At 66.3% G+C, this 115,343-nt stretch carries 90 protein-coding genes (2 of these 90 running past the window's edge); 46 read left to right on the top strand and 44 right to left on the bottom strand.

What is annotated here, in order from left to right:
* Positions 1-132, bottom strand: partial view of a gamma-glutamyltransferase gene (gene ggt, locus DVB37_RS04095; RefSeq protein WP_120153952.1) — the 5' end (the start) only. It extends 1,635 nt beyond the left edge of the window; the window shows 132 of its 1,767 coding nt (coding positions 1-132); the start codon lies at positions 130-132; the stop codon falls past the left edge of the window.
* 114 nt (positions 133-246) lie between these two features.
* Here ggt and DVB37_RS04090 point away from each other — a divergent pair, with 114 nt between their 5' ends.
* Entirely contained in the window at positions 247-1,152 is a 906-nt protein-coding gene (locus DVB37_RS04090) for a LysR family transcriptional regulator (protein WP_104143488.1), read from the top strand.
* Positions 1,153-1,379: 227 nt separating this feature from the next.
* Here the strand turns inward: DVB37_RS04090 and DVB37_RS04085 are convergent, their stop codons facing one another.
* Entirely contained in the window at positions 1,380-2,372 is a 993-nt protein-coding gene (locus tag DVB37_RS04085) for a tripartite tricarboxylate transporter substrate binding protein BugE (protein WP_046806457.1), read from the bottom strand.
* 245 nt (positions 2,373-2,617) lie between these two features.
* Here DVB37_RS04085 and DVB37_RS04080 point away from each other — a divergent pair, with 245 nt between their 5' ends.
* A complete protein-coding gene (locus DVB37_RS04080) occupies positions 2,618-3,517 on the top strand; it encodes an AEC family transporter (protein WP_104143486.1) in 900 nt (299 codons plus the stop codon).
* A gap of 159 nt (positions 3,518-3,676) precedes the next feature.
* On the opposite strand, the gene fumC is transcribed toward DVB37_RS04080, so the two are convergent.
* Positions 3,677-5,071 (bottom strand): class II fumarate hydratase, encoded by a 1,395-nt coding sequence (gene fumC / locus DVB37_RS04075; protein WP_104143485.1) that lies wholly within the window; start codon positions 5,069-5,071, stop codon positions 3,677-3,679.
* Between the two features lie 162 nt (positions 5,072-5,233).
* Here fumC and tsaE point away from each other — a divergent pair, with 162 nt between their 5' ends.
* Together tsaE and DVB37_RS04065 are read left to right on the top strand one after the other, a co-directional pair.
* Positions 5,234-5,773, top strand: a complete 540-nt coding sequence (tsaE, locus tag DVB37_RS04070) for a tRNA (adenosine(37)-N6)-threonylcarbamoyltransferase complex ATPase subunit type 1 TsaE (protein WP_104143484.1) — start codon at positions 5,234-5,236, stop codon at positions 5,771-5,773.
* Positions 5,701-7,083: an N-acetylmuramoyl-L-alanine amidase gene (locus DVB37_RS04065; protein WP_162941154.1), complete on the top strand. Its 1,383-nt coding sequence runs from the start codon at positions 5,701-5,703 to the stop codon at positions 7,081-7,083. Before tsaE ends, DVB37_RS04065 begins: the two co-directional genes overlap by 73 nt.
* A 123-nt stretch (positions 7,084-7,206) precedes the next feature.
* Here the strand turns inward: DVB37_RS04065 and DVB37_RS04060 are convergent, their stop codons facing one another.
* Positions 7,207-7,842: a VTT domain-containing protein gene (locus DVB37_RS04060; protein ID WP_082134590.1), complete on the bottom strand. Its 636-nt coding sequence runs from the start codon at positions 7,840-7,842 to the stop codon at positions 7,207-7,209.
* A gap of 102 nt (positions 7,843-7,944) precedes the next feature.
* On the opposite strand from DVB37_RS04060, the gene mutL reads away from it, so the two are divergent.
* Positions 7,945-10,110 carry a DNA mismatch repair endonuclease MutL gene (gene mutL / locus DVB37_RS28600; protein ID WP_240434035.1) on the top strand — a complete coding sequence of 722 codons (2,166 nt, stop codon included), beginning with the start codon at positions 7,945-7,947 and terminating at the stop codon, positions 10,108-10,110.
* A 2-nt stretch (positions 10,111-10,112) separates the two neighbouring features.
* The gene (gene miaA, locus DVB37_RS04040; protein ID WP_162941153.1) at positions 10,113-11,081 is read left to right on the top strand and encodes a tRNA (adenosine(37)-N6)-dimethylallyltransferase MiaA; all 969 of its coding nucleotides are present in this window, start codon (positions 10,113-10,115) and stop codon (positions 11,079-11,081) included.
* Positions 11,082-11,242: 161 nt separating this feature from the next.
* On the opposite strand, the gene purM is transcribed toward miaA, so the two are convergent.
* A complete protein-coding gene (gene purM / locus DVB37_RS04035) occupies positions 11,243-12,292 on the bottom strand; it encodes a phosphoribosylformylglycinamidine cyclo-ligase (RefSeq protein ID WP_104143482.1) in 1,050 nt (349 codons plus the stop codon).
* Between the two features lie 391 nt (positions 12,293-12,683).
* Here purM and hda point away from each other — a divergent pair, with 391 nt between their 5' ends.
* Genes hda through DVB37_RS04015 form a run of 4 tightly spaced genes read left to right on the top strand, consistent with a single transcriptional unit; the run spans position 12,684 to position 15,963 of the window.
* The gene (hda, locus tag DVB37_RS04030; protein WP_046806465.1) at positions 12,684-13,385 is read left to right on the top strand and encodes a DnaA regulatory inactivator Hda; all 702 of its coding nucleotides are present in this window, start codon (positions 12,684-12,686) and stop codon (positions 13,383-13,385) included.
* A complete protein-coding gene (locus DVB37_RS04025) occupies positions 13,382-14,080 on the top strand; it encodes an HAD family phosphatase (protein WP_120153950.1) in 699 nt (232 codons plus the stop codon). Before hda ends, DVB37_RS04025 begins: the two co-directional genes overlap by 4 nt.
* Complete coding sequence (gene pcnB / locus DVB37_RS04020) at positions 14,080-15,471, top strand: polynucleotide adenylyltransferase PcnB (RefSeq protein WP_104143481.1); 1,392 nt, start codon at positions 14,080-14,082, stop codon at positions 15,469-15,471. The genes DVB37_RS04025 and pcnB overlap by 1 nt, the downstream gene beginning before the upstream one ends.
* A 3-nt stretch (positions 15,472-15,474) precedes the next feature.
* On the top strand, positions 15,475-15,963 hold the full coding sequence (locus tag DVB37_RS04015; RefSeq protein WP_046806468.1) for a 2-amino-4-hydroxy-6-hydroxymethyldihydropteridine diphosphokinase: 489 nt from the start codon (positions 15,475-15,477) through the stop codon (positions 15,961-15,963).
* 95 nt (positions 15,964-16,058) lie between these two features.
* Here DVB37_RS04015 and DVB37_RS04010 read toward each other — a convergent pair whose 3' ends face one another.
* Genes DVB37_RS04010 through DVB37_RS03995 form a run of 4 tightly spaced genes read right to left on the bottom strand, consistent with a single transcriptional unit; the run spans position 16,059 to position 19,802 of the window.
* Positions 16,059-16,955 (bottom strand): sugar kinase, encoded by an 897-nt coding sequence (locus DVB37_RS04010; protein WP_104143478.1) that lies wholly within the window; start codon positions 16,953-16,955, stop codon positions 16,059-16,061.
* Entirely contained in the window at positions 16,952-17,785 is an 834-nt protein-coding gene (locus tag DVB37_RS04005; RefSeq protein ID WP_120153948.1) for a CoA ester lyase, read from the bottom strand. The genes DVB37_RS04010 and DVB37_RS04005 overlap by 4 nt, the downstream gene beginning before the upstream one ends.
* Entirely contained in the window at positions 17,782-18,975 is a 1,194-nt protein-coding gene (locus DVB37_RS04000; RefSeq protein WP_104143475.1) for a CaiB/BaiF CoA-transferase family protein, read from the bottom strand. The genes DVB37_RS04005 and DVB37_RS04000 overlap by 4 nt, the downstream gene beginning before the upstream one ends.
* Positions 18,972-19,802, bottom strand: a complete 831-nt coding sequence (locus tag DVB37_RS03995) for a MaoC family dehydratase N-terminal domain-containing protein (RefSeq protein WP_046806472.1) — start codon at positions 19,800-19,802, stop codon at positions 18,972-18,974. The genes DVB37_RS04000 and DVB37_RS03995 overlap by 4 nt, the downstream gene beginning before the upstream one ends.
* Before the next feature lie 165 nt (positions 19,803-19,967).
* On the opposite strand from DVB37_RS03995, the gene DVB37_RS03990 reads away from it, so the two are divergent.
* Positions 19,968-20,861 carry a LysR family transcriptional regulator gene (locus DVB37_RS03990; RefSeq protein WP_104143472.1) on the top strand — a complete coding sequence of 298 codons (894 nt, stop codon included), beginning with the start codon at positions 19,968-19,970 and terminating at the stop codon, positions 20,859-20,861.
* 30 nt (positions 20,862-20,891) lie between these two features.
* Here the strand turns inward: DVB37_RS03990 and paaG are convergent, their stop codons facing one another.
* Genes paaG through DVB37_RS03975 form a run of 3 tightly spaced genes read right to left on the bottom strand, consistent with a single transcriptional unit; the run spans position 20,892 to position 24,059 of the window.
* Positions 20,892-21,710, bottom strand: coding sequence for a 2-(1,2-epoxy-1,2-dihydrophenyl)acetyl-CoA isomerase PaaG (paaG, locus tag DVB37_RS03985; protein ID WP_120153946.1), 819 nt, complete (start codon positions 21,708-21,710; stop codon positions 20,892-20,894).
* The gene (locus DVB37_RS03980; protein ID WP_120153943.1) at positions 21,707-22,837 is read right to left on the bottom strand and encodes an acyl-CoA dehydrogenase family protein; all 1,131 of its coding nucleotides are present in this window, start codon (positions 22,835-22,837) and stop codon (positions 21,707-21,709) included. The genes paaG and DVB37_RS03980 overlap by 4 nt, the downstream gene beginning before the upstream one ends.
* A gap of 31 nt (positions 22,838-22,868) precedes the next feature.
* On the bottom strand, positions 22,869-24,059 hold the full coding sequence (locus DVB37_RS03975) for an acyl-CoA dehydrogenase family protein (RefSeq protein ID WP_120153941.1): 1,191 nt from the start codon (positions 24,057-24,059) through the stop codon (positions 22,869-22,871).
* A gap of 217 nt (positions 24,060-24,276) precedes the next feature.
* On the opposite strand from DVB37_RS03975, the gene DVB37_RS03970 reads away from it, so the two are divergent.
* The 5 genes from DVB37_RS03970 (at position 24,277) to DVB37_RS03950 (ending at position 29,452) form a co-directional block, all read left to right on the top strand.
* Positions 24,277-24,681, top strand: a complete 405-nt coding sequence (locus tag DVB37_RS03970) for a Zn-ribbon domain-containing OB-fold protein (protein WP_120153939.1) — start codon at positions 24,277-24,279, stop codon at positions 24,679-24,681.
* A complete protein-coding gene (locus DVB37_RS03965; RefSeq protein ID WP_046806478.1) occupies positions 24,678-25,850 on the top strand; it encodes a thiolase in 1,173 nt (390 codons plus the stop codon). Before DVB37_RS03970 ends, DVB37_RS03965 begins: the two co-directional genes overlap by 4 nt.
* 61 nt (positions 25,851-25,911) lie before the next feature.
* Complete coding sequence (locus DVB37_RS03960) at positions 25,912-27,432, top strand: class I adenylate-forming enzyme family protein (protein WP_120153937.1); 1,521 nt, start codon at positions 25,912-25,914, stop codon at positions 27,430-27,432.
* Between the two features lie 57 nt (positions 27,433-27,489).
* Positions 27,490-28,464, top strand: a complete 975-nt coding sequence (locus DVB37_RS03955; protein WP_046806480.1) for a tripartite tricarboxylate transporter substrate binding protein — start codon at positions 27,490-27,492, stop codon at positions 28,462-28,464.
* A 19-nt stretch (positions 28,465-28,483) separates the two neighbouring features.
* Positions 28,484-29,452, top strand: a complete 969-nt coding sequence (locus DVB37_RS03950; protein WP_120153935.1) for a nitronate monooxygenase family protein — start codon at positions 28,484-28,486, stop codon at positions 29,450-29,452.
* Between the two features lie 15 nt (positions 29,453-29,467).
* Here DVB37_RS03950 and DVB37_RS03945 read toward each other — a convergent pair whose 3' ends face one another.
* From DVB37_RS03945 to DVB37_RS03925, 5 genes are all read right to left on the bottom strand, one after another.
* Positions 29,468-30,889 carry a DUF2875 family protein gene (locus tag DVB37_RS03945; protein WP_205571603.1) on the bottom strand — a complete coding sequence of 474 codons (1,422 nt, stop codon included), beginning with the start codon at positions 30,887-30,889 and terminating at the stop codon, positions 29,468-29,470.
* A 221-nt stretch (positions 30,890-31,110) separates the two neighbouring features.
* Positions 31,111-33,477, bottom strand: coding sequence for a DUF3274 domain-containing protein (locus DVB37_RS03940; protein ID WP_120153931.1), 2,367 nt, complete (start codon positions 33,475-33,477; stop codon positions 31,111-31,113).
* A 75-nt stretch (positions 33,478-33,552) separates the two neighbouring features.
* Positions 33,553-36,063: a type VI secretion system Vgr family protein gene (locus tag DVB37_RS03935; protein WP_120153929.1), complete on the bottom strand. Its 2,511-nt coding sequence runs from the start codon at positions 36,061-36,063 to the stop codon at positions 33,553-33,555.
* A gap of 176 nt (positions 36,064-36,239) precedes the next feature.
* The gene (locus DVB37_RS03930) at positions 36,240-37,235 is read right to left on the bottom strand and encodes a tripartite tricarboxylate transporter substrate binding protein (RefSeq protein ID WP_104143457.1); all 996 of its coding nucleotides are present in this window, start codon (positions 37,233-37,235) and stop codon (positions 36,240-36,242) included.
* A 230-nt stretch (positions 37,236-37,465) separates the two neighbouring features.
* A complete protein-coding gene (locus DVB37_RS03925) occupies positions 37,466-38,371 on the bottom strand; it encodes a LysR family transcriptional regulator (RefSeq protein WP_120153927.1) in 906 nt (301 codons plus the stop codon).
* 150 nt (positions 38,372-38,521) lie between these two features.
* Here DVB37_RS03925 and DVB37_RS03920 point away from each other — a divergent pair, with 150 nt between their 5' ends.
* Genes DVB37_RS03920 through DVB37_RS03910 form a run of 3 tightly spaced genes read left to right on the top strand, consistent with a single transcriptional unit; the run spans position 38,522 to position 41,533 of the window.
* Positions 38,522-39,436 (top strand): SDR family NAD(P)-dependent oxidoreductase, encoded by a 915-nt coding sequence (locus DVB37_RS03920; protein ID WP_046806485.1) that lies wholly within the window; start codon positions 38,522-38,524, stop codon positions 39,434-39,436.
* 7 nt (positions 39,437-39,443) lie between these two features.
* On the top strand, positions 39,444-40,304 hold the full coding sequence (locus DVB37_RS03915; RefSeq protein ID WP_120153925.1) for a MaoC/PaaZ C-terminal domain-containing protein: 861 nt from the start codon (positions 39,444-39,446) through the stop codon (positions 40,302-40,304).
* Positions 40,301-41,533, top strand: coding sequence for a CaiB/BaiF CoA-transferase family protein (locus DVB37_RS03910; RefSeq protein WP_120153923.1), 1,233 nt, complete (start codon positions 40,301-40,303; stop codon positions 41,531-41,533). Before DVB37_RS03915 ends, DVB37_RS03910 begins: the two co-directional genes overlap by 4 nt.
* Positions 41,534-41,614: 81 nt before the next feature.
* Here DVB37_RS03910 and DVB37_RS03905 read toward each other — a convergent pair whose 3' ends face one another.
* Positions 41,615-43,138 carry a fumarate hydratase gene (locus tag DVB37_RS03905; protein ID WP_006217560.1) on the bottom strand — a complete coding sequence of 508 codons (1,524 nt, stop codon included), beginning with the start codon at positions 43,136-43,138 and terminating at the stop codon, positions 41,615-41,617.
* A gap of 125 nt (positions 43,139-43,263) precedes the next feature.
* Positions 43,264-44,031, bottom strand: coding sequence for a crotonase/enoyl-CoA hydratase family protein (locus DVB37_RS03900; RefSeq protein ID WP_046806488.1), 768 nt, complete (start codon positions 44,029-44,031; stop codon positions 43,264-43,266).
* Between the two features lie 278 nt (positions 44,032-44,309).
* On the opposite strand from DVB37_RS03900, the gene glyQ reads away from it, so the two are divergent.
* Genes glyQ through def form a run of 8 tightly spaced genes read left to right on the top strand, consistent with a single transcriptional unit; the run spans position 44,310 to position 51,762 of the window.
* A complete protein-coding gene (glyQ, locus tag DVB37_RS03895; RefSeq protein ID WP_120153921.1) occupies positions 44,310-45,221 on the top strand; it encodes a glycine--tRNA ligase subunit alpha in 912 nt (303 codons plus the stop codon).
* A complete protein-coding gene (gene glyS / locus DVB37_RS03890; RefSeq protein ID WP_120153919.1) occupies positions 45,222-47,360 on the top strand; it encodes a glycine--tRNA ligase subunit beta in 2,139 nt (712 codons plus the stop codon).
* A complete protein-coding gene (gene gmhB, locus DVB37_RS03885) occupies positions 47,357-47,896 on the top strand; it encodes a D-glycero-beta-D-manno-heptose 1,7-bisphosphate 7-phosphatase (protein WP_120153916.1) in 540 nt (179 codons plus the stop codon). The genes glyS and gmhB overlap by 4 nt, the downstream gene beginning before the upstream one ends.
* A gap of 4 nt (positions 47,897-47,900) precedes the next feature.
* Positions 47,901-48,629, top strand: coding sequence for a 1-acyl-sn-glycerol-3-phosphate acyltransferase (locus DVB37_RS03880; RefSeq protein ID WP_046806492.1), 729 nt, complete (start codon positions 47,901-47,903; stop codon positions 48,627-48,629).
* Positions 48,616-49,647: a M48 family metallopeptidase gene (locus DVB37_RS03875; RefSeq protein WP_120153914.1), complete on the top strand. Its 1,032-nt coding sequence runs from the start codon at positions 48,616-48,618 to the stop codon at positions 49,645-49,647. Before DVB37_RS03880 ends, DVB37_RS03875 begins: the two co-directional genes overlap by 14 nt.
* A gap of 20 nt (positions 49,648-49,667) precedes the next feature.
* On the top strand, positions 49,668-50,810 hold the full coding sequence (locus tag DVB37_RS03870) for a 2-aminoethylphosphonate--pyruvate transaminase (protein WP_120153911.1): 1,143 nt from the start codon (positions 49,668-49,670) through the stop codon (positions 50,808-50,810).
* Positions 50,811-50,821: 11 nt separating this feature from the next.
* Positions 50,822-51,217, top strand: coding sequence for a lactoylglutathione lyase (gene gloA / locus DVB37_RS03865; RefSeq protein ID WP_046806494.1), 396 nt, complete (start codon positions 50,822-50,824; stop codon positions 51,215-51,217).
* Positions 51,218-51,228: 11 nt separating this feature from the next.
* Positions 51,229-51,762: a peptide deformylase gene (gene def, locus DVB37_RS03860; protein WP_120153909.1), complete on the top strand. Its 534-nt coding sequence runs from the start codon at positions 51,229-51,231 to the stop codon at positions 51,760-51,762.
* Here def and DVB37_RS03855 read toward each other — a convergent pair.
* Complete coding sequence (locus tag DVB37_RS03855; RefSeq protein WP_046806496.1) at positions 51,759-54,068, bottom strand: acyl-CoA dehydrogenase; 2,310 nt, start codon at positions 54,066-54,068, stop codon at positions 51,759-51,761. The two genes, def and DVB37_RS03855, sit on opposite strands and share 4 nt — an antisense overlap.
* Before the next feature lie 148 nt (positions 54,069-54,216).
* On the opposite strand from DVB37_RS03855, the gene DVB37_RS03850 reads away from it, so the two are divergent.
* Positions 54,217-55,446: a nucleoside recognition domain-containing protein gene (locus DVB37_RS03850; RefSeq protein ID WP_120153907.1), complete on the top strand. Its 1,230-nt coding sequence runs from the start codon at positions 54,217-54,219 to the stop codon at positions 55,444-55,446.
* Positions 55,447-55,494: 48 nt separating this feature from the next.
* On the opposite strand, the gene pyk is transcribed toward DVB37_RS03850, so the two are convergent.
* Positions 55,495-56,937 carry a pyruvate kinase gene (pyk, locus tag DVB37_RS03845; RefSeq protein WP_046806498.1) on the bottom strand — a complete coding sequence of 481 codons (1,443 nt, stop codon included), beginning with the start codon at positions 56,935-56,937 and terminating at the stop codon, positions 55,495-55,497.
* 141 nt (positions 56,938-57,078) lie between these two features.
* Here pyk and DVB37_RS03840 point away from each other — a divergent pair, with 141 nt between their 5' ends.
* Complete coding sequence (locus DVB37_RS03840) at positions 57,079-58,221, top strand: glycerate kinase (protein ID WP_120153905.1); 1,143 nt, start codon at positions 57,079-57,081, stop codon at positions 58,219-58,221.
* A gap of 62 nt (positions 58,222-58,283) precedes the next feature.
* Here DVB37_RS03840 and rsmA read toward each other — a convergent pair whose 3' ends face one another.
* From rsmA to DVB37_RS03825, 3 genes are read right to left on the bottom strand one after another with little or no spacing between them, the layout of a single operon-like run.
* The gene (gene rsmA, locus DVB37_RS03835; RefSeq protein WP_046806500.1) at positions 58,284-59,069 is read right to left on the bottom strand and encodes a 16S rRNA (adenine(1518)-N(6)/adenine(1519)-N(6))-dimethyltransferase RsmA; all 786 of its coding nucleotides are present in this window, start codon (positions 59,067-59,069) and stop codon (positions 58,284-58,286) included.
* An 18-nt stretch (positions 59,070-59,087) separates the two neighbouring features.
* On the bottom strand, positions 59,088-60,674 hold the full coding sequence (locus DVB37_RS03830) for a peptidylprolyl isomerase (protein WP_120153903.1): 1,587 nt from the start codon (positions 60,672-60,674) through the stop codon (positions 59,088-59,090).
* A complete protein-coding gene (locus DVB37_RS03825) occupies positions 60,671-63,061 on the bottom strand; it encodes an LPS-assembly protein LptD (protein WP_120153901.1) in 2,391 nt (796 codons plus the stop codon). The genes DVB37_RS03830 and DVB37_RS03825 overlap by 4 nt, the downstream gene beginning before the upstream one ends.
* Before the next feature lie 168 nt (positions 63,062-63,229).
* On the opposite strand from DVB37_RS03825, the gene DVB37_RS03820 reads away from it, so the two are divergent.
* The 6 genes from DVB37_RS03820 (at position 63,230) to DVB37_RS03795 (ending at position 68,310) form a co-directional block, all read left to right on the top strand.
* On the top strand, positions 63,230-64,270 hold the full coding sequence (locus DVB37_RS03820) for an aminoglycoside phosphotransferase family protein (protein WP_120153899.1): 1,041 nt from the start codon (positions 63,230-63,232) through the stop codon (positions 64,268-64,270).
* The gene (gene murU, locus DVB37_RS03815; protein WP_120153897.1) at positions 64,270-64,956 is read left to right on the top strand and encodes an N-acetylmuramate alpha-1-phosphate uridylyltransferase MurU; all 687 of its coding nucleotides are present in this window, start codon (positions 64,270-64,272) and stop codon (positions 64,954-64,956) included. The genes DVB37_RS03820 and murU overlap by 1 nt, the downstream gene beginning before the upstream one ends.
* Before the next feature lie 148 nt (positions 64,957-65,104).
* On the top strand, positions 65,105-65,803 hold the full coding sequence (locus DVB37_RS03810) for a DUF6776 family protein (RefSeq protein WP_046806505.1): 699 nt from the start codon (positions 65,105-65,107) through the stop codon (positions 65,801-65,803).
* Between the two features lie 145 nt (positions 65,804-65,948).
* A complete protein-coding gene (locus tag DVB37_RS03805; RefSeq protein WP_120153895.1) occupies positions 65,949-67,604 on the top strand; it encodes an FAD-dependent monooxygenase in 1,656 nt (551 codons plus the stop codon).
* Entirely contained in the window at positions 67,601-67,849 is a 249-nt protein-coding gene (locus DVB37_RS03800) for a hypothetical protein (RefSeq protein ID WP_120153893.1), read from the top strand. The genes DVB37_RS03805 and DVB37_RS03800 overlap by 4 nt, the downstream gene beginning before the upstream one ends.
* Complete coding sequence (locus tag DVB37_RS03795) at positions 67,846-68,310, top strand: MarR family winged helix-turn-helix transcriptional regulator (protein ID WP_120153891.1); 465 nt, start codon at positions 67,846-67,848, stop codon at positions 68,308-68,310. Before DVB37_RS03800 ends, DVB37_RS03795 begins: the two co-directional genes overlap by 4 nt.
* On the opposite strand, the gene DVB37_RS03790 is transcribed toward DVB37_RS03795, so the two are convergent.
* The 6 genes from DVB37_RS03790 to DVB37_RS03765 form a co-directional block, all read right to left on the bottom strand.
* On the bottom strand, positions 68,307-68,633 hold the full coding sequence (locus tag DVB37_RS03790; RefSeq protein ID WP_046807633.1) for a 4a-hydroxytetrahydrobiopterin dehydratase: 327 nt from the start codon (positions 68,631-68,633) through the stop codon (positions 68,307-68,309). The two genes, DVB37_RS03795 and DVB37_RS03790, sit on opposite strands and share 4 nt — an antisense overlap.
* 10 nt (positions 68,634-68,643) lie before the next feature.
* Positions 68,644-69,291: an OmpA family protein gene (locus tag DVB37_RS03785; protein ID WP_046807634.1), complete on the bottom strand. Its 648-nt coding sequence runs from the start codon at positions 69,289-69,291 to the stop codon at positions 68,644-68,646.
* Positions 69,292-69,399: 108 nt separating this feature from the next.
* Positions 69,400-70,008 (bottom strand): hypothetical protein, encoded by a 609-nt coding sequence (locus DVB37_RS03780; RefSeq protein WP_046807635.1) that lies wholly within the window; start codon positions 70,006-70,008, stop codon positions 69,400-69,402.
* A 12-nt stretch (positions 70,009-70,020) separates the two neighbouring features.
* A complete protein-coding gene (locus tag DVB37_RS03775; protein ID WP_120153889.1) occupies positions 70,021-73,155 on the bottom strand; it encodes a T6SS effector BTH_I2691 family protein in 3,135 nt (1,044 codons plus the stop codon).
* Positions 73,152-74,159 (bottom strand): DUF4123 domain-containing protein, encoded by a 1,008-nt coding sequence (locus DVB37_RS03770; RefSeq protein ID WP_240434034.1) that lies wholly within the window; start codon positions 74,157-74,159, stop codon positions 73,152-73,154. Before DVB37_RS03770 ends, DVB37_RS03775 begins: the two co-directional genes overlap by 4 nt.
* Positions 74,156-76,810 carry a type VI secretion system Vgr family protein gene (locus tag DVB37_RS03765; RefSeq protein ID WP_371683105.1) on the bottom strand — a complete coding sequence of 885 codons (2,655 nt, stop codon included), beginning with the start codon at positions 76,808-76,810 and terminating at the stop codon, positions 74,156-74,158. The genes DVB37_RS03770 and DVB37_RS03765 overlap by 4 nt, the downstream gene beginning before the upstream one ends.
* Positions 76,811-76,845: 35 nt before the next feature.
* Between DVB37_RS03765 and DVB37_RS28895 the strand changes: the two genes are divergently transcribed.
* Entirely contained in the window at positions 76,846-76,938 is a 93-nt protein-coding gene (locus tag DVB37_RS28895) for a pentapeptide repeat-containing protein (protein ID WP_371683104.1), read from the top strand.
* 14 nt (positions 76,939-76,952) lie between these two features.
* Here DVB37_RS28895 and tssH read toward each other — a convergent pair whose 3' ends face one another.
* The 8 genes from tssH to DVB37_RS03725 form a co-directional block, all read right to left on the bottom strand.
* Positions 76,953-79,724: a type VI secretion system ATPase TssH gene (gene tssH / locus DVB37_RS03760; RefSeq protein WP_120153884.1), complete on the bottom strand. Its 2,772-nt coding sequence runs from the start codon at positions 79,722-79,724 to the stop codon at positions 76,953-76,955.
* A 25-nt stretch (positions 79,725-79,749) separates the two neighbouring features.
* The gene (tssG, locus tag DVB37_RS03755) at positions 79,750-80,841 is read right to left on the bottom strand and encodes a type VI secretion system baseplate subunit TssG (RefSeq protein ID WP_046807639.1); all 1,092 of its coding nucleotides are present in this window, start codon (positions 80,839-80,841) and stop codon (positions 79,750-79,752) included.
* Positions 80,805-82,643 carry a type VI secretion system baseplate subunit TssF gene (tssF, locus tag DVB37_RS03750; RefSeq protein WP_120153882.1) on the bottom strand — a complete coding sequence of 613 codons (1,839 nt, stop codon included), beginning with the start codon at positions 82,641-82,643 and terminating at the stop codon, positions 80,805-80,807. Before tssF ends, tssG begins: the two co-directional genes overlap by 37 nt.
* Positions 82,644-82,695: 52 nt before the next feature.
* Positions 82,696-83,181: a type VI secretion system baseplate subunit TssE gene (gene tssE / locus DVB37_RS03745; protein ID WP_046807641.1), complete on the bottom strand. Its 486-nt coding sequence runs from the start codon at positions 83,179-83,181 to the stop codon at positions 82,696-82,698.
* 66 nt (positions 83,182-83,247) lie between these two features.
* Positions 83,248-83,751, bottom strand: a complete 504-nt coding sequence (locus DVB37_RS03740; RefSeq protein ID WP_006226591.1) for an Hcp family type VI secretion system effector — start codon at positions 83,749-83,751, stop codon at positions 83,248-83,250.
* A 45-nt stretch (positions 83,752-83,796) separates the two neighbouring features.
* Complete coding sequence (tssC, locus tag DVB37_RS03735; RefSeq protein WP_046807642.1) at positions 83,797-85,296, bottom strand: type VI secretion system contractile sheath large subunit; 1,500 nt, start codon at positions 85,294-85,296, stop codon at positions 83,797-83,799.
* Positions 85,289-85,804 carry a type VI secretion system contractile sheath small subunit gene (tssB, locus tag DVB37_RS03730; protein ID WP_006226593.1) on the bottom strand — a complete coding sequence of 172 codons (516 nt, stop codon included), beginning with the start codon at positions 85,802-85,804 and terminating at the stop codon, positions 85,289-85,291. The genes tssC and tssB overlap by 8 nt, the downstream gene beginning before the upstream one ends.
* A gap of 72 nt (positions 85,805-85,876) precedes the next feature.
* Complete coding sequence (locus DVB37_RS03725; protein ID WP_240434033.1) at positions 85,877-86,599, bottom strand: M48 family metallopeptidase; 723 nt, start codon at positions 86,597-86,599, stop codon at positions 85,877-85,879.
* 157 nt (positions 86,600-86,756) lie between these two features.
* Here DVB37_RS03725 and tssJ point away from each other — a divergent pair, with 157 nt between their 5' ends.
* The 5 genes from tssJ to DVB37_RS03700 are packed head-to-tail and all read left to right on the top strand — an operon-like array spanning position 86,757 to position 98,687.
* A complete protein-coding gene (tssJ, locus tag DVB37_RS03720; RefSeq protein WP_104143431.1) occupies positions 86,757-87,374 on the top strand; it encodes a type VI secretion system lipoprotein TssJ in 618 nt (205 codons plus the stop codon).
* Between the two features lie 60 nt (positions 87,375-87,434).
* Positions 87,435-88,781: a type VI secretion system baseplate subunit TssK gene (gene tssK / locus DVB37_RS03715; protein WP_046807645.1), complete on the top strand. Its 1,347-nt coding sequence runs from the start codon at positions 87,435-87,437 to the stop codon at positions 88,779-88,781.
* A 13-nt stretch (positions 88,782-88,794) separates the two neighbouring features.
* A complete protein-coding gene (gene icmH, locus DVB37_RS03710) occupies positions 88,795-89,574 on the top strand; it encodes a type IVB secretion system protein IcmH/DotU (protein WP_120153880.1) in 780 nt (259 codons plus the stop codon).
* The gene (gene tssI / locus DVB37_RS03705) at positions 89,571-98,147 is read left to right on the top strand and encodes a type VI secretion system tip protein TssI/VgrG (RefSeq protein ID WP_120153878.1); all 8,577 of its coding nucleotides are present in this window, start codon (positions 89,571-89,573) and stop codon (positions 98,145-98,147) included. Before icmH ends, tssI begins: the two co-directional genes overlap by 4 nt.
* 39 nt (positions 98,148-98,186) lie before the next feature.
* Entirely contained in the window at positions 98,187-98,687 is a 501-nt protein-coding gene (locus DVB37_RS03700) for a hypothetical protein (protein WP_104143428.1), read from the top strand.
* A 40-nt stretch (positions 98,688-98,727) separates the two neighbouring features.
* Here the strand turns inward: DVB37_RS03700 and DVB37_RS03695 are convergent, their stop codons facing one another.
* From DVB37_RS03695 to DVB37_RS03675, 5 genes are read right to left on the bottom strand one after another with little or no spacing between them, the layout of a single operon-like run.
* A complete protein-coding gene (locus DVB37_RS03695) occupies positions 98,728-101,046 on the bottom strand; it encodes a phospholipase effector Tle1 domain-containing protein (RefSeq protein WP_120153876.1) in 2,319 nt (772 codons plus the stop codon).
* On the bottom strand, positions 101,039-101,818 hold the full coding sequence (locus tag DVB37_RS03690) for a DUF3304 domain-containing protein (RefSeq protein WP_120153874.1): 780 nt from the start codon (positions 101,816-101,818) through the stop codon (positions 101,039-101,041). Before DVB37_RS03690 ends, DVB37_RS03695 begins: the two co-directional genes overlap by 8 nt.
* The gene (locus DVB37_RS03685) at positions 101,811-102,803 is read right to left on the bottom strand and encodes a DUF4123 domain-containing protein (RefSeq protein WP_120153872.1); all 993 of its coding nucleotides are present in this window, start codon (positions 102,801-102,803) and stop codon (positions 101,811-101,813) included. Before DVB37_RS03685 ends, DVB37_RS03690 begins: the two co-directional genes overlap by 8 nt.
* Before the next feature lie 5 nt (positions 102,804-102,808).
* On the bottom strand, positions 102,809-105,742 hold the full coding sequence (locus tag DVB37_RS03680) for a type VI secretion system Vgr family protein (protein ID WP_120153870.1): 2,934 nt from the start codon (positions 105,740-105,742) through the stop codon (positions 102,809-102,811).
* A 59-nt stretch (positions 105,743-105,801) separates the two neighbouring features.
* A complete protein-coding gene (locus DVB37_RS03675; RefSeq protein WP_162941152.1) occupies positions 105,802-106,689 on the bottom strand; it encodes a hypothetical protein in 888 nt (295 codons plus the stop codon).
* Positions 106,690-106,915: 226 nt separating this feature from the next.
* Between DVB37_RS03675 and DVB37_RS03670 the strand changes: the two genes are divergently transcribed.
* The 5 genes from DVB37_RS03670 to DVB37_RS03650 all read left to right on the top strand — a co-directional run bounded on the left by DVB37_RS03670 (position 106,916) and on the right by DVB37_RS03650 (position 114,896).
* Positions 106,916-107,767 carry a M15 family metallopeptidase gene (locus tag DVB37_RS03670; protein ID WP_371683102.1) on the top strand — a complete coding sequence of 284 codons (852 nt, stop codon included), beginning with the start codon at positions 106,916-106,918 and terminating at the stop codon, positions 107,765-107,767.
* Between the two features lie 69 nt (positions 107,768-107,836).
* Complete coding sequence (locus tag DVB37_RS03665; RefSeq protein WP_120153863.1) at positions 107,837-109,261, top strand: hypothetical protein; 1,425 nt, start codon at positions 107,837-107,839, stop codon at positions 109,259-109,261.
* Positions 109,262-109,326: 65 nt separating this feature from the next.
* Positions 109,327-113,118, top strand: coding sequence for a type VI secretion system membrane subunit TssM (tssM, locus tag DVB37_RS03660; RefSeq protein ID WP_240434032.1), 3,792 nt, complete (start codon positions 109,327-109,329; stop codon positions 113,116-113,118).
* Positions 113,115-114,098 carry a type VI secretion system-associated protein TagF gene (tagF, locus tag DVB37_RS03655; protein ID WP_104143416.1) on the top strand — a complete coding sequence of 328 codons (984 nt, stop codon included), beginning with the start codon at positions 113,115-113,117 and terminating at the stop codon, positions 114,096-114,098. Before tssM ends, tagF begins: the two co-directional genes overlap by 4 nt.
* 3 nt (positions 114,099-114,101) lie before the next feature.
* Positions 114,102-114,896 (top strand): OmpA family protein, encoded by a 795-nt coding sequence (locus DVB37_RS03650; RefSeq protein ID WP_046804221.1) that lies wholly within the window; start codon positions 114,102-114,104, stop codon positions 114,894-114,896.
* Between the two features lie 16 nt (positions 114,897-114,912).
* Here DVB37_RS03650 and tssA read toward each other — a convergent pair whose 3' ends face one another.
* On the bottom strand, positions 114,913-115,343 hold the final stretch of the coding sequence (tssA, locus tag DVB37_RS03645) for a type VI secretion system protein TssA (RefSeq protein WP_120153861.1). Its footprint extends 697 nt past the window's final position; 431 of the gene's 1,128 nt are visible here — the last part of the coding sequence; its start codon lies beyond the right edge, outside the window; the stop codon is at positions 114,913-114,915.

Genomic DNA, 115,343 nt, shown 5'->3' with positions numbered 1-115,343 from the left:
GGCGCCGCTGGCGGCTTCGGGGTTGATGTCTTCGGTGGCCGGCGTGCGGGCCCAGGCGGCCGGGACGGGGGCCATGCTGGCCGTCAGGGTGGCGGCAAGCAAGATGGCGGCGGCGTGGCGGCAAGCGCGCATGGTGAGCTCCAGGGTGGCGCCGGGTGTCCGGCAGGCGTCCATGATGATCGGCCAGCGGGTCGCGCGCCGTCAACCGCTTAGAATCGCGGTTCCGGTCCCCTATCCTGTCCTGCCATGCGCCTGCGCCACATCGAAATCTTCGAAGCGATCCGTCGTACCGGTTCCCTGACCGAGGCGGCCGCCGCGCTGCATATCTCGCAGCCGGCCGCCAGCAAGCTGCTGGCGCACGCCGAGGCGCAGCTGGGCTTCAAGCTGTTTGATCGCGTCAAAGGCCGGCTGGTGGCCACGCGAGAAGCCGAGATCCTGACGCCCGAGGTCGCGCGGTTGAACCAGGACCTGAACAGCGTGCGCCGGCTGGTCGCCAACCTGCGCGACCGGCCGCATGGGCATTTGCGGCTGGGCTGCGCCCCCGCGCTGGGTCTGGGCCTGCTGCCGGGCGTGGTGCGCGACAGCCGCGACGCGCAGCCCGGCATCACGTTCGACATCCACACGCATCACAGTGCGGAACTCGTGCAAGGCCTGCTCACGCGCGAGCTGGACCTGGCCATTACCTTCGACACCAACGACTATCCCGGCCTGACGCGCACCGGCCTGGGCCACACCGAGCTCGTGCACCTGAGCCGTCGGCCGGCCACGGGGCCCATGCGCCTGGCCGAACTGGCCGATCCCACCGGTGAAACGCTGATCGTGCTGGATGCGGGCGATGCGTCCGGCGCGTTGCTGCAAATGGCGCTGGACGCACAGGGGCTGGCGCCGCAAGTCTCCATCCAGGTGCAAACGCATTACGTGGCCTGCGCGCTGGTGGACGCGGGTTGCGGCGACGCCATTGTCGACGCCATCACCGCGCAGGCCATGTTGCGTCCCGGCATGAGCCTGCGCCGCCTGGAGCCCGCGCTGCGCGTGCCGATCAGCATCATGGTGCGCAACCAGGACCCTTTGTCGGCGCTGCATGCTGACCTGATCGAGCGGCTGCGCGCGGCCTGCGCCGCCCGCGTGGCGTCCTTGGATGTGGCGGGGTAGTTCGGGTAAATGGAGTAGCTGAAGCAGCTGGAGCAGCTGGAGCAGCTGGGCCGACGTTGCAAGGCTGGCCGCGCGCGCATCCGGCCGCCGTCGTGTCGCCGTCGTGTCGCCGTCGTGTCGCCGTCGTGCCGGCATCACTGCACGGCATAAAAAAAAACGGGCGCCCGTCAGGGCGCCCGTCTCATTTCAGCATCAGGAACCGGCTAGGCAGCCAGCCCCAAGCCGGATCAATCCAGCTTGATGTTCTGCTTCTTCACCACGTCTTGAGCCCAGTCGAACTGCTCTTTGATTTCCTTGGCGAACTCTTCAGGCGTGTTGCCCGACGGCGCCGAGCCCTGGTCGTCCAGCGCCTTGATGACCTTCGGGTCCTTCAAGGCCACGACGGCAGCGTCACGCAGCTTGTTCACGACCTCCATCGGCGTGCCCTTGGGGGCCAGCAGGCCGTACCAGACCGGCTGGTTCAGCACCGGGAAGCCGGCTTCCTTGAACGTGGGCACGCCCTTGACGGCGGGAATCTGCTCGGGCCAGGCGATGGCCATGGCGTTCAGCTTGCCCGCCTGGATCTGCGGCATCGAGGACGGCAGGTTGTCGAACAGGATTTCGATCTGGCCGCCGACGGCGTCGGCCACGGCCGGGCCCGAACCCTTGTACGGCACGTGCACGATGTCGGTGCCCGTGGCCATCTTGAACGATTCGCCCATCAAGTGCAGCACGCCGCACGTGCCCGAGCTGCCATACGAGTACTTGCCGGGGTTCTTCTTCAGTTCTTCGATGAAGCCCTTGAAGTCCTTGGCGGGGAACTTCGGATTCACGGCAACCACGTTCGCCGTGTTGGCGAAGTTGGTGACCGGCTGGAAGTCCTTGATCGGGTCGTACGGCAGGTCCTTCGGACGGCAGGCCGGGTTGACGGCCATGGTCGAGACCGTGGCGATCGACAGCGTGTAGCCGTCGGCATCGGCGCGCGCGGCTTCAGAGGCACCGATGGCGCCACCCGCGCCACCCTTGTTTTCCACGACCATCGGCTGGCCAAGTTCCTGGCTCATGCGTTGCGTCACGAGGCGCGCGATGATGTCGGTGGAACCGCCGGGCGCGAACGGAACGATCACGCGGATAGGCTTGCTGGGGTACTTGTCGGCGGCATGCGCGACGGAGGCGCCAAGCGTGCCGGCGGCGCCGGTAGCCAAAGCGATAGCAACGGCCAGGGAGCGAACTTTATTCATAGGTGTGTTTCCTCCAAGAGTGCGAGCCCGTATGTAAACGGACCGTTTTGAGATGGTCTCCGCCTGTGGACGGGCCAGCAGATAACGGTGGGAGCGCATTGCTTCTGTGCAGCGTGTGTGGCGCTGCTTTTATAAGGTGCTTGTGGCAGACGCGCCCGCCAGAATGACGGAGAATAGCAGCAAATGCTTACACCCGCATAGCGTGCCGATCCCCGGTCAACGCGCTGTTAAAACACCCTTTCCTCATGTCGGTCGCCTTCCTGGTTTTCCCTGATTTCATGCTGGTCGCGCTCGGTTGGGCGCTGCGTCACAAGCTGGGTTTTTCGCGCGAGTTTTTTGCGGGCACCGAGCGTCTCGTCTACTTCGTCCTGTTCCCCGCGCTGCTGTTCCAATCCATTCTGCGCACGCCCATCACCGCGGGCAACGCGGCCATGTTGCTACAGGCCACGGCGGCGGTGGTGGTGGCCGGCGTGGCGATGGCGTGGCTGGCCGGCTGGGTGTTGCGGCCGTCGTCGGTGGGGCTGGCGTCGTCGGCCCAGTGCGGGTACCGCTTCAACACGTATATCGGCCTGGCGCTGTCGGCAAGCCTTGCCGGCACGCAGGGCCAGACGGTGATGGCGCTGATCGTCGGCTTTGCCGTGCCCATGGCCAATGTGGCCGCGGTCTATGGCCTGGCGCGCCACAACGGCGGCAATCTGCTGCGCGAACTGGCGCGCAACCCCCTGGTCGTGTCCACGCTGGTTGGACTGGCATGCAACCTGGCGGGCCTGCACCTGCCCGGCCCCGTCGACACGGTGCTGGGGCGGCTGGGCGCGGCGGCGCTGGCGCTGGGGATTATTTGCGTAGGCGCCAGCCTGGCATGGGAAGGCGGCAAGGGTTACGGCACGTTGATCGCCTGGATGCTGGCCGTGAAACTGGTCGCGCTGCCCGCCGTGGCGCTGGGCGTGGCGATGCTGCTGGGCCTGCCGCCGCTGGAAGCGCGCATGCTGCTGCTGTTCGCGGCGCTGCCGACGGCCTCGGCCGCTTATGTACTGGCCATGCGCATGGGGGGTGACGGGCGCATGGTGGCGGTGCTGATATCGCTGGGCACGCTGTTCTCGGCGGTGACGATACCGATGTGGCTGCTGCTGGCCGGGCAGCCCTGATCCGACGAAAAAAAGGCTGCCGGGTCGGGCAGCCTTGTGGGGCTTGGGCTGGGCTTGGGCTTGTGCTTGGGCTTGGGCCTGGGCTTGGGCCTGGGCTTGGGCTTGGGCTTGGGCTTGGGCTTGGGCTTGGCCCTGTGCTTGAGCCCTGTCCCCAGACGTTTACGACTTGTGCGCGTTGGTCATGGACCCGGGCACCACCCACTCGGCGAACTGCGCTTCGGTCACGTAACCCAGCGCCAGCGCCGACTCCTTCAGCGACAAGCCTTCCTTGTGCGCCTTCTTGGCAATCTGCGCGGCCTTGTCGTAACCGATGTGCGGGTTCAGCGCCGTCACCAGCATCAGTGACCGGTCGACCAGTTCAGCGATGCGCTCGTGGTTGGGTTCGATGCCGGCCGCGCAATGCGCGTTGAAGCTGGCCATGCCGTCCGTCAGCAGGCGCACCGATTGCAGGAAGTTGTGGATCACCAGCGGCTTGAACACGTTCAGTTCGAAGTTGCCGCTGGCGCCGCCGATATTGATGGCGACGTCGTTGCCCAAGACCTGCGCGGCCAGCATGGTGACGGCTTCGCACTGCGTGGGGTTGACCTTGCCCGGCATGATCGAGCTGCCCGGCTCATTTTCCGGAATGCTGATTTCGCCCAGGCCCGAACGCGGGCCGCTGGACAGCCAGCGCACGTCGTTGGCAATCTTCATCAGCCCGGCCGCCAGCGACTTCAACGCGCCGTGCGCGAACAGCAAGGCCTCGTGCGAGGCCAGTGCCTGGAATTTGTTGGGCGCCGACACAAAGGCCGTGCCGGTGGCATGCGCCAGATCGGCCGACACCTTGGCGCTGAATTCGGGATGCGCGTTCAGGCCCGTGCCCACCGCCGTGCCGCCAATGGCCAACTGATGCAGGCCGGGCAGCGTGGCGCGGATCTGCTGTTCAGCCAGATCCAGCTGCGCCACATAGCCGGACAGTTCCTGGCCCAGCGTCAAGGGCGTGGCGTCCTGCAAGTGCGTGCGGCCGATCTTGACGATGTCATAGAAGGCAGCGCTTTTCTCGGCCAGCGTGGCCCGCAACTGCTTCAGCGAGGGCAGCAGATGATGTTCGACTTCGACGGCGGCGGCCACGTGCATGGCGGTCGGGAACGTATCGTTGGACGACTGGCCGCGGTTGACGTGGTCGTTCGGGTGCACCTTGCGCTCTTCGCCGCGCACGCCGCCTAGCAGTTCCGACGCGCGATTGGCCAGCACTTCATTCATGTTCATGTTGCTTTGCGTGCCCGACCCCGTCTGCCAGACCGACAGCGGAAATTCGTTGGGCCACTTGCCGGCGATGACTTCGTCGGCCGCGCGAATGATGCCGTCGGCGATCTTCGGGTCCAGCTCACCAAGCTCGGCATTGACCTTGGCGGCCGCCCGCTTCAGGCGCGCCATGGCGTTGACCAGCGGGACAGGCATCTTTTCCGTGGAAATCGCGAAAAAATGCAGCGAACGTTGCGTTTGGGCGCCCCAGAGGTGATCCTCGGGGACTTCGATCGGCCCAAACGTGTCTTTTTCGATGCGGGTCTTCATGGCGCGTACAACTCCGTGGCGGCTGACAGTCGCAAAACGCGGCGTCGGCCGCAAGCGACTTATTGAGAATGAAAATCACTAAATAGATTAGCAGAAACCCGCATTCCTATAATTGCGGAAATCCGAAATCCCTCCACCGTTTTTTACCACTCGCCCCGCGCCATGTCCGCCCCTCTTTGCAGCCTGACCTTGCACCTGCCCGACGAAGCCGCCACGGAATCGCTGGCGCGGCAGCTTGCCCCGTTGGTTTCCGGGGGACAGACCGGGCCCGCCGGCGCCTGCATACACCTGCAAGGCGACCTTGGCGCGGGCAAAACGGCCTTCACCCGCGCCCTGTTGCGCGAATGCGGCATCACCGGCCGAATCAAAAGTCCCAGCTACGCGCTGCTTGAATCCTATAAAGTTTCTAACTTATACTTCTATCATCTTGATTTTTATAGATTTAGTGATTCGCGCGAATGGTTGGACGCAGGATTTCGGGATTTACTGCGTGAAGACGCGGTGGTTTTGATCGAATGGCCGGAGCGGGCCGAGGGCCTTTTGCCCCCGCCCGACTTGCTGATTTCCCTGGCTTATGCCGATGAGGGCCGCGACGCCACCCTGACCGCGTACACCGCACGAGGACAAACATGGTTGAACGCGATTGTCCCCCCGCCGAAGACGGCGCCCTTCCCTCGGCAGGCGCCACCCGACGACGCCTGATCAGCGTCGCCGCCACTCTGCTCGTCTTGCCGGTCCTGCCGCGTCTGGCGCAGGCGGCAACGATCCTGGCCGTACGTACCTGGCCGGCCGACGAATACACCCGGGTCACGCTGGAGCTCGATAGCGAGCTGAAGGCGGAACAATTCACGCTTGAAAATCCCCATCGGCTGGTCGTGGATATCGAGGGACTGACCCTTAGCGCGGCCTTGAACGACCTGGTCTCCAAGGTCCGCCCCGACGACCCCTATATCCAAAGCCTGCGCGTGGCGCAGAACCGCCCGAACGTGGTGCGGCTGGTGTTCGACCTGAAGCAGCCCGTGGCGCCGCAGGTATTCACGCTCAAGCCCGTGGCCGACTACCAGTACCGCCTGGTGCTGGACCTGTATCCGAAGATCGCCCAGGACCCGCTGGTGGCGATCCTGAACAAAAGCGGCCCCGACGTCGACGACCCCCTGGCGCGCATCCTGGAAGACATCCAGCGCAACCCGGTTACGCGGGCCGACCCGCCCGAGCCGCCGCGCGTGCGCGGCCAGCAGCCGGCCCCGCCCCTGCCCACCGCGCCCAAGTCGCCCCCGGCCACCGCCGGCCGTGGCAAGCAGCGCATGCTGACCATCGCGCTTGATCCCGGCCACGGCGGCGAAGATCCCGGCGCCATCGGCAGCAGCGGCCTGCGCGAAAAAGACGTGGTGCTGCGCATCGCCCGGCGCCTGAAAGCGCTGATCGACAGCCAGCCCTACATGCGCGCCTACCTGACCCGCGACGACGATTATTTCGTGCCGCTGCATGTCCGCGTGCAAAAGGCCCGCCGCGTGCATGCCGACCTGTTCATCTCGATCCATGCCGATGCCTGGGTCAAGCCGTCGGCCAACGGCTCGTCGGTGTTCGCGCTGTCGCAACGTGGCGCGTCCAGCGCGCAGGCGCGCTGGATGGCCGACAAGGAAAACGCGGCCGACTTGATCGGCGGCGTCAACTTGGGCAGCCACGACCGTCAGGTGGCCAAGGTGCTGCTGGACTTGTCCACCACCGCGCAGATCAACGATTCGCTCAAGGTGGGCAACGCCTTCCTGGACGAAATCAAGAAGATCAACCGCCTGCACAAGAACAGCGTCGAGCAGGCCGGCTTTGCCGTGCTGAAGGCGCCGGACATCCCTTCGGTGCTGGTCGAAACCGCCTTCATCAGCAACCCACAGGAAGAAGCCCTGTTGCGCAGCAATTCGCACCAGGACAAACTGGCGCAAGCCATGATGACCGGCATTCAACGCTACTTCACGGCCAACCCCCCGCTGGCGCGTCTGGGCGACGTCAGCTGAACCCGCCGGCGTAACCCCCAACAACCGCAACAACGGTCGGGATAAAAAAAGGGCGATGCGCTTGATGGCGCATCGCCCTTTTTTCGACCCCGCGCAGCGTTGCGCGGGGTGGCCCTTGGGCTGTTACGCCCGGCGTGACTTGATGAGCTTGAACACGCCCGCGCCCACCACGGGCACGATGGCGGCGGCCAGGCCCAGCAGGACGATGGTGTTCAGGTGTTCGCGCACCAGCGGGATGTTGCCGAAGAAATAACCGGCCGCCACCAGGCTGATCACCCAGAACAGGGCGCCCAGGATGTTGAACATCTGGAAGCGCGACATCGACATATCGGCCACGCCCGCCACGAAGGGCGCGAACGTGCGCACAACGGGAATGAAGCGCGACATGACGATCGTCTTGCCGCCGTGCTTTTCGTAGAACGCGTGCGTGCGCATCAGCGCGCCCCGGTCCAGAAAGCGCAAGTTCATGGAGAACACTCGCGGGCCGATGTAGCGCCCTATCATGTAGTTCAGCGTGTTTCCGGAAATGGCGGCCACGATCAGCAGCACGGCCATCAACACCGGGTCGATATGCCCCGTGGCGCCGAATGCGCCCGCGATGAACAGCAGGGAATCGCCGGGCAGGAACGGCAACACGACCAAGCCGGTCTCGGCGAATACGATCAGGAACAGCACCAGGTACACCCACACGCCATATTGCGCGACCCAGACGCCCAGCGTCTTGTCGATGTGGAGGACCATATTGAAAAATTCGAGCATTCAGCGGCCTGGAAGTCGGAAGGAAGGTTAAACCTTCGCGACTATAGCCCACCGGCCCATGACGCTAAAATCGTCCACACAGCACCATCAGACTTAAGCCTAATGACAGAACGCCGTTCCATTCTTGCGCTTCCCGACCTGTTGATCAGCCAGATTGCCGCTGGCGAAGTCATCGAGCGGCCCGCCTCCGTGCTCAAGGAAATTCTTGAGAACGCCATCGATGCGGGCGGCCGCGCCATTGAAGTGCGCCTGGAAGGCGGCGGCATCCGCCGCATTGCCGTCACGGACGACGGCGGCGGCATTCCGCCCGACGAGCTGCCGCTGGCGCTGGCGCGTCACGCCACCAGCAAGATCCGCTCGCTGAACGAACTGGAATCGGTGGCGTCGATGGGATTTCGGGGCGAGGCCCTGGCGTCGATTGCCTCGGTGGCCCAGGTGACCATCATTTCGCGCACCCGCGACGGCGAGCATGCCTGGCAGATCGATGCGGGCAGCATGCAGGTCAGCCCCGCTTCCGGCCCACCCGGCACCACCGTGGACGTGCGCCAGCTGTTCGACGCCGTGCCGGCGCGGCGCAAATTCCTGCGGTCCGAGGCCACCGAATTCGGCCATTGCGTTGACGCGATGGAACGCATCGCGCTGGCGCATCCGCAGATTGCGTTCCGCCTGTTTCACCATGATCGCGCGCAGCGGCAATGGTTGCCGGCCGAGCCGCCCCAGCGCATCCGCGACGTGCTGGGCGCGGAATTCGCCGAGCACGGGCTGCTGCTGTCGCACTCGGTCGGCACGGTGAGCTTGGCCGGGATGATCACCCGCCCGACCGCCGCCCGCGCCCGCGCCGACCGCCAATACCTGTACGTAAACGGCCGCTACGTGCGCGACCGCACGGTCAGCCACGCGCTGCGCGCCGCCTACGCCGACGTGCTGCACGGCGACCGCCAACCCGCGTACGTGCTGTTCCTGGACATAGACCCGGCCGCCGTGGACGTGAACGTGCACCCGGCCAAACACGAAGTCCGCTTCCGCGATAGCGGCGCGGTGCACCGTTTTGTGTCGCACGCCGTGGGCCAGACGCTGGCGCAGACGGGCGGCTCGTCCGCCGTCACGCCTTCGCGGCAGGAGCAGGAGGAAGACGGCGGCTTTGAGACCGTGGCGTCGGCTACGGCGGCAGGGGGCTCCGGTTCTGGCTTGGGTTCGGGTTCTGGCTTGGCGGCCGGTTCGGGCTTGGGTTCCGGCTCGGGCTTGGGTTCCGGCTCGGGCTTGGGGGCCGGCTCGGGCTTGGGGGCCGGCTCGGGCTTGGGGGCCGGTTCAGTTTCCGGATCGGGTTCCGGATCGAGCTTGGCTTCTGGGTCGGGCTTCGGCGCCGGTGCCGATGCCGGTCACACTGCCGTCGCGGACGCCGCCTCCGCCCACGCACGCACTCAGGACGGCCACGGTGCCTCCGGTACCGCGCCGAACGCCCTTCGCCCCGGCTACACCGGCCAGAACGCCGCCTACGGCGTGCGTCCGTCGCCCGCGCCGCAACGCGCTCACACCCAGGTGCCGTTCCGCCTGCATAGCGAGCCCGCCGGCATCCCCGCCGCCGACTGGCAATCCCTGTATCGCCCCCTGAACGACGATACGGCCGCCCAGGTCACGCCGGTCAGCGAGCCCCGGCCCGCGCCCTCCTTGCCCATGGACGAGGAACACCCGCTGGGCATGGCGCTGGCGCAACTGCACGGCATCTACATCCTGGCGCAGAACCGCCGGGGCATGGTGCTGGTGGACATGCACGCCGCGCACGAGCGCGTCGTCTACGAACAGCTCAAGCAGGCGTTGGACGCGCGCAGCCTGCCGCGCCAGGACCTGCTGGTGCCGGTGGTGTTCCACGCCCAGGAAAAAGACGTGGCGCTGATCGAGGAATTTGAAGAGCAGCTCAGCGAGCTGGGTTTCGAGATGCGCCCTTCCGGCCCCACGTCCATCGCCGTGCGCTCGGTGCCCGCCATCCTGGCGCGCGGCGATATCGAAACGCTGGCACGCGCGGTGTTGCGTGACCTTGGCGCCGTGGGCGTATCGCGCCTGTTGACCGAACAACGCAACGAACTGCTGTCCACCATGGCGTGCCACGGATCGGTGCGCGCCAACCGCAGATTGACCGTCGAAGAAATGAACGGGCTGCTGCGCCAGATGGAAGCCACCGAACGCGCCGACCAGTGCAACCACGGCCGCCCGACCTGGGTGCAATGGTCGGTGTCCGACCTGGACAAGCTCTTTCTGCGCGGACAATAAGTTTGCCCTCTTCCCTGCCCCCCGATACTGCGCTGGTGATTTGCCTGGCCGGCCCCACGGCCGCCGGCAAAAGCGCGTCCACCCTGGCCCTGGCCGAGCGCTGGCCGATGGAAATCGTCAACGTCGATTCGGCCACCATCTACCGAGGCATGGATATCGGCACCGCCAAGCCCTCGCCCGAGGAACAGGCCCGCGTACCGCAGCACCTGCTGGACATCCTGGACCCCGCGCAGTCGTATTCGGCCGCCGAGTTTCGCGCCGATGCGCTGCGATTGATCGACGAGATCCGTGCGCGCGGGCGCATTCCGCTGCTGGCCGGCGGCACGATGATGTACTACAAGGCCCTGCGCGATGGGCTGGACGACCTGCCTCAGGCGGACCCCGCCTTGCGCGCCGAAATCGAAGCGCGCGCCGCCATCCAGGGCTGGCCCGCGCTGCATGCCGAACTGGCGCGGCAAGATCCCATCACGGCGGCGCGCCTGGCGCCCAATGACAGCCAGCGCATCCAGCGCGCGCTGGAAATCTGCCAATTGACGGGTCAGCCGATGTCCGCATTGCTGTCGCGCGGCCAGCAAAAGCCCGACGACGACGCCAACCACTACCTGACCATCAGCCTTGAACCGTCGGAGCGCGCCGCGTTGCACGCGCGCATCGAACAGCGCTTTGACGCCATGCTGGCCAACGGCCTGCTGGACGAAGTGCGCGCGCTGCGCGCCCGGGCCGATCTGCATCCGGGGCTGCCGTCCGTGCGCTGCGTGGGCTATCGGCAGATGTGGGCGCATCTGGACGGCGAGGTCGACCTGCCCACCGCGCGTGAACAGGGCATTGCCGCCACGCGCCAACTAGCCAAGCGCCAGATCACCTGGCTGCGCGCCCAGCCCGACCGCGTCATCGTCGACTGCCTGGCCAGCGACGCGGTGGCGCAAACCATCGACGCGGTAGCGCTGGCGCTGGCGGGCAAGCGCTCGTAGCAGAATGATGCTTGGCCAAGTCGCGCCTCGCGCGTGGCAAAACGTGGCGAAACGCGGCGAAACGCCGGCGACAGCACGAGCTGCTTCGGGCCCGCCCATGAAAAAACCCGCCAACGGCGGGTTATTTCATGCTCATGCACGCGAAGCGAAACCAGTCGGGCTTACACCACGAAGGTTTGCGCCATGCCTTCGGCCTGCGCGACGATTTCGCCGATCTTGTTGACCGTTTCACCTTGCTCACGCAAGGTCGCGGCGATGGCGTCGGCCTGGGCCGCATCCACCACCAGCACCATGCCGATGCCGCAGTTGAAGACGCGGTGCATTTCCGTGTCTTCCACGCCGCCCTGCTCTTGCAGCCACTGGAACAGCTTGGGCATTTCCCAGCCGTCGCGATGCAGCTTGGCCGACAGGCCGGCTTGCAGGATGCGCGGCACGTTGTCCAGAAGGCCGCCGCCGGTGATGTGGGCCAGGCCCTTGATGTCGGTGCCGTGCTTGGCCAGCGCGGCCAGCACTTGCTTGACGTAGATGCGCGTGGGCGCCATCACCACGTCAACCAGCGGCTGGCCGTGGAAGTCGTCGGTCGGCTTGGCGCCGGCGCGTTCGATGATCTTGCGCACCAGCGAAAAACCGTTGGAGTGCACGCCGCTGGAGGCCAGGCCCAGCACCACGTCGCCCGGCTTGATCGACTTGCCGTCGATGATCGCGGACTTTTCCACCGCGCCCACCGCAAAGCCGGCCAAGTCATATTCGCCGTCCGGGTACATGCCCGGCATTTCAGCGGTTTCACCGCCGATCAGCGCGCAGCCCGACAATTCGCAGCCCTTGGCAATGCCGCCCACCACCGACGCCGCCGTGTCCACCGAAAGCTTGCCGCAGGCAAAGTAGTCCAGGAAGAACAGGGGCTCGGCGCCCTGCACCAGGATGTCGTTGACGCTCATGGCGACCAGGTCGATGCCCACGGTGTCGTGGCGGTTCCATTCGAACGCCAGGCGCAGCTTGGTGCCCACGCCGTCGGTACCCGACACCAGCACGGGCTCGTTGTACTTCTTGGGCACTTCGAACAGCGCGCCAAAGCCGCCGATACCGGCCAGCACCCCGGGGCGCATGGTGCGCGCGGCGAGGGGTTTGATACGGTCGACCAGGGCGTCGCCTGCGTCGATGTCGACACCGGCATCGCGGTAGGTCAAGGGGGCTTTAGGTTGATTCGTCATGAGAAATGCCGTGGGGTATGTAACAATTGCTGGGAATTTGGTGGAACGCCCCGCATTTTACGATGTTGCGGGCCTGTGCAGGGTTCGGACTGGCCGGGCGCCGCGAAAGCGGCGGGGGCGAGACGGGCTGGCCGGGGGGCAAAAAGGGCGCAAACCCAAGCCTGGCAAAGCCCTTGAGCGCGACACCATCCCCCCAGGTGGTTTAAAGTGTTGGGTTGGCCGGGTTGGATTTTGCCAGTTTCTGGCGGGCATTACCCGAATCGGCCCCGTGTATCACCGTTTTTTGGCTTTTCCGGCAACACCGGCATGCCCATCGCGCCGCAGCGAGCCTTGCGCAGACGTACCGCGCAGGGCATTGGAAGTACCGAACAAGCCTGATTGATAACCTCTCATGAACCGCCAGCTGCTGCTCGACGTTCTTCCCGCGCCAGCGCCATCGCTGAACAACTATATCGCCGGCCCCAACGGGGAAGCGCTGGCGGCCGTGCGCGCGCTCAATCCGGGTCGCGCGCTGTATATATGGGGCGCCGCGGGCTGCGGCCGCACTCACCTGCTGCGCGCCCTGACCGCGCGGCCGGACGCCGTCTTCGTTGATCCGGCCAAGGGCGAAACCATGCTGCGCCGCCTGGCCGAAGCCGATTCCAAATCGCCCATGCCGAAATTCGTGGCGGTTGACGACGTGCACCGCATGGACGACAGCCGCCAGGCCGCCTTGTTCGCGCTGTACAACCGCTGGCGTGAATCCGCCGCCACGGGCCGCGCGTTCGCGCTGGCGCTGGCCGGCGACCGCGCCCCGCTGTCCATGCCGCTGCGCGAAGACCTGCGCACCCGCCTGGGCTGGGACCTGGTGTTTCGCCTGGACCCGCTGTCCGACGCCGACAAGCTGGCCGCGCTGTCCGCGCAGGCCGCCGAACGCGGCATGCACCTGGCTCCCGAAATCATCAACTGGATGCTGATTCATCACGAACGCGACATCCGCAAACTGGCCGCGTTGATCGACGCGCTTGACCGCTATTCCCTGGCCACCGGCCGTCCCATCACCCTGCCATTGCTGCGCGCCATGCTCGCAGATCCTGATTCGCAACGCACATGACATCCCGACGTCTCGCCCTGTTCGACCTGGACCACACCCTGTTGCCGCTGGACAGCGACTATCAATGGGCCGACTACCTGGCCCGCACCGGCCGCGCGGGAGACCCCGTCCAGGCCCGTCGCCAGAACGACGACCTGATGGACCGCTACAACCGCGGTGAACTCACCGCCGAACAGGCCGCCGAATTCATGCTGGGCCTGCTGGCGGCGCATTCGCCGTTCGACCTGGCCGACTGGCACGAAGAATTCATGCGCGAAGTCATCCGCCCGTCCATCACGGCCGACGCGCGCGCGCTGGTGCAATCCCACCTGGACGCCGGCGACCTGTGCGCCATCGTCACGGCCACCAACAGCTTTGTCACCGCCCCCATCGCGCGCGCCTTCGGCGTGCCCTACCTGGTCGCCACCGACGCCGAATACCTGCGCGGGCGCTATACCGGCCGCATCCTGGGCACGCCCAGTTTCAAGGAAGGCAAGGTTGTGCGCGTGAACGAATGGCTGTCCAATCTGGGATTGGCGCTTGCGGATTTCCCCGAATCGTTTTTCTATAGCGATTCGGTCAATGATGTGCCTCTGCTGGAAAAGGTGACCCGTCCGATCGCCGCCAACCCCAGCCCGACCCTGCGCACCATCGCAAAGGACCGTGGCTGGCAAGTGATCGACTTGTTCGACCACATGGAAGACTCGAAGTCCTAATGATCACTGAAACCATAAAAAAATTCGTCGGCCGCTTGTTCGCGCCGGCACCCCGGGGGCCGTTGCGCATTGGGCGCGACAAGCACGGCATTGATCGCCGTAACGTTTCTCGCCACGCCATCAAGGTCTGCGAAGTCTTGCGCCAGCACGGCTACGAAGGCTATATCGTGGGCGGCGCGGTGCGTGACCTGATCGTCGGACTGGAACCCAAGGATTTCGACGTGGCCACCAACGCCACGCCCGAACAGATCCGCCCGCTGTTCCGCCGCGCGCGCATCATCGGCCGCCGCTTTCAGCTGGTGCACGTGGTGTTTGGCCAGGAAATCATCGAAACCTCCACCTTCCGCGCCCCGGCGTCCGAAGAGCAGGAAACCGATGAGCACGGCCGCATCCTGCGCGACAACGTGTTCGGGTCACAAGAAGAAGACGCCAAGCGCCGCGACTTCACCATGAACGCGCTGTACTACGACCCGCACACCGAGGAAGTCATCGACTACCACAACGGTGTGGCCGACCTGAAAAAACGCCAGGTTCGCATCATCGGCGACCCGGTCAAGCGTTACCGCGAAGACCCGGTGCGCATGCTGCGCGCCGTGCGTTTCGCCGCCAAGCTCAACGGCACGATCGACCCCGCCACGCGCGAGCCCATCAGCACCATGGCCGAGCTCATCGAAAACGTGCCGGCCTCGCGCCTGTTCGACGAAATGCTCAAGCTGTTGACCTGCGGCCACGCCATGGACTGCCTGCGCCAGCTGCGCGCCGACGGCCTGCACAACGGCCTGCTGCCCTTGCTGGACGTGGTGCTGGAGCAGCCCGGTGGCGAACACTTCGTGGAGCTGGCGCTGGAACGCACCGACGCCCGCGTGCGCGCCGGCAAGACCGTGAGCCCCAGCTTCCTGTTTGCCGCGCTGCTGTGGCAGCAGGTGGATGTGCGCTGGAAGCAGCTGCGCGCGCAGGGCGAACACACCATACCCGCGCTGTCCCAGGCAGCCGATTCGGTGCTGGACGAACAGACGGAAAAGCTGGCCATCCAGCGTCGCTTCTCGTCCGACATGCGCGAGATCTGGTTCATGCAGCCGCGTTTCGAGCGCCGCATGGGCAAGACGATTTTCCGCATGATCGAACAACCGCGCTTCCGCGCCGCCTGCGACTTCCTGCAATTGCGCGCCGCTGCCGGCGAATTCGACAGCGTGTTGGCACAGTGGTGGATGGACCTGGCCAATGCCGACGACGTGACGCGCGCCGACATGATCGAGGAAGTGGCGCGCCTGCCGCGCGAGGCGGGTGATGGCGGCATGGGCGGCATGGGCGGCCCCGCTGCGTCGACCGGCACGCGCAAGCGCCGGCGTCCGCGCCGTTCGCCGTCGCGCGGCCCGGCCACCCCCGAGTAAACCGTGTCGCCCGCTTTGGTCCGCGCCTATATCGGCCTGGGCGCCAACCTGGGCGACAGCGCGGCCACCTTGCGCCGCGTGCTGGCCCAATTGCAGGCCACGGACGGCATCGACGCCGTGACGGCGTCGCCGTTCTACCGCAGCGCGCCGGTGGACGCCGCCGGCCCCGACTTCGTCAATGCGGTGGCGGCACTGGACACGCGGCTGCCGCCGCTGGCCTTGCTGGATGCGCTACAGGCGCTGGAAAACCAGCACGGGCGGCTGCGCCCATACAAGAACGCCCCGCGCACGCTGGATCTTGATCTGTTGACATACGGCGACGTGTTGCTGGATCACGAACGGCTGATCCTGCCGCATCCGCGCATGCATCAACGCGCGTTCGTGCTTTTGCCGCTGCACGACCTGGCGCCGGACATGCTGGTGAATGGCCGGCCGATTTCGACGTGGGTCGCCCAGATCCGCGATCAGGCGATCGAACGCTTGCCGGATTGATCGGGCAGGCAGCCTGCAAGCTTGAGCTCGATGGCTGCCCGGATGCCTGCCCCGATGCCTACCCCGGCGCCTGCCCGCGCCAACCGCCCCCGCGCCTACGCTTTAGGCGCAAACGCCATCATCGCGCGTTCCACGTCTTCCACTTGCGGCAACCCGGCCTCGTTGCCCAAGTGCTGGATCTTGTGCGCCGACGCCGCGCGCGCAAAGGTGAAGTGTTCCAACCAGGGCAGCTCCGGCCGGTTCAAATACGACCACACATAGGCGCCGTGAAACACGTCGCCCGCGCCCGAGGTATCCACGATGCGTTCGCCCGGCACATCCAGCGATGGCAAGGTGTCGACGCGCCCCGTTTCGTCATACCAAAGCATGCCGCGCTCGCCCATCGTGACGGCGCCTATGCGGCAGCCGCGCGCCTTCAGCAGGTCCAGCAGCCCGGCCGGGCTCAGCTCCAGCTGTTCGCACATGCGCTCGGCGCACACGGCCACGTCGATATGGCGCAGCAGCTCGTCGGTATTCTCGCGCACGCCGCCGCCGTCCAGCGACGTCAGCACGCCCGCCTGCCGGCACGCGCGCGCATAGTGCAGCGCGGCGTCCGGCTGATGCCCGTCCAGGTGCAATGCGCGATACGCGCCGACATCCAGCCGGGGAAAATCATTTAGGTACTGCACGTCGCGCGCGCGCACGATGGCGCGCTTGCCGTGGTTGGGCATGATGAACGACAACGATGACCGGCGCACATGCCGCGCATGCAGCGTGATGCCGTGCGCGGCGGCCATGTCGGTGTACATGTGGCCCAGCCAATCGGGCGCCAGCGAACAGATCAGGTCGGGCGGCGTGCCCAGCTTGCCGCAAGCAAACGCCGCCGTGACGGCGTTGCCGCCGAAGGACACGGCGTAGTCACGCGCCACGCTTTTTTCGTCGCCGGTGGGCCATTCGTCGGCCAATACGGTGACGTCGATGTAGGTATGCCCGATAAACAGCGCATGGCTCATGGGGGGGTCTGTTCCCCGGCCTGCGCCAGCACCAGCCGCGCGCGCGCGATCACGGGCGCGTCCACCATCTTGCCGTCCAGCATGAAGGTGCCCGCCGCCGTCTCGCGATGTGCAGCCACCACGCGCCGCGCCCAGGCCAGTTCTTCGCGCGCGGGCACGAAGGCCGCGTGAATCACCGGCACCTGCGCCGGGTGGATGCACAGCATGCCGCCATAGCCCATTTGCTGCGCGCGCGCCGCCGCGGCCGCCAGCCCGGCCGTGTCCTGCACGCCGGGAAACACGCCGTCCAGCGCGGGCGCGAGCCCGGCGGCGCGGTTGTGCAGCAATACCTGCACGCGCGCCTGATCCAGCACGGTTTCGGCGCCGGGGGTGTCGGGGGTCAGGCCCATGTCCAGCGCGTAGTCCAGGCTGCCGAACGCCAGCCGCGCCACGCCGGGCGTGGCCGCGACTTCGGACGCGTTCAGCAGCCCGCGCGCGGTTTCAATCAGGGGGATGACGGGCAGACCGGTTTGCGCCACGTGCCGCACCTGCGCCAGTGTTTCTGCCTTGGGCAGCAGGATGCCCGCGATGTTGGGCCGGCCACGGCAGGCTTTCAGGTCATCGTCGTGCCAGGACGTGGACGCGTCGTTGATGCGCACCCACAGGCGGGCGTCGCGATGCGTCCCCAGGAAGTCGCACAGCGCCTCGCGGGCAGACGCCTTGGCCAGATGCTCGACAGCGTCTTCCAGGTCCACGATAACGGTGTCGGCCCCGGCGGCCAGCGCTTTGGGGATGCGCTCGGCGCGCGACGCCGGCACGAACAGGGCGCTACGAACGACGGAATGCGTCACACGACCTCCGAAGCATGCAATTGCGCCACCTGATCGGGCGCGTATCCCAGCGATGCTAGCACCGCATCCGTGTTTTCGCCCACGGCGGGCACGGCGGCCATGCGCGGCGCGAATGCGCTGCTGCTGGCGGGCGGCAACAGCGCGGGCAGCATGCCGGCCGGGCTGTCGACCTGGCTCCAGCGCGCGCGCGCCTGCAATTGCGGGTGCGCCCACACGCCGGCCATGTCATTGACGCGGGCGTTGGCGATCTGGGCATCTTCCAGCCGCTGTGTGACCTGTTCGATCGACAGATCGGCAAACGCCGCCACGATCAGGTCGCGCAACGCGTCGCGGTTGGCGGTGCGCTGCGAATTCGAGATAAAGCGCGCGTCTTCCGCCAGCGTGGGCTGGCGGAGCACCTGCGCGCAGAACACCCGCCATTCGCGTTCGTTTTGCAGGCCCAGCATGATGGTCGAGCCATCGCCCACCGGAAACGGGCCATAGGGATAGATCGACGCATGGGCCGCCCCCGCGCGCACGGGCGGCTTGGCGCCTTCGAACGCGTAGTACATCGGAAAGCCCATCCACTCGACCATGCTTTCCAGCATGGACACGTCCAGGCGGCTGCCCAGGCCGGTTTTCTGGCGCAGCAACAAGGCGTTCAGGATGGCCGAATACGCGTACATGCCGGCCGCGATATCGGCGATGGAACACCCGGCCTTGACCGGATCGTCCTTAGTGCCCGTGACCGACAAAAAGCCGCTTTCGCTTTGGATCAGCAGGTCATACGCCTTCTTGTCCTGATACGGGCCGCCCTCGCCATAGCCGGAAATGTCGCAGACGATCAGGCGCGGATAGCGCGCGTGCAGGGCCTCGAACGACAGCCCCAGCCGGGCCGCCGCGCCGGGCGCCAGGTTTTGCACGAGCACGTCGGCCGATTCCAGCAGGCGTTCCATGATGCCGCCCGCCTCGTCGCGCTTCAGGTCCAGCGTCAGGCTTTCCTTGGATCGGTTGGTCCAGACGAAATGCGAGGACAGGCCGCGCACGCGTTCGTCGTAGCCGCGCGCGAAATCGCCGCTGCCGGGCCGTTCGATCTTGATGACGCGCGCGCCCATGTCCGCCAGTTGACGGGTGCAAAAGGGTGCGGCGATGGCGTGTTCCAGGCTGACGACGGTAATGCCGTCCAACGGGCGGGATGCCTGTGTGCTCATTCGGTAAACCTCAGTTCGGCTTGATGGGCCAGCGTGCCGTCCTGCTCGGCCCACAGCTGGGCGACGCCCGGCTCGGTCAAGCGGCCGGCCACCTGGAAGGGCGTAGGCGAAATCAGCGGACGCAGGCCGCGGTAGCTCAGGTGCGTAGGGCGAGCTCGGGGATGGGCGCGCGTAAAGGCGGCGACCATCTCGGTGGCAATCAGGGGGCCGTGCACGACCAGGCCCGGATACCCTTCCACGTCCGTGACATAGGGGTGGTCGTAATGGATGCGATGGCCGTTGAAGGTCACCGCCGAATAGCGGAACAGCAGCACCGACGTGGGGTTGACGGTGTCGCGCCATTGCGCCTGGGGCGCGGGCTCGCTGCCCGACAGCTTGGGTGGCGACGGCTGGCGGTAGACGATGTCCTGCTCTTCCTCGATGACGATGTCGCCGGCCTGATGGTATTCATGGCGCACGGTGACGAACAGCAGCGCGCCGGTGCGGCCCGCCTTCTCTTCCACCTTGAGCACCTTGGACACCCGTTCGGCCGGCACGCCCACCTTCAAAGGCTGATGCCATTGCACCCGGCCGCCCGCCCACATGCGGTTACGGTCCTGTGCCGGCGGCAAGAAGCCGCCGCGCGCGGGGTGCCCATCCGTCCCCAACCCGTCCATGCCCACCGTGCTGATGAAAAACGCCCATTGCCACAAGGGCGGCAGGGCCTCGCCCACGCCCGGCGCCTGACCGCCCAGGGTGGCCGCGATGCGCGCGGCGTGGCCGGGGTCCATGGCGTCCGGCTTGCGTTCGCCGCTGCCGATCCAGGCTGCCGGGTCTGTAGAAGTCATGCCCATATCCTTTGGTGGGGTTGTTCGGTGGGATTGTTGGTAAGCGTCAAGGATGCCCGCAAGCCGTCCCCGTTGTGAATTCGTTTTTCCTCAAGGCGGGGTTTGCGGCGCCTGAATCGACAGCCCACGCCCGGGCCCGGCGCGGCGCGCCGTAATATATGGCCCATGCACTTCGACCTAGCCGACCTACGCCTGTTCATCCACATCGCCGAATCCCCCAGCCTGACCCAGGCCGCGAAACGAGCGCATCTGTCCCTGGCCGCCGTCAGCGTGCGGATCAAGGCGCTGGAGAACCAGCTCAATTCCCGCCTGCTGTACCGCGACAGCCGTGGGGTGGAAATCACGCCCGCCGGGCAGAAACTGCTACAACATGCCCGCGTCATCATGCGGCAGGTGGACCACCTGAAGCACGACTTCCAAGAGCAATCCGACGGCGATGCCGGGCACATCCGCATCTTTGCCAACACCACGGCCGTGACCGAATTCATGCCCGACATCCTGGCGCAGTTCCTGTCGGGGCACCCGGGCGTCACGGTGGACCTGCAAGAACGCCTGACGCGCGACATCGTGCGCGGCGTGCTGGACGGCACCACCGACCTGGGCATCGTGGCCGGCCCGGTCGATGCGCCGGAGCTGCAAGCCATCCACTTCAGCACCGACCGGCTGGTGCTGGTGGTGCCCAACGGCCATCCGCTGCAAGACCAGGACAAGGTCAAACTGGTGGACGCCGTGCGCTACCCGTTCATCACCATGCACGAAGGCTCCACGCTGGTGGCCTTCTTGCGTGACCAGCTGGAACGCAGCGGCCAGCGCCTGCCGCAACGCATCCAGCTGTACAGCTTCGATTCCATTTGCCGCATGGTGCAGGCGGGCGTGGGCATCGGCGTGATTCCCGATTCCGCCGCGCGCCGCTATGGCGCCGACACCAAGTTGCGCGTGGTAGAGCTGGATGAACCCTGGGTGGTGCGTGAACGTAAGCTGCTGGTGCGCGACATCGACGCCCTGCCCGGCTGCGCGCGTGACCTGATCGAACAGATCCAGGTACCCCGCGCGCCTTGACCTTCAGGGCGCGAGGCAAGCACCGGTCGCTCAGGTCCCGGTGAACGCGGGCGGCCGCTTTTCGGCAAAGGCGCGCATGCCTTCCAGGTAGTCGTCGGTGTAGCCAAGCTCGCGCTGCAACTGGCATTCCAGATCGAACTGCTGGGCCAGCGTATTGCAGCTGGACGCGTGCAGCGCCGCCTTGGTGGCCGCGTAGGCCCGCGTTGGCCCGGCGGCCAATGTGGCGGTGACGTCCGACACGGTGGCGGCCACCGCATCGTCAGGCACGACCCGCCAGATCAGCCCCCACGCGGCGGCCTCGGTGGCGCTGACGGCCTCGCCAAACAATGCCGCGCCCATCGCGCGCGCCGAGCCCACCAGCCGGGGCAAAAACCATGTGCCGCCCGCATCCGGCAGCAAGCCGATCTTGCTGAACGCCTGCACAAAGCGGGCCGACTGCGCGGCAAACACCACGTCGCAGGCCAGCACCAGGCTGGCGCCCGCGCCCGCCGCTACGCCGTTCATCACGCACACTACCGGCACCGGCAGCGCGCGCAAACGGGTGATCAACGGGCGATAGCACTTTTCCAGCATCAGGCTCAGGTCGCGCCGCGAGCCGTCCTCGGAGGGCTTGCGCTCGCTCAGATCCTGCCCCGCGCAAAAGCCCCGCCCCGCGCCGGTGATGACCAGGCCGCGCAGACCGGCGTGCGACTCCATCACATCCAGCGCGCGCGCCAGTTCGCCGTGCATGACTTCGGTAAAGCTGTTGAGCCGGTCCGGCCGGTTCAGGGTAATGACGCCCACGCCGTCTTTCAGCGTGAAGCGGATCTGCGTGTAGCCGTCGGCTGCGTTGTCGTGCGTTGCGCTCATGCCTGCTCCTCCAGCATCGCCACTTCCTCCAGCACCGCCAGTTGTTCGGCCGTGTCGCCCAGCAACGGATCCACCATGGTCAGCCGCTTGAAATAATCGCCGACTTCCAGCTCGTCGGTCATGCCCATGCCGCCGTGCAACTGCACCGCCATCTGCGCCACCTGGCGCCCGGCGCGCGCGGCTTCCAGCTTGGCCGACGCGATCATGCGGCGGCGCTGCACGGCATCGGGTTCGGTCAGCGCGGCCACGGCCACATAGGCCATCGACAAAGCCAGTTCCTTGGCCACCAGCATCTCGGCCAATCGGTGTTGCAGCGCCTGGAACGAGGCAAGCGGCTGACCGAATTGCTTGCGCGTCTTCAGATAATCAACGGTGATTTCCAGCAGCCGGTCGATCGCGCCCGCTGCGTGCGCACACAGCGCCGCCGTGCCCCACTGCAACGCCTGGGCCAGGGCGTCGTCGGCCTGCGCGCCTTCGGCCAGCAAGGCATCGGCGGGCAGGCCCACCGCGTCGAAATCCAGCCGGGCGCAGCGCGCGCCGTCCAGCGTGGGCGTGTCGGTGACGCGCACGCCGGCAACGGCCGACGGCACGGCCAGCAACACCGTCTGGCCCTCGGCGCCTAATGCGCTGACCAGCCACGCATTGGCCGCCGCGCCGTGCCACACCAGATGCTTGGCGCCATCCAGCCGCCAGCCCTGGGCAGTCTTGGCCGCGCGGCAATCGCGCGGCTGCGTGTCGTAGCGACGGCCGGGTTCTTGATAGGCCACGGTAACGATCGTCTCGCCCGAGGCTATGCCCGACAACCAGCGGCCACGCGCCGCGTCGCCGCACGCGTCCAGCAATGCCGCGCCCATGACCGCGCTGGGAATGACGGGTTCTGACACCAGCGCGCGTCCCAGTTCCACATGCACGGGCAGCAGGCTGGCCGGCACTTCGCCAAAGCCGCCGAAGTCCTGCGAAATGGTCAGGCCCAGCACGCCCAGTTCGGCCAGCGCGGCCCAGGCGTGGGCGTCCAGCGTGCCGGTGGCCTGGCGCGCGCGGCGTTGGGGAAATGTCCATGCCTGGTCCACCAGGCGGCGCAGGCTGTCGGCCAGCATGCGCTGTTCTTCGGTATAGATGAAATCCATGCGTGTCTTCCTGTCGGATGGCGCGGCGGGCCTACAGGCCCAGCACCAGGCGGGCGATGATGCCCTTCTGCACTTCGGTCGTGCCGCCGTAGATGGACGTCTTGCGCATATCGGCATAGCCCGCGCCCGACGCCGCGGCCATCGCCGGGCCCGGCCCGTGATCGTCGTGGTCGGCCAGCAGCCAATCCGGGTCGTAGGGCCAGGCGTCCGGCCCCGTCACTTCCATTTGCAGCATGGCCAGATCCTGCTGGATCTCAGACCCGCGAATCTTCAGCACCGAGGCCTCGGGGCCGGGCGTGCCGTCGTTGCTGGACGCTACGCGCAGCAACAACATTTCCAGCGCCATGATGTCGACTTCAATGCGCGAGATACGGTCGTGGAAACGGCTGTCGGCCAGCAAGGGCTTGCCGCGCGATTGCGCTTGCGCCGCCATGTGTTTCAAGATGCCCAGCTCGCGATGGCAATGGCCCAGCCCGGCGATGCCGGTGCGCTCGTGGCCCAACAGGTACTTGGCGTAGGTCCAGCCCTGGTTCTCTTCGCCCACCAGGTTTTCCACCGGTACGCGCACGTCTTCCAGCCAGACTTCATTGACGTCGTGGCCGCCGTCCAGCGTGCGGATGGGGCGCACCGTCACGCCCGGCGCGCGCATGTCCAGCAGCAGCATCGAGATGCCGCGTTGCGCGCGCGCGTCGGGGTCGGTGCGGGCCAGGCAGAACATCCAGTCGGCGTATTGCGCCAGCGTGGTCCAGGTTTTCTGACCGTTGACAACGTAATCATCGCCATCGCGCACGGCGCGTGTTTTCAGCGACGCCAGGTCCGACCCCGAACCCGGTTCGGAATAGCCCTGGCACCACCAATCCTGCACCCGAGGGATGCGCGGCAAAAAGCGCGATTGTTGTTGCGCGCTGCCGTATTTCATCAGCACGGGGCCGATCATCGACAAGCCGAACGGCAGCAGGCGCGGCGCGCCAGCCTTGAAGCATTCCACCTCGAAGATCAGGCGCTGCAAGGCGTTCCAGCCGGTGCCGCCGTGCTCTACCGGCCAGTTCGGCGCGCCCCAGCCCTGGTCCGCCAGGATGTTGTGCCAGCGCACGTAGTCGTCGCGTTCCAGCCGCTGATGGCGCAACACCTTGTCTCGGATGTCGGCGGGCAGGCGGGTGGCGGCAAACGCGCGCACCTCGTCGCGGAATTGGCGCTCTTGCGGCGTCCAGGTCAGGTTCATGGTCTACCTCCTTTGCCCGGTATCTAGCCATGGCGCGGGCAGCCCCACAATCTGCCTCTTCCGAAGACCGGCTTCGCGCTGGATGTAGGGCAACCCCTGGACGGCGCGAGCGGCCCACTACCGCTTCGCAAAAGGCCTGCTTCAGCAATGAAGAATGGCAGAACCTTGGCGCAGTACCGACACTAGCAGCCGTCATCCACTGGAATCCCATCGCACCATGACTGTTTCCGATCACAAGGAAGGCGTGTCGCAGGGCGTCGAGGCGCAGTACCGCCAGGCGCTCGACCAGGGCCGCTTTCTTATCCAGCACTGTGGCGGTTGCGACCGCGCGGTGTTCTATCCCCGCACGGTCTGCCCGCATTGCGGCGCGGACAAGCTGGCCTTCACGCCGGCCGACGGACGCGGCACCGTTTATTCCACCACCGTTGTGCGCCGCAAGCCCGAGGCGGGCGGCGACTACAACGTGGCGCTGATCGACCTGCACGAAGGCGTGCGCATGATGAGCCGCGTTGAAGGCGTTGCGCCGGCCGACGTGCGCATCGGCATGGCCGTGCGCGCCCGTGTGATCCAACAGGACGGCCACGGCCTGGTGGTCTTTGACGCTAAGCAGGAGGCGGCATGACGCTTAACGATTTGCGCGGCGCGGTGGCCGTGGCCGGCGTCGGCCATGCGGGCCTGGGACAGGCCAACGGCTTTACCGAAATGGAAATCCTGGTGCAGGCGGCGCAGCGCGCCGTGGCCGACGCGGGCCTGACCCTGCGCGACATTGACGGCATCTGCACCGCCAGCGTGGCCGCGCCGATGTGGGCCATGCCGGTGATCGAACACCTGGGCATCCGCCCCACCTTCATCGACAGCACCATGCTGGGCGGCTCCAGCTTCGTCGCGCACCTGTTGCCGGCCATGCACGCGCTGGCGTCCGGCCAGTGCAACGCCGTGCTGGTCTGCTATGGCAGCACGCAGCGCACGTCGACCCTGAGCCGCGCCGAAGTGGGCCGCGTGCGCAAGCAGTTCGACCCGCAACCCTATGAAACCCCTTACGACCCGCTCAGCCCGCTGTCGTCATACGCGCTGGCGGCGGCGCGCCACATGCACCAGTACGGCACGCGCCGCGAGCATCTGGCGCAGGTGGCGTTGGCGGCCAACCAATGGGCGCAGTTGAACCCCGAGGCGCAGTTGCGCCAACCCACGACGCTGGATGAAATTCTGTCGGCGCGCATGGTGTCTGACCCCTTGAGCGTGCGCGACTGCTGCCTGGTCACCGACGGGGCGGGCGCTTTTGTGCTGGTGCGCGCCGACCGCGCGCGCGACTTGCCGCGTCCACCTGTCTACGTACTGGGCAACGCCACCGCCGTGTGGAACCGGCAGATCTCGTCCATGCACGACCTGACGGTGACGGCCGCCGCGCAGTCGGGCAAGCAGGCCTTCGACATGGCCGGCGTGTCGCCGCGCGATATCGACGTGGTCGAACTCTACGACGCCTTCACCATCAACACTTTGCTGTTCCTGGAGGACCTGGGCTTTTGCGCCAAGGGCGAATCCAAGGACTTCATCGCGGATGGCGCGATTGCGCCGGGCGGCAGGCTGCCCGTCAACACCAATGGCGGCGGTTTGTGCTGCGTGCATCCCGGCATGTACGGCGTCTTCATCATGATTGAAGCCGTGCGGCAATTGCGTGGGGAATGCGGCGACCGGCAGGTGGCCGACGCGCAGCTGGCGCTGGTGCACGGCAACGGCGGCACGCTGTCCAGCCAGTCCACCGCCATCCTGGGCACCCAGGCCACGCTGTGATCCCGGCTGTGATCCCGGCTTTGATCGACTCACCCGCACTTTGACTGACACGCCACCTTCGATGTCTCAAGCAGAAACCCTTACCCGCATCCATGAACTGCTGGCCCGGCAAGCGCGCCGGCAACCCGACGCCATCGTGCTGTACGAAGAAGGCGGCGGCACCGTCACCTATGCGCAGCTATGGCAGCGTGTACAGGCCGTGGCCGACTGGCTGCGCGGGCAAGGCGTGCAGCCCGGCCATCGTGTGCTGATGGTGGGCGAAAACTGCACCGCGATGATCGCCGCGCTATTCGGATGCGGCGTGGTGGGCGCGTGGCCGGTGGGCGTGAACGCGCGGCTGTCCGGCCGCGAAGTGGACAACATCCGCCAGCACGCGCAGCCTGAAGTGCTGCTGTACACCACGGGCGTGTCGTCCGCCGCCGCCGCGCATGCCGCTGACGCCCGCGCGGTGGATGCGGACCCTGCCGTGTGGGGGCCGGGCGTGCAGGCCGCGCGCGCCGCCACGCCCACCGCTGCTGAAACCGATGCGCTGGCCTCGGAAGTGGCCACCGTCATCTATACGTCGGGCACCACGGGCGCGCCCAAGGGCGTGCTGGTGCCGCATCGCGGCCTGCTGCATTTTGCGCGCGTGTCGGCAGCGTCGCGGCGCTTGACACCGCATGACATCGGCTACGCGGCGTTGCCCATGTCGCACATCTTCGGCATCGCCACGGTGCTGATGGCCACGGTGCACGCGGGCGCCAGCCTGGTGCTGCGCAGCCGCTTCGACGCCGACGACGCCTTCAAGGCGCTGGCGCATCCCGGCGTCAGCATCCTGCAAGGCGTGCCCACCATGTTCAGCCGCATGATGGCCGTGGCGCCACCGCGCGCCGAGCTGCGCGCCCCCGCCCTGCGCTATCTGTACACCGGCGGCGCTGCGCTGGACCCCACATTGAAACGCGACGCCGAACGCTACTTTGGCGTGGCGATGCATCACGGCTACGGCATCACCGAATACGCGGGCTCCATGTTCATCACGCGCATCGATGAGCCGCGCGATGACTGCTCAGCCGGCTACGCGGTAGACGGCGTGGAAATGCGCCTGGGCAGCCCCGACGCGGGCGCGCCGAAACCCGGCCAACGTGGCGACATCCTGATCCGAGGCCCCGGCGTCATGCTGGGCTACTACCGCAATCCCGAACAGACCGAGCAAGCGCTGCTGCCCGGCGACTGGCTCAACACCGGCGACATCGGTTATGTGGACGACAGCGGCGCGTTGTTCATCGCCGGCCGCTCCAAGGACTTGATCATCCGCTCGGGCTTCAACGTCTATCCCATCGAAGTGGAATCGGTGATCAACGCGTTCCCGGGCGTGCGCCTGTCCGCCGTGGTCGGTCGCAACATAGCCGACCAGAACGAAGAGGTGATCGCGTTCGTCGAACCGCTACCGGGCGCACGCGTCGACACCGACCTCTTGATGTTGCACCTGCGCGCCCAGCTGGCGCCGTACAAGCGGCCCGCGCGCATCATTTCCATCGACACGATTCCCACGACCGTCAGCGGCAAGATCCTCAAGCAACCGCTGAAAGAAAGGCTGGCGTAGGCGCGGACCCGCTGTTCCGCTCCACGACCGGCCACCTATACACAAGGAGACAACAGCGTGAAACTCAAGACCCTTTTTGCCGTGGCCGCCGCCACGGCCGCCTTCGCCATGGCGTCCAGCGCCGGCGCGCAGACGTACCCCGACCGCCCCATCCGCCTGCTGGTGGGCTACGCGCCCGGCGGCCCCGTGGACACCACAGCCCGCGTCTTTGCCAAATACCTGGGCGACAAGCTGGGCCAGACCGTCGTCGTGGAAAACCGCGCGGGCGCCAGCGGCATGATCGCCTCTGACGCCACCGCCAAGGCCACGCCCGACGGCTACCTGCTGGGCTTTGCCGCCAGCCCCACGCTGACCATGTCGCCGCTGGTCCAGCGCAGCACGCTGTTCGACCCGCGCCACGACTTCTCATTGATCGGGCTGGTGGTCGATTACGCCAACGTGCTGTTGATCGGCCCGCAGATTCCCGCCAAGAACGTAGGCGAGCTGGTCAGCTACGCGCGCTCGCACCCCGATGCCGTGTCGTTCGGATCCGCCGGCATCGGCGCGTCCAACCACTTGTCGGCCGAACTGCTTAAAAAGCAGGCCGATGCGTCGATGCTGCACGTGCCGTATCGCGGCAACTCGCCCGCCATGATGGACGTGATCAGCGGCAAGGTGACCTTCATGTTCGACATCACCAGCACCGCAATCCCATTCATCAAAAGCGGCAAGGCCCGCGCGCTGGCCGTCACGTCCAAGACCCGTAACCCCGAACTGCCCGACGTGCCCACCATGATCGAAGCCGGCATGAAGGACTACGAGGTGGTGGGCTGGTACGCGCTGGTCGGCCCCAAGAAGTTGCCCGACGCCGTTTCGGCCCGCCTGACCCGCGCGCTGCAAGACGTGTCCAAAGACCCCGCGTTCCGCAAAGCCATGACCGAAGGCGGCTACACCATCAACACGGGCGACTCCGCCGCCCTGCAATCCCGCATCGACCGCGAGTACGCCTTGTGGTCGGACGTTATCCAAAGCGCCAACATCCAGGCCAACTGACCCTTACCGGAGCCCACTGATGCCCGCCCCGCTTGCGCTACGCGCCCAGACCCGCCTGCCGATCATCGGCGCCCCCATGTTTCTGGTCTCTGGGCCCGAGCTGGTCGTGGCGCAATGCGCGGCCGGCATCATCGGCACCTTTCCCTCCCTGAACGCTCGTCCGCAAGAACAGTTGCAAGACTGGATCACGCGCATTGAAGACGGGCTGGCAGCCAAACGCCGCGCCCATCCGCACGCCAAGGTGGCGCCCTACGGCGTGAACCTGATCATCCACCCCAGCAACCCGCGCTGGCAGGGCGACCTGGCGATCTGCGCCGAACGCCGCGTGCCGCTCATCATCACGTCGCTGCACGCGCCCGAAGCGGTGGTGCGGGCGGTGCACCCTTACGGCGGGCTGGTCTATCACGACGTCACCAACGTGCGGCATGCCAAGCGCGCGTTGGAGGCGGGCGTGGACGGCTTGATCCTGGTAGCGGCGGGCGCGGGCGGCCACGCCGGCCAGGTCAATCCGATTGCGCTGGTCAACGAAATCCGTGCGTTCTACGACGGCCCTTTGGCGCTATCGGGCTGTATCAGCCATGGCAAGGACGTGCTGGCCGCGCAGGTGCTGGGCTGCGACTTCGCCTACATGGGCACGCGCTTCATCGCCACGCAGGAATCGCTGGCAAACGACGCCTACCGCGAGATGGTGCTGCAAGCGCAAGCAGCCGACGTGACCTACACGCCTTACTTTTCGGGCGTGCCCGCGAACTACCTGTCGGCCAGCATTCTGGCGGCGGGCCTGGACCCGGTGGCGTTGGCGAAGAACGGCGAAGCGCCGCCCGCCAACATGGACAAGAACTCGCGGCCCAAGGCGTGGAAGGATGTTTGGAGCGCCGGCCAGGGGGTAGGGGCGGCGCAGGAAACTCTGTCCATCGCGACGCTGGTGGATCAGCTGGAAGCCGAATATCTCAGCGCGCGCGCGGCGTTGGTGGCGGTAGCGGGCTAGCGTGTAGCGGCGGCATCACTTCTCCGACTCCCCCAACAAATCCATACTCGGCCCGCCAGCGATGAACTGATCCAGCAGGCGCTTCTCGGCCGCAATTTTCTCCGGGTCCACATACCGAGCGGGTGGCGGGGCGTTACGCGCGCTTTCTTGCGTCAGTTCCGCAAACCGCTGCAGAAACTCCGGTGACGGCGCTTCGCTCAAGGTACGGGTTTGCGGGCGCAGCTTCACGCCGAAGGGATCGTTGGCCGGCTTCTGGCCCGGCGTCGGCGAACTGATGGTGATCACCGTTACCCGGTCGTCACGGCGCAGCGGGACGATGGCGCTGGTGTCGGCGTTCAGATAGCTGGCCATGGTGGCTAGCGCAATTCCCACAAAGGGAGACGCCGCACCCGTGTCGCCCAGGCGTTGCGTCAGGTCGTAGCTTTGGTCCGAAGCCAGCAGGTCGAGCGAGCTGTCGGCCATCTGTAAAGCGGGAAGCAGATCGGCCAGGGCGGAACGGTTCAAGCCTGCGTCGTAGAAGACTCGCGTGGGCGCGTGGGCCAGAGGCGTCACGGCCTGCGTCCAGGCGTTTGCCATTGCCGCATGACGTGCGTCGCCTTTCAGGGGAATGCCGTCGGATTGCAGCGAGACTTCGACCGGACGGTGCAACCGGGCCAACGGTGTCAGGCGGTCCCATTGCTGGAAGCCGCGCTCGGTGATGGGTTGAGGGAACCAGGGGCTGGGTTGAAAGGAGTATGGCGGGTTGCGGCGCCAGCCGGTGAAGGCGGGGTCAATGTCGTTCTTGTGCGGTTTGGTGTATTTGGCAAAGCCGCGCAACCAGTCCAGGCGCTCGGGGCGGGCAAAGACGATGGCGGTAACGGCGTCTGTCAGCTCGCCGGGTTGGCGGGGACCAGTCGCCACACCCTTGCGCTTGTCATTGCGACTGCCCATTGCATAGAACATGCCAAAGCCGTCGACGGCATAAACCAGCAGCGCGGGCATATCGGGGTTCTTTTCGAAGACACTGAACAGATACTTCACGAACTCTTCCGGCGTACTGTTGCAAATAACGCCGGGTCTGAGCGGCTTACTTCGATGCCAATGCAATCCCGCAGGCCCCATCGTTCGGTCGGCCATCCCGTTGAGGGAAATAGACGCTCTTTCTGGAGAAAAGCGCAGTCGGGGCACCGTCGGGTCGTAATCGCGCACAACCGTCAAGGTGGGAATGGCCCAACGTTCAGGAAAGCCGCGCAGCGCCAACTCCAATGCGTTGGCCTTACGCTGCGCCCAGGCCATGTCCTTATCTTCCGCTATGGTTGGATAGAACGCAGGGTCCATCTGCAACGCGGTCCCGACCTGCAATGCGTCGGATTGTGAAGAGTTCTGTTGTAGCAGTTGTGCCCACACCTGACCTTGTCGATAGACGTCCAAGCTCAAGCCAACGCGGATGATGTCCAACGTCTCCAGGCGTGGGGACGAGGAGGGCGCAGCGAAAATAGGCATCACAACTCCGGGGGCTTGCGGAATGGGGTCAACGGGAATCCACGCATCAGGCGCTGGGGGAAATTCGCAAGCCACGCCCTTCCACTCGGAGGACTCCCTTGAACTTTCGGTGTCGGCGCGTACCTCTTGCTGAAACGTAGCAGCCAACAAAAAGGCCATAGCGCAAGATATGAACTTCATCCCGGCTCCCCGTCCCCAGCCGTGAGATCGCGGCCAGCATCTCTGTCCTTTCGGGTCTGCGTAGACACCAAGGTGGGTAACTTCATTTGATGGATCGAGGCAGGCAAGCTGCCTCCTCCCCTAGTCAACAACTTCCCATCTTCGTCATAGACCGCAACTCGCCGACTTCGATAGAGGTCGGTAGCATTGATGAGTTCGAGATTCTCGGAGCTTTCGTTTCTGTAGTAATCCAAGGTTGCCTCGTCCGGCAGTGCCGCGTCGTTCTCTTTGCTAGCGTTTGGTTCCACATCGAACTCCACCCAAGCCATCCTCCAATCCGCCACCCGACACAAATACGCATAGAACGGCTCATCATCAATACTGCGTGCCTGCCCTATCGCCAGGTCGTACGCCATCGCGCGTTGGCTATGCATCGAATTCGCGGGGATTGATGAATGAAAGGAGAGCGGGCTTTGCTCGTCCACCCCCGCGTCCATTCTTCGCCGACGCGCCTCGTTCGGGCTTTCCTGATATGTCACGTTAAAGCGGCGCCCGCCCACGTGGTCGACCCCGGTGATCCGGTGCCAGTCCGCTGCCCAATCGTTGTTTTCCGGTGCGGTGTACGGGTTGCGCAGCGGGTCGTTCAAACCCGTGAGTTCGGCTTCAAGCAATGGCGCATACGCCATGCTTGCACTGCGGGAGCTATAGGTTTGCGGGACCGGTCCGGCGCTTTCCGGTAAGGTCACCACGCGGGTACCCGCCACACGTATTCCCTTTTTCGTAATGGCAATCGATGCATCAATCGGATCATCCGGCGCGTGTACCGGTGCAATACCCGCCGATGCCTGCTCGGCCATTACCACCCCGCCCGACCTGAAGTCCGCCAGAAACGGCTGCGGCAGGGCTGGCGCGTTGATGGGCACCGACTGGCCAGGCGCGAAGTCGGCGTTGGCCGCCCATCGCTGCGGCAGGCCCATGCCCGCACCCTCCCAGGTGCTTTCATGCTGTCGGCGCAAGACGTAGTCCTGCGTTGGCGGCAAACCAATGGGTTGGCTCTCGCCGTCCCGCGCTCGCATGGTGAATACGCGTTGATGAAAATGGCTACCCAGTGCGGACAATCCGGGGCCGTAAATATCACCCACCCACTGCTTCGCCATGTTGCCCACCATCGTGGGCACGAAATCCACCATCGTCCTTGGCTTGTGCGCAGGCATGGCCTGGTAAGTCAAGGTGTCGGCAATGCCTTGCCAGCCGATACCCTGCACATTGCGCATGCCGACGGTTTTGTCCTCGGGAGAGAAGTAGAGGAACACGCGGCCGCGATTGTCACGCTCGGAAAAGGCAACGTCTTTGCCCTCCAGCGTGGTCTGGCATTGCAAGCCATTCCAACGCAATCCACCGATGCAGGACGGGCTTGAGGGGTCGGCCATCTGAGCGAAGGTGGGCACCGGGTTGGGATTTGCGCCGATGAAGCCGACGATATTCGCAAGCGTTGTCACGCGCGCCTTGGTGGTCTGCTGCGCTTCGGACATCTCCATGCGCTCGAAGCGGGACTCCAGCAGGCTGTATGGCGGGTTCATCATGATGACCGCATCCACGGGGCGCTTGCCTTCGTCCTTGAGCAAGGCGTTGGCCAGCAGGGTGATCAGCGTGCCCTGGCTGTGCCCGACCACGTTGATCGTGTCGTTTTCGCCGGTGGTCTTGCCGCCAGGATGGCGATAGGCGCGAATCATATTCACCAGCATGGCCAGGCGCCTGGCCGCCAGCAGCATGTACTTGCGGCTGGGCGCCATGACCAGTGGGTGGTCGGGCGACCCAAACAAGGGGTTGATCGGCAGCAGGCCCATCAGCTTGCCGGAGAAGCCCTCACCCCACATATCCGGGATGGAAGTCGTGGCGTTCGCGAACATCCCGCCCTGCTTGATGCCGTCTTTGTCGAGCCTGTTGTGGTAGCGGTCCAGCCATTCTCCGTGCTCGGTCTTCTTGTCGATGTATTGCTCTTCTTCGCGAAAGCCCCAATAGAACGGGATGACGACACTGCGCGACGCGCCGCCGAACTTGCCGGCGGATGCTCGGCGGCGATAGTAGACGGCGTCAGGATTGGGCGCCGCGCCCTGATCCTCGGCGGGCAATCGGTAACTGGCGGGATTCAGCGCGGCGCAGCTTCTGCTGCCGTCCGCGGCCTTCAAATGATCCAGGCGCTCATTCAAGCCCACGCAGATGCCGGTTTCCAGGTCGTCATACACGCCGGCCAGATCATTCACTCCGTGAATCAGAATCACCACGCAGGGCTTTGCCTGTTGTACCCGCACGATCGCAGGGCGCGCGCCGGGCAACAGCAGCGCCTCGGGCTGGCCCGTCAATGGGACAGAATGTGTTGCCATGAAACCTCCTTGGTCGAAGTGAATTGGCCCGCTGGCAGCCCGGCCAATCGCATCACGGCCCACCCCCCGGCCGCGTCAATAGGCGTCGTGCACAGTCAGCGTCGCGATGTGCATTGCGTCGCTTTGCACCAACTGCGTCGCGCCTTGCGCGTCGGTGACGCCTTGCACGGTTTCGCCATTGTTCAACGTGATCGTGTAGCGGCGGTGGGCCACCGGGCGCACACCGTCCGGCAGGGTCACGATGAATTTTCGTTGGGTCTGGCCAAGGTCAAACCGGGGGAGTTCCGCTGCCAGGCTGGCCGCCCCCAACATCTGGTGGCTGGCCGCCTTGACCGTGAACGCGCCGGGGCAGCCGAACTCAATCGCGCCATCCTGCATCTTGATGTAGGCCCCGCCGCACAACAGCGTGATGTGCTTGTCGGCAACCGCCAGGACATGCGCGTCGGCCGAGGAAATTTCAACGCTTTTTTCGGCCTGCACGCGCACGCTGCCATGTTGCGCCTGCAACAGCATCTGGCCTTGGTGGGCGATGTGCCGCATATCCCCGCTTTGTGTGAAGAGGCTGATTCCCTGCCCCGCATTCATAACGACGGATTGCCCCGCCGTCAGGTGCAGGTTCTTCTGCGCGACGGTATCCGCGTTGCCGCCCGCTGCCAGGGTGATTGACGCCGGCGTCCCCACGGCAATGCCCGCCGGGCTGCTCAACCCAATAACGGGTTGGCCGCCGTTGCTGCCCCCGGCTTCGTCGTTGGCGCCATGTCCAAGGTCCCGCACGTTGTCCGTCAGCTGCTGTTGGCGCGTGGGGTCAAGCGTCAGCGCCTCGTGGCGCGCGGCGTATTCGCCCAGGTTACGGGCCAATTCCAGCGCGCTTTCAAAGCCCTGCACCAGTTCGCTACGGGATAGCTGCCCGCCGTTGGCGTGTGCCTGTCCGTCTGTCGTCAGCAATATCCCCTTTGCCGCGCGCACCGCGCCCTGTCCGTCCGTGCGCAGCTCGAACCCTTCACCACGGGGCGCCCCGCCTTCGGGCCTGGGCTGCGTCAAATAACCCAGATGTAGTTCGGAGGCGGCATGGTCGCTCATCAGCGCCGCGCTGATCTGGGCCAAGGTGTCGTCCAGCCGCAGTTCGTTCGCGCGGTGCCCTTTGTGCTCTTTGGATTTGATGGTGGCAATCGTGTTGTGCCGGGGCAGCGCGTAAGGCGGCAGGTTGGTTGCGCGGAATAGCCGCCCCATGGCAATTGGCTGGTCGCAATCACCGTTCAAGAAATTCACGACGACCTCTTGACCGATACGCGGGACCGCCATATGCCCCCACTGCGCGCCCGCCCAATCCTGCGCCACGCGTATCCAGCACGAGCTGTGTTCGTTGTTGCGGCCGAGGCGGTCCCAGGGAAATTGCACTTTTATCCTGCCAAACTCGTCGCAGAAGATTTCTTCGTTGGGCGGGCCGACAACGGTGGCCGTTTGCGGGCCATCGATGCACGGTCTGCCGCGGGGCGACGGCTTCCAGTCTGTTTTATCGGGCACAAGTTCAGCCGTGTAGCCGTAGTGCGTGCCTGACTGGGCGTGCGCGCCGTCTTGCTCCTGGCTGACATGCTGAACCCCATGGTGACGCATGCGTACCGGGCGCCACTTGCGGTTCCACTCGTTGCGCGCGTGGCCCTGCAACAAAAAGGCCAGGCCGGGAACAAGGCGCGGGTCGTCGCCTTCGACAGACGCGCTGCAAGCGTCGTTACGCCGCCCCAGCAGGCGGGTCCGGGTAAAGGGCTTGCCCGCCTCATCGCGCTTGTAGCGCCCGGGATAGTCGTAACGCTCGTAGCGGGTGTCCTGATGCGCCTGATCCTCGGCGACAGCGCTGTGTTCCTGCTCGTACCGGGGGTGCGTATAGGTGTAGTCGCGTTGTGTCTGGATGGCGGTACGTACGCGCTCGGTATAGCTAAAGCGCTGCAAGCCGGGCGCGGGCGGGTCGCCGCCGCGGGTGGGGTGGTAGATGACCGGGTCACCCGGGATGTCGTCGTTGAGGGTGATGCGGTCGCCGTGGATCAGACGATGCCCGCCGTCGGAATGCGCGTAGTAATAGAAATAGCCTTCCTCGGCGGCAAGCCTGTCCAGGAAAGCCAGGTCCGTGTCGCCTGCCTGCACGCAATACTCGCGCGGCAGGTGTTCGTGGGTGCTGAACTGTTCGTAGTCGGTGATGCCCTGGCGCTTGATCACGTCGGCCATGATCTCGGGCACGGACAGGTGCTGATAGACGCGCCAATCGGAACATAGGGCGGCACGCGCCAAAGACGGTTCGACCACTGCCCGATAGCGGGTACGGCGAAAGCCGGTAGCGGCTTGTTCAAATTCAGTGACGATGCCGTGTACGTGGCGCGCGGCTTGCGCACCATGCCAGATGGTGAACAAGGCCGCTTCGTCCAGCATGGCGCCGATATCCATGGCGGATGCCGTGCTGGATAGCCACAGCGTCAAGCGATACGATTCCGACAGCGCTTCGTCCAGCGTGAACTCGACAACGTCGAAGGCAACGCCGATCGCACTTGCCTTCACAGGCTCAAAGGTGAAACGGAACGTCGACTGGCTGGGCATGGCAGAGTCCGTAAGGATTTCCTGCCGGGAGCCTAGCCGACCCCACGCCAAACAGATATAGAACAAATCTGAAATGCGGCAGCGCAATCCGAAGCCCCTATCCGGATTCATCAATCTGCCCGATGCGGTCTGCCTTATTTCATCTGCTCTATCTCATCTGCTCTATCTCATCTGCCTTATTCCAGCTTGATATTCGCCGTCTTGATCAGGTCGCGCCATTTCACGATCTCGTCGCGCACGAAGGCGCCGAACTGTTCGGGCGTGCCGGGCTTGGGCTCGGCGCCCGCCGCGATCAAGCTCTTGGCCGTGGCCGGATCGGACAGCACCTTGACCATGTCGGCATTGATGCGCTTGACGATGTCGGGCGGCGTGCCCTTGGGCGCCATCACGCCGCTCCAGGAATAGGCCTCGTAGCCGGGCAGGCCCGACTCGGCGATGGTGGGCACGTCGGGCAGCATGCTGGAACGCGTGGGGTTGCCCACGCCCAGCGCGCGGACCTTGCCGCCCTTCAGGTGCGGCACGGCGGACGGGCCATCGGCGAACATCACCTGCACCTGCCCGCCCAGCAAATCCTGCATGGCCGGCGCGCTGCCGCGATAGGGCACGTGCTGGATGCGGATGCCGGCCATGGCATTGAACAACTCTCCCGCCAGGTGCGTGCCGCCGCCCGTGCCGGACGACCCGAACGACAGCTTGCCCGGGTTCTTCTTGGCGTAGGCGATCAATTCGCTGACGGAGTTCACCGGTAGCGATGCGTTCACCACCAGCACGATGGGAAACACCGCGGCCATGCCCACCGGTACGAAATCGGTGGTGATGTCGTACGTCAGGTTGTTGCGCAGGCTGGGCAGCACCGCGTGATGGATGGATGCGAAAAAGAAGTTGTAGCCATCGGGCTCGGCCTTGGCCGCGAACTGCGCGCCGACGATGCCGCCCGCGCCCGACTTGTTGTCCACCACGGTGGGCACCGACCACATCTGCCCCAGCGGCTGCGTGGTGAAGCGCGCGGTGGTATCCACCGGCCCGCCCGCCGGAAACGGCACGATGAAGGTCACGGCATGGCCGGGCCAGGTGGCGGCGCGTGCGGGCGATGAAAACAAAGTGGGCAGCACGGCCGAGGCGCACGCGGCGCCCAGCCCCGCGATGACGCGGCGGCGTTGAGGATCAATCACTGCGGTCTCCTGGGTCTCGGTGTTGTTCGCGATCAGGCGTTGGATGCTGCCGCCCGCCGCTCTTTTTCTTCGCGTGGGTCGCCTCACGCTTTTTTATTATTTTCCGAGAGCCGGGATTCGCCGCTACACATTTGCAAAAGCCCCTCTTTCGTACCCGCTTCAATGTTCGATCATCGGACAGGAATTTCCCTAAGTCCCGTCGCGCCTACGACATACGCACGAGGGCCGGCTTACGCCGACTGGCCGCGCGCCGCGCGTTGCACGTGTTCGATGAAGCACTCGGCAAAGCTGGGCAGGTCGCGGCCGCGCTGGCGGCACAGCAAGCGGTCGCGCAGCGCCCAGGCGTCTTCCAGCTTCAGCACGTGCAGCGCATCGGGGCGGCTGTAGCGCGCGGCGCAGGCGCGTGGCACCACGGCAATGCCCGCGCCCGCCTCGACCATGCGGCACACCGCTTCGAAGCTGCCCACGTGCACGCGCTGGCACAGGCGCTTGCCCAGGCCGCTGGCAATGTCTTCCAGAAAGGTCTGGATGGCGCTGTCGGGGTGGATGCCCACGAACTGGTAGGCGTCGACCAGGTCCGCGAAGTGCGCGGACTTGGAGGCGGCCAGCGGATGGTCCAGCGACGTCACCACGGTGAGCTCGTCGCGAAACAAGGGCGTGACATCCAGGCCTTCCACGTCGATATTGCCGGCCACCAGCCCCAGGTCACCCGCGCCCGCGCGGATGGCGATGACAATGTCGCCAGAAATTTTCTCTTCGAGCTCGACGTCCACGTCAGGGTTTTCCGCCAGGAACGTGGACAAGGCATCGGCCAGGAACGAATTGGTGGCCGTGGTGTTGGCCAGCAGGCGCAAGCGCCCTTTCAGGCCGCTGGCATAGGGTTGCAGATCGGCGTTCAGGCATTCCAGCTGTCGAAAGACGGCATTAGCGTGCTTGAGCAGCACCTCGCCCGCCGGCGTCAGCGCCACGCCCGTGGCCAGCCGCACCAACAGGCGCGCCTTGAAGGCTTCTTCCATGTGCTTGACCCGGGCGCTTGCCGCCGGCAAGGACAGGAACGTGCGTTCCGCGGCCCGGGTCAGGTTGAGGGTTTCGCCCACGTTCAAGAACAAACGCAGGTCCGTCAGATCATGTCTCATGTTCCACCACGCAGAAGGGGGGCATTTCTAATTTTGAATTCTTCGAATGCCGCCACGAATCTACCATGGGGCATTCCCATGAACCAGACCGGTTGATGCGGAACTGTTTTCCATCGACGGCGCGTGCGCCGCAGCAAAGGAGTCAGGGCAATGAGCGGCATCGTTTCCGGAAAGGTAGTGGTCGTCACCGGCGCGGGCGGAGGCATCGGGCGCAGCATTGCGCTGGCGATGGCCGAGGCGGGCGCCAAGGTGGTGGTGAACGACATCGGAGTGTCGCTGACCGGCGAAGGCGGCGGCGAAGGCCCCGCACAAGCGGTCGTGCGCGAAATCACGGCGGCAGGCGGACAGGCGGTGGCCAACACCGACAGCGTGGCGGCGTACGACAGCGCCAGCCGCGTGGTGCAGACGGCCATCGACGCGTTCGGACGCATTGACGCCGTCGTCAACAACGCGGGCAATCTGCGCGACCGGGTTTTCCACAAGATGAGCGAAGAAGAATGGCGCCAGGTGATCGACGTGCACCTGAACGGTTCGTTCTTCATGAGCCGCGCGGCCGCGCCGTATTTCCGCGAGCAGGAATCGGGCGCGTTCGTGCACATGACATCCACCTCGGGCCTGATCGGCAACTTCGGTCAGGCCAACTACGCGGCCGCGAAGCTGGGCATCGTGGCGCTGTCCAAATCCATCGCGCTGGACATGGCGCGCTACAACGTGCGTTCCAACTGCATCGCGCCCTTTGCCTGGAGCCGCATGACCAGTTCCATTCCGGCGGAAACCGACGAAGAGAAAGCGCGCGTCGAAAAACTGAAGAAGATGGAAGCGGGCAAGGTCGCGCCGATGGCCGTGTTTCTGGCCAGCGACGCGGCGAGCGAAATCACCGCGCAGATCTTCGCGGTGCGCGCCAACGAAATCATGTTGATCAGCCAGCCGCGCCCGCTGCGCACGGTGCACCACAGCGAAGGCTGGACGCCCGAACGCATCGCCGACATCGCCGTGCCTGCCATGCGCAAGCACTTCTACGCGTTGGAGCGTTCGCCCGACGTGATCGACTGGGACCCCATCTGAGACCGCCATGCCGCTGGATTACGCGACCGTAAAGAACTGGCGCTTTGACGAGGTCCGTCAGCGCTACGACCACAAAGACACCATGCTGTACGCGCTGGGCATCGGCTTGGGCCAGGACCCCGAGGACACCCGGCAGCTGCGCTACGTGTACGAAGAAGACCTGCAAGCATTTCCCACGATGGGCGTCGTGCTGGCGTACCCGGGCTTCTGGGTGCGCGATGCGCGCAGCAGCATCGACTGGGTCAAGGTGGTGCACGGCGAACAACGCCTGACCGTGCACGCGCCGCTGCCGCCGGCGGGCCAGGTCACCAGCCGCAGCCGCAACACGCATGTGATCGACAAGGGCGCGGACAAAGGCGCCATCGTCATCACCGAACGCACGCTGCACGGCGAGGACGGCGCCTGCCTGGCCACCTTGCGGCAAAGCACCTTCTGCCGGGGCGACGGCGGCTTTGGCCAGGGCGATGCCAGCCCCGAGCCCCTGCCCGCCGCGCCGCAGGGCGACCCGACCCTGCGCTGCGAAATGCGCATCGCCCCCAATGCCGCACTGTTGTATCGCTTGAACGCCGACCCCAATCCGCTGCATGTCGACCCCGAGGTCGCGCGCCAGGCCGGGTATCCGCGCCCCATCCTGCATGGGCTGTGCTCGTATGGCGTGGTGGCGCACGCCATCGTGAAAAGCTGCTGCGACTACGACGCATCGCGGCTGACCAGTCTGAACACGCGCTTCTCGGCGCCGGTGTATCCCGGTGAAACGCTGCAATGCGACATCTGGCGGCTGCCGGACGGGCAGATCCAGTTCCTGGCGCGCTCGCGCGAACGCAACGTGGTGGTGATGAGCCACGGTACCGCGACGGTGCAATCATGACGCGCGCGCCCGCGCTGGACGGCATCCGCGTGCTGGACCTGTCGCGCATCCTGGCCGGCCCCTGGTGCACGCAGAACCTGGCCGACCTGGGCGCCGACGTCATCAAGATCGAACGCCCGCGCGTGGGCGACGACACGCGCGCCTGGGGGCCGCCGTACCTGAAGGACGGCGACGGCCAGGACACCAGCGAGTCCGCCTATTACCTCAGCGCCAACCGCAACAAGCGTTCGGTGGAAGCGGACATGGCCACGCCCGAAGGCGCGGCGCTGATCCGCGAGCTGGCCGCTGTCAGCGACATCCTGGTCGAAAACTTCAAGGTGGGCGGCCTGGCCAAATACGGGCTGGACTACGACAGCCTGAAGGCCGTCAACCCGCGCCTGATCTACTGCTCGGTCACGGGCTTTGGGCAGGACGGACCCTTTGCACAGCGCCCCGGCTACGACTTCATGATCCAGGGCATGGGCGGGCTGATGAGCATCACCGGCGAACGCGACGACTTGCCCGGCGGCGGCCCGCAGAAGGCGGGCGTGGCGGTGACGGACATCGTCACCGGCATGTACGCCACGGTGGCGATTCTGGCGGCCTTGCAGGAACGGCATCGCAGCGGCTTGGGGCAGCATCTGGACATCGCCCTGTTGGACAGCCACGTGGCATTGTTGGCAAACCAGAATTCCAACTACTTCAACTCGGGCGTGGCCCCCACCCGCGCGGGCAACGCCCACCAGAACGTGGTGCCGTATCAGGCGTTCGCCGCCAGCGACGGCCACCTGATCGTGGCCACGGGCAATGAATCGCAGTACCGCGCGTACTGCCGCGCCATCGGCGTGCCGGAATTGGGCGACGACCCGCGCTTTGCCACGAACCGGTTGCGCGTGACGAACCGCGAAACACTGATCGGCATCCTGACGGCGATCATGCAGGAAGGCCGCCGCGACGACTGGATTGCCAAACTGGAAGCGGTGGGCGTGCCATGCGGCCCGATCAACAATATTGCGCAGGCCTTTGCGCACCCGCAGGCGCAGGCCCGGCAGTTGCGTCGAGACATGCCGCATCCCTTGGGCGGCGTGGCGCCGGTGACGGCCAGCCCATTGCGCTTTTCGGGGTCGCCGGTGGTGTATCGGCGCGCGCCACCGCTGCTGGGCGAACACACGGAGGAAGTGCTGCGCGAGGTGCTGGGCAAATCGCCGGACGCGATAGCAGCGTTCACGAAGGGCACGCGCGGCGCCTAGGCGCCATGCCACGCCGCGTCAAAAAAACGGCCGCTGATTTCTCAGCGGCCGTTTTTATGTCAGCGCGCAACGCTGCGTGGATTACGCCACCGCAACCGGGATCTTCCCGATCTTGGCCTGCCATTCCTTCGGACCCGTCGTGTGGACCGACGTGCCCTTGGCGTCCACCGCCACGGTCACCGGCATGTCCTTCACGTCGAATTCGTAGATGGCTTCCATGCCCAGGTCGGCAAAGCCCAGCACCTTGGCGCCGCGAATGGCCTTGGACACCAAGTAGGCCGCGCCACCCACGGCCATCAGGTAGGCCGAGCCGTGCTTCTTGATGGCTTCGATGGCGACCGGGCCACGTTCGGACTTGCCGATCATCGAGATCAGGCCCGTCTTCTCAAGCATCATGTCAGTGAACTTGTCCATGCGCGTGGCGGTGGTGGGACCGGCGGGGCCGACCACTTCATCGCCCACCGGATCCACCGGGCCCACGTAATAGATCACGCGGTTGGTGAAGTCCACCGGCAGCGGCTCGCCCTTGGCCAGCATGTCCTGGATGCGCTTGTGCGCGGCGTCGCGGCCGGTCAGCATCTTGCCCGACAGCAGCAGCGTCTGACCCGGCTTCCAGCTGGCCACTTCTTCCTTGGTCAGCGTGTTCAGGTCGACTTGCTTGGACTTGTTGTAGTCCGGCGCCCAATGCACTTCGGGCCATTCGGACAGCGACGGCGGGTCCAGGCGCGCGGGGCCCGTGCCGTCCAGTTCAAAGTGCGCGTGACGCGTGGCGGCGCAGTTCGGGATCATGGCAACCGGCTTGGACGCGGCGTGCGTGGGGAAGGTGCTGATCTTGACGTCCAGCACGGTCGTCAGGCCGCCCAGGCCCTGCGCGCCGATACCCAGCGCGTTGACCTTTTCGTACAGCTCGATACGCAGCTCTTCCAGCTTGTTCTGCGGGCCACGGGCCAGCAGTTCGTACATGTCGATGTCTTCCATCAACGACTGCTTGGCCATCAGCATGGCCTTTTCAGCGGTGCCGCCAACGCCGATGCCCAGCATGCCCGGCGGGCACCAGCCGGCGCCCATCGTCGGGACGGTTTTCAGCACCCAGTCCACCAGCGAGTCGCTGGGGTTCAGCATGGCGAACTTGGATTTGTTTTCAGAACCGCCGCCCTTGGAAGCGATCTGCACGTCGACCTTGTCGCCCTGGACCAGTTCGACGTGCAGGATACAGGGCGTGTTGTCGCGCGTGTTCTTGCGGGCGAACAGCGGGTCGTCCAGCACGGAGGCGCGCAGCGGATTGTCCGGGTTCAGGTAGCCACGGCGCACGCCTTCGTCACACAGTTCCTGCAAGGTGCGCTTGGTGTCAAAGCGCACGCTCATGCCGATCTTCAGGAAGACGTTGACGATGCCGGTGTCCTGGCACAGCGGACGCTTGCCTTCGGCGCACATGCGGGAATTGGTCAGGATCTGCGCCATCGCGTCACGCGCGGCGGGGCTTTCCTCGCGCTCGTACGCGCGGGCCAGATGGCGGATGTAGTCGACGGGATGGTAGTAGCTGATGAACTGAATGCCATCGGCTATCGACTGGATGAAGTCTTCTTCTTTAATGATGACGGACATGGCGATTTGCGGGTCTAGATGGAAAACTGGATATTGAAAACGCGGCTGGCGGGTGAAGCTAACCACAAGGGAGCACAGATCGTTATTGTTGCCCGGCCGCCTTGAAAGGCGGCCGGAGATACTCATTACTTGCCTTGCCAGACCGGCTTGCGCTTTTCAGCGAAAGCGGTCGCGCCTTCCTTGGCGTCGGCCGACGAAAAGATATGGGCGATCAACGGGCGTTGGCGGTCGAACATGCCGTCCTGTTCCCAATCAACGGCCTGCGACACGATGCTCTTGGCGGTCTGCACGGCCAGCGGGCCGTTTTCAACAATGGCGCGCGCCAGTTCCAGCGCGCCGGCCAATGCGCCGCCCGGCTCGGTCAGGCGGTTGACCAGGCCGAACGAGTAAGCGCGTTCAGCCGTCAGCATTTCGCCCGTCAAGATCACTTCCATGGCAATGTGGTACGGCAGGCGGCGCGGCAGGCGCAGCATGCCGCCGGCGCCTGCCACCAGGCCGCGCTTGACTTCCGGCAGGCCGAATTTGGCGTTGTTGGCGGCCACGATCAGGTCGGAAGCCAAGGCCATTTCGCAGCCACCGGCCAGCGCGTAGCCTTCCACGGCGGCGATCAGCGGCTTCTTGGGCGGGCGTTCGTTCAGGCCGGCAAAACCACGGCCTTCAACGTAGGGGCGCTGCCCGGATTTGGCGAATGCCTTCAAGTCCATGCCCGACGAGAACGTGCCGCCGCCACCCGTCAGGATGCCGATGCGGATGTCGTCGCGGCTGTCCAGCTGGTCCAGCGCGGCGGCCATGGCCTGGGCGGTTTCCAGGTTGATGGCGTTCTTGGCTTCGGGGCGGTTGATCGTGATGATCTGGATGCCGTCGGTGACTTCCACCGTGATCAGGTCTGACATAGGACTGCTCCTTCCGGGATTTCTCGGAATCGGGTTCCGGGTTTTATATAAGACTTGGGACGTAACCCGGAATCATACGACCATTGGTTTGCAGGCGCAGCGAGGCCGCCCCCAAGCGTCCGCCAGGGGCACACCTGGCCCGCCCGGGGGATGCCGTCCGGACATAGATGTAACCGCGCGGCGGCGCCCGCCAAACGGGACGGCCCCGGGCCAGTTAAAATGCCCGGTTTCCCACGCCCACGGCAGGCCTTGCCCGGCGGTCGAATTCCAAGAATCCTATGCTCACCTTTCAGCAAATCATCCTTACGCTCCAGGAATACTGGGACAAGCAGGGTTGCGCCCTGCTGCAACCCTACGACATGGAAGTCGGCGCCGGTACCTCGCACACGGCCACGTTCCTGCGCGCGATCGGCCCGGAGCCGTGGCGCGCCGCCTACGTACAGCCCTCGCGCCGCCCCAAGGATGGCCGCTACGGCGAAAACCCCAATCGTCTCCAGCACTATTACCAGTACCAGGTGGTGCTCAAGCCCGCGCCGCCCGACATCCTGGACCTGTACATCGGTTCGCTGAAGGCGCTGGGCATCGACCCCACCCAACACGACATCCGCTTTGTGGAAGACGACTGGGAAAATCCCACGCTGGGCGCCTGGGGCCTGGGCTGGGAGGTCTGGCTGAACGGCATGGAAGTCACGCAATTCACGTACTTCCAGCAGGTGGGCGGGCTGGATTGCACCCCCACCACCGGTGAAATCACCTACGGCCTGGAACGCCTGGCCATGTACCTGCAAGACGTGCAAAGCGTCTACGACCTGATCTGGACCGAAGGCGCCAACGGCAACCGCGTGCTGTACCGCGACGTGTTCCACCAGAACGAGGTCGAGCAGTCGACCTACAACTTCGAGCACTCGTCGGCCGACATGCTGTTTGCGCACTTCAACGACTACGAAGCCGAGGCCAAGCGCCTGATGGAAGTGCCCCTGGCGCTGCCGGCCTACGAGGCCGCGCTGAAAGCCGCGCACACCTTCAACATGCTGGACGCGCGCGGCGCGATCAGCGTGACCGAGCGCGCCGCCTACATCGGCCGCATCCGCAACCTGTCGCGCGCCGTCGCGCAGGCTTATTTCGATTCCCGCGAACGACTGGGCTTTCCCATGCTGCGCCGCAACCAGGCCGCCGGGGAGGCAGCATAAATGACGACGAACATCCGCCCCCTGCTGGTCGAACTGCTGACCGAAGAACTGCCGCCCAAGGCCCTGCAAAAGCTGGGCCAGGCCTTTGCCGAAGGCGTGCGCGCCACGCTGGAACGCCACGGCCTGTTGGCCGACGGCTGCGCCGTGACCGCGTATTCCACGCCGCGCCGGCTGGCCGTGCATCTGTCCGCCGTGCTGGCGCAGGCGCCCGACCAGCCCTATGCCGAAAAGCTGATGCCCGCCAAGATCGGCCTGACCGAAGACGGCAAGGCCACGCCCGCACTGCAAAAGAAGCTGGCCGCCAAGGGCCTGGAAAACATAGACCTGTCCACGCTGGACCGCGAGTCCGACGGCAAGCAGGACTACCTGGTTGCCCGCGGCACCGCCACCGGTTCGTCGCTGGCTGCCGGTTTGCAGGAAGGCATCGACACGGCGTTGAACAGCCTGCCGATTCCCAAGGTGATGCGCTATCAGCTGGCCGACGGCGTCACCACCGTCAAGTTCGTGCGCCCGGCGCATGGCCTGGTCGCCCTGTTCGGCGCCGACGTGGTGCCCGTGTCCACGCTGGGCATGCAGGCCGGCCGCGACACGCTGGGCCACCGCTTCATGTCCGCCGGTCCGGTCTCGTTTGTCGATGCCGATTCCTACGCCGCCACGCTGGCGGAAAAAGGCCGCGTCGTGGCGTCCTTCGAAGGCCGCCGCGATGAGATCCAGCGTCAGTTGCTGGACCACGCCGGCCGCCTGTCGGCCACGCTGGGCGATGACCCGGAAGTGGCCGCGCTGCTGGACGAAGTGACGGCGCTGGTCGAACACCCCACCGTGTACGTGGGCCAGTTTGAAGAGCAGTTCCTGCAAGTGCCGCAGGAATGCCTGATCCTGACCATGCGGCTGAACCAGAAGTACTTCCCGCTGTTCGACCCGGCCACCGGCCGCCTGACGCACCGCTTCCTGATCGTGAGCAACATGCACACGGACAACCCGGTGAATATCGTCGAAGGCAACCAGCGCGTGGTCCGCCCGCGCCTGGCGGATGCGCAGTTCTTCTTCGAAACCGATCGCAAGACGCCGCTGGCTTCGCGCGTGGAGCAGCTGGGTTCCATCGTTTATCACAACAAGCTGGGCACCCAGCTTGAACGCGTCGAACGCGTGCGCGCCATCGCGCGTGGCGTGGCCGAGCAACTGGGCGGCGACGTTGCCGCCGCCGACCGCGCCGCCATGCTGGCCAAGGCCGACCTGGGTTCGAACATGGTGGGCGAATTCCCCGAGCTGCAAGGCATCATGGGCGCTTACTACGCAGCCGGCGATGGTGAGCCGGACAGCGTCGTGCAAGCGCTGCGCACGCAATACCGCAACCGCTACGACGCCCCCGTCACGCCAGACACGCTGACCGCCGCCACGCTGTTCATCGCCGAGCGCGTGGAAACGATGGTCGGCATCTGGGCCATCGGCCTGGCGCCCACGGGCGAGCGCGACCCCTTCGGCCTGCGCCGCGCGGCGCTGGGCCTGATCAGCGCGTTTGAACAACTGGCGGCCGGCGGCTGGCTGAAGGTCAGCCAGGACGGCCCGCTGTCGCTCGACGGCCTGTTGACCCTGGCCGCCGGCACCTTCCCCGCCGGGAAGATTCCGGCCGACACGCTGGCCGAAGTGCGCACCTTCATCTACGAGCGCTATCGCAACCAGCTCATCAACGACTTCGACCGCAACGCGGTGGAAGCCGTGATTGCGCTGACGCCGCCGCTGCATCAGGTGGCCGAACGCGTGCGCGCCGCCGCCGCATTCGCGCAACTGCCCGAAGCCGCCAGCCTGGCCGCCGCCAACAAGCGTATCGGCAACCTGCTGAAAAAGGCCGAGGGCGAGATCGGTTCGGTGAACGACGCCGCGCTGGTGGAACCGGCTGAAAAGGCCTTGGCCGCCACGGTCGCCACGCTGCGCCCGCAAGCCGAAGCCCAGTTGGCCGCCGGCGACTTTGCCGGCAGCCTGTCCACGCTGGCGCAAGCCCGCGAACCGGTGGACGCCTTCTTTGCCGACGTCATGGTCATGGCCGAAGACCCGGCCGTGCGCGCCAACCGGCTGGCGTTGTTGAGCCAGCTGCATGGCCTGATGAACCAGGTGGCCGACATTTCCAGGCTGGCACAGTGAAACTGATCATCCTAGACCGCGACGGCGTCATCAATCAGGACAGCGATGCGTTCGTCAAGAATCCCGACGAATGGATCGCCCTGCCCGGCAGCCTGCAAGCCATTGCGCGGCTGACGCAGGCCGACTGGAAAGTGGTGGTGGCCAGCAACCAGTCGGGCCTGGCGCGCGGCCTGTTCGACATGGACACGCTGACCGCCATCCACACCAAGATGCGGCGCGAACTGGCCGCCGTGGGCGGCACGATCGACGCCGTGTTCCTGTGCCCGCACGGGCCGGATGACAACTGCACCTGCCGCAAGCCGCGCCCGGGCCTGTTCGAACAGATCGGCCATCGCTACGACATCAGCCTGGCCGGCGTGCCGGCGGTGGGCGATTCGCTGCGCGATCTGCAAGCGTCGGCGGCCGTGGGCTGCGCGCCGTGGTTGGTGCACACCGGCAACGGCAAGAAGACGCTGGCCAAGGGCGGCCTGCCCGAGAACACCGGGGTCTGCGAAGACCTGTCGGCCGTGGTCGACATTCTGCTTCAGGACAATTGATTCAATGGCCCGGCTACGTTCGCTGCTGTATTTCCTGTTCCTGGCCATCACGGTCATTCCCTACGCGTTCCTGTGCATCCTGTGGGCGCCGCTGCCGCTGCATTGGCGCTACAAGCTGACGGTGGGCTGGCCGCGCCTGGCCATCTGGGGCGCCAAGGTGTTCTGCGGTATCCGTTGGCAGGTCAAGGGCTGGGAAAACCTGCCCGACGGCCCGGCGGTGATCCTGTCCAAGCACCAGTCGGCCTGGGAAACGCTGTTCTTTCCCGCGCACATGCCGCGCGAAGTGTGCTTCGTCTACAAGAAAGAACTGCACATGGTGCCGTTCTTCGGCTGGGGCCTGGCGCTGCTGCGCATGATTGCCATTGACCGCTCGAAGGGCCGCGACGCCTTCGACCAGGTGGTCAAGCAGGGCCAGACGCGCATGGACGAAGGCCGCTGGCCGCTGCTGTTTCCCGAGGGCACGCGCGTGCCGCCGGGCAAGACGGCGCGCTTCAAGATGGGCGGAGCGCTGCTGGCCTCGCGCACCGGCGCGGTGGTCATTCCGGTGGCGCACAACGCCGGCGAGTGCTGGCGGCGCAACGCTTTCGTCAAATATCCGGGGCTGGTCACCCTGTCGATCGGTCCCGCGATAGAATCCAAAGGACTCTCCCCCGACGAACTGAACCAGAAGGTTCAGGAATGGATCGAAGGGGAAATGCGGCGTCTGAATCCTGAAAGGTATGCCCAGCACTGATCAGCTCGAACTCTTGTTCGACATGCAAGAACACGACGCGCCCCACGGCGCGTCGCCGCTGATCGCCACGCCGAAGCCGCGGCCGCAGCCCAGGCTTGAACCGCAGCCTCAGCAGCCCCAGCCCCAACCCCAGCCCCAGCCCCAGCCTGTCACACCGGTGAACTTGTTCCCCGACGCCGCTCAAGGCGATGCCGGCAAGGGCGAACCGCTGCTGACGCTGTCGCCCAACGCCGCCTCGCGCGTGCCCACGCCCTGCCCCGACCCGCTGCCGCCCGGCGCGCGCTGGCGCGAAATTCCCACGGACCAACAGCCCATCGGCTTCGTGCTGCTGCGTTCGCGCCGGCGCAGCATTGGCTTTGTCATCACCGACGACGGCCTGCGGGTCACCGCGCCCAGCTGGGTCACGCTGACGCAGATCGACGACGCGGTCCGCGAGAAAGCGCGCTGGATCGTCACCAAGCTGCGCGAATGGCACGCCCGCAAGCAGCAGCTGGCCATGGCGCACACGCGCTGGCAGGCGGGCGGCGAACTGCCTTACCTGGGCAAGCGCATCCTGATCGGCGTAGGCGGCGACAGCCGCCAGTCGCGCCTGTCGGGCGATGCCGACGCGCCGGAGGACGGCGACACGCTGTGGCTGGCGCTGCCGTCCACGGCCGACCAAAGCCGCATCCGCGACGCCGCGCAAGCCTGGCTACAGCAGCGCGCGGGCGCCTGGTTCGGCGCGCGGCTGGCGCATTTCCTGCAAATCAGCGGCTTGAAGATCCGCCGCTGGCGGCTGTCGTCCGCCGCCACGCGCTGGGGCTCCTGCACCAGCGACGGCAACATCATGCTGAACTGGCGCCTGATCCATTTCGCGCCCGGCATCATCGACTACGTCATCGCGCACGAGCTTGCGCATCTGCGCGAGATGAACCACAGTCAGGACTTCTGGCGCGAAGTCGGCCAGATCCTTCCCGACTTCGAAGACGCCAAGAACGTCCTGCGGCGCCACGACCCCGCTTCGCTGCCTCAGTTCTGAGGCGCACTGGAGACAAGACAATGTTGCTGCTGATTCCTGGCCCGGTCACGACCGACGCGCGGGTGAAGGCCGCCATGGCGCAAGACTACGCGCCGTGGGACAACGATTTCCGCGCAGCCTACCGACAGGTCTGCGACGGCGTCTTGCAGGTGGCCCAGGGCTCGGCCGACGAGCACGTGGCAATGGCGCTGCCCGGCTGCGGCCACTTTGCGGTGGAAGCCGCCGTGCGCACCTTCGTGCCGCCCGGCGGCCGCCTGCTGGCGCCGTCCACCGGCGCGTACGCGGCCCGCCTGCAAAAGTTGGCCAGCGACGCCGGACGCATCGCCGTGCCGCTGGCGGTGGGCGCCACCGAACGCCTGGATCCGGCCGCCGTGGCCGCCGCGCTGGAACAAGACCCCACGCTGACGCACCTGGCGCTGGTCTATAGCGAAACGGGCAGCGGCATCTGCCACGACGTGCCGGCGTTGGCGCGCATTGCCCACGCGCTGGGCCGCCGCGTCATCGTCGACGCGGTATCCGCCTTCGGGGCGTTGCCGCTGGATGTCTCCTCCCTGCCCGCCGTGGATGCCGTGGTGCTGACTGCCAATAAATGCCTGGAAGGGCTGCCCGGCGCCGCGTTCGTCGTGGCCCGCCGCGACCGCCTGGAGGCCGCGCGCGGCAACGCGGGCAGCTGGTCGCTGGACCTGGCCGACATCTATCAACACACGCTGGCGCCCAATGCCGGCCCGCGCTTCACGCCGCCCGCACCCACGCTGGCGGCGCTGGCCGTGGCGCTGGACCTGTACCGCCAGGAAGGCCGCGAGGCGCGGCTGGCGCGTTACACGGCCAACATGCACACGCTTTATGATGGCGTCAGCGAACTGGGCCTGACGCCCTACCTGTCGCGCGATCTGCAAGGTCCCATCGTCGTCAACGTGCATGCGCCGGATTCCCCGAACTGGCATCTGCAATTGTTCGTGGACGCCCTGAAGGCGCGCGGCTACGTGCTCAGTAATTTCTTCAACACCGAACAACCCACGTTCCGGGTCGGCTGCATCGGCGCCTTTGGCGCGGACCAGATGCGGCAGGCGGTCGCCGCCATGGGCGGCGCACTGCGCGACATCGGCATTACGCGGCAACACTCGGGCAACCCCGGGTTCCTGCCACAACCCCTCATCGCCTAAGGAAGATCTCCATGCGTATGCTCCACACCATGCTGCGAGTCGGCAACCTTGATAAATCCATCGATTTCTACACCAACGTGCTCGGCATGCGCGTGCTGCGCCGCAACGACTACCCGGAAGGCAAGTTCACGCTGGCCTTCGTGGGTTATCAAGACGAATCCGAAGGCGCGGTCATCGAACTGACCCACAACTGGGACACCGAAAAGTACGACCTGGGCAACGGCTACGGCCACATCGCGCTGGAAGTGGACAACGCCTACGAAGCCTGTGACAAGGTCAAGGAACGCGGCGGCAAGGTCACCCGCGAAGCCGGTCCGATGAAGCACGGCAAGACCGTGATCGCCTTTGTGGAAGACCCGGACGGCTACAAGATCGAGTTCATCCAGAAGAAAGGCCGTCAGGACTGACGCGTACCGCCATGATCCACCCCATCCTGAAAATGGGCGACCCGCGCCTGCTGCGCGTGGCCCCGCCCGTCGATACATTCGACACGCCCGAGCTGCACGCCCTGATCGACGACATGTTTGAAACCATGGCGGCCGCGCAAGGCGTGGGGCTGGCGGCGCCGCAGATCGGCGTGGACCTGCAATTGGTGATCTTCGGCTTTGACCGCAACGACCGCTATCCCGACGCGCCCCCCGTGCCGCAGACCATCTTGTGCAACCCGGTCATCACGCCGCTGTCGGACGAGATGGAAGACGGCTGGGAAGGCTGCCTGTCGGTGCCCGGCCTGCGCGGGCTGGTGCCGCGCTATCGCCACATCCGCTACAGCGGCCGCGACCCGTATGGCCAGCTGATCGAGCGCGAAGCCGAAGGCTTTCATGCCCGCGTGGTGCAGCACGAATGCGACCACCTGATCGGCCGCCTGTACCCATCGCGCATTCAGGATTTCACGAAGTTCGGCTTCACTGAAATCCTGTTTCCGGGCATGGATCCGAACGCCGACGACTAAGCGTCGGGTTCCGGGGCCTGTTCGGAAGCGGACGTCGAATCAGGGCTTGCCGCCTGGGGCGACAGCTCTTGCGGCGCAAAATCATCGACCTGCAAGACCTTGGACACCATCGCGTCCGCCGCCTCCAGCTGCGCGGCCTGGGCGTCCGTGATGGCGCCCAGCTGATGCGCCTGGCGCCAATTGCGCACGTTCGACTGGCGCAGGCGGTCGCGGATGGGCTGCACCGCTTCAACCAGCGCGAAGGCGCGGGTCAGATCCGCCAAGGGGTCGCTGCCCGCGCGGCCGCCCCCCAGCAGTACGCCAGCCCCCGCGCCGCTGCCCGGCTCGCGATGCAGGTCGGCCGCCAGCCGGTCATGCGTGGGTGACGGCTTCAACAGCAGGTCGGCGCAGGCGCGCGTCAGGGCGTCGTTCGGCCCGCGCGCCAGGCGCCACGGCAGGATGGCGGCGCGCAGGCCCCACGCCAGCACGCGGCCCGGCAGGTTGCGCAGCACGTCGTCCAGGCTTTTCTCGATGCTGGCGTAGCCCTGTTCCATGCACCAATGCACCAGCGGCAGATCGTCGTGCTTGCGGCCTTCGTCTTCCCAACGCTTGAGCACCGCCGACAACAGGTAAAGCTGCGACAACACATCGCCCAGCCGCGCCGAGATCATTTCGCGCCGCTTCAGCCCGCCACCCAATTGCGCCAACGTAGCGTCGGCCAACAGCGCAAAACCGGACGCATAGCGTCCCAGCCGCCGGTAATGCCCGGCCGTGGGGCCGGACACCGGCGACGGCGCCAGCAAGGCGCCCGACCAGGCGCGCCCGATCGCACGCAGCGTGTTCTTGCCGGCGTGCCGCAGATGGCGCCAGAACACGTCATGGAACACCTCGATACCGCGTTCTTCGTCGGGGTTGGCCAGCGCCAGCATTTCCGGCATCAGATAGGGATGCGCGCGGATGGCGCCCTGCCCGAAGATGATGAGGTTGCGCGTCAGGATGTTGGCGCCTTCGACCGTGATGGCGATGGGCACCGCGCGGTACAGCGCGCCCAGGTAGTTGCTGGGGCCGTCGATGACCGCGCGGCCCGCGTGCACGTCCATCGCGGCGTTGACCGAATCGCGCATGCGCTCGGTGGCGTGGTATTTCATGATGCCGGACACAACGGCCGGCTTTACATCCTGGTTCAGCGCGGCGCAGGTCAGGCGGCGCGCCGCCTCGACCAGATAGGCGTTGCCCGCCAGCCGGGCCAACTGTTCCTGCACGCCTTCGAACTTGCCGATGGGGATGCCGAACTGCTCACGCACCCGCGCGTACATGCCGGTGGTGTGCGCGCACATGACGGCGGCGGCGGCCGACAGCGACGGCAGCGAAATGCCGCGCCCGGCGGCCAAGGCGCTCATCAGCATCTTCCAGCCCTGGCCGGCGCGGGCCTCGCCGCCGATCAGCGCATCCAGCGGCACGAACACATCGCGCCCTTTGTTCGGGCCGTTCTGAAACACCTGCATGGCCGGCAGATGGCGTCGGCCAATTTCCACGCCGGGCGCCTCGGTGGGCACCAGCGCCACCGAAATGCCGATGTCTGCCGGGCCGCCCAGAATGCCGTCAGGGTCTGACATCTTGAACGCCAGCCCCAGCACCGTGGCCACCGGCCCCAGCGTGATGTAGCGCTTGTGCCAGTTGAGCCGGATACCGATCAGTTCGCGGCCATCGACCACCTGGCGGCAGACGACGCCGGTGTCCACCATGGACGCGGCATCCGAGCCCGCCTCGGGGCTGGTCAGCCCGAAGCACGGCACCTCGCGGCCATCGGCCAGGCGCGGCAACCAGTAATCACGCTGCGCGGGCGTGCCGAACTGCATCAGCAGTTCGCCGGGGCCCAGTGAATTGGGCACCATGACGGTCACGCCCGCCGTGATGGAATAGGCCGATATGCGGCGCACCACTTCGGAATGCGCGTACGGGGAAAAACCCAGCCCGCCATAGCGGCGCGGAATGATCATGCCGAAAAAGCGCTGCGATTTCAGAAAGCTCCAGACCTGTGGTGGCAGGTCGCGCCGGTTCCAGGTGATGTCCCATTCGTCCAGCATCGTGCACAGCTGCGCCACGGGGCCATCGATAAAGGCCTGCTCTTCGGGGGTGAGGGTGGCGGCGGGCACGTCCAGCAGCTTGCGCCAGTTGGGGTTGCCGGTGAACAGGTCGGCGTCCCACCAGGTGTCTCCGGCCTCGATGGCCTCGCGCTCGGTGGCCGACATGGGGGGCAAGGCGTTGCGCGCCCAGCGGTACGCGGGTTCCGAGATGCGGCGACGGCGCCAGGCATTGAAATCCATGAGTGTCCCTCACTGTTATGGCCCTAGGGCGGTTCGGCCCAAAGTACCAGAATTGGCGCCGCGCGGCCAAGCTGGCCAGGGCTGACTCTGCGACAATGAGCGTCCCCGCGCTGGTGCGCAATCAACCGCTGTCCGGGCATCGTCACGCATGCTGAACAAACTCTGGCTGGGCTTCTTCCTGACCGCCGCCGCCGCCGCGCTGTACCGCTGGCTGGCCATTGGAGACCCCGACGTCTTTCGCCTGATGGTGGCCAGCCTGTTCGACATGGCGCGCGTGTCGGTCGAAGTGATGGTGCTGCTGTTCGGCACGCTGACCTTGTGGCTGGGCTTCCTGCGTATCGCCGAAGCCGCCGGACTGGTGGAAAAGCTGGCGCGCCTGCTGGGGCCGCTGTTCGCACGCCTGATGCCCGGCGTGCCGCGCAATCACCCCGCCATCGGTCTGATCACGCTGAACTTCGCGGCCAACGGTCTGGGGCTGGACAACGCCGCCACCCCCATCGGCCTGCGCGCCATGCGCGAACTGCAATCCCTGAACCCCACGCCTGAAACCGCCAGCAACGCGCAGATCCTGTTCCTGGTGCTGAACGCGTCATCGCTGACGCTGCTGCCCGTCACGCTGTTCATGTTTCGCGCGCAGCAGGGCGCGGCCGATCCCACGCTGGTATTCCTGCCCATCCTGCTGGCAACCAGCGCGTCGACGTTGGCGGGCTTTCTGGCCGTGGCCGTGTGCCAGCGCCTGCGGCTGACCGACCCGGTAGTGATGCTGTGGCTGGGCGGCGCGGCCTTGCTCATGGGCGGCTTCATGGCGCTGCTGGCCGGCATGTCGGCCATGGCCATCGCGTCGTTATCGTCCGTGATGGGCAACCTGGCGCTGTTCGGCATCCTGCTGGCGTTCTTGGTCGTGGGCGCCTGGAAAAAGGTGCCGGTCTACGAAACGTTCATCCAGGGCGCCAAGGAAGGCTTCGACATTGCCAAGAGCCTGCTGCCGTATCTGGTGGCCATGCTGTGCGCGGTGGGGGTGCTGCGCGCATCGGGCGCGCTGGATTTTCTGCTGGACGGCATCCGCTGGCTGGCGCTGCAAGCCGGCTGGGACACGCGCTTTGTCGACGCACTGCCGACCGCGCTGGTCAAGCCGTTTTCCGGCAGCGCGGCGCGCGCGATGATGCTGGAAACCATGACGCATTTCGGCGTGGACAGCTTCCCCGCCCTGCTGTCGGCCGTGATGCAGGGCAGCACCGAAACCACCTTCTACGTGCTGGCGGTGTACTTCGGGTCGGTGGGGATATTGCGCGCGCGCCACGCGGTGGGCTGCGCGCTGATCGCCGATGCGGCCGGCGTGATGGCCGCCATCGGCGTGTGCTACTGGTTCTTTGGCTGAATGCCTGCCCGGGCGTGCGGGGCCGGGTCGCGGCCCCGCCAGCCCGGGTCAATCCACCAGCAGGATCTTCATGCCGTTGGTGCCGCCGCTGTCGCGGTAGAAATCGCCCTTGGTCAGGATGACCCAGTCGCCCGTCTTGACCAGGTTGCGCTTGCGCAGTTCGTCGATGGCGGCCTCGCTGAGTTCGGCCGGTTCGTAGTCCGACGGCGCGAACGGAATGGTGTAGACGCCCCGGAACATCGCCACGCGGTTCTGCGTCAGGCTGTGCGGGCTGTAGCAGTAGATCGGCACGCCCGAACGGATGCGCGACATGATCAGCGGCGTGTGCCCGCTTTCGGTCAAGGCGATGATGGCCTTGACGCCCGGAAAGTGGTTGGCCGCGTACATGGCCGCCAGCGCAATGGTTTCATCGCAGCGCGTGAAGGTCTCGCCCATGCGGTGATGCGACACGGTGGACGTCGGGTGCTTTTCCGCGCCCAGGCAAACGCGCGCCATGGCTTGCACGGTTTCAACGGGATACTGGCCCGACGCGCTTTCCGCCGACAGCATCACGGCGTCGGTGTAGTCCAGCACCGCGTTGGCCACGTCCGACACTTCGGCGCGCGTGGGCATGGGGCTGGAGATCATGGATTCCATCATCTGCGTCGCGGTGATGACCACCTTATTCAGCGTGCGCGCGTGCTGGATGATGCGCTTCTGGATGCCGACGAGTTCGGCGTCGCCCACTTCCACGCCCAGGTCGCCGCGCGCCACCATCACGCCGTCGCTGGCGCGAATCAGCGAGTCCAGCGCTTCGTCGTCGGCCACGGCTTCGGCGCGTTCGATCTTGGCGATGATCCATGCCTGGCTGCCGGCCTCGGCCAACAGGGCGCGGGCTTCGTCGATGTCGCTGCCATAGCGCGGGAACGACACGGCCACGTAATCCAGTTCCATTTCGGCCGCCAGCTTGATGTCGACGCGGTCCTTGTCGGTGAGGCTGGGCGCGGACAAGCCGCCGCCACGGCGGTTGATGCCCTTGTTGTTCGACAGCGGGCCGCCCACCGTAACGGTGGTGTGGACTTCATCGCCTTCGACGCGGTCCACCACCAGCACGACACGGCCATCGTCCAGCAGCAGTTCGTCGCCCACGCGGCAATCCGTGACCAGTTCCGGGTAATCGATGCCGACGATGCTGGCCGTGCCCGCATCCTTGGGATGCACGCGCGACAGCGTGAATGGCTGGCCGACGTGCAGTTGCACCAGCTTGTCGGTGAAGCGCGCGATACGGATCTTGGGGCCTTGCAGGTCGCCCATGATGGCGACGAAACGGCCCTGCTTGGCGGCAATGTCGCGCACCAGGCGCGCGCGGTCGCGGTGGTCGTCCGCGCTGCCGTGCGAGAAGTTCAAACGGGCCACGTCAAGGCCCGCACGGATCAGCGCTTCAATGCGTTCGGGCGTCGAAGTCGAAGGGCCCAAGGTGGCAACAATTTTGGTGCGGCGCAATACAGGCATGACGGTCCACTCTCGCAAAAACAACGAAAGCGCTATGGTACGCCGCCTGCGTCGGCGCGGGTATCATGGCCCTTGCTCCAGCAGTTATTCCAGCGGTTACTCCAGCCCTTACTCCCACCGATTACGAGGCGACCCCAACCCGTGAAAATCGTCATTGCTCCCGACTCCTTCAAGGAAAGCGTGTCCGCCCCCGACGCGGCGGCGGCCATTGCGCGCGGCGTGAAAGCCGCCTGCCCCGGCGCCCACACGATATGCGTGCCCATGGCCGACGGCGGCGAAGGCACGGTCGAAGCCGTGCTGGCCGTCACCGGCGGCAAGGAACAGCAGCTGACGGTGAACGACGCGCTGGGCTACAAGGTTGACGCCGTATGGGGCCTGCTGGAAGACGGCACGGCCGTGATCGAAATGGCAGCAGCGGCGGGGTTGGAACTGATCTCGCCGTCCAAGCGTGACCCGATGCGCGCCAGCAGCCACGGCGTGGGCGAGCTGATGCTGGCGGCCGTGAACGCGGGCGCCACGCGCATCATCCTGGGCTTGGGCGGGTCCGCCACCAACGACGCGGGCGCCGGCATGCTGACGGCGCTAGGCGTGCGCCTGCTGGACGCGGGCGGCAACAGCCTGCCGCCCGGTGGCGGCGCGCTGGGCAAGTTGGCCGCCATCGACACGCGCGGACTGGATCCGCGCCTGGCCAGGATCCACATCGATATCGCGTCAGACGTCGACAATCCGCTGTGCGGCCCGCATGGCGCATCGCACGTGTTCGGGCCGCAAAAAGGCGCCACGCCGGAACAGGTGTTGGCGCTGGACCAGATGCTGTCGAATTTTGCCGATGTGTGCGCGCGCCACCTGGGCGTGGACCATCGCAACGAACCCGGCGCGGGCGCGGCGGGTGGCCTGGGCTTTGCGGCCAAGGCGTTCTTGCAGGCGCACTTTCGCCCGGGCGTGGAAATTGTGGCCGAGCTTGGCGGCCTGGCCGACGCCATCGAAGGCGCCACGCTGGTGTTCACCGGCGAAGGCCGCATGGACGCGCAAACGCTGCGCGGCAAAACCCCGGCGGGCGTGGCCAAGATCGCGCAGCAGGCCGGCGTGCCGGTAGTGGCGCTGGCGGGGTCGTTGGGTGAGGGCTACGAAGCGCTGCACGCCGGCGGCATCAGCGCCGCGTTCAGTTTGGCGCCCGGTCCCATCACGTTGCAACAAGCACTGGCCGATGCGGAAAAGCTGCTTGCCGAGCGTGCGCGCGACGTCATGCAGCTATGGATGGCCGCGCAAAAACGCATGTTGTGACGCGCGTGGCGCGGATAGCGTGGCATGCGCCACGCCCGCTTGAAGCGCTCCGCGCTTTGCGCTTATTGAAGCAGTCCCGCTGCCACCAGCGCATCCGACAGGCGGATATACCGGTCCACCGAAATGTCCTCGGCGCGCGCGGTCGGCGCAATGTCCAGCGCTTCCCAGGGCACTTGCGGCGCCCAGTCGGCCAACACGCGACGCAGCATCTTGCGGCGCTGCGAAAAGGCGCGCGCCACCACGGTTTCAAAGGCCCGCACGCTGACCGGTTGCAGGCGGTCGGCCGGCAGCGGCACCATGCGCACAATGGCCGACACCACCTTGGGCGGCGGATCGAACGCTTCGGGCGGCACATCGAACAGCTTGTGCATGCGATAGCGCGACTGCAACATCACGGACAAGCGGCTGAAATCGCCGGAGCCCGCTTGCGCCACCATGCGGTCGATGACCTCGCGCTGCAACATGAAATGCTGGTCGCGGATGTGGTCGGCCCACGTCATCAGATGGAACAGCAGCGGGCTGGAAATGTTGTAGGGCAGATTGCCCACCACACGCAGCGCGCTGCCGAATTGCGAGAAATCCACCGTCAACGCGTCGGCTTCGACCACGGTCAGGCGCGACGCATCAAACTGCTTGCGCAGGCGCGCGGCCAGGTCGCGGTCGATTTCCACGGCGGTGAGATGGTCCAGACGCTCTAGCAGCGGCCGGGTCAAGGCAGATAACCCTGGGCCGATTTCGACCACGGCATCGTCACGGGCGGGGCCAACCGCCCGGACGATGGACTCGACGACGCTTTCGTCGGTCAGGAAGTTCTGGCCGAAGCGCTTGCGCGCCTGGTGTTGAGACATGAAAAGCCCGTAATGCGTTTAGCGGTTGTTCTGCTGGATCTTTTGCTGCTTTTCAAGCCGGTTGTCGACGTAAGCCTGAGCACGCAATTGCTCCAGCCAGTCTTCAAAAGCAGGCTGGGCGCGACGCTCGAACAGAATCTGGCGCGCCTTCATGCGGGCCAGGTCGTCGGTGGCGTCGTGTTCGCGGCGTTCTTCGACTTCAATCAGGTGCCAGCCAAAGGGCGACTGGATCGGCGGGCTGATTTCGCCCGGCTTCAGCGCGTTCATGGCGGCTTCGAACGGCGGCACGGTTTCACCCGGGTTCAACCATCCCAGTTCGCCGCCCTGCGGCGCGGTCGCATCCTGCGAGTACTGACGCGCCATGTCTTCAAACTTGGCGCCGCCCGACACCAGGCGCTGGCGCACCTGTTCCAGGCGCTGGCGCGCGGTTTCGTCGCTCATGACGGTAGACGTCTTGATCAGGATGTGGCGCGCGCGGGTCTGCATGACCTTGGTCGGGCCTTGCTGCGCGGGCGCTTGCGGACGCGCGGCGGGCTGCGGTGCCGGCGTGGGGGCGGGCGTGCGCGCGGTGCGGCCAGGCGCCGGCTGGGCCGTGCCGCGGTCCATCACCTTGATGATGTGGAAGCCGTTGCCGCTTTGGATCAGGTTGCTGACCTGGCCCTTTTGCAGATTGCCGATGGCCTTGACGAACAGGTCGGGCCAGCCGTCCAGCGGACGCACGCCCATCACGCCGCCTTGCAAGGCTTCGGGGCCATCCGACGATGCTGCCGCCAGGCTGGCGAAATCGTCGCCGCGCTTGGCGCGCGCCAGGATGTCTTCGGCCTTCTTGCGCAGCACCGCCAGCTGTTCGGGGGTGGAGCCTTCCGGCACGCGCACCAGAATCTGGGCCAGCGCGTACAGCATCGGGCCCGAGGGCGCGGCGGCCTGCTCGGGCGCGGGCTCGGGCTGCGCCTGCGGTTGTGGCTGCTGCTGCGCTTGCGGCGCGGCGCCAAACGCCGGGTTGCGGCGCTGGTCCTTCAGGAACGCGTCGACTTCGGTGTCGGAAATGACGATGGTGGAATCCACCGCGCGCTGGCGCAGGCGATCCGTGCGGATCTCGTCACGCAGCGACTTGCGGTAGGTATCCCAATTGGTGCCTGACTTTTCGATTTCGCCGCGCAGTTGCGCCACGCTGATCTTGTTGCGCGCCGCGATGGTCTGGATGGCCTGGTCCACCTGGGCATCGTCCACGCGAATGCCAAGCCGGTCGGCTTCGTGGCGTTGCACGCGTTCCATGATCAGGCGCTGCAACACTTGATGCTGCAAGGTCTGGTCGTCGGGCACCTGGATGCCGCGCGATTTCAGTTCGGTCGAAATGCGGATGGACGCGTCGCGCAGTTCGCGCAACGTGATCACGTCCTTGTCGACCACGGCCGCGATGCCGTCCACGAACTGCTCGCCCTTGGGCGCCGGCGTGGTTTTCTGAGCGGCGGGCGCGGCCTTGGCGCCATTGTTCGCGGCCCGGCCTGTTGGCTCGGCCGCGTGCGCGGCGGGAAGGCCGGCGCATAAGGCCAACAACAGCGCACTGCCGGACAGGCGGCGCAAAGAGTGCAACCTACGCATCATTCATACCTTTCAAATGTGGTCCCAGCCGGCACGGGCGGTGTAATGCTGGTGTAGCCGGGGATACTTCTGTTCAGCAGGTTCATCGGGTCGGTTCCCAGGGAGCCCAGACCGGTCAGCTCAAGCTGGAAGAACACAGCGGAGTTCGCGTCCGTTGCCGATACAGCATAGCGCTGGTAGACCACGCGGCCCACCCAGCAGCAATCGCCCTTGTACTCGACGCCGGCGATGGCCTGCGTGACACGGGGAGATTCCGTCGTGTTGGCCACCGTGCTGGACGGCCCGGAGCGCAAGGAATAATCCACGCGACCGACGCCGTACCAACGCTTGTTGAACGGCCATTGCAACGCCAGGCTGACCTGGTTCTGGCCCTGGGGCTGATACTGAACGCCCGGTTGCGGATCGCGCTGATAACGATACGACAGCGCCACCGTGGTCAGGCGCTGCGGCGACCAGCGTGCGCTGACCAAGCCGCGCGACCACTGGTTCTGGTAAGGATTGTACTGAGCGGCCACGTCGGTGCTCAGGGTGTCGGTCAGTGCCGCGCTGGCGCCCACCAGGAAGTCGGACCGCACGTTTTCACGCGGCGTTTCGCCCGGCAGAGTGACCTTTTGATCTTCAAAATACAGGCGCTGCGCCACGGCCAGCGACATGCGCTCGAAGCCGGTATTGGCGTCCAGCCAGCGCGTGGTCAAGGCGGCCGTCAGCTGGTTGGCGTTCGAGATACGGTCCCAGCCGCCGGTGTAGATGTTTTCTTCGAAGGCCTGCGAGAAGCTGAAGTCGGCCAGCGATGTGTCGTAGACCGGCATCTTGGACTGGTCGCGGTACGGCACGCGCAAGTAGTACAGGCGCGGTTCGAGCGTTTGCGTGGACGCCTTGCCGAACAGCGACGTGTCGCGTTCGAAGATCAGGCCGGCGTCCAGCGACATGATCGGCACGGTGCGCGATTGCGAACGCGGCAGGCCGTCGGCCGAACCGCCGTTCAGGCCCAGCGCATCCACGCCATACCATTTGGTCTGGTACTGGGTGTAGTTCACGCCCGCCTTGGGGATGATGAACCAGCCCGGGCGCACGATGGGGTACGACACCGTCGGGTAGGACTGCAAGCGGTCGCCGTCGGGGTAGCGAACGGTCGAGCCGAAATCGGGACGGCGGAAACGCACGGCGGTAGACGTCCAGTCAACGTCGAAACCGCCCCAGTCATAGCGCGCACCGCGCAGGTACAACTCGGGTTCCTTGTCGTACGGCGGCACCAGCGGCGCGTCCGGATCCTGCAGCGTCTGGTACTTGTAGACCTGTGCGTACGTGCTCCAGTAGTTGGAGGCCCAACCCACGCGGCCGCGCTGCGGCAGGTAGGTGGTCGACGCCTGGTTCAGGCCCAACTGCGAGATGTCGCGGAAGTAGTCGTCGTCAGAAACCTTGGCGATGTCCCAGTCGGCGTAGAAGCCGTGCGAGAACGTCTGCTGGTGGCGCCACCAGTACATCCAGCGGTCTTCGCTGGTGACGTTGTCGTTAGGCAGGTAGGTGCCGTCCAGGGTGCCCAGATAGGACGAGCCCAGGTAGCGGAATTCGCCGCCCAGCTGCATGCCGCGCTTGGAAAAGTAGCGCGGCTGGACCGTCATGTCGTAGTTGGGCGCCAGGTTCAGGTAGTACGGCAGCGAAATGTCGAAGCCGCCCTGGCTGGTGGTGCCATACGTCGGCATCAGGAAGCCCGACTTGCGTTCTTTCTTGACCGGGAAGGTCATGTAGGGCGACGCCAGGATCGGCACGTCCTTGAAATACAGCACGCCGTTGCGCGCCACGCCTTCGTTTTCGTCGAAATCGATGTCGACGGTGTTGGCCTTGATGTACCAGGACGGCGTTTCGCACGAGCAGCCGCTGTACGTGACCGTATGCAGCCGCATCTGCGACTTGCTGAAGATGTCGGCGTGTTCGGCAACGGCGAAGCCGCCGGTGGCGCCCATCCAGAAGTTGGGCTTTTCGACCTGGCCTGAATATTTGTCGACGTTGAACTTGGCGTTGGGGCCAGTCACCAAGGTGCCGTCGCGCATCATGCGCGCACTGCCCTGGACATCGACTTCGCCGGTGTCCTTGCGGTAGTTGATGCGGTCGCCCTTGATGACGCCATCGATGCGGCGCACTTGCGCGCTGCCGTTCAGGGTCAGGTCGGAATCGGGGTCGCCCTCGATGCTGTCGGCTTCCAGGTACGCGGGGATGCTTTCATCGGGCAGGCGGTGAATGCGCAGACCCGGCGACGTACGCAACACGGGGGCCGCGGAGGTCGCGGTTGCTGCGGACGCCGCGGGAGTCGAACCTTGGCTGCCTTGAGCCTGGACGGCTCCGGCGGCCACGCTGACAGCAGAGAGGATCAACCACCGAACCTTGCGCACGAGTGAAAACAGCCCTTTTTGACGATGGGAAAACCTGGCATCGGCGGCGGAAAACGGCCGATGCTGGTGTAAACGAGCCGGTATTATAGAGAAGCCGCGCCATACGCCCAGCCTTATGTGCGCCGAACGCAAATTTCAGCAATATTGCCCTTCTGACACGGATCTTCCTTGAAAAACGATCACGACCCCCGCCTGGTGCAGATCCGCAACTGGCTGGAAAGCCTGCCCAAAGCCTTGAACCTGGCCGTGGACACGCTGCGCCCGGCCTCCGCCGACGCCAGTTTTCGCCGTTATTTCCGTTTGGACGCCGGCGAGCGCACCCTGATTGTCATGGACGCGCCGCCGGCGCACGAAGACTGCCGCCCCTTCCTGCACGTGGGCCAACTGCTGGCCGAAGCCGGGCTGAACGTGCCCCAGGTGCTGGAACAGGACCTGGACCAGGGCCTGCTGCTGCTGTCCGACCTGGGCGAGCAAACCTACTATCAGCGCATCCAGGCCGGCATTTCCGATAGCGAACTGCAAACGCTGTACCGCGAGGCACTGGCCGCGCTGGTGCGCTTGCAACAGGCGTCCACCCGCGGCCTGGCCACGTACGACACCAACCGGCTGGCCGACGAGCTCAAGCTGTTCCCCCAGTGGTACGTCAACAAGCACCACGGCGTCACGCTGGACGACAAGACCGCCAACGCCCTGGAAAAGATCTTCGCCCTGCTGTCGACCAGCAACGGCGGCCAGGCGCAGGTACTGGTGCATCGCGACTTTCATTCGCCCAACCTGATGGTGTGCGACCAACCGCAGTACGGTCCCAACCCGGGCGTCATCGACTTCCAGGACGCGCTGGTGGGCCCCATCACCTATGACCTGGCCTCGTTGGTTACCGACGCCCGCACCACCTGGGAAGAACCGCAGCAGCTGGACTGGGCCATCCGCTATTGGGAAATGGCGCGCGCGGCGGGCCTGCCCGTGGACGCCGACTTTGCCGAATTCCATCGCGCCTACGAATGGATGGGCCTGCAACGCAACCTGCGCATCATGGGCGTATTCGCCCGCCTGAACCACCGCGACGGCAAGGCGCATTACCTGGCCCACATGCCGCGCATGAACGGCTACGTCCGTCAGGTGGCCCAGCGCTACGGCGTTTTCACGCCCCTTCTGCGCCTGCTCGACCAACTGGACGACCGCCAGGTCAGCGTCGGATACACCTTTTGATGCAAGCCATGATTCTTGCCGCGGGCCGCGGCGAACGCATGCGCCCGCTGACCGATCGGCTGCCCAAGCCCCTGCTGGCGGTGGGCGGCAAGCCCCTGATCGTCTGGCATCTGGAACGGCTGGCGGCGGCGGGCATCCGCCAGATCGTCATCAACCATGCCTGGCTGGGCCACGAGATCGAACGCGCGCTGGGCGATGGCGGTGCTTTCGGCGTGCAGATTCGGTATTCAGCCGAAGGCACCGCGCTGGAAACCGCCGGCGGCATCGCCCAGGCGCTTGCCCTGCTGGGCGATGCGCCGTTCCTGGTTGTGAACGGCGACGTCTGGTGCGACTGGGACCCCGCGCAGGCGCCGTCCCTGGCGGCCAATGCGCCGGATGGTGGCGTGGGCTTGTTGATGGTCGACAACCCCGTGCAGCACCCGACCGGTGATTTCCGGCTATCGCCCGATGGCGTCCTGCATGCCGACGGCGAGCCGCGTTTGACCTACGCAGGCATCGGCGTCTACCATCCCTCGTTGTTCGCGGATGTCCAGCGCGGCACGGCGGCGCCCCTGGCGCCCCTGCTACGGCAGGCAATGGCCAAAAACCTGGCGCGCGGCGCACGCCACGACGGCCGCTGGGTCGATGTCGGCACCCCGCAACGGCTTGCCGATCTGGACGCGGAGCTCCTCGCAGCAGCACGCTGACGCTCACATATTTCACAATATCAAGGTGCGCAACCAGGCTTGTCCGCGCACCCAACCGCCCCGGCTAACGGGGTATTCTCTGACGCTTTGGCGCGCGCGGGCACCCGCGCGAACAAGCACATACACAGGAAGTTTTCTAGGAATGGGGATGTTTGGAAGATCGCAACGGGCTGTATTCAAGCCCTCCGTGTACCAACCCGGTCAACGCACGCGGCGCCTGCCGCGCTGGCTTGTCCTGCTGCTGGTGGGAATTGCCCTGGGTGCGGGCGGCGTGCTCTTCCTGCAAACGAACTACGGCCCGCAACGCCTGACCGTCGAGCAGTCCGAGTCCCTGCATAGCGAGCTCAGCGCGTCCAACCTGGAACGCCAGCGCCTGCAAACCCAGCTGGAAGAAGCCACCCAACAGCGCGACGCCAATAAGTCCGGCCACGAAAAGCTGACCACCGACCTGGCCGATGCCCGCGCCAAGATCGATACGCTGAACAAAGAACTGGTCCTGTTCCAGGACGCCATGCCGCCGGACCCGCGCGGCGGCAACCTGGGCATCCGCTCGGCCACGTTCAAGCGCGCTCCCGGCCAGCTTGACTACCAGGTTCTGGTAATGCGCGAAGAGCGCACCGGCGCGCCGTTCAAGGGCACGCTGACGTTCAGCATCGAAGGCAGCTATTCCAATGGCCGCGCCGCAACCGTCACCCCGGAAGGCCCCACGCTGAATGTCGACCGCTACGACTACGCGCTGGGCCAGCTGAAGCTGCCCGACGGCTTTAACGCCCGCGTGGTGGTGCTGCGCGTCATGGACGCCAACCAGAAACAGCAGGCGATGCGCATCTATAACGTGCGCAACTAAGCGTGCGCAACTAAGCGCGCAGCGCCCTTTTCGAGAAACCCGCCCGATTCGATCCGGCGGGTTTTTTTACGTCCCAGCAAAGTAGTTGCGCGCGCAACTTATGAAGAATATAGTTGCGCAAACAACCAAATATCCTGGAGACAAGATGCCGCTACCCGCGCATGTACCCGTGTTGATTGCCGGCGGAGGCCCGGTCGGCCTGACGCTGGCCGCCCTGCTGGCCGAGTACGGCATCGCCTCGCTCACGGTCGAGGCAGACGACGACTATTGCAGCGGCAGCCGCGCCATCTGCATATCCCGCCGCTCGCAGGAAATCCTGGGCTGGGTGGGCGCGGACAAGCCGCTGATGGAAACCGGCCTGGCCTGGACGGGCGGGCGCAGCTACTACCGCGACCGCGAAGTGCTGCACTTCCAGATGCCGCACGACCCCTTGCAGCGCTACGCGCCCATGGTCAACATCCAGCAATACTCGGTGGAGGAATACGCGCATCAGGCCATGCAGCGCCACTCCGATCTGGCCGCGTTGCAGTGGTCGGCCCGCGTGGCCGGCCTGCACGCCGACGCCGATGGCGTCACGGTCCAGATCGACACCGACGGCTCGCGCCAGACCGTGCGCGCCGACTGGTTGATTGCCTGCGACGGCGGCCGCAGCACCGTGCGCGAGGCCATGGGGCTGAAGCTGGAAGGCATGCAGTACGAAGGCTGCTACGTCATCGTCGACATCGAACAGGCATCGACCCGCCCCGTTGAACGCCTGGCCTGGTTCGACCCGCCGTCCAACCCCGGTTCGACCCTGCTGATGCACCGCCAGCCCGGCAACGTGTGGCGCGTGGACTACCAGATTCGCGACGACGAAGACCCCGACGAAGCCGTCAAACCGGAAAACGTCTTGCCGCGCGTGCAAAGCCATCTGGACATGATCGGCGAAACCGCGCCGTGGAAAGCCCTGTGGATTTCGGTCTACAACGCCAAGTGCCTGACGCTGGCGCAGTACCGCCACGGACGCGTATTGTTTGCCGGTGACGCCGGCCACCTGGTGCCCATCTTCGGTGTGCGTGGCCTGAACTCCGGCCTGGACGATGCCGGCAACCTGGCCTGGAAACTGGCCTGGGTCTTGAAGGGCCAGGCCCCGGACAGCCTGCTGGACAGCTACAGCATCGAACGCGTGCACGCCACCCGCCAGAACCTGGCTTATGGCGCCAAGAGCACGGAATTCATGGCGCCGCCGGACTTCGGCTTTCGCTTGATGCGCGAAGCCGCGTTGCGGCTGGCGTTGGTGGACGAGGCGGTGCGCCCGCTGATCAATCCCCGGCAGTCCGCGCCTATTTCGTACGACGCCTCGCCCTTGAACCTGCACGACGGCGCGCCGCAAGCCGGCCCCGCCGCCGCCCCCGGCCAACCCGTGCCCGATGCGCAGCTGCAAGACGGCCCGGCTGTCCGCTACCTGAGCCAGAGTTTCGGCCGGGGCTTCGTGCTGCTGGCGGTATCGCCCGACGCGTCGCTGGCCCGCGAATTGAATGCCCTGGCCACGGCCACGCAAAGCGCGCCGCACCCCTTGCAGATCGTGCAGGTGGGCGCCGGGGCGGGATCGGGCTCGGGCTCGGGCTCTGGCTGTCTGGACGACGCGCATGGGCAGTTGCGCCAGCGCCATGGCGCCGCCGACGGCCTGGTCACGCTGATCCGCCCGGACGGCTATGTGCTGGGCCGTTGGTCCACGCCTGACGCCCAGCAGCTACGCGCCGCGCTGGCGCCCTACTATCCTTCGATCGCCCAGTCCGCAACCCAGGAAGGCCAAGCATGAACAACGACGATCTAGACCAGGTGTACACCGCCATGGCGCAAGCGCTGACGCGCGTGGGCGAATCCCAGGCGCCGCTGTTTCTTTCGATATTGGGCTTGTCGCTGCTGTCCCGCCAGCCCCACGCGGACACGGCGCTGGCGCTGCTGGCGCAGGCCGAAAGCGCCTGCCTGGACCAGGCCGCTGTGGCAAACTATCCCGCCGCCACCGCCACCGCCACCACCACCACCCCCGCCCGCCCGACGTGAAACCGCCTGCCCTGGAACGATTCCTGACGTATCGCCTGCACGTGCTCAACAAGATCACGGACCGGGACACGAATCGCGCCTACCTGGAAGACTGCGGCATTCCCCTGGGCGAAGCCCGCTGCCTGGCTGCCATCGGGCGCTACGCGCCGCTGTCCGTCAATGACCTGGCGCGCGCGGCCAACCTGAACAAAGGCCAGGCCAGCCGGTCGGCGCAGGCATTGGTGGAACGCGGTCTGGTGGAAAAAACGTTGTCGGCCTCGGATGGGCGCGGCGTGGTGCTCACGCCCACGCCCGAGGGCATGGCGCAATATCAACGCATCATTGATTTGATCGCGCGCCGTAACGACGAAATATTCGGCTGCCTGGATGCCGACGAACAGCGCGCGCTGGGCCAGATGCTCGATCGCCTGATCGAGCATCTGCAAGCGCGCGAAGACGCGGCAGCGGACAGCGACGGCTAGGCGTCCGACTTCGGCGCCGTGGCGCCCATCTGCGTAGCCGCCTCGTCCATGAACTGCGCCATGCGCACGTCCAGCTCGGTCACTCCGCCCGCGTCATGCGTGGTCAGCGTCACGTCCACCCGGTTATAGACGTTGGTCCATTCCGGGTGGTGGTTCAGCTTTTCCGCGAACATGGCCACGCGCGCCATGAACCCGAAAGCCGCGTTGAAGTTCGGAAAGCGGTAGCGCTTTTCAATGGCGTCGCGCGTGGCCGCGGCCTGCCAACCGGTCAGCGCGGCCACGGCGGTATCGGTGCCGATACGGGCGGGGGGAAGCATGCTCATGAGACGGACCTTATTGCTTGACGGCGTACAAGTAGATTTCCACGCGCCGATTCAGCGCGCGCCCTTCGGCGGTCGCATTGTCGCCGATCGGGTCGCTGGGGCCGCGCCCTTCCACCGCCATGCGCCCGGACGCCACGCCCTGCTTTGCCAGGTAGTCCGTCACGCTCTTGGCGCGGTTGATCGATAGCGTCTGGTTATGCGCCAGCGCGCCGGTGCTGTCGGTATGGCCGACCACCTTGGTGCGCAATTCGGGATGCTGGTTCAGCGAACGGGCCACGCTGTCCAGCACCGGCAGCAGGGCCGGCTTGAGCTGCGTCTTGTCCGTGTCGAACGACACGCCGCTGGGGATGTTGACCTTGAGGCTGCCATCGGGCATTTCGACCACGTCGATGCCCAACGAGGATGCGCCGGACTGCTGCACATCTTCCTTGACCACCTTCCAGTTGTAGCCGACCAGTCCGCCCGCCACGGCGCCAATGCCCGCGCCGATTGCCGCGCCCTTGCCGTGGCCGATCAACGCGCCGATGCCGGCGCCCACCGCCGCGCCCGCGCCCGTACCGACCGCGGTATTGGTTTGCTGTTGCGTTGCACAGCCCGCCAGCAGCGCCCCTGCCGCCGCCACCACGGCCATCCGGTTGATCATTGTTCTTGAGTTCATGGCAACCTCCAACTATTGCATCGTTCTGCCGGGTGATTCCGGCTGAACCATGCTAGCAAGGGGATGCGGGGCGACAAGCAACATTTTGTACTGCCCCAGGCGGCGCTTTCAGCCGCGTCTGCCCAGCAGCATCGTCAGGCCGAACAGTGCGCCCAGCCCCCCCACGATTGCCAACGAGATCGACGGTTCGCGCAGGTTCATGGCCAGCGCTGCCGCCGCCACGCCCACCGCGGTGATGAACCCGCCCACCACGCGGCCCCCGGCGGAACCATAGAAGTGCGTGCGTCGCGCGCGCTCGGCGCCAGCGGGCTGGCGCTGTTGCCAGGCGTTCAAGGCCTGCTCGAAGTCACGCAGCAACCGCTCGCGGCTGGGCAGGTCAACCGGGCTGACCAGCAGGGTGGGCAAGCCCGGGCGGATCAGTTTCAGATAATCGTCCGTGCCCCAGCTTTTCAGATCGGCAAACGCAATCGGCCCGCGCCGCGAAAACTCCAGGCCGTCGGGCGTGACCTTGACGGCATTGCGCGTGGGAAAGCCACGAAAGGCAATCAGCGGCGGCACCAGCAAACCCAGCACGGCCAGCACAATCGCCATGACCATCGGCCCCCGGTTAAAGACGATCAGCATGAAGCTGCCGGCGGCCAGCGCAAAGCCCAAGGGCACCGACAGCTGGTGCCAGCGCGTATATACGGCGGCCTGGATGCCTTCATTGCTCTGCATGCTTGAACCCTGTCAATTTTTTGCTTTCACGAGATTGGTGCCATCGCTGCCCACCGGCAACGCGCGCACTTCCGGCATGCGTTCCGGATCGGGCCAGAACTCGATCTTCAAAAACGCTTCGGTGAAGATGTCGTCGTCCACCAGCACCTCGGTGCGCAGCGTCGCGTAGCCATTGTGAACCTGGAACTGCACCGAATCTTCCCACGGTTTGCCCGTGAATTCGATAGCCTGGCTACGGTCCTTGCGAACCCAGCGCCAGATGTCGGCCCAGCCCGGCCGCGCGCTCAGGCCATCCACATAATCATCAACCTTGTCCATCCACGTCCGGGGGTCGGGCCGACCCGCCACCATCTGCGCCTGCGAGGGCGCGCGCGGTTGCAGTTCCGGGTCCTGCGCGCGGGGCGAGCCCCGGCTGGACACCACGGCCGTCACGCCGGCGCCGCCCAGTTTCAGGCAGTACGCGTAGTCGCTGCTTTGCGTGTAGCCGGGCATGGTCACTTCCAGCAGCAGCCGGTCGCGGCCCGCCACTTCGCCGCTCCAGAAGCCATACCATTGCAGCGTCACGCGCACGCCGAACACCGCGGTGTTGAAATCTTCCAGTTCTTCTTCGCGGGTCGGATACAGCTCGCGGCCTTGCACGCCTTCGAATTCTTCCGCGCGCATGCAGCAGCGCGTATACCAGACCTCCAGCTCGCTTTCGGTCGCGCTGTCGCCCCAGAACTTGAAGTACAGACCGGCCACCAGCAGGCACAACCCCAGCGCGATCCAGCCCCACACCGGAATGCCCAGCAGCACCGTGCCGCCGCTGGTCAAACCCACCATCGCCCCGCCGAAACCGCCCGCGCCCGCCGCCACGCCGGCCGTGCTGAACGCGCCGCCCACGGCGATCACCGCCGTGGCCACGCCGGTCAGGCTGGACATCAACAAGAACGCGGACGACGTGGCATAGGCCCCGCCCGCTTCATAGTTGTGCACGTCGTACTGGTCCTTGGCGTTCATGGCGTTGTTGGCGCTGTCCACGAACGTCGCGGCGGTGGCGAACACCGCGCCCGCCGTGCGGAACGTGGCCAGCCGCAAGTTCAGCCGCAGGTTCATCGTGAACGCAGTGTTCGCGCCAACCCGGGCGCCAATTGCGCCCGTCGTGACTTCAATCGCCACGCTGCCCACTCCCAGCACGCCCGTGGTGATGCCGAACCAGGCCTTGCGTTCTTTTTTCGCATCGCCAAGGGCTTGCGCGGCGTTCAGATCCGACACCGACGTGTAAATCGCCACCAGCGCCATCACCCCCGTCGCGCCCGCGAACTGTGCGTCGCGCGACTTGGCGTACTTGATCAGCCCCGCCATCGGCGACATCGTAGGCGCGGGCAACGCCAGCATCGGCGGTGGCGCGGGCAGGCCCAACGGCGGCGCTGCCGTGGGCGTCGGCCGTGGCCGCCCCGCCGGCGCCGCATTCAGCTGCGCATCGACTTCTTCGGGAATCACGTAGTTGACGGTGACCGGCCGCGAAGCCTCGGATTGCGTGCCGATCCAGCCCGAACTCATGTGCTGGGTTGCGGTGACGCCGCCCCCCGCCGTGATCTCCAACGACGGGTTCTTGGAATCCCAGATGATGTTGTGCATATCCGCGATCATGCGCGGCACCGTGGTGGTGTGGCTGCGCACCACCAACACGGTGTTCATGCGCGCCGCCATCGTCATCTGTACGCGCGCCGCCACCCGTTCCGCGATGGGGTCGCGCGCCAGCGTCAGCCGCAACAGCTGCGTCGCCATGAACCGGCCGATGGCCGTGGTGGCCGCGCGCGTCGGCGTCGGCAGGCCCTTTGTCCGGCGCTCCTTGAGCCAGTCGTTATAGCTCTTGATCATCTTGCGCACGGTGGACACCTGCTTGGCCAACTTGCCGCGCGCTTCTTTTTGCAGGAAGGCCAGCAGCTCGCCGTCGTTCGAGGCCAGGCCGCGCCAGATGGCCTCGTACAGCCCGTCCCTGTCGTCTTCCTTCAGCGATTCGTCGATGGCCTTGTGTTCGCTGTGGACCGCGCCCGCGCCGTCCACGCACAGCGCCAGGTCCTCTTCCAGCCGCGCGCCCGCCGCCGCGTCGTTGGGCGAGTACGCTTTCAGCGTCATCCAGAACGCTTCGCGGCCATACCACCACGCCCAATCCTTGCCCGCGCCTTCGATCAGGTCTTTCATGCGGTCGATGCTGGCGCGGTTCTCGCGGATGGTCTTGGTGACCTTGCTCATGTTGATGCGCTGGTGCATCCGCTTGATCTCATCGCCCGATGCGTCCATCTGCTTTTCCAGCCCCTGGATGATCTGCGCCACGCCCACTTCGCGCAGCCGCGTCGGGTCCAGATGGTGTTCGGCCAGTTCCCCCATGCGCTTGTTGCGCCACGTGGAGATGTCCGCCAGCAAGCCGACGGGGTCGCGCAGCGCTAGCACCACGCCGCCCTTGGACGACATCTGCCGCATCTTTTCCGCCATCGCGCCGGCCTTGCCGCCGAAGGTGGACACGGCCGGACTCAGCGTGTTGTTGAACAGCGTCGCGGCGCCGGCGGCATCGCGGAATTCAACCGAATGCGCGGCCAGGTTGGCGCCGTCCGCCGTCACGCGGTAGCCCGTGTCGGGCTTGGGATGCCCACCGCCCCAGACGGCGCGCGCATCCAGCTCGACCATGATCTTGCTGCGCCAGCGTTCGTTGCGCGTGAGTTCGCGGCGGATATCGCGCGTCCACCACACGCGCGAATAGCCGACCCACACCGGCCGCGACGCATTGGCCGGCGCTTCCACGTTGATCAAGGCGGATTCCAGGCCATGCCCTTCGCGCGTGCAGGTGAACGTGGGTTGCTCGGACGGACGGTTGTCGTCGTCCACCGGCACCTCTTTCATCTGGCCGGTGGCCGTGGCGGCAAACGCGCGCCAGCCGTAGCTGCGGCGCGGGTCCCACACGTACACATAGCCGGCGGTGATGGCGCGCAGCATGTAGGCGCCCTGGCGCATGGTTTCGTAATGTAGCTCGGCATCCGCGTACACGCCATTGGGCAGATCGTTTTTGCCGCCCGGCACGTAGCCGATCCGCATCGGCAGGATCGGCAAACCCGGCCGGCCGCAAAACTTGCCCTTGCAGGGAAGCGCGTCGTAGTCAGTCGTCATGCTTGTCGATCCTCCGGGGCCTGCGCCTGCCGCGCAAACCTCCACCAATCCTCATCGTCCATGTCTTCGACCGCGCTGCGCAGACGGCCGCCCTCTTCCTGCACCTCGCGCAGCAGCGCGGCGAACGACGGCGCACGTTCCAGCGGCGCATCCAGCCGCACGCGCCAGGCCGCGAACAGGGCGGCGTCTTCGTCGTCTTTGATGCCGCAGTCGGCCGCTGCGTCCAGCGCACGGCGTATCGGCTCCAGTGCCGCCGGGCCAACAGTCAGGCCACCCGCGTTCAAGCGTTGCAGCACCGCGTTCACCTGACCCAGCCGCGCCAGCCGGGGCCAATCCGGCGTGGCCGTCTGCATTGGGCCGGGCAAGTCCGGCAACGCCTGCCAGCGCGCGAAACCGTCAATGCTCATCCAGGTCGCGCCCGCGATCCATGACGCGGGCGCGCAGCCCGCATACAGCTCGCTTTGGAATTGCGTCGTGCGCGGGTCCCAGAACCGCAGGATGCGCATGCGACCCTGGGCATCGCGCAAACGCGCGCGCAAGATCAGGCGCTGCGCCACTTCGGCCAGCGGCAGGTCCGTGGCCAGCCACGCCGACATCGAGCGCGCGCGCTTGACCGCGGGCGCGGGCTGCATGGCTTCGTCGACCGCCAATCGGATGCTGGCATTGACCAGCCGTTCATCGGCGATCTCGTCCGGCACTTCGGCCAGGTACAGGGGCGGCGCGGATGCGCCTTGCGAAAGCAGGTCCACCGACCGCCGCCGCAACGCGGCGCGGGCGATATCGTCCGCCAGCGGATCGGCCAGCGTGGAATCGCACAGCAGCAGCACACGGCGGCTGGGGCGTGCGTCCAGCACGGCGCGCAGCCCGGCAATGGCCTGTTCGACGGCGGCGTCAGCGCGCGCGTGGGCGGGCGGCGCGGCCTCTCCACGCGCGTCGCCGGACGGGGTCGCCGCGACACGTGATTGCCCTGGCGCGGCGGCCGGTTGTTTCGCAACGGTCGTCATGCCGCCAACGCCCCGCTGCCTGCCGCGTCTTCCAGCGCGGCGGCGCAGCCTTCCAGTTCGCCTTGCGGCGGTTGCGCCGGTCCCGCCCCGCTTTGTGGGCCGACCCAGTTGTGCACACCCGCCTTCAACTCGACCTTGCCGGGCGCGTGCAACTGAATGCCGCCGCCCTCGATACGCATGTAGGCCCCCGCCGCCGTGGCAAGCACCTTTTTCGATGCCGTCACATCCACAGCCCCCTGCGCGGACACCAGCGTTACCGCCTTCTCGGCGATCAGCCGCATGCGCGCCTTCTGGCTTTGCAGGCGCAGCTTGCCGCCGGCCGCGTGCAGCCGGATGCCTTGTTCCTGCACCGCCCGGCCGCTGCCGCCCAAGCCCTTGGTGAACAACACCACGCCTTGCGCAACGCACACCGCCAGATTCGCGCCCGCCGCCCAGTTCACGTCCGGCGCCACCTGGCACAACGTGGTGCCCGCCACCGTGTAGGCGTTGTGCGGCGTGTATTGGCCAATGCCCTTGGGCGCGCTGACCTGGATGTGCGGCTGCGTGTAGGCCGGCACGTTCACGTCCTGCTCGGCCTGCGTGCCTTCGATGATCTTGCGCACCGCGTCCAGCTCATCCAGCGCGCGCGTCTTGTCCGCATCGCCGGGCAACGCGGCTTCCTGGCGCGCCGCTGCCTTGGACAATTCACCGGCCTGCTCGATGGATTTTTCCATCTGGGTGATGGCTTCTCCGCTATCCAGCAAGCCGCCCGCTGCCCCTTCGCGCTTGTCGGCGCTGATCAGCAAACCTTCACCGGCGCGCAGGGCCAGCGCCTCGCTGGTGGCCAGCTCGGCGCCATGGCCCAGGTCCGACAGCCGTTCGTTGTCGCGCTGCTGCTTCAGGTGGCCCAGGCTCAGCCGGGCGTCCGCCTGCGTGGTCGAAGCCATCAACCGCGACTGCCCCGGTGTGTCGTCCTGCACCAGCTGGTTGTAGCCGCCCATGCCCTGGCCGCTTTGCGCCAGCGCCTGCGTCTTGAAGCCCGACATCACCACGTTGTGCGCATGGCCGTCCTGCGTGCCCGCGAACCATGCGGGCGCATTGCCCGTGGCCTTGGCCGCGCCGCCCTGCACCTGATTGTTGGCCGCGTTCTCCGCGCCCGCGCCGTTATATAAAGCGCCCACCACAACGGGGCGGTCGATGTCGCCGTGCAAAAACTGCACCAGCACTTCCTGGCCCAGGCGCGGAATGAAGTGGCCGCCCCAGTCCGACCCCGCCACGGGTTCGGCCACGCGCACCCAGGTGCCCAGCGCGTCCGCCGCCGGGGCGTTATCGTCGCCTGCCGGGTGCGTCTGCCGATTGCTGGACGCGCTGCCGCGCTGCCAATGAAACTGGATCTTGATGCGGTGATCGCGGTCGGTATGGACCGGGTCCTTGGCGCCCACCACCAAGGCCGTCTGCGCGCCGTGCACCGTGGGCCGGGGATGCAACCGCGCGCCATGGCCGTCGCGCGTGCGGGGCCGGTATTCCAGCGTGGCGGCAATGGCGTCGAAGCGATTGCGATAGAAGTCGGTTTCGGAATTGCCATCGGCCGGAGTGGCCGCGGTTCCACCCGCGCCCAGGGCCGCTGCCACCGCTTGCCCCAGGCTTTCGTCAAAGTTGTTGCGCGCCTCGTGCTCGATACGCATCACCACGAAATCGCTGCCTTCGCCTTGCGACGGTGCCCAGTGCCCCGTCAGCGCAAAGCGCAAGCCTGGCGCCAGCGTGCGCACCGTGCCCGCGCCCTCGTACAGCGACTGGCCCACGCGCAGCGCAGCCAGCGCGTTGTGCGCCAGGCGGTCACCCTGGTTGCCGTCTTCGAACAGGTATTGGCCGGGGTAATCGGCATCGGCCAGCTCCAGCGTGTTCGGCACCTTGTCATCCACCTGCGCGCTGACCTGGCGGGCCTGCATGGCGCGGTAGTCCCAGGTGGCCAGCCGCAGCGCATTGGTGCGCCACGCGCGTCGCTTGCGCCACGCCTGGATCGTGTCCTCGGTTTCGGTGGCGTCGGCGCGTTGAAACTTCACGCTGTCTTGCGGGCCGCTTTTGAAGGCGCCGTTGTGGTCGGCAATGACGACGGTATGCGTGCCCGGCTCGCCGTCGCCCGCCTCGTGCTCGACCCAGTAGAACATCCCTTCCTCGGCCAGCAGCCGTTCGACGAAGGCGTAATCGGTTTCGCGGTATTGGATGGTCAGGCTGCGCTTGGCGTAGACGTCGCGGTCTTTCAATTCCCAGCGCCATTGCGCGGCCACCGCGCCTTGCCCGCTGTAATCGCCGAACACGCTGTCCACGATGTCGATCACGGACTGGTCCTGAAAGGCATAGCTGTCGCGCCGCTGGCGCAGCAGCGCCAGCCACGGTTCAATGCGCAGCCGGTAGCGGGCGAAGCCGCCGTTGGCGCCTTCGAAGCGCGCCTCGGACACCAGCCCGCACCAGACGCGGCGTTCGTCGCGGCCCAAGGCGGTTTGCAATGTCAGCTGCACCGGTTGGCCGATCAGCGTTTTCAACGCGATGTGCGCATCGTCGGACAGCGCATCCACTTGCAAGGCAAAGCCACCGTCGCTCAACTGCTCGGAGCCGTGCAAGCGTTCGGCCAGCAGCTTGTCCGGCCCCAGCGGCGTGCTCAGGTCCAGCAACCGATCCGCTTGGGTAAAGGCTGCGGCAAGCGAACTTGCGGCAAGCGAACTTGCGGCAAGCGGACTTGCGGCAAGCGGGCTTGCGGCAAGCGAACTTGCGGCGGCGGCGACAGTTTCTCGGGGCATAGTCGGCGTCTCCCGATCAGCTCATGCGAAAACGGAAGTCGCCGTTCTTGCCCGCGCCCACGCGGATCTTGGCAATGGCTTCGCCCTGCGCCATGCGCCCAAGCACCTGCTCGGCAATCTCGGGCAGCAGCGCGCCGTTCAAAATGTGGTCCACGTTGCGCGCACCGGTGTCCACCTCGGTGCAGCGCGCCAGCACGGCCTCGACCAGGGCCTCGTCCCATTCGAACGCCGCGCGGTGCGTGGCCTGCACGCGGCGCGCGATGCGCGCCAGCTTCAGGCCGATGATGTGCGCCAGCGCGTCGTCATCCACCGGGAAGTACGGAATGGTCTTCATGCGGCCCAGGAAAGCGGGCTTGAACGCCTTGTACAGTTGCGGCGCCAGCAGCTCGGCCAGCTGGTCCGGCGTGGGGCGTTCTTCGGCGGGCTTGTTCAAGCAGGCCTGCATGATGGTGCTGGACCCGACGTTCGAGGTCAGGATGATGAGCGTGTTGCGGAAGTCGATTTCGCGGCCTTCGGCGTCGTCCATCACGCCCTTGTCGAACACCTGGAAGAACATCTCCAGCACGTCCGGGTGCGCCTTTTCGATTTCATCCAGCAGCACCACGCTGTAGGGTTGACGCCGCACGGCTTCGGTCAGCACGCCGCCTTCGCCGTAGCCCACGTAGCCCGGTGGCGATCCCTTCAGGCCCGAAATGCTGTGGGCTTCCTGGTATTCGCTCATGTTGATGGTGATCAGCTTGCGCTCGCCGCCATACAGGATGTCGGCCAGCGCCAGCGCCGTTTCGGTCTTGCCCACGCCCGACGGGCCGACGAACAGGAACACGCCCTTGGGCTTGTCCGGGTCTTCCAGCCCGGCGCGCGCCGTGCGCACGCGTTGCGCGATGGCATGCAGCGCGTGGTCCTGGCCAATCACGCGTTCGGCCAGCATGGGCTGCAATTGCAGCACCGTGCGAATTTCGTCGTTGACCATGCGGCCCAGCGGGATGCCGGTCCAGGCCGAAATAATCTCGGCCACGATCTGCGCATCCACGCACGCGGGCACCAGCGGCTGTTCGCCTTGCAGCGCCCGCAGCTCGTCCATCAGGCCGGCCAGGCGCTGCTGTTCCGGCGTTAAGGCCGGCGCGGCCGCCTTGCGGCGCGAGGCGGAAGGCGCGGCGGTCGCCGCAGCCTTGGCACCGCCTGCCGCAGGTCCGCCTGCCGCAGGATCGCCTGCCGCAGGTCCGCCTGCCGCATCCTCCATTGCCGTCGTGTCTTGGCCTTGCGCTTCCAGTTCGGCGCGCAGCGCATGGATGCGTTCCACCAGGCCGGTTTCCGCCTGATGGCGCGCCTCGGCGTCCGTCAGCGTCTGCTGCACCGTGGTGATTTCCTGTTCCAGTTCGGCCAGGCGCGATTGCGGCGTGCCGGTGGCGGCCTCGCGGCGCAGCGCGGCCTGTTCGGTGCGCAGCCGCGTCAGCCGGTGACGCGCATCGTCGATCAATGCGGGCGTTGCGCTGCGGCCCAGGGCCACGCGCGCGCAGGCCGTATCCAGCACGCTGACCGCCTTGTCGGGCAACTGCCTGCCGGTGATGTAGCGGTGCGACAAGCGCGCCGCCGCGCTGATCGCCTCGTCCAGGATGCGCACGCCAAAATGCCGCTCCATCAGCGGCGCCATGCCGCGCAGCATCGATGCGGCCAGGGCCTCGTCCGGCTCCTCGACCTTCACAACCTGGAAGCGCCGGGCCAATGCCGCGTCTTTCTCAAAGTACTTTTTGTATTCGCTCCACGTCGTGGCCGCGATCGTGCGCAATTCGCCACGGGCCAGCGCCGGCTTGAGCAGGTTGGCGGCGTCGTTCTGGCCCGCCTGCCCGCCCGCGCCAATCATCGTGTGCGCCTCGTCAATGAACAGGATGATGGGCGACGGGCTTTTCTTGACCTCGTCGATCACGTTCTTCAACCGGTTTTCGAATTCGCCCTTGACGCTGGCGCCGGCCTGCAACAAGCCCATGTCCAGCACGCGCAGCGTCACGTCGGCCAGCGCGGGCGGCACATCGCCCGCCACGATGCGCAGCGCCAGGCCTTCCACCACGGCCGTCTTGCCCACGCCCGCCTCGCCGGTCAGGATGGGGTTGTTCTGCCGCCGCCGCGTCAGGATGTCGATCATCTGGCGGATCTCGGCATCGCGCCCGATCACCGGGTCGATCTTGCCGTCCCGCGCGCGTTCGGTCAGGTTGGTCGTGTACTGGTCCAGTGCGGGCGATGCCGACAAGCCCGGCGCGGGCTGCGCGGCGTCGCCCTGGGCCGGCGCGCCGTCGGCAAAGCCCACCGCCTGCCCCGCCTCTTCCGAGCCCTCGGTCAGCGCTGCGAAGTCATGCTTCAACGCGTCCAGGCGGAACGATTCAAACAAGGGCGAACCGCGCCGCGCCAACTGCGCCAGATCGGGTTCGGTCAACAAGGCCAAGAGCAGATGCCCCGAGCGAATGCGCGTCGTCTGCGTGTCCAGCGAGGCAATCAGCCAGGCGTGTTCAAACAGTTTGGGCAGATGTGCCGAGAACACCGGCGTGCGCGTATTGCCGTTCTTGAAACGGCCGATCTCGGCCTTCAGGTCGGCTTCCAGCGCATCCGTGGGAATGTGGCAGCGGCGCGCAATCATGGCCAGATCGCTGGCGGGCTTTTCCAGCAGCGCCAGGAACAGGTGTTCCAGGTCCACCTCGTAATGGCCCTGCGCCATGCACAGGCTGGCCGCGCGTTCGGCGGCCTGGCGGCAGGTCTGGTTCAGCTTCCCGATCAGGGTTTTCAGCGGTGTGGCCATGGATTTGTTTTTCTACGTCGATGGATCAGTGAATCGTGTGCAGTTCGTAGCTGGCGTCGTCGCGGTCGCGCGTGGCCGGTTCGGTGGACAGGAAGGAATTCCACCCCAGCCGCACATCGCCGTCCCCGCCCAATTGGCTGGGCCCGATGCTGTCGCGCGCCAATACCAGGCGCACTTCGTATTCGAATGTCATGCCGCCAAACATGGTCAGCAGTTTTTCCAGCGCCTGGGCGCGCTCGCCGCCCGGCAGAAAGTCGGCAAAGGCCTGGCGCGACAGCGGGCCGATCCACAGGCGGATCCGCAGGTCGCGCTGCCAGATGCGATCGCCCGCCAGCGCCGACACGCCCAACACCGCGCCGGGCCGGCCCAGCTGCGTGCGGTTCTGCGGCGGCACGTCGTACCAACGACCCACGAACTGCTCCACGCGCAGCGGCACCCCGAAGTAGTCCTGCAACACGCGCTGCAAGAACGGCGCGGACACAGGCCGCTGGCGCGCGGCCGCGGCGTAGTGCGCGACGGATTCGTCGAACACGCGGCCGGCGCCGTTGTGCAAGCGGTCGCGCAGCGCCGGATGGCCGATGCCGCCCAGCGCCAGCAGCAACGGCAGGTAGTGGTGATCTTGTTCGGCTTCGTGCCGCAACGGCATGCGGTATTTCTTCCAAGCCGCATAGAACAGCGCCGCGGCGCGATTGGAAAAAATATCGAAGAAGGCGCGCGCGCCCCGGTCGCGCCGCAGGCTTTCGCGGGTGGCCAGCATTTCGGAATAATGCAGCGGCAAGGCGCCCTGCGCACCCAGCAGCCCGAAGAACGCGGGTGTCACATCCACGCGGCCCAGCCGCCCTTCCGACACCGCGGCCCGGCGCGCGGCTTCGTCGGCCAGCACCTCGCCATTCTTGTCATAGGCTACGGCGTCGACGATTTCGCTGGGCGGAAAGCCCAGGCCCGGCGCGTTCGGAAAGCGCAGGTGCACCGGCACCGTATGCCGCGTGCCGCCGCGCTCCTGGCGCGCAAAGCACTGTTCAAGCAGACGCACCGCCTGGAAAAACTTGAAGCGCTGCGGCTCTGCCAGCAGCGCATCCATCACGCTAGTATGGCGTCGCCGTTGCATGGGGGGCATCGTAGAAGTTCCTCTGCGCCACGGCGCGACAGCACCACCAACTGCACGAAGCTGTTGGCGTGCACGTACAGGCCGAAGAATCGGTTGATGACGGCCACGAAGGTGTGCAGGCTGGTGCCCACGAAGTGGTCTTCGTTGACGGTCAGGCGGATTTCAATGCCGCGCACGAAGGTGGCGAACGGCTCGCCCGGCATCCAGTGCGTGGCGGGTTTGTAGTCCAGCCCGACCAGCCCTTCGATCTGACGCGCGGCCACCGCCGAGCCGGACAGGTCGTACAGGCGCAACGTTTCCTTCAGCGCGGGCAAGCCGCTTTGCACCAGCGACAAATGGTTCAGCGCCAGATGCGAAATCAAGCGCCAATGCGCCGCGCGCCCTTGCTGGAAGCGATGGCTGTTGGTGGGGCGGCGCAGCATGCGAATCGCGCGCGCCACCGTGCCGCCTTCCATGAACAGGTCACCGCCCGACTGCCCCACCGCAATCTGCGCAGGCAGGTCGCGATTGGTGCAGGTCAGGTCCAGGCTCAGCGTTTCGGTTTGCGGAATGGACGGGTCGAAATCGATATCCACGATCGATATTTCGGTTTCGTAGCCGGGGCTGCGTTGCGCCATCGCGGCATCGCGGCGCATCGTCCAGTAATGCCCCGCCGTCTCGGGCGATTCGCCATGGTGCAGCGAATAGAAGGGCCTGAAATCCACCACGGCATCGCCCTGCGCGTTCTGCCGCACCTGGCGCACCCGGTCAATCGAATAGACCTCGTAGCCGTAGGCGCGGCGGGCGTCGGCCACCACCGGGTACGAGGCCGATGCGTGCGTCACGCGGATCGGGTCGGCCCGCTGCGTGAACAGGTTCACTACGGGCGTGCAACCCAGCCGCAGGTTGTCCGCCGTAATCGATTCCAGCAGGCGCGCGGTATTGGAATCGGCGCGCACGCCCGCCACCGGCAGATGCAGCGTGAACTGGCGCACGGTGCCCAGGTAGGGGCGCAGTGCCGCCAGGTCGATATCGACAAAGTTGAATTTTTCCGAGAAAACAAAATACTCGGCCAGCAGACGATAGGCCGGATGCGAACTGGCCGGAAAGTCGATCAGCGCGTCCTCTTCGGCCAGCCCCACCTGGGCCAGCGGAATCGTGGGCAGACGGTCCCAGCGCCCGGGTTGCAGCTCGACATAAGCCGCCGCCGTGCGCAGGAACAGCGCGTCGCGCAGCGCCGCCACGAAGGACGGTTCGCCGTGCAGATACACGCGCAGCTTGTCCAGCCCCGGCATGCCGAAATGCTGGTTTTCGCCTTGGCATCCCAGCGTGACGGCAAAGCGCCCCGTCACGCCCGCCGGCAGCTTGGCCGTGGCCGGCGCGTTGGCGCTGGAAAAATAGCCCGCGCGCTGCACTTCAATGGGCGCCAGCGTTACGTCGTACGCGGTGCGAAAGCGGCACGATACGCCGCGCACCGGATGCGATTTCAGTTCCATGCCGCGCGCCACGCGCACGGCGGCGGACAACTGCGCGCCGGCCCCGCCCAAGTCAAACTGCGCCACGCTGCACGAGGGAAACGGCCGCAGATAATGCGGGTACATCACCTCGAACAGCGCTTCGGTGAATTCGGGGTAGTCGTCGTCCAGCTTCTTGTTGATGCGGGCGCTCAACAAGGCGAACGATTCGATCATGCGTTCTACGTGCGGGTCTTCGCAGGTTTCGCCCGACAAGCCCAGCCGCGCGGCGATCTTCGGATACTGCTGCGCGAAGTCGCGCGACGACGTCCGCAAAAACCCAAGTTCGCGCTCGTAATAAGGCAGCAATTCTTCCATTGTTGTCTTCCTTTCCAGCGCGCAAGCCGCACCTGCACTACAGATTCATTCTTCAGACCGTGGCAGGCGTCTTGGCCCAACCACGGGTCACGGAGTACTGCAACGTCGACGGCTGCAAGGTGGCGTCAAACGTCACGGGCTCGTGGGCCGGGCCCACGTCCAACATGGCCGTAATCGCAAAATACAGCACCGACGTCGCGCGGCTATCCACCTGCAACATCACCCGAACGTGAGTCAGCCTAGGCTCGTGCCGCGCAATCGCCTGCTCCAGCGAACGGCAGATGAACTCGCGGTCGTAGTGGCTGGCCAGGCTCAGCCCGGAAAAATCCGACAGCCCGTAGGTCAGCAACGAACGCTGGCAATTCGGATAACGCCGCAGGTCTTCCTCGGTGAACACCATGCGGGTGTTCAGCAGCGCCTCGATGTCGCGCGCCACCGTTTCCTTCATTTCCTCGATCGACAGGCGCCGCAGCGCGTAGGGCGATTGCCCCTCGCCTTCGAACAGCTTGTCGAACAGGCTCGGCTCGAAACCTTTCATGGGGCCTCACATAAAAAAAGACGGCGACCCGGCTCGGGCCGCGGTCTTTTGCGTGCCCGGCTGCGATCAGACCGAGTAGGTCTTGTCGTTCTTGGTCAGGCTCCAGGCGCCCTGGGCGTTACCGCCCTGGTTGCCGCCCACCTTCTGCTGCGTGTACTTCCACTGCACGGCGGCGTACTTCAGCGAGAACGATTCGTGCGGCAGGCCTTCGGCAACCACCTCGGGCGCAACGCGCGCGATGATCACGTACTTGAGCTTGATTTCCAGGTACTTGACGCGGTTGCCTTCGCCGTCGGCACGCAGGAAGTCGATGGTGACTTCGTCAAAGGTCGTGCCGCCCGAGGCGTGCTGATACAGCAGCGGGCTGACCACGTCCAGGTCCTTGGTAAAGACCATTTCGCCATGTTCGGTACGTTCGGCGGTATGGCCACCCGAGGTCGAGGCGGTAGCGGAACGCGGCTGAATGATCTCGTGACGCCACGAGCTGACTTCGATCCAATCCGGGTGGTCCTTGTCTTGCGATTCGCCCTTGAGCGCCGGATTGCCGAACTTGACGTAGATGTCCTTCATTGTTGTAAACCTCTTTGAATGGATGAGTTGTCAGTGCAACGACGATCAGGATTTCTGAGCCTGCGCCGGCAATTCGGCAACCAGGCGCAACGAGATCGAGAGTTCGTCAAGCTGGAAATGCGGCCGCAAAAACGCCACGGCCCGGAAGACGCCAGGACGTCCAGGAACCTCGGCCACCTGCACCGAGGCTTCGCGCAGCGGGAACTGCGCTTTTTGTTCCTGCGTCGCGTTGTCGTCCAGCAGCACGTACTGCGACACCCAACGATTCAGGAAACTCTCTACGGACTGCGCCGACGCAAAGCTGCCGATCTTGTCGCGCATCATCGCCTTCAGGTAATGCGCCACGCGCGATACCGAGAAGATGTATTGCAGCTGCGCCGACAACACCGCGTTGGCGTTGGCGCTGTCCGTGTTGTATTTCTTTGCCTTCTGCACCGACTGCGCGCCGAAGAAGGCGGCGTAGTCCGAGTTCTTGCAATGCACCAGCGGGATCAGGCCCTGGTCGCTCAGTTCTTTTTCGCGGCGGTCGGTAATGGCGATTTCCGTCGGGCACTTCAGCGCGATTTCGCCGTCGTCCGTCTTGAAGGTGTGCGTCGGCAGGTTCTCGACCAGGCCACCGCCCTCAACACCACGGATGGCGGCGCACCAGCCAAAGTCCGCGAACGCGGCCGTCAGGCGCGCACCGAACGCCCAGGCGGCGTTGCACCACAGGTACTTGGAATGGTCGGTGCCGTCCACGTCTTCAACAAAGTTGAAGCCTTCGACGGTGGTGCCTTCCACGGGGTCGTACGGCAAACGGCCCAGAAAGCGCGGCATGGTCAGGCCGACGTAACGCGAATCTTCCGAATCGCGGAAGCTGCGCCACTTGGTGTATTCCACCGTGTCGAACACCTTGGCCAGGTCGCGCGGGCGACCCAGGTCGGCAAAGCTGTCCAGGCCCAGCAGCTCGGGCGAGGCCGACGCGATGAACGGTGCGTGCGAAGCGGCGGCCACGTGCGACATCTGCTCGATGAAGTACATGTCCTCGGGCTGGCGCGTGATTTCGAAGTTGCCCAGCAAGGCGCCAAACGGCGCGCCGCCGAAGGTGCCGAATTCTTCTTCGTAGACCTTCTTGAACATCAGGCTCTGATCGAAGTCGATCGCAGTCTGGAAGTCGCGAACCAGGTCACGCTTGGTGGTGTTCAAGACCTTGATCTTCAGCATCGGGCTGGTGTCGGTCTCTTGGCACAGGTAGTGCAGGCCGCGCCAGGTGCTTTCCAGCTTCTGGAATTCCGGGGCGTGCATCACTTCGCTAAGCTGCGCCGAGATCAGGCGGTCAAGCTCGGCGACGCGTGCGTCCAGCATGGCCGACAGGTTGTCGGAGACGACCACGGTGCCCTTCATCACTTCGCGCACCAGTTCGCCGATGATGTCCTTGGCGCGGTCGTGTTCGGCGGTGGACTTGGCCACGCGGCTTTGCTCGACGATCTGGTCCAGCAGGCCGCTCTGGCTGTCGGCCGATGCGGCGGCGGTGGCGCTGTTCTGCGCGGCGGCGGAATTACTCATTGCGGCCTCCCTTGTCGGTCTCGCTGGTCAGCTGTTGCAGTTTTTCGGTGCTGGTCAGCACTTCGCCCAGCAGGTCTTCCAGCTTGTCGTTGCCGGCAAGCTTGTTGCGCAGGTCGGCCAGCTTGGTGCGGATATCCAGCAGTTCGCGCAGCGGGTCCACCTGTTGCACGACGGCTTCCGGGCGGAAGTCCTCGATGGAGCGGAACTTCAGGTCCACGCCGAACGTGCCGCCTTCTTCGGTCAGGCTGTTCTTGACGCGGTAGGCGGCGCGCGGTTCCAGGCCGCGCATCACGTCGTCGAAATTGTCGACGTCGATGTTGACGAATTTGCGGTCTTTCAAACGCGGCAGTTCGGCTTCGGACTGCGCGCTGAAATCCCCCACCACACCGACCACGAACGGAAGTTCCTTCTGTTCGATGGCGTCGCCCTTCTCAACGTCATACGTGAGCTGAACGCGCGGCGGACGGACTTTCTGCAGTCGTTTCTGAACGCTTTCTTTCTTGGCCATGGAAGGCTCCGTGCAAAGGATCGTGTCTATCGGTCAGCCGTAAGCCGCATGGCGCGGCGCACGATGAGGCGGTTACTTGGTAAGCAGGTCGCCGAACGGATTCGGCGCGCGGTTGGGCTGCTGGGCGGGCGAAGTAGAAGGAGTTTGCGTAGCGGGCTGGCGACTGGGTTGCGCGGCGGGTTGTGCAGCGGGCGCGGCGCCAGACGATGCGGCTTGCGAAGCGGGCGTACCGGCGGCGGGCATACCGGCTGCGGGCGTACCGGCGGCGGGCATACCGGCAGCGGGCGCGGTCGGTTCCACCTTGCGCGGCTGACGCGGGCGCGGCGGCGGGCGGCGGCCTTCCGGGAACAACACGTCCTGGCCCAACGTTTCGCGCATCGAGGCGGCCAGCGCCACGGCGTCGGCGCGGGCATTGCCGGCCAGCAACGCGTCGGCACGCAGGTCGGCCAGTGATTGCATCGCCACGCGCAGCCCGCCCACGGCGCGCACCGTCTTGGCCACGAAGTCGTCCGGATCGCGGCTTAACGTTTCATCGGCGGCCACGATGGCCTGGCCATATTTCTGTTCGTCGAAACGAATTTTCGCGATGTAGGACCACGGTGCGCCCTGCGACGGATTGCGTTGGGCGATCTCTTCGAATTGCGCGACGGCCTGCTCCGCGCCCTTCTGCGCCAGCGTCTTTTCAGCGGCGGCCATGGACTGTTTGTATTCCGCTTCCGACTGCGGTTTTACCGACGCACAACCGGCCATCAAAGCGACGACGCCGGCGACTACGACGAGGCGGGAAAAGGGCATGTTTTAAGCACCTAGCAGGGGTTGTAACTAGGGGCCGTATTTCAACAACCTTTTGTTAGTGCGGCGCTACAGCGCGTGACTTCATGTTACTTGCGTCGAAACTGCACGCAACGTGCCGCGATCTGTATTGCTTCACACACTTCCGGTATAAAGGGCCATGTCCAAACATATCCATTTATCACGTTTGTTCGCAGCGGCGGCTTGCACGCTGGCAAGCACCGCCATCACTGGATGTGCAGCGGTTTCGGCCATCGGAGCGGTGGCTGGTTTGACCGGGAATGCGATGGAGATGGCGGGCCTGAAAAAGCAGGAAAACGCGCCGGTGGAAGTGAAATTAGCGATTCATGCGGGAGAAAATTTGAACGCCGGCGCGGGGCAAGCGATGGCCGTCGTTACAAAAATATACTACCTGAAGAATCCTGAGCAATTCCAACGTGCGCCACTCACGCAATTGATAGACACTGCGCAAGAGAAAGCCACGCTGGGGGAAACCGTGCTGGGTTCACGCGAGCTCACGCTCACGCCAGGACAGCGCGTTGAGAGCGTTGAAAAAGTCCCCAAGCAAGCGGAGTACATCGCGGTCGCCGGCCTGTTCTATGCGCCGGCGCCGATGCGTTGGAAGTACGTATTCAAAGTCGACGACGTGAAAGACAGTGGCATCGTCCTGGGCGCGCACGCTTGCGCGCTGACGGTGGCCACGGGCAAACCCACGTTGCCGGCAGGCATACCCAGCTACGACCCCGCGCGCCTGTCCGGCGTGCAGTGTCCTGGTTGACGCGCACTGCGCGATTGCCCGCCTTCTATATATAGAGATAGAAAGACAAGGAGCGCCAACTTGAGTTATTCAGCCAAAGTCCTGTGGGGCGAGGGCCTGTTCCTCCGGCCGCAACATTTTCAGCGGCAGGACGCGTATCACGAGGACCGCTTGGCCGAGATGGCCCGCGCGCTGCATCCTTATGCGTGGGGGCTGCGATCCGCGCGTTTCGATGCGTCGGCACTGGCCAACGGCATGCTGCGCGCCATTGAAATGACGGCCGTGTTTCCCGACGGCGAGCTCTACAACGCGCCGCATGGCGACGAGCTGCCCCCGCCCGTCGCGCTGACGGCGCTGGACGGTGTGAGCGAAGCGGTGTTCTACCTGGCCATCCATCCGCTCAAGGCGATTGGCGGCAATTATCGCGACGGCCAGAGCGCCGGCAATTTCGATACCCGCTACACGCACGACAATGCCCCCGCGCCCGATCTGTACACCGGCGCCACCACGGCCGAGCTGACATTCCTGCGCAAGGACGTGCGGTTGATTTCCGAATTCGAACCGCGCGACGAACTGCTGGCGATTCCGGTGGCGCGCGTGCGCCGCACGGCCAGCGCGGGCTACGAGCTGGACAATTCGTTCATCGCCCCCAGCCTGTCGCTGACGGCTTCGGGCGCGCTGCACGAACAGCTGCGCCGGCTGCTGGACGCGCTGCAAGCCAAGGTCAATGCGCTGTACGGCTTTCATCGCGAGCCCAGCAAGAACATCATTGAATTCCGCTCGGGCGATGTTGCGTCGTTCTGGCTGCTGCACACGGCCAACGAAGCCTACGCCACGCTGTCGCACTTGTTCCACCACCCGCAGCTGCATCCCGAACGCCTGTTCCAGGAACTGTTGCGGCTGGCGGGCGCGCTGATGACGTTCTCGAAGGTGCACACGCTGGCCGACCTGCCCGTGTATCGCCACGACGCGCCCGGCCCGGCGTTTGCCCGCATGGACGAAATCTTGCGCGACCTGCTGGAAACGGTGATCTCGACGCGCTACTTTTCCATCGTGCTGGAAGAGCTGCGCCCGTCGTTTCACATGGGCCGCCTGGATTCCGAAAAGCTGGACGAGACCACCTCGCTGTATCTGTCGGTGCAAGCCGCCATGCCGGCCCGCGAGCTGTCGGAAAGCGTGCCGATGCGCTTCAAGGTGGGCGCCCCCGAAGACGTCGACAAGCTGGTGCTGTCCGCCATGCCGGGCGTGCCGCTGACCTATACGCCGCAGGTGCCGCCCGCCGTGCCCGTGAAACCTGGCGCGGTGTATTTCGCGCTACAGACGCGCGGCTCGCTCTATGACCGCATGCTGCAAGCACGCAGCATTGCCATCTACGCCCCCGCGGGCATTCCCGAACTGAAGTTGGATTTGATCGCCGTCACCCGCTGACAGGAACCCTGCCATGACCGCCGACGCCCCTTCCCTGATGTCCGGCGCGACGCTGCCTCAGCGCGCCGCCGACTTCCATGCCAGCCGCCCCGCCAAGTCATTGCTGGACCTGCTGTACGACGGCTTCCTGATGCTGTTCCTGGTCAAGAGCGGCCAGGAACCGACCGACGCCGCGGCCTTCTCGGCGCGCGTGCAGCAGTTTCTGGCGGACTACGAACGCGCCGCCAAGAAGCTGGATATTCCAGCCGAAGACGTCTACGCCACCAAGTACGCCTTTTGCGCCGCCGTCGATGAAACCGTGTTGAATTCCGGCTTCGCGATTCGTGACGCGTGGATGTTGCAGCCGCTGCAACTGACGCTGTTCGGCGAGCAGCTGGCGGGCGAGAACTTTTTTGCACGGCTGGAAGACCTGCGTGCGCAAGGCGCGCCGCGCCTGCAATCGCTTGAGATCTACTACATGTGCCTGCTGCTGGGTTTCCAGGGCAAGTACCTGATCGAAGGCCAGGAAAAGCTGGGCTACCTGACCGCGCGCCTGGGTGATGAGATTGCCCTGCTGCGCGGCAAGCGCACCGGTTTTGCGCCGCATTGGCAACTGCCCGACAAGATCGCCCACACGCTCAAGCGCGACGTGCCGCTGTGGTCGGTCATGGCGGTGTTTGCGCTGCTGGGCCTGTTGGCATTCCTGGGCATGGGCCACTTTTTGAATTCGGAAATGCAGACGGCGATGGCGCCGTACCACGACATCGTCAAGCTGGGTCCGCGCGCCGCGCACCTGACCATTTCGTTGCCATGAACACTACGCCTTCGAACCCGTCAAGCGCCTCGGCCTACTCGTCGATGAACATCGCCACCTTGTCGCAACAGGCGCGCATGCTGCGCGTCAGCACGCCGCTGGACGCTGAATTGGTGCCCGAGCAGATGACGCTGCGCGAAGGCGTGTCGCGCCTGTTCGCGTTGACGCTGGACTGCCTGGCCGCCAGCGCCGAGCTCGATGTAAGCGGCTTGCTGGGCAAGGAGATCACCGTCAGCCTGTTGCAGGCGGATGGGTCGATGCGCCGCTGGCATGCCGTGGTCGAAGGCGTGGACGCGCTGGGCGCCGATGGCGGTCTGGCCCGCTACCGCTTGCACGCCGCGCCGTGGATGGCCGCGCTGGCGCTGCGCCGCGACAGCTTCATCTACCAAGATCAGTCCGTGCAGGACATCGTCAGCGACATCTTTGCGGATTATCCCCAGGCGGCCTTCGCGTTCGACGTCAGCGAGGCATTGCCCGCGCGCCCGGCTTGCACGCAGTACCGCGAGTCGGATCTGCAATTCGTGCAGCGCATCCTGGCCGAGGCGGGCCTGTCGTATCGCTTCGAACACCAACAGGACGACGGCCAGGCGGCCGGCGGCGGAGCGCGCCATCGCGTCGTGATCTTCGATGCGGGCGCGGCGCGGCCCGAAGACCCGGCCTCGCCCCTGCGTTTTCATCGCAGCGACGCCACTGAAACGCGCGACAGCATCACGCATTTTTCAGCGGCCCAGTCCGTGCGCCCGAACGCCGTGGCGCGCGCCGCCTGGAACGAACGCACGCTGACCGCGCATGCCGCGCAAAGCCGCTCGCCAGTGCAGGTGGAAGCCCTGCCCGTGCTTGAGGATTACGACTACGCCGGCCACGGCCGTTACGCCGACGACGAGGCCGCCGAACAAAGCGCCGCGCGTTCGTTGCGCGCCCACGAATCGCGCATCGTCCGCTTCGAAGGCGCGGGCACGGCGCGGTCGCTGGCCCCCGGCCGCTTGTTCGCCATGACGCAGCACGAACGCTATGCCGAGGGCGGCGGCGGGCAGGCGGTGGACGAGCTGGGCGGCAACCGTTACGTGGTGCTGGAGGTGGTGCACGAAGCCACCAACAACCTGGGGGCACAGGCCCCCCAGGTGGCAAGCAGCGCCGACATGGAACGCGGCACCTATCGCAACCGCTTCACGGCCCAGCCCGAGGCGGCCGCGCTGATGCCGGCGTGGCGCCCGCGCCCGACCGCGCCGGAAGGCCTGGCGGCGGTGGTGGTCAGCGCCGGCGACGCCCCCATCACGTCCGACCGCGACCTGCGCGTGAAGGTGCAGTTTCCCTGGCAGCGCGGCGACAAGCCCGTCACGGGTGGCCTGCCGCACAAGACGCACGGCGACGCCAGCGGCAACGCACCGGGCGACGACCGCTCGGGCACGTGGCTGCGCGTGGCCAGCGCGCAAGCGGGCCCCAACTGGGGCGCGCATCATCTGCCCCGTGGCGGCACCGAAGTCATCGTGGAATTTATCGATGGCGATATCGACAGGCCGGTGGTTGCCGGCCAGCTATACAACGACGCGGACCTGCCGCCCTGGTCCGCTGGCGAGAACGCCGAAGCGAATCACGCCGGCGTATTGAGCGGCTGGCATAGCCACGGCCTGGACGGTGCGGGCCGCAACCAGTGGGTGTTTGACGACACGCGCGGCAAGTTGCGCACGCGGCTGGCCAGCTCGACCGCCGCCACGCAGCTGGGCCTGGGCCATCTGGTCGAACAGGACCTGGACGACGCCAACCGCGGCCAATGGCGCGGCACGGGCTTTGAACTGCGCTCGGACGCGTGGACGGTCGTGCGGTCGGGCCAGGGCATGCTGGTGTCGTCCACCGCCCGCGAACAGGCCAAGTCCACGCAGGCGGACGCGCAGGAAGCCTTGCTGCTGCTGCGCGGCGCGCAAGACGCATCGCGCCGCTTGAACGACAGCGCCGGCCAGCATCAGGCGCGCACGATGGCGGCGGCCGACGGCTATGACGAATTGCTTGCCGCACTGGACCCGCAACAGGACGGACGCTATCCGGCCCAAATCAACGGCCAGGCCGCCGGCAAGGCCGCCAACGGCCAGCGCACGGACTCGGCCGCCGTCGAACGCATCAACGGCCCGCACCTGCTGATCGATTCCCCCAATTCCCTGAACCTGGCCACGCCGGCCAGCGCCGTGCTACATGCGGGCAAGCACTTGCACGCCACCGCGCAATCGGACGCGCACGTGTCCGCGCAGCAGACGTATTCGGCGGTGTCCGCGCGCTCGGCCAGCGTGTTCGCGCAGCAGGGCCCTATCCGGGCGATCTCGGCGCAAGCGCCCGTGTCGCTGCACGCGCATACCGACATCCTGGAAGCGCTGGCGGGCCAGGACATCACCGTGACGTCGTCGGCCGAAGGCATCGAAATCCTGGGCAACCAGCGCGTAACCCTGCAAGCCGCGGGCGGCAGCGTGACGCTGGATGGGGCCGACATTGTGTTCAAGGGGCCGGGCCTGTTCTCGGTCAAGGGCGCCACGCACAATTTCGTGGGTCCGGCCAGTGACGCGGCCAACTTGCCGGCCTTGCCCAGCACCACGGTCGACGATCCGCTGATCGTCAGCGCCGAGCTGGTGCACAAGGACGGCGCCACGGCGTCCGCCGTCAAGAAGGCCGCGTCCGGATTGATGGCCGGTTTCGGCGGCGCGGCGGGAGCCGGCGCCGGCACCGGGCTGGGGGCACTGGGCGATGCCATGCCCAGCGGCCTGGCCAGCCTGGGCCAGACGGCGGCAGGCGCCGCCTCCAAGCTGTCGCAGCTTGCCGGCCAGGCCAACACGCTGGCCGGGCTGGCCAAGAACCCGATGGGCGCGCTGTCCGCCGCCCCGGGCCTGCTGGGCAACGCCAGCCCCGCGATGGGCGGGCTGCTGAACACCGCCAAGAACACGATGGGCATGGTCTCGCAGGCGCAAGGCATGGTCGCTCAGGCAAAGGCCATGGTCGCAAACCCCATGTCGGCGCTGCCCGCCGCCTCCGGCATGCTGGGTTCGGTGGCCCCGGGCGCCAGCGGCATGATCGATTCCGCCGCGTCGGCGGCGGGCACCGTGTCGCAAGCGGCGGCCTTCATCAAGAACCCTTCGGCGGCATTGCCCGCCGCGACGGACATGCTGGCTGCCGTCGCGCCGGAAGGCGCGTCGGGAATGATTTCCGGAGCGGCGACGTTCGCGGGGGTGGGATCGGGGGCTGGAGCGACGTCCGTGGCAAGCGCCACGCCGGCGGCGACTGGTACGCCAAGCGCGGCAACTGCCGGTACAGCGTCTGCGCCGCAAGCATCTGCCGCGAGTTCCGCTGCGGATCCCTCCGGTGCGCCCTCGCCTGCGCTTGCGAGCGCATCGCCTGACGCATCGGCATCGCCCTCCGGGGCTGGTGCTGGGGCTGGGGCTGGGGCTGGGGCTAGTGCTGGTGCGGGCGGTGGAACTGTTGCTGGTGCTAGTGCTAGTGCTAGTGCTAGTGCTGGCGCTGGCGCAGCGCCGGTCGCAAACAGCAGCGTGTCGGTCGCGCCCGCGCCAACGACAGGTGCAGCGTCGACGGCTGCGAACGCTACCGCGACCGCCGACGCAGGCGGCGCGACCAGCGCCTCCGGTCCCGCTGGCGTCGTAGCGTCTGCCCCGCCAACTGCCGGCACGGGCGCACCCGTGTCCAGCGCTTCCGCCGCAGGCACGGCACCCGTCAACGCAACCGGTACCTCGTCCGTTGCGACGTCGGCCCCGTCTGCTGTTGCAACACCCGATGCGCCCGCCAGCGATTCCCTGATCGCGAACACTGGGGCGCCCTCCGTTGCCGATGCGGCCGGGTCGTCGGCCGCCCCTTCGATTGCCGTCGCAAGCGCATCCACGGTCGCGCCTTCGATCACCGCTGCCGGTGCGTCTACGGTCGCGCCTTCGATTGCTGCTGCCGGTGCTGCGTCGGCCACGCCTTCGATTACGGCTGCGAGTGCGTCCGCAGTCATATCGGGCGGCGCGTCTTCTGGCGCCGCCTCGATTGCGGCGGCTGGGGCGGCTACCGGTGCTTCGTCATTCGCCGCTTCGGTAGCGTCGACGACGCCTTCATTCGGCGCGTCCGCGGTTGCGGGCGCTTCAGACACTTTCGTATCTCCCACGGCGGACGTGGCCGTGTCGCCGGCTTCGGCGGCCCTCGTCTCGGCGTCCACGGAAAGCATCGCGTTGCCGGGCGACGTTGTGTCGGCCGCGTCAGTGCAAGCCGGACCGGCAGCCGGCGACTTCACCGGCGCCGCTACGTCGTCGCCACCATCCATCGCGACGGACCTCGGCATGACCGCCGCGACCGCCGTGAACGCGGCCTACAGCGGGGCAGTCTCCTCTGGCGACGCCTATAACGCAGCCTCTTCTCACGTCGACTCGTCTCACGTAGCCGCTTCTAACGCCGCCGCACCTAACGCCGCCCCTTCTAACGCGGCATCTTTCAACGGCGCATCCCCTCCCCCCGCGACCTTAGCGGCAGCATCCGCCCACGCAGCATCGCAAGTCGGCGCGCTGGCGGGTACCGGAGCTGCTTCGGTGGCCGCAACCGCCGCCCGCGCGTCGGCCACGGCGGCGGACGGAGCTTCGCCGCTGACGACGGATCTGCCGCCGGGGTCCGGCGCGGCAACCTTTACGGCAGGTTCGGCGACGAACCATGGCATCGGCTTGTTGACCACTGTGGCCGCAACGATTGGCGCGGCCCCCACGCTGCGCGTGCAGGAGCCTAGGCAAGGCCATGCCGTTGACGACCGGCCCGCTGACGCATCCGCCAGTTCCGCAGCCTCGCTTGCTGCGGGATCGACCGCGACGATAGCCGGGACGGCAAACGCCCAGGGCCACGGACATGCGCCGTCGACGCCGTCCAGCCCTGACACCCACGTCGCGCCAGGGTCCGGCGCGCCCGACACCCAGCTCGTCCAGGCAAGCGTCGACGACGACCAGCGGAAGCAGGTCGACGAGACATCGGCCGCCGCAACAGCGCAGCCATCGCCCAGCTTCGCGACCGCCGCGGCAACAACGCAATCGTCGCCCACCTCCGCGTCCGCCGCAGTGGGGACGCAATCGTCGCCCTCTTTCGCTGCGTCCGTGTCTCCCGGCCAACAAGGCGCGGCCTCAGTCACGGCATCCGCGCACCCACGCGACACGCGCGACACGTCGACTTTGCCGAACGCTACGCTGCTCGCGACCGTGACCGCCAGCGCGGGCACGCTGCTGGCCGGCGCCGCAAACGCGGCTGGCAATACGGCAGCCGCAGCATCTTCGGCAGCCGTTGCTGGCGGCGCGCTGTCTGACCCGGCTACGCTGGCCACCGTCGTTCCGCAGCCCTCTGGCGCCTTGCACGGATTCAGCTGGCCCGGCGCCGTGAACGGCGCATCGCCGTCCTCTGCCGGGACCGTGACGCAAGGCGACCAGCTTGCGCAATTAACGAGCACCGGCCGAGACGCAGGTTCGGCAACGGGACTTTCGGCCGACGTCTCCGCCGGTATCCCCGCTGGTATGCCCGTTGAGGTTCCCACTAACGTCTCCGCTGGTATGCCCGTTGAGGTTCCCGCTAACGTCCCCGCTGGTATGCCCGTTGAGGTTCCCGCTAACGTCTCCGCTAACGTCCCCGCGGACGTCTCTGCAAACGTCTCCGCCCATGCCGCTGGCGTTGCAGCCCCGGACGGCGGCGCGTTGATCGCATCCAGCGACACCCTGCCGGCGACGGGCGGCCTGTCTGGCGACGGCCCTGCCGTGGCCGCCGGCATCCCCACGCAAACGCCTGGCTTCGTCCCTGCCTCGCAAAGCACCCTGCCGCAGGGCGCGGGCCTGCCCGGCGGCTCGGGTGAAGGCGGCTTGAACTTCCCCAGCAACCCCTCATCAGCGGGGGCCAGCGCGACATCCGGCGTTGGCGGGATCGGCGCAGGCGCGGCAGCGGGCCTGGGAGGCTCCGGGGGCAGCACGGCTGGCTCGACTACGGCAGCGACCAGCGCCGCGACGGGCTCCGCCGGCAGCGCTGCGACCTCCGCCGCCGCGCCTGCCGCAGCCTCACCTGTCGTAGCGACAAGCGCAGCCGGAGCAACCCCGGCAAGCGTCACCGCGACGACCGCCGCCGGGGACTCGTCCGTCGCCAGCGTCGCGGGAAGCGAGTCCGGCTCCACGGCGTCGGCAGGCGCGGGCGTCAACACGGCGCCCTCCGCAGCGGACGCTAGCTCGACCGGCACCGTCGGCGGTACCGCGAACGCAGCTACTGCGGCTGGTGCACCGGCGACCCCCTCGGCCGCCCCCACGGCGGACGCTACTTCCAGCGCCAGCGCCGGCACTTCCACCAGCGCGCCAGCCCATGCGGCCGGCGGCCCATCGGGCAGCGCAACGACAACGGCCAGCGCCGCCTCGGCCAACGGCGCGTCCACTCCCACATCGGCTTCGCCCGCCGGCAGCGCGCCCTTGGGCAAAGCCCCCGCCGCAACGCCACCCGCCCCAGCCAGCACGGCGGCCACCGCTGCGCCTGCCACGCCGGATGCAAACCTGGGTAGCGCCACCGCGCGCGCGGCGGGCATGTCCGACAGCACGCCGGCCACCCGCGCCACCGATCTGTCCGCCACAGCCGGCGCGGGTGCGGGCGCGTCCGCCGCTGCTTCCAGCGCCGGCAGTTCCGGCGCTGTGGGCATCGGCGCCGTTGCGGCCGGCGGCGGGCTGGCGACCTTTGCGCAACAGGCCAGCGCCGCGTCCACCGCGCTGTCCAGCGCATCCACCTTCGCGGCGGGCGGCGTCAGCGCCAACGTGGGCGCGGCCATTGTGCCGGTCATGACGCAGGCGCTGAACGCCGGCGGCGACCGCATGGCAGCCTTGAGTTCCGCCGTTGACACGCTGTTTACGTTGCCCGACGTCAAGCAAGCCAACATCCCGTCGGTGGCAGGCGCCATCCTCAGCATGCCGGGCCTGTCATCGTCGTCGATGCCCAGCGTGATCGGCGCCATCCTGCAATCGCCCACCTTGGCCACCGAGACGCTGCCCAAGGTGGCCGAGGTGCTGATGAAGATACCCGGCGTGGCCGAGTCCCCGCTGCCGCAGATCGCGCGCGACGTGCTTGACTCGGTCGGCCTGGGACCCGTGGCGCGCACCCAGGGCACCAACCTGCCTGGCGGCACGCCGCCCGCCGGCGGCTCCGGCCGCGCGGTGCCCGGCGTGTCCACCTACCGCGCCCGCCAGGACGGCGCGCGCCTGCAATACGTGAACCTGGAACAGGTGGCCGAACGCTGGAACGACGGCAGCGCGCTGACCACCACCGAACGCCAATCGAACCGCCCGCGCATCCACGTGGAATTCAATCGCCCCGGCCAGCACCGCTTCACCATCACCGTGAAGGCCGACCCCGCCAACATTCCGTACTCCGCGCGCGAACGTGGCCGCCGCGCCAGCTATCAGGAACCGCACAGCAACCCGCGCAGCTACGTCACCAACGCCGACGGCACCCGCATCGTCGACGACATCACGCTGCCGGCCGCCGGCCTGAACCTGTACCTGTTCGAAGTGCGCGACGAACGCGGGCAATTGATCAAGACCGAACGCGTTGAAACCGTGCGCCGCCTGTACATCCAGGAAGTCATGTGCATGAGCGCGCATCCGGCCGGCCACCTGGCCGACGTCACGCCCGTCACCGCGGAATTCGCGCTGCACGGTATCGATATGATCCAGCTTCCGCGCCTGCAATTCCGGGGCCGCTCGGCGGTTGACGCCGCCGACACCGTCGAGTCGCAGCAAGCCATCATGAACGCCGTTCGCGCGGTCTATGCCCCTTCCCCGGGCAAGCAGCGCGAACCCTATACGCTGGTCGTTTGCCACGTTGACCGCCTGGCCGCGCCGGGCGTCAGCGGCGACATGCGGCTGCCGGTGCCCGCCGGCCCCGGCGGACGCGTCATGACGGTGCCCATCGTCAACGACGACCGCAGCCGCTCCAGCCTCTGGTACGAATTCGATGCCAGCGACGACTGGCTGGTGCACGCGCGCTACATCCACACGGACGCCTCCGGCGCCGAACGGTCGATTCCAATTCCGCGCCACCTGATCACCCCCATCCGCGAAAGCAATGGGTCGGTCTGGTCGGTGTCCGTGGACCTGACCCGCATATCGCCCACGCCGCTGACCGGCATGCTGAACATCCAGTTCAACACCGTGGCCGCCAGCTACGCCGGCCTTGCCATCACGGGCACCAACCTGCTGTTCGTCTCGACGCTGGACCCCTACGAACCCAACTCGCAGGCCTACCTGACCGAAACCCTGGCCCACGAAATGGGCCACTTGCTGGGCATGGTGCCCAGCGGCCCCGACTGGCCCGGCCTGCGCAACCAGGACGAGTCCGCCGACGATTCAAAGCTGGACCCGCCGCCGCACTTCTACTACAACGCGGGGGGGCACTGCTATTACGGCCTGCCCGACCAGAATGGCGAGTACAACGAGGAAATCGGGCAGTGCGTGATGTACGGCATCACCTGCGCGAACATTCATTTCTGCCCCAGTTGCAGCAAGGCCGTGCGCAAGGTCGACTGCTCCGAAGGCTGGACGGCGTTCTGACGCCGGCCTTTTCCAGATAACCGACATGCCCGAACCGACATGCCCATCATGACGACCGACTGGATTGAACCCGCCACCTTTGCCTCGGTGCCCTCGCACTCGCAAAAGGAACACGCCTGCATGCCGCCGCTGCAAGGCTACGACGCGCAGATGCGCATCGCCGCGCCCACCCGCGTGACGATCCGCGACGGCAGCACGCTGACCATTCCCATCTGTGCGCGCGGCATCCTGCCCGTGGTAGACGAGCCGCAGCTACCGCGTTTCGTGGCGGTGGACACGCGCACCGGCAAGGTCTATCGCGGCATCGCGTTCAACTACGTGCGGCCCAAGCTGCCCAATGTGTCGGTGGACCCCAGCGAAGGCGCGGCCCCGCCCAAGATTCCGCTGCCGCCCGGCATGACCGTGGAAACCCGCTTCACCACGGATATGGCGGGCGTCCTGCATCTGCCCGCCACGCCCGCGACCTACGAGGTGTATATCGAGGCAGAGAACGTGAAGTCGAATACGGTGACGATAGCGGTCGAAGCGGGCAAGACGTAAGCGGCATCGAAGGCGCCACGCACGTCCTTCATTCGTCGCGTCACGGGCGCGCCGGTGTCATCTGTTGAATGTTCTGCTCTGCCCGGGCAGCCTGGGCCTCGACCTTTTCCGCGTTGCGCATGTCCTTGGCGCGCTGCGCCATTTCGGCCTTGGCGTCGGTCTTGGCGAATACATCCTTGTCGCGGACGCGGAAGTACATCGTGGTGCTGGCCAACAGGTGATCGGGCCAACTGCTCAACATGGCGTCGTGCACCAGCCAGTCGAACAAGGTCATGACCTTCGGGGGCAGCTGCGTTTTGCCGTCGCGCGCCTCGCGCCAGGCGGTCAGCAGGCGTTGCTGAACCGCGCGCTCGGCCTTGATGTCGGCCAGGGGGTCGGCGGCCTTTTCCGGCGTGCCGCCGCCGCGCTTGATCAGTTCATTGCGCATGTTCTCGCGGTCGCGCATGTCCTTGTCCATCAACTCCATCGTGCGCAACACCTGCGGGCTATTACGCTCCAGGTCCGCGCGGCGCTGCGCGGTATCGGCGTCCTGCTGTTCCGCGTGCTCCAGGCTCTTGTATTCCTCTTCCAGGCGTTCCCACAGCGGCTTGAAACGTTGCGGAGGCAATTCGCCACGGCTTGCCGAGGCGCGTTCCCAACGCTCATTCTTAAGCGCCTCCAGCTCGCGCAGGCGGGCCGTATTCTCGGGCTTGTTGCGTTCCTCGGCGGGCAATGCCGACACGCGCCGCAGCTCTTGGTTGTATTCCTGTTCCGGCGTGAAGTAGTCCCGGTCCTTGATCCACGCCTCGGCCGGGTCCGACAGTTCGGCGCGGAACGTGGGGTCCTGGTAACGCACGGCAAGCCAGCGCAGGAATGCCTCCATATGCGGCATGAAGTCGATGCCCGGCTCGTACTTGACGACCTCGCGATACGCTTTGACCAGATCCAGAATCTGGCTTTTCGTACTGCCATCCACAATCGGTTCGGACAGCGAAAACTGCAAATAGGTATCGGGCTTCAGGTCGGCCAGCCTTTCCATGCTGTGAAAGGCCGCGCCGTGCGACAGGGCCTGGTTCATCATGTCGCGCAGCGCCACGCGCGACAGCTCGACCCGCGCATTCAGCGACCCGGGCGGACTGACGCCCGTCACGTCGCCACTGGACCCGGGATACAGATACTGCAGGCCGCGCGTCTTTTCCAGGCTGTCCATGCGCTGATTGCGGCGCAGCTCATGCGCGGCCGCGAAATGCACGCACGTCTGCACGGCGGCTGGCACCGTCAACGTCCTGTCCTTGTGCGTCTGCTTGATAAGGTCAGTGACGGGCAAAAAGCCCAGGAACGTGTTTTCGTCCATGATGGACGCGACCGAATCCAGCAAGCCCATGAAGCGGATCTGGATATCAGCATCTGACTTGTTCTTCGTTCGGTCGCCAATCACCGCCAGGTCCGCATCGTGACGGCGGCGGTACTTCTTGACCAGATCATTGACGAACTGGCGCGCGACCACCCCGCCCCGGTCCGCGCCGAACACGGTGATTTCAATGCGGCGCACATTCTGCCCTTCGCTCACGGCGTCATAGGCCGCCTTGAACTGGCGCAATGCCGAGTCCACGCGCACGTCTACGCCCGTGCCCATCAGGTAGGCCACCGTTTCCTGATCGCGGATGATCGGCACCGTTTCCATCATGGTTGACTTGGCGGCTTCCTTGCCGGCCGTCCACGCGACCTTAAGGGGATTTTTCTTGAAGCCGGCCCAGAAGCCTCGAATGGTGGCGCGCGCACGGTTCACCACGCGCTCGGGGTCCCACGCATTCCAGATCCGGACCGCCTTTTCGGGCAACGTCCGCACGTCTTTCACGACGTCCTTGTATGCCTTGACCATGGGCTGATACGAGGACTCACGCAGCGACTTCTTCACCGCCGCCGTCAGGCGCCCGGTGAGCTTATGGTTCGGAATCTCGTCCGTGCGCAAGACATTGCCGACGTTGGCCGATATCGCCTTTTGCGCGTTGCTCGCCGCCTTCATGCCCGCCTTCGCGGCGGCATAAATCATGTCGTCGTTTTCCGCATCGGCATTCAGATCCGTGCCCAGACCCGAGTAATAAAACCGAAACCAGTGGTGCTTTTCAGGGCGGCCGGGATCGCTCTGGACATAGTGCGCTTCCCACAAGCGGCAGATGTTCGAATAGTACGTGGGGTGCTTCGCATCTTCGTCGCGGCTACGGCCGAAGCCGTCAAAAAAGAACCCCATCCGCAGGACCGCACCGCATTCATTGCAGTCGTCCTTGGGGTACGCCGCCTCGTTCTGGGCCATTGCCTTCAGCACCGATGCCGGCGTACGGTTCTCCGGCGGCAAGTCACTGGATTGCGCGTCAGACATGCTTATCTCCCGCCGGGGTGCCCATGGCTTTGATCTGCTCCAGCTTTGCCGGCGGCAACGCCGCGACTTCCCGGGCGAAATCGCCCGGCGCGCGTCCCGGCTTGTCCAGGATCGCCTTCACCTGTGGATCCGAATCGAAGTTCGACGCCACCGTGAAGTACAGCAGCATGTACTGGCGCAGGTCTTGCTTGTCTTCGATACGGTATTTTTTCCATGCCGGCTGCAACGCCTTCGCGGTCGCGCGCAGCAGTTCGGCGTCACTGCGGTAAGCGCCAAGCGATGCGCGATGCTCGCGCCATAGCCAGTCCACGGTATCGACAATGGGAATCCGCGTCTGGCCCAGGAGCTTGCGGCTTAGCGCCAGCTCCATGTGTTCGTCGGGATAGATGTGCAGCTCCAGATACAGCGGACCGTCGCCCGCCGGGATCTCGGCGGCCGGAAATTTGATGGCGCCCTGCCGATCGAAATAGAGCGAGTCGGCCTTGCCATCGTGCAAATGCTTGCGCAGCAGCTCGGCGTCGACGCCGCGCCAGTCCACGGTGAAATCGGTGCCCTTGAGCGTGAAGCAGCAGGTAACCGAGCCCTCGCCGCCGCCCGGGCTGACCTGCATCGTCGACGCCACGCCTTCGCCCTTGTCCTTGACGCTGATGCTGCGGATATTCCACGGCGTGTAGTTATAGGCGATGAAACTGACGCCTTGGTAGACCGGCTCGCTATTGCAACCCGCCAGCATGCCCAGCCACAACAGCGCGGCGATCAATCCCTTACGCATTCATCTCTCCTGAAGGCCAATCCTGACCGGCCCAATGCAAGGCCTGCACCTCGTCCCACACCGCGTCCGGCACGCCCGCCAGCGCCTTTGCCAGCGCGCCGTCGTCACCGGGCTGATACTCCTGCAAGCCCGCACGGATCAGCGGATGCTCATCAAAGCGCGGGGATATCGATACGCCCCACGCCACATAGTCGAACATGTCTTTGTCGCCCGCCACGCCGTGTGCGCGCGCGCGTTCCAACTGCACTTGCACTTGCGGCACCAGCGCGTCCTGATCCGGGTCGCCCGGCAGCAGACCGGGATACAAGCGGCGTAGTTGCACCGCGAGTTTGTCGGGGTAGTCCAGGTCGAACAGCATCTGGTGCTGCTCGGGCGTGAAGCGTTGGATGCCGTCGGGCGCGTCTGTGGGCAGCCTGCCGGTGCCCGACAGCTCGGCCTGCGAGCCATCGCGCAACGCGTAGCGCAAGGTGATCAGCGGCGAGGCGAAGCGGGCGCGTTGTTCGGCGGTCCAGACTTGCAGGGCGCGCGCCAGGATGCGCGTGTCGTACCAGTGCAGGAAGAACTCGGTATCGTCGGGCAAGGCGTAGTCGCAAAACCGTCCGAAATGCGCGATCAGCTTTTCCAGGGGCACGGCGGAGGCGAAGCTCATCATTGCGTAGCGGCCGCCGCTGCGTTCGTGCAGGGCGTTCAACACGCGCACGAGCGGCGTACTGAAATCAGGCCGACGCGGCCCGCGCAGCACGCCTTGCGATGCGCCGTCCACTTCGATCAGCAGTGGCGCCACGTCGCCATAAATGTCCAGCCCGGTTTGCGCCCAGATCGAGCCAAAACTCAGGTCTTCGGTGGCACTGATGCGTGCCAGCAGATCGGGGTGCCCCCGAAAATCCACGATCACATACGCGCGCGCGGCTTCGCCATACGGCCCGCGGTGGTGCGGCAATTGCGCAAAGGTGGAAAGCAGCGCCTGCTGCCAGGAATAAGCCATCGCCGTCACGCCTTTTCGGTAATGGATTGCACGCTGTCCTGGGCGTCCAGCACGCAGCTTTTGCATACCGTGAACTGCGGAAAGGGATACGGCATCTGGGTGGGGCCGGCGAACTGTTTGTTGCCGGTCTTGACGTCGATACGGCCGGGCGCGGTGACGGTGATATTGCCGCCTTCGATGACGATGCTGGCACCCGCCGCGTTGGCAATGCGGATGCGCTTGGGCGATGCGTATTCGATGCCGGCGTTGGCGCTGACCATGCGCAGGTCCTGCTGCGCCTGCACGGTCAGCACGTCATGCTGCGACATCACGTCGACTTCGCCCGTGCCGGCGATCAGGTCCAGGCCGGATTCGGCGCCGCCCTTCTGCACGCCGGCCACGATGCCCAGCGCCTGGCCGGTATGCACGCGCAGCGAGCCGATGACGGCCAGGTTGTGGTCCAGCCCCGATGACCAGTGCACCAGTTCGCCGGCCGATATCTGCACGTTGCGTCCGGCCGCTTGCGTCAGCCCCGCGCGGCCCGCCATCAGCACCAGCGGGTCGGTCAGGTGCGGGACCTTGCCGTCGACCACTTCCGTGTGCTTGGCAGAGGCATCGCCCGCCGCGCCGCTGATCGCCTGGCCGTCTACGGTGCCGGAGACGGCGCGCGTCATCGCGGCCAGGGGCGCGCGTTCACCGTCCAGTCGGCTGGCGCCTGCTGACGTGGTGCCGCGTGCCGAAGCCAGGCGCACGCCCTGATGCGCGCCGATCACGCCGTCAAACGACTGCGCCATGATGTCGGCCTGCCCGGCCAGCGCCAGGGGCGCCGCCGCGTCGCCTGCCGGTTCGCCGCCGCCGGCCGTGTAGGTGGTCAGCAACACGCCCGCGCCGCCCCGCAGCGCGCCAAACGCATCGGTGCGCAATTCCGCGCCCACGCCGCGCACGTTGCCGCGATAGTTGCCAGCCTGGTGAATCAGATGGCCCAGGTTCAGTTCGCTGGCCGACTGCGTGGACTTGATCTGCATGCGCAGCTGGCCGTCGCTGTCGTCGAAGACGATCTGGTTGTAGCCGTCGCCGCCAAATTCCTTGCTCTTGAAGCCGCTTAACGCGGCCGCGTTGCGATGCTGTTCGTCGCCCGCCGCCGCGCCGTGCCAGGCGGGTGCGTTGCCGCTGGCCAGGTTGGCCTGCGCGCTGGGCTTGCCGTCGAGGGCCGCCGCGTACACCTCGGTGTTCATGGGTTCGCCGGCCTTGCCGCCTGGCGTAGCCGGTATGCCGCCTTCGCCGCGCCCGTTGTAAAGCGCACCGACGACCAGGGGCTGGTCGATGTCTTCGTCCAGGAAGCGCACCAGCACTTCCTGCCCGATACGCGGCACGAAGCTCATGCCCATGCCCGCGCCCGCCTGGCGCTGCGCCACGCGTGCCCAACGGCTTTTCGCCAGGCCCTGGCCGTCGGTCTGCCAGTGAAAGCGCACGCGCACGTCGCCCCGCGCGTTGCGGTGGATTTCGTCTTCGCCGCTGGCCTCGGTGGCCCCTTCGGCGTTGGTGACAATCGCCGTGTGCACGCCCACGGCCGACGGCGCGCCGGCCAATCGGGCACCGCGCGCGGCGGCCGGCAAGGCGCGCCAGGGGCGGTCGCAACGCACCGCGCAAAAGCGGTTGGCGTAGCCCACTTCATGCGCCCGCGCCAGCACGGCGGCGTCAGGCCGGCCGACGCCGATCAATGCGTCGTCTGGGGGGTAGGCGGAATCGTCGTCGGCCAGGTCGTCGTGATCGGCACGCTGAATGTCTGCGTCGCTATTCAATGCGGCGTCTTCGTCGTCGTCAAAGCACAGGAAGTCGTCCAGCGCGCCCATCTGGCCGGACAAGTTGGCGTCGGCCTGGCCCGGCAGGTTGTTGACGCCGACGTGTTCAATACGGTCCAACGCGAACACGGGTTCGAAGCCGGCCTCGCCCTTGGGCCCTAACGGCGACATGTCTTGCAGCGTGAAGCGTGTGCCCGACCGGAACGTGCGCACGTTGCCACGCCCAATGAACGTTTCGGCGCGGGCCTGCGCGGCCTGCATCAACAGCGTGGCCTGAAACTGCGCGTGCGCCTGGTTCAACAGGCCGCCGTGGCCCAGGGGTTCAAACCATTCCAGCCCGGCGGTTTCGTCGTCGGACCCGCTGGCCGGGCCGGCCAGGGCCTGGCCCGTGATGGCGTGCTTGCCGCTGTCGTGCCAGCCTAGAACGGTGACGCGTTCCACCGCGCGCCGCTGCCTGCGCGCCAGGGCCTGCACGCCGTCGCGCGTCTCGGTGGCATGCGCGCGTTGAAAGCGCACGCCGCCGCCCGAGGACTCTGCGTCTTCGGGCAACGTGCGGCTGTCGGCAAAGATCAGCACGGCATGGCGCGAAGGGGCGGCCTTGTCCTCGACGGTGGTCCAGCCCAGGCCGGATTCCGCCAGCAGGCGCGACAGAAAGGCGTAGTCGGTTTCGCGATACTGCGTGGTGTAAGGCCGCGTGGGCAGGTCGGCAAGGTGGCGCTCGACGTCGTCGGCAAGCTTGTAGGTGTAGCCCTCGTAGCTGTCCAGCACATGCCGCACGATTTCCAGCACGGGCTGGTTTTCATAGATGCGGCTGGCGCGCCGCTGCGTGGCCAGCCATAGCCAGGGCGCCAGCGTGATGCGATAGCGCGCCTTGCCCGCGTTGCCACCCAGCATCTCGGCGGCACGCACGACGCCGCTGCGGCCAATCTCGCTGCCGTCGGCGCGCGTGGCCCACAGCGTGGCGGGCCGCGACACCATGTCGTTAAGATCCAGCGAAGCGTCGTCGGCCAGCGCAACGATGCGCGCTTCGCTCAAGTCCGACAGGCCTTCACGCGCCACCCAGCCTTCCACTTGCAGGGACGCGATCGCGCCCTCGCCATCCAGGCGATACAGCCGGGATGGGGCGCTGGCACCGCCGTTGCTTGCGTTCACAGCCATGGAGCAAAAACCTCGCGGTGGGACAGGGGCGATAAAAGCCGGAGTGGGGCGTTGCGCATTCAGGGTTCGACGTTGGCTTGCGGCGTCGGGCATTCAGCGGCCGTGCCCCATTGGCCGGCGCACACGCGCAGGCGGCATTGTTCGCCTTCAAAGAAACTGAGCTTGCGGCATTCCTTCAAGCGTTCGGACAACGGCGAGCCCGGCATCTCGCGCATGAAAATGCCATCGGTTTTATAGACGCGCGTGCCGGGCGGAGACGCGGGCGGCAGGCCGTAATTCATCAGTGCGGACAACAGCGCCGCGTCGGTGTCGGAGGGCTGTGCGGCCTTGCGCGGCGTGGCGGCGGGCTTAACGGCGCGCGGCGCATTGCCATGCGGGACCACGGCTTCGCGCGCGCGTTGTTCCGCCGCCTGGCGCGTGGGACCGGGCGCGGTAGCGGCAGGGGCGGTGGTGGCCGGCGACGTCATCGCCAGCACGGACAGCGGGTTGGTCGGTTCGCGCGATGGTTCCGGTTCACCACGGCCCACATCCGCATCGCGCGCGGGCGGCGATTCATCGATGATGGCGGCTACCGCGGGCGGCTTGTCGGACGCCCCTTGCGTCGCGTTGGCCTGCGGCGCGCGCGTGGCGGCGGGCGGGGCGCCCGATGCCGCTGGCGACGCGGGCCGATTCGCCTGCGAAGCATCCGCGCTCAATCCCGTAGCACCCGGCGCCTGGGCCTGCATCGCGCCCGTGGGGTCCTCGTGGATGAACCACGTGATGCCACCGGCCACCAACGCCAGCAGCAACGCCAGCGCCACCCAGCGCCGCGCGCGCGGGTCGCGCCGCGCGGCCAGGTGTTTGACCTCGGCTTCAGGCGCGCGCCCTTCCAGCGCCGCCAGTATTCGTGTGGACTCGGCCTCGCCTCGCGCGGCTGTGGAACCGCTGAGCAGACTCGGCGCGGTCATCGTAGGGCGAGCTTCTTTTTCGTCTTCTGCCATGCGGGTTCCCGTGTCAGCAGGAGGCGTGTGCAGCCCCCCTGTAACCAAGCCCGTCGAGAATACCCGAACACCTCATTTGGAACATCGATTCTTGTTACGATTTCTAAGGGTCCGACGCGGTTTGCAACGCCGGATCGCTTGCCTCCCACGCGAATAGAACAAAAGATGACGCCTTCCGCATGAGGGACCGATCTTGTTACTGCTACTGCCCCTGTATTTTTTGCTGGCGGTGGGCGTTTCCGCTCTCCTGTTTTTCCCTGCACTGCGCCAAGGCGCGGTGCGGGGTTTGCGCGCGTGCGCACAGGGCGTGGCGCGCGGCGCAACGCGCGGCGCAAGCCAGGCGGGCGGTGCGGTGGGTGGCACGGCCGGGGCCTTGCACAGCGGGGTGAAAACGTCGGCGGGATGGGTGGCGCGGCATCGCTGGCAAGTGGCAATCGGCCTTGCAATTGTGTTGCTGCCGTCACTTTTTGCTTTCGTCATGCGACACAATCACACATTCATTTACAGCCCTCAGATGACGGGCCCGGACCGCCGGATTCAGGCCTTGCTGGAAGGCGAAAGGCTGGCCCCGCCAGCCCCCTTGCCGCCCGACGCGTTCACCACGCGTGAGGTGGAATTGGTGCGGCCGAAGCTGGGTGGCGCAAACCGCAATTGGGACCTGCTGGATGCGGATTTCCGCCAGCGTCTGCTGTTGGCTTATCGCATCATGCGCGAGCAGCACGGCTACGAAATGGCGCTGATCGAGGGCTATCGCAGCCCGCAGCGCCAGGAAGAATTGGCGGGCATGGGCACGCACGTGACCAACGCGGGCGCGTTCCAGAGCTATCACCAATATGGCCTGGCCGCCGACAGCGCGTTCTATCGCCACGGCAAGATCGTCATTTCGGAAAAAGACCCGTGGGCCATGCGTGGCTACGAGCTGTTCGGCCAGACCGCCGAGCTGGTCGGCCTGACCTGGGGCGGCCGCTGGAAGATGATGGACTTCGGTCACGTAGAGCTGCGTCGGCCCGGCGCCATGCAGCGCGCGGGAGACACGGCGAAATGAAGGCGACGCATTGCAACGCGCGCGCCGGCGCCCCGATAACAACAACTTCATTCCTCTGACCGGGCGCACATGGCACGTTTGCTGAAAAAAGGCTTGCTGGTTCTGGCGCTGTTCGCGGTGGTGTGGCTGGCCGTCATCATCTGGTGGCAAGAGTCGCGCACGCTGCCGACCGGCGTGGACATCGGGCTGTATTTGTTTGCGCTGCCGCTGGCGCTGTTGGGCGCGCTGTGGCTGGGCGCGCGCATCGTGCGCGCGGCGCGTGCGCCCAAGCCGCAACCGGTGGCGTCAGCGCCCGCTGCCGAGGCGGCGCCGGCGGCTCGGGCCGAACTGCGCGTCGTTGCGGTCGCGGCGCGCGCGGGGGCCGGGCCGGACGCAGCATCGATTGCCGAGGCGTTGATCGAACAACAGCGCCCCGAGCTGGATCCCGAACTGAAGACCTTGCAGGGCTTTCCCGTTTTCGCGGCGCGCGTGCCGCAGCTGGACGACGTTGAGCTGTACGCCGCCGCACGCGAACGCGGCGCGCCCGCCGACGCGTTGGCCACGGCGGGTCTGCGCGCAACGGCCTTGCTGGTCGATGTCGCGGCCACATTGACCGACCAAGCGCATCGCCGCGTCACGGAACTGGATGTGCCGGCGCGCGACGAAGACTGGCCGTTACTGCGCTTTGACCTCCTGCTGCCCGCAACCTGGTCGCAGCCCGCGCGTGAGCGCGCGCGCGCCGAAGTGCTGGCGGCAGCGGGCGTCTGGCCCGGTAGCCGCGTCAGCGTCACGGAACACATCGCGCATGACGTGATGGCCACCGAGACACTGCTGCGTGAATTGGCGTCGCTGCCCGTCGACACCAAGGCCGCGCCAACGTGGCGCATCGTGCTGGCCGGTGACGGCTACATCGATCAGGATCAGGTAGCGCAATGGGACGCGGACGCCACGCTGCTGACGCACGCCAATCCGCACGGCCGCGTGCCGGGCGAGGCCGCTGCCGGCTTGCTATTGAACCTGGTGGATACCCAGGCGGGTGTGGCCGACGCAGGGCCGACCGCATCGAACGCGGCTGCGACGGCCCCCTCCTTTGCATCCACCGACCTGCGCGTCGCCCTGTCACCCATGATCCAACGCCAGAAGCCCGCGGATGCACGGGGCGCGTTGCCTGAGCCCGCGCTGGCCGAACTGGCGCGCGACCTGTTGCAGCGCGCGGCCGTTGCGCCAGACACCGTCGTGCAGGTGGTCAGCGACGCCGATCATCGCGGCAGCCGTCCGTTGGAAGCCCTGGGCGTGACGTCGCAATTGTTTGAACACCTGGATGCCAGCAAGGACTGCCACGCGGTGGGCGTGGCCTGTGGCCACACCGGCGTGGCCGCCTCGTTGCTGACCTTGGCCATCGCCGGTGAAGCCTGTATGCAGGCCGAACACCCGGTGCTGACCCTTACCCTGCAAGACCCCGCATTGCGCTGCGCGTCCCTGGTCTATCGACCGGCCGCCGGCACTACCGCCTGACTCGGAAAATAACAGCGAAAACCATGCGTAGCCCCTCAGGATTCCTATCTTCTCTTTCCAGTTCCATGAGCGATATTCGCTACTGGGGCGCGCGCGTGTTCGCCAACCCGCGCACCTTCATGGTGATCGGGTTGATCGCGCTGATCGTCTTCCTGTTCCTGTTCGCGGACACCATGCAGATCGGGCTGATATGGGCCGGCACGGCGCTGGGCGTATTGCTGTTGCTGTGGCTGTGCGTGCAGCTGTGGCGGCGCCGCCGCACGCGGCGCGCCAACCAGCAGCTGGGCGACATGCTGGAGCAACAGGTGCAAACGGGCGCCGTGTCCAGCCCCGCCGCCAACCGCAACGACATCGATGCCTTGCGCCAACGGCTGACGCAGGCGGTGCGCACGATCAAGACGTCAAAGATCGGCCAGACGTCGGGTAACGAAGCCCTGTACGAACTGCCCTGGTACATCGTCATCGGCAACCCGGCGGCCGGCAAGAGCAGCGCGGTCATCAACTCGGGCCTGCAATTTCCGTTTGCGGACAAGAACGGCGCGGCTGTGCGCGGCGTGGGCGGCACGCGCAACTGCGATTGGTTCTTCACCACGGAAGGCATCCTGCTGGACACGGCGGGCCGCTATTCGGTGCACGAGGAAGACCGCAACGAATGGATGAGTTTTCTGGACCTGCTCAAGCGCCATCGCCCGAAGGCGCCGATCAACGGCATCATCGTGGCGGCCAGCATCAGCGAGCTGACCGATTCCGGCCCGGAATTTGCCATCAACCTGGCCAAGAACCTGCGCCAGCGCGTGCAGGAACTGACCGACCGGCTGGAGGTGTTTGCGCCGGTGTATGTGATTTTCACGAAGGCGGATCTGATCGCTGGCTTCTCGGAGTTTTTTGCGGATGCCGACCCGCGCGAGCGCGACCGCGTGTGGGGCGCCACGCTGCCGTATGGCGCGGACGAAAGCCGCGACGTGCTGACGCAATTCGACGAGCGTTTTGACGAGCTGTATGAAGGCCTGAAGGAAATGGGCACGGCGCAGATTTCGCTGCGACGCAGCGGCGCCCTGCCCCCGGGCCTGCTGACTTTTCCGCCGGAATTCGCGGCGATCAAACCCGCGCTGCGCACGTTTCTGTCGACCTTGTTCGAGACCAATCCGTTCCAGTACAAGCCGGTGTTTCGCGGCTTTTACTTCACCAGCGCCCTGCAGGAAGGCGCCTCGCGCAGCACCTCGACAGAGAAGCTGGCCGAGCGCTTCAGCCTGCGCCCATCCACGCGCGGCGCGGCGCCCAACACGGCATCGCACAACGGCCTGTTCCTGCGCGACCTGTTTTCCAACGTGATCTTTGCCGACAAGAAGCTGGTGCGCCAACACGCCAGCCCGAACAAAGTCCGCATGCGTTACCTGACCTTCTTCGGCCTGGTGCTGGCGCTGGGCCTGGTGCTGGGCGGCTGGAGTTGGTCGTACCTGGGCAACCGCCAGCTGGCCACCAACGTGCAGGCGGATCTGGACAAGGTGGTGCGCCTGCAAAGCGAACGCACCGATCTGCAAAGCCGTCTGGAAGCGATGGAGATCCTGCAAGACCGCATCGAACAGCTGGACCGCTATTCGTCCAGCCGCCCCCTGTCGTTGGGCCTGGGGCTGTACCAGGGCGATGTGCTGCGCGAACGCCTGCTGGCCGAGTACTACAACGGCCTGCGCCAGTTCATGCTGGTGCCGGTGAAGGCCAGCCTGGAAGAGTATCTGGGCCGCGTGGATACGTCGAAGGCCGCGGCGGCCGGCGCGACGGCCACGCCGGTATCCACCCAGGCGTCTGCCCAGGCACAGGGACAGCCGGCGCGCGCCAATGCCGGCGACACCTTGTTCCAGGACGCCTCGCCCACCAACGTCGACGACGCGTACAACGCGCTCAAGACGTACCTGATGATGGCCAACCGCGAGCACGTGGACCCGACCCACCTGTCGGATCAGATCACGCGCTTTTGGCGCGGCTGGCTGGAAACCAATCGCGGCGCCATGCCGCGCGACCAGTTGATCCGCAGCGCGGAGCGGCTGATTTCGTTTTACGTGGCGCGCGCCGCCGATGCCGATTGGCCGCAGATCGAGACCAATCTGGCGTTGGTGGAACGCACGCGCGGCAATCTGCGCAGCGTGATGCAGGGCATGCCGGCGCGCGAACGCGCCTATTCCACGCTGAAGGCGCGTGCCGCCACGCGCTTCCCGGCAATGACCGTGGCGCGCATCATGGGCGAAGCCGACGCCGCCGTGGTGGCGGGCAGCTACGCCGTGCCCGGCACCTTCACCCGCGAAGCCTGGGAGCAATACATCGAGCCCGCCATCGGCGAGGCCGCGCGGCGCGAAGTGCAGACCAGCGACTGGGTGCTGGGCGTGAACGCGCGCGACGATCTCACGCTGGAAGGCAGCCCGGAACAAATCCAGAAAAGCCTGGCCACGATGTACAAGACCGAGTACGCGCAGGAATGGCAGAAGATGCTGCGCGGGGTCACGATCAAGCCGTTCAACAGCTTTGAGCAAGCAGTGCACGGCATGAACCGCCTGGGCGATCCGCAGAATTCGCCGCTGGTCAAACTGATCAACACCACCTACGAGCAAACGTCGTGGGACAACCCGTCGCTAATCAACACGGGCATTTCGCAAGCGCAGACGGGTGTGGTGGCGTGGTTCAAGCGCGTGATCCTGCGCCAGGGCCAGCCCAAGCCCGCGCAGGCGCAGACGGCGGCCAACGGCGAACAGATTCCGATGGGGCCGGTGGGCCGCGAGTTCTCGGACGTGGCTCGGTTGGTGGTCACGCGCGACAACCAGTCGCTGATGGGCAACTACATGACGGCGCTGTCGAAGATCCGCACGCGCTTTAACCTGATCAACAACCAGGGCGACCCGGGCCCCGGCGCCTTGCTGCTGATGCGCCAGACGCTGGAAGGCAAGGACTCGGAGCTTGCCGATGCGCTGAAGCTGGTTGATGAACAGATGCTGGCCGGCCTGACGCCCGCGCAACGCGAGACGCTGCGCCCGCTGCTGGTGCGCCCGCTGATCCAGGGCTATGCCGTGGCCATGCAACCCGCCCAGACCGAGCTGAACAAGGTGTGGAACGCGCAGGTCTATCAGCCCTTCAGCCAGGGCCTGGCCGACAAGTATCCGTTCTCGACCAAGGCCGGCATCGAGGCCAGCGGCGAAGAAATCGGCCAGGTGTTCGGCCCGCAAGGCAGCATCGCCAAGTACGTGAACGACACGCTGGGGCCGCTGACCGTGCGGCGCGGCGACATCCTCACGGCGCGTACCTGGGGCGACATGGGCATAGATTTGCAGCCCTCGTTCACTGCCAACTTTGCACAGTGGGTGGCCCCGCTGGCGGGCGGGGCCGCAGGCTCGGGCGCCGCGTCGCAGCCGCAGACGCTGTTCCAGATCCAACCCAAGCCGGCGGGCGGCGTCACGGAATACACCATCGAGATCGACGGCCAGCAACTGCGCTATCGCAACACGCCGCCGCAGTGGGTCAACTTCGTGTGGCCCAATGCGCAGGGCGCACCGGGCGCGCGCATCACGGCCACCGCGTTTGACGGCACCGTGGTCGAGGTCATCAACGAGCCCGGCCGCTTTGGCCTGGAACGGCTGATCTCCGGATCGCAGCGCAAGCCCAACCCCGACGGCAGCTTCGACATGAGCTGGACCAAGTCGAACATCACCGTGCCGGTCAAGCTGCGCATCATCAGCAACGCGCAAGCCGCCAGCGCGGGCGGCACCGAACCCGGCAGCCAAGGGCTGCGCAACCTGCGCCTTCCCGCCTCGGTGGTGGGCGCATCCTCTCAACCCTCCGTCGCCCCGACGCCTGCCGGAGCGCAGCAATGAGCCATCCGCAGTCCCCCATGTTCCGTACGGCCTACTTCGGCAAAATCCCGTCTCGCGGTGATTTCGTGAAGAACACCTCGCACCCCCAGTTGATGTCGACGCTGGATGCGTGGGTGGCGAACACCATGGAGATCCTGGCGCAAGACCCGCACTGGAAGACGCTGTACGACGAGGCGCAGCCGGTGCCCTTCGCGGTCTTGGGCTCGCGCGGCAAGCTGGCCATTGCCGGCCACCTGCAACCCAGCCGCGACCAGTCAGGGCGGCGCTTTCCGTTCATCAGCGCGACGTCGGTAGAGGTAGCGCGTCCGCTGGATTTCATCGCGCGCAGCCCGCTGGCGTTCAGCCGCATGTGGAACCGCATGGGCGCGGCCGCTGCGCAGCTGATGCAGGACGGCGACCCCGCCCCCGCGCTGCAAACGCTGAACGACCTGGAAGGCGAGATCCGCACGGCGGCCGACGACGGCTTCGATGCGTTCATCGACCTGCAAACAATCGAACGCGTAGAGGCCATGCTGCGCAACAACGGCCACGCGGCCAGCATGCACGACATCGTGCTGGCGCTGGGCATCCTGCTTGCACCCGTGATGTCCAGCGGCTCGTCGCAGCTGGACACGGGGCTGGCGTTGCCGCTGCCGGACGACCCGCTCTACATCAACCTGGTGGCCACGTATTGGATGACGCTGATCGCGCCCTTCCTGACGCGCGCCGACTTTGAAATCGCCATGTTCATCGGCAGGGTGGCGGGCAAGCATCGGCTGGTGGTGGGCTTTCGGGGCGCATCGCCGCAGACGCTGGCCAGCCTGTTGTCCACGCCGCAGACCTTATCGCAGCACTACATCGTGCTGGAGGGCGCGCCGTGGGTGCGCGACCATGTCAGCGCCAGCCACGGGCTGGCCAAGCTGTCGAGCTATCTGGATCAACCGCGGCTTTCCTTGCGCCAGGCGCTGGAAACGTTCCGCGAAGTTTTCATCGGAGCCTAGCGCATGCGCACGCTTATTCTTGCCCTGGCCGCCACGCTGTCGTGCGCGGCCCATGCCCAGGATGCCGCAACGGTGGTGCCGGCCAACGTCATCCCCCAACCCGGCCAGGTGGTGGCCAGCGGCGCGGTGCCCGACGAGGCCACCAAGGCCGACGTGCTGGCGCGCTTGCAGAAGGTCTATGGCGTGGGGAACGTGATTGATCGCATCGACGTGGGCGGCGTGGTCGCGCCGGCGAACTGGTCGCAACACGTCAGCAAGCTGCTGGACACCCCGCTCAAGCAGATCAACCGGGGGCAACTGGAGATCGACGGCACGCAGATCCGCTTGCGCGGCGAGGTCGACAACGAAGCGTCGCGGCAACAGATCGCCAGCACCTTCGCCACGTCGCTGAACCCCACGTACAAGATCGTCAACGGCCTGCGCGTATCGGCTGGCAAGGACGAACAGGATGTGCTGGACAACCTGCTGAGCAACCGCGTCGTGGAATTCGAAACGGGCAGCACGCGGTTGACGGCACGCGGCCGCGAGTTGCTGGACCGCGTGGCGGACGCGGTGCCCAAGCTGCGCGCCGACAAGATCCAGATCATCGGCCACACCGACAGTTCAGGCAGCCGCAGCACCAACCTGGCGCTGAGCCAGGCGCGCGCGGATGCGGTGCGGGATTATCTGGTGGACAAGGGCTTGCCGGTGTCGCGCTTCGAGGCGATGGGCGCGGGCCCGGATCAACCGGTCGCGACCAACGCCACGGCCGAGGGGCGGGCCAAGAACCGACGCATCGAATTCCGCGCGGCGCGATAAGGCTGGCGGTTGGCCCTTAGCCGTTCTCGCCGGCCTTCTTGATGCCCAGCAGTTCTTCCAGGCCCGACAGGGTCTCGTCGTTCTTGACCACCGTGCGCAGCCACAGGTGCAGCGACATCTCGCCCCAGCTCGCCGCTTTGTCGGCCAGATAGGCTACCGGGCTGTGCGGCTCGGTGCGGCGGAAAAAATCAGCCACCTCGCGCAGCTGCGCCAACGCCTGCTCGCGCGTCTGGATCGGACCACGCACGGCGGGCGTTGAGGGGATGCCGACCGGCGCACCGGCGGCAGGGAAGGAATCGTCGGCGGGCAAGGTCGGCTCCACACGGGTGGGAACGGCGGGCGCCACGGGAGGCTGTGGCAAGGTCGGCGCCATATCGGCGCGCACCAGCAAACCAGCGTCGCGCGCAAAGCGGTGGACCAGTTCGGTCACGTTGCGCAGCGCCTCGC

Origin of the sequence: Achromobacter sp. B7 (genome assembly GCF_003600685.1) — a bacterium.
Classification (GTDB): domain Bacteria; phylum Pseudomonadota; class Gammaproteobacteria; order Burkholderiales; family Burkholderiaceae_B; genus Achromobacter; species Achromobacter spanius_B.
Note: the sequence above shows the minus strand (reverse complement) of the source record. Positions and strands in the feature narration are given on the sequence as shown.

Bases quoted from the DNA above. Each gene is read 5' to 3' on its own strand.
- DVB37_RS04090 (WP_104143488.1), top strand. From the start codon at position 247: ATGCGCCTGCGCCACATCGAAATCTTCGAAGCGATCCGTCGTACCGGT.
- DVB37_RS04085 (WP_046806457.1), bottom strand. From the start codon at position 2,372: ATGAATAAAGTTCGCTCCCTGGCCGTTGCTATCGCTTTGGCTACCGGC.
- DVB37_RS04080 (WP_104143486.1), top strand. From the start codon at position 2,618: ATGTCGGTCGCCTTCCTGGTTTTCCCTGATTTCATGCTGGTCGCGCTC.
- fumC (WP_104143485.1), bottom strand. From the start codon at position 5,071: ATGAAGACCCGCATCGAAAAAGACACGTTTGGGCCGATCGAAGTCCCC.
- tsaE (WP_104143484.1), top strand. From the start codon at position 5,234: ATGTCCGCCCCTCTTTGCAGCCTGACCTTGCACCTGCCCGACGAAGCC.
- DVB37_RS04065 (WP_162941154.1), top strand. From the start codon at position 5,701: ATGGTTGAACGCGATTGTCCCCCCGCCGAAGACGGCGCCCTTCCCTCG.
- DVB37_RS04060 (WP_082134590.1), bottom strand. From the start codon at position 7,842: ATGCTCGAATTTTTCAATATGGTCCTCCACATCGACAAGACGCTGGGC.
- mutL (WP_240434035.1), top strand. From the start codon at position 7,945: ATGACAGAACGCCGTTCCATTCTTGCGCTTCCCGACCTGTTGATCAGC.
- purM (WP_104143482.1), bottom strand. From the start codon at position 12,292: ATGACGAATCAACCTAAAGCCCCCTTGACCTACCGCGATGCCGGTGTC.
- hda (WP_046806465.1), top strand. From the start codon at position 12,684: ATGAACCGCCAGCTGCTGCTCGACGTTCTTCCCGCGCCAGCGCCATCG.
- DVB37_RS04025 (WP_120153950.1), top strand. From the start codon at position 13,382: ATGACATCCCGACGTCTCGCCCTGTTCGACCTGGACCACACCCTGTTG.
- pcnB (WP_104143481.1), top strand. From the start codon at position 14,080: ATGATCACTGAAACCATAAAAAAATTCGTCGGCCGCTTGTTCGCGCCG.
- DVB37_RS04010 (WP_104143478.1), bottom strand. From the start codon at position 16,955: ATGAGCCATGCGCTGTTTATCGGGCATACCTACATCGACGTCACCGTA.
- DVB37_RS04000 (WP_104143475.1), bottom strand. From the start codon at position 18,975: ATGAGCACACAGGCATCCCGCCCGTTGGACGGCATTACCGTCGTCAGC.
- DVB37_RS03995 (WP_046806472.1), bottom strand. From the start codon at position 19,802: ATGACTTCTACAGACCCGGCAGCCTGGATCGGCAGCGGCGAACGCAAG.
- DVB37_RS03990 (WP_104143472.1), top strand. From the start codon at position 19,968: ATGCACTTCGACCTAGCCGACCTACGCCTGTTCATCCACATCGCCGAA.
- paaG (WP_120153946.1), bottom strand. From the start codon at position 21,710: ATGAGCGCAACGCACGACAACGCAGCCGACGGCTACACGCAGATCCGC.
- DVB37_RS03980 (WP_120153943.1), bottom strand. From the start codon at position 22,837: ATGGATTTCATCTATACCGAAGAACAGCGCATGCTGGCCGACAGCCTG.
- DVB37_RS03975 (WP_120153941.1), bottom strand. From the start codon at position 24,059: ATGAACCTGACCTGGACGCCGCAAGAGCGCCAATTCCGCGACGAGGTG.
- DVB37_RS03970 (WP_120153939.1), top strand. From the start codon at position 24,277: ATGACTGTTTCCGATCACAAGGAAGGCGTGTCGCAGGGCGTCGAGGCG.
- DVB37_RS03965 (WP_046806478.1), top strand. From the start codon at position 24,678: ATGACGCTTAACGATTTGCGCGGCGCGGTGGCCGTGGCCGGCGTCGGC.
- DVB37_RS03960 (WP_120153937.1), top strand. From the start codon at position 25,912: ATGTCTCAAGCAGAAACCCTTACCCGCATCCATGAACTGCTGGCCCGG.
- DVB37_RS03950 (WP_120153935.1), top strand. From the start codon at position 28,484: ATGCCCGCCCCGCTTGCGCTACGCGCCCAGACCCGCCTGCCGATCATC.
- DVB37_RS03940 (WP_120153931.1), bottom strand. From the start codon at position 33,477: ATGGCAACACATTCTGTCCCATTGACGGGCCAGCCCGAGGCGCTGCTG.
- DVB37_RS03935 (WP_120153929.1), bottom strand. From the start codon at position 36,063: ATGCCCAGCCAGTCGACGTTCCGTTTCACCTTTGAGCCTGTGAAGGCA.
- DVB37_RS03925 (WP_120153927.1), bottom strand. From the start codon at position 38,371: ATGAGACATGATCTGACGGACCTGCGTTTGTTCTTGAACGTGGGCGAA.
- DVB37_RS03920 (WP_046806485.1), top strand. From the start codon at position 38,522: ATGAGCGGCATCGTTTCCGGAAAGGTAGTGGTCGTCACCGGCGCGGGC.
- DVB37_RS03915 (WP_120153925.1), top strand. From the start codon at position 39,444: ATGCCGCTGGATTACGCGACCGTAAAGAACTGGCGCTTTGACGAGGTC.
- DVB37_RS03910 (WP_120153923.1), top strand. From the start codon at position 40,301: ATGACGCGCGCGCCCGCGCTGGACGGCATCCGCGTGCTGGACCTGTCG.
- DVB37_RS03905 (WP_006217560.1), bottom strand. From the start codon at position 43,138: ATGTCCGTCATCATTAAAGAAGAAGACTTCATCCAGTCGATAGCCGAT.
- DVB37_RS03900 (WP_046806488.1), bottom strand. From the start codon at position 44,031: ATGTCAGACCTGATCACGGTGGAAGTCACCGACGGCATCCAGATCATC.
- glyQ (WP_120153921.1), top strand. From the start codon at position 44,310: ATGCTCACCTTTCAGCAAATCATCCTTACGCTCCAGGAATACTGGGAC.
- glyS (WP_120153919.1), top strand. From the start codon at position 45,222: ATGACGACGAACATCCGCCCCCTGCTGGTCGAACTGCTGACCGAAGAA.
- DVB37_RS03880 (WP_046806492.1), top strand. From the start codon at position 47,901: ATGGCCCGGCTACGTTCGCTGCTGTATTTCCTGTTCCTGGCCATCACG.
- DVB37_RS03875 (WP_120153914.1), top strand. From the start codon at position 48,616: ATGCCCAGCACTGATCAGCTCGAACTCTTGTTCGACATGCAAGAACAC.
- DVB37_RS03870 (WP_120153911.1), top strand. From the start codon at position 49,668: ATGTTGCTGCTGATTCCTGGCCCGGTCACGACCGACGCGCGGGTGAAG.
- gloA (WP_046806494.1), top strand. From the start codon at position 50,822: ATGCGTATGCTCCACACCATGCTGCGAGTCGGCAACCTTGATAAATCC.
- def (WP_120153909.1), top strand. From the start codon at position 51,229: ATGATCCACCCCATCCTGAAAATGGGCGACCCGCGCCTGCTGCGCGTG.
- DVB37_RS03855 (WP_046806496.1), bottom strand. From the start codon at position 54,068: ATGGATTTCAATGCCTGGCGCCGTCGCCGCATCTCGGAACCCGCGTAC.
- DVB37_RS03850 (WP_120153907.1), top strand. From the start codon at position 54,217: ATGCTGAACAAACTCTGGCTGGGCTTCTTCCTGACCGCCGCCGCCGCC.
- pyk (WP_046806498.1), bottom strand. From the start codon at position 56,937: ATGCCTGTATTGCGCCGCACCAAAATTGTTGCCACCTTGGGCCCTTCG.
- rsmA (WP_046806500.1), bottom strand. From the start codon at position 59,069: ATGTCTCAACACCAGGCGCGCAAGCGCTTCGGCCAGAACTTCCTGACC.
- DVB37_RS03830 (WP_120153903.1), bottom strand. From the start codon at position 60,674: ATGATGCGTAGGTTGCACTCTTTGCGCCGCCTGTCCGGCAGTGCGCTG.
- murU (WP_120153897.1), top strand. From the start codon at position 64,270: ATGCAAGCCATGATTCTTGCCGCGGGCCGCGGCGAACGCATGCGCCCG.
- DVB37_RS03810 (WP_046806505.1), top strand. From the start codon at position 65,105: ATGTTTGGAAGATCGCAACGGGCTGTATTCAAGCCCTCCGTGTACCAA.
- DVB37_RS03805 (WP_120153895.1), top strand. From the start codon at position 65,949: ATGCCGCTACCCGCGCATGTACCCGTGTTGATTGCCGGCGGAGGCCCG.
- DVB37_RS03800 (WP_120153893.1), top strand. From the start codon at position 67,601: ATGAACAACGACGATCTAGACCAGGTGTACACCGCCATGGCGCAAGCG.
- DVB37_RS03790 (WP_046807633.1), bottom strand. From the start codon at position 68,633: ATGAGCATGCTTCCCCCCGCCCGTATCGGCACCGATACCGCCGTGGCC.
- DVB37_RS03785 (WP_046807634.1), bottom strand. From the start codon at position 69,291: ATGAACTCAAGAACAATGATCAACCGGATGGCCGTGGTGGCGGCGGCA.
- DVB37_RS03780 (WP_046807635.1), bottom strand. From the start codon at position 70,008: ATGCAGAGCAATGAAGGCATCCAGGCCGCCGTATATACGCGCTGGCAC.
- DVB37_RS03775 (WP_120153889.1), bottom strand. From the start codon at position 73,155: ATGACGACTGACTACGACGCGCTTCCCTGCAAGGGCAAGTTTTGCGGC.
- DVB37_RS03770 (WP_240434034.1), bottom strand. From the start codon at position 74,159: ATGACGACCGTTGCGAAACAACCGGCCGCCGCGCCAGGGCAATCACGT.
- tssH (WP_120153884.1), bottom strand. From the start codon at position 79,724: ATGGCCACACCGCTGAAAACCCTGATCGGGAAGCTGAACCAGACCTGC.
- tssG (WP_046807639.1), bottom strand. From the start codon at position 80,841: ATGCCCCCCATGCAACGGCGACGCCATACTAGCGTGATGGATGCGCTG.
- tssF (WP_120153882.1), bottom strand. From the start codon at position 82,643: ATGGAAGAATTGCTGCCTTATTACGAGCGCGAACTTGGGTTTTTGCGG.
- tssE (WP_046807641.1), bottom strand. From the start codon at position 83,181: ATGAAAGGTTTCGAGCCGAGCCTGTTCGACAAGCTGTTCGAAGGCGAG.
- DVB37_RS03740 (WP_006226591.1), bottom strand. From the start codon at position 83,751: ATGAAGGACATCTACGTCAAGTTCGGCAATCCGGCGCTCAAGGGCGAA.
- tssC (WP_046807642.1), bottom strand. From the start codon at position 85,296: ATGAGTAATTCCGCCGCCGCGCAGAACAGCGCCACCGCCGCCGCATCG.
- tssB (WP_006226593.1), bottom strand. From the start codon at position 85,804: ATGGCCAAGAAAGAAAGCGTTCAGAAACGACTGCAGAAAGTCCGTCCG.
- DVB37_RS03725 (WP_240434033.1), bottom strand. From the start codon at position 86,599: ATGCCCTTTTCCCGCCTCGTCGTAGTCGCCGGCGTCGTCGCTTTGATG.
- tssJ (WP_104143431.1), top strand. From the start codon at position 86,757: ATGTCCAAACATATCCATTTATCACGTTTGTTCGCAGCGGCGGCTTGC.
- icmH (WP_120153880.1), top strand. From the start codon at position 88,795: ATGACCGCCGACGCCCCTTCCCTGATGTCCGGCGCGACGCTGCCTCAG.
- tssI (WP_120153878.1), top strand. From the start codon at position 89,571: ATGAACACTACGCCTTCGAACCCGTCAAGCGCCTCGGCCTACTCGTCG.
- DVB37_RS03700 (WP_104143428.1), top strand. From the start codon at position 98,187: ATGCCCATCATGACGACCGACTGGATTGAACCCGCCACCTTTGCCTCG.
- DVB37_RS03695 (WP_120153876.1), bottom strand. From the start codon at position 101,046: ATGTCTGACGCGCAATCCAGTGACTTGCCGCCGGAGAACCGTACGCCG.
- DVB37_RS03690 (WP_120153874.1), bottom strand. From the start codon at position 101,818: ATGCGTAAGGGATTGATCGCCGCGCTGTTGTGGCTGGGCATGCTGGCG.
- DVB37_RS03685 (WP_120153872.1), bottom strand. From the start codon at position 102,803: ATGGCTTATTCCTGGCAGCAGGCGCTGCTTTCCACCTTTGCGCAATTG.
- DVB37_RS03680 (WP_120153870.1), bottom strand. From the start codon at position 105,742: ATGGCTGTGAACGCAAGCAACGGCGGTGCCAGCGCCCCATCCCGGCTG.
- DVB37_RS03675 (WP_162941152.1), bottom strand. From the start codon at position 106,689: ATGACCGCGCCGAGTCTGCTCAGCGGTTCCACAGCCGCGCGAGGCGAG.
- DVB37_RS03665 (WP_120153863.1), top strand. From the start codon at position 107,837: ATGGCACGTTTGCTGAAAAAAGGCTTGCTGGTTCTGGCGCTGTTCGCG.
- tssM (WP_240434032.1), top strand. From the start codon at position 109,327: ATGAGCGATATTCGCTACTGGGGCGCGCGCGTGTTCGCCAACCCGCGC.
- tagF (WP_104143416.1), top strand. From the start codon at position 113,115: ATGAGCCATCCGCAGTCCCCCATGTTCCGTACGGCCTACTTCGGCAAA.
- DVB37_RS03650 (WP_046804221.1), top strand. From the start codon at position 114,102: ATGCGCACGCTTATTCTTGCCCTGGCCGCCACGCTGTCGTGCGCGGCC.